Origin of the sequence: Methanobrevibacter gottschalkii DSM 11977 (assembly GCF_003814835.1) — an archaeon.
Taxonomy (GTDB): Archaea; Methanobacteriota; Methanobacteria; order Methanobacteriales; family Methanobacteriaceae; genus Methanocatella; species Methanocatella gottschalkii.
The window spans coordinates 576,714-692,056 of the sequence record NZ_RKRG01000001.1 but is presented as its reverse complement, the minus strand read 5'-3'; the positions used below and the strand labels follow the sequence as shown (position 1 = coordinate 692,056).

Sequence of the window (115,343 nt, the reverse complement as noted above, 5' to 3'; positions counted from 1 at the left end):
ATTCATTTTCTAGACTAATGGGAATTGTAAATTATAAAAAATTATCCATATCCGTCATTTTACTTCAAATTATAATATTATACATCTTCATTTTTTATTATAAATCGCCCACTTGTTATATGACCCTAGCATTAATTACTTCAACTGCTTTAGGAATGTTACCCCATTATATTGGTGTTGGAAAGTCTCATTTAATGGGTGTTCTAATAATTCCGGCAATTGTAATTTATATGAAAATGTTTATCTAATATATTTTATATAATTAATACATCATCCGCTATTTTTTCTGCTTTTTTTACAATCTCAGAGGTGTCTGCACCAGGAAATGCATCAATTACACATAAATCCACATGTCCAACATCCAAATTCTCAAATGATTCATTAAAAATTTCAAATCCCTCTGAAATATTATTAAAAATTAAATTTTTATTTAAGTTTTCAATCATTTCAGGATTTATATCGTTGAATATAACTTTTTTAAAACCATATTTAAGAAGATAAATTCCTAATGCCCCGAGACCACACATCCCATCAATAGCTACACATTTATTAATCTTATTATTGTCAAGATAGTTATGTAATTTCAATAACTTCTCTTCTGTGGTCATTGCTACTTCTATATGGTGTTTAGATTGATTTTTTACTAAAACAATCTTATCCCCCAGTAATGTTCTCATTACATTAATCTGCTCATCATCACCTATGAGAATTTCAAAATGATTAATTTGAGAATTCCTATCAAATTGACCAATGTGACTTTGAGGACTCCCTTTTAAAACACACCGAACTTCCTGAACTTCATTAAATAACTTTAAAGCGACATTCGAGGTGAAATCAGGATGAAGTAAAATTAAAGTACCTTCACCGATAAATTGCGGATTTAAATTACTATAGTAAAAATTAGATAATGGAACTGGAGAATTACGTCTTAATGATGCATTTTCAGGGACTATTTTTTCTTCAATCATTATTTTTAAGATATGACTCATTACAATGTCAAGGGGTCTTTTTCCACATTCACATTTCATATATTCACCATTAAGTTCATCAAAATCAATTAAATCTTTTAATGGAGAAAATTTTTTAATCTGAATATCATTACAGTTTTCACAATAATCCAATGCTTTAATCTGTTCATTTAAATCAATCATATTCAACACCACAATTATATAATGTTTTATTATTGCTTTTTAATAACTATTTTGGCATCATAAGTAATAAAAACTATATAAGTTAGTATTACTAATTTCTAAGTATAATTAAAAATCACCATTGGTGAAAATATGAACAATAATGGAATAATACCACAATATGACATCATTAAACAAGAATATACATCTGAAGAAAAAATATTACTTGGGGAAATCAGGGAAAACTTAGTTGATTTAGCCATATCAACTGGAGAAAATTTTCAAGTAAATGAAACAAAGTTAATAAATAACATAAAGAATTTTTTATTTGAAAGATTAAATGACAACCAACAAAATAATAATGGCACAAATGAATATTTAGATAACTTGTCTCGGAAGTTGCTCAGAGATATTGTTGGATATGGGGAAATAGATCCATTAATTCAAGATGATGAATTAGAAGAAATTATGATAATCGGAATAAATAAACCAGTATTTGTTTATCATAGGAAATATGGAATGATGAAAACCAATATCACATTTAATGACGAACAAGAATTAATAGATTTAATAGATGCAATCGCAAGACAAATTAACCGACGAATTGATCAAGAATCTCCAATTTTAGATGGGAGATTAATTGACGGATCAAGAATTAACGCCACAATACCTCCAATCTCAGCAGACGGCCCATCACTTACAATAAGAAAATTCAAAAAAGATCCTCTTACAATAATCGATTTAATAAAATCAAAAACAATATCTGTTGAACTTGCAGCATTTTTTTGGCTGTGTTTTGACGGATTAGGAATTAAATCCGCTAATGCCATAATATCTGGCGGGACAAGTTCCGGGAAAACAACAACACTCAATGCTCTTTCAGCCTTCATCAATCCTAAAGAAAGAATAATAACTATTGAAGATACATTAGAACTTCAAATACCTCATGAACATGTTATCAGAATGGAAACAAGACCATCCAATGTTGAAAATAAAGGCGAATTAACTATGAATGATTTAGTTAAAAATTCCTTAAGACAACGCCCAGATAGAATAATAGTTGGAGAGGTAAGAGCTGAAGAAGCAATAACTCTATTTACTGCATTAAATACTGGGCATTCAGGATTTGGAACCCTACATTCAAATGATGCAAGAGAAACCATAACCAGATTAACTAATGAACCTATGTCTGTACCAAAAATAATGATTCAAGCCATTGACTTTATCATAATGCAGAATAGAATTTACACATCATCTGGAGTATCATTTAGAAGAATAAGTGAAGTGGCTGAAGTAGTCGGAATTGAAGAAGGAGTTGTTCAGTTAAATAAAATATTTCAATGGAATCCTGAAACCGATACAATTGATAATGTTAGTATAAGCAGTAAAACAATATCCCAAATTGCAAATCTAAGTGGAAAATCACTTAATGAATTATATCATGAAATTGAGAAAAGAGAATTAGTTTTGAAACATATGGTGAACTACAATATTCGTTCTGTTGATGATGTAACTGCAATTATAGAACTATACTATAAAAATCCTGAAAAAGTTTTAAATAATATTATTTAAAAGGGTGATTAATATTATAGAAGAATTTTTCATAGCAATTGGAGGAATTTCACTTTTCCTCATTGATTTTTTTAAAAATTTTTCATTAAAAGAAATTGAAATTGAAAAAACGAAAGACATTAACCAGAATATAGCTCAAAAATTAAATTTACAAAAAGATATAAAATTGCAAAACAACGAAAAAGATTCAATTGATAAAATTCGAAGGTTAATAATCCCCTATCTGACAAATAAAAAAATAATTGGATTACTCGGATTACTTTTTCTACTAATAAATTTATTTATAAGTTTAGAGATATCAGGAATTTATATTGTATTAGTTTTAATGACATACATATTTGTATTTTATTATCCTCAGATCCAGCAGCAAAGAAATTACTCCGATATAAACCAGGAACTGCCATATGCATTAAGACATATAGGTATTGAATTAAAATCCGGAAAAGGACTTCATGACACATTAAGAACAATTAAAAATGCAGATTATGGATCTATTTCACAAGAATTTAATAGAATTTTAGAAGAAATTAAATTTGGTAAATCAACAGAAGAATCATTACTTGAAATGTCTACCAGAGTTAAATCAGAAGGTCTTACAAGAGCAATACATCAGATTATCAGTACATTACGAGTTGGTGGTAACTTATCCAACAGTTTAGATATCATAGCTAAAGATATATCATTTGATATGCAAATTAAATTAAAAGAATATTCTCAAAAATTAAACTCATTTATCTTAATTTACACATTTATTGCTATTTTAACACCAGTAATTAGTTTAATAATGTTAATGGCAAGTTCAACTGTTATGGGTGATATATTATCATCAAGTTTATTATTTATACTCTATGGAGTATTTTTCCCATCAATTGTAGTTTTTATGGGGGTTTTTATTAAAAAATTAGAACCTAAAATTTAAAAACACATTTATAAAACTAGAATTATATAACTAATGATAAGTAAAATAGATTTTTAATAATTTTAATTTTTGTTGGTGTAAATATGTACAAAAAGATATTAGTTCCTACTGATGGATCAGAGGCATCATTCAAAGAAGTTATAAGTGCTAGTAATTTATTAGCAGAAGATGGTGAAATTATTGTTTTATCCGTTGCAAAACAGCTAAAACAACATCCGCTTCAAATAAAAAAGGATATTAAAAAAACCAATGAGACATTTATTGAATATGCAAAAGAAAATGTTGAAGAAATGAAAAAGAAATTTGATTCAAACATAAAAGTTTCCACTAAAGTTGTTGTTGGTTTTCCGGCAGAAGCCATATGTGATGTTGCTGAAAAAGAGGGCGTTGAATTAATTGTAATTTCTTCTGCAGGTGAAAGAGGATTCAGTAAACGTATTATTGGTAGTGTTGCAGGAAAAGTATGTTCTATTTCCAATATAAATGTATTGTTAATTTCTAATGAAGAAAAAGAATTAATAAAACATTCAACCACTAAAAAATCAGACAATAAAAATAAGATCAATAGGGATTATACAAGATTTAGAAATGATTTGTATGTTCTATTAAGATTTATTTCTGTTGAGAAAAGACTTAACAGCGATTACCCAGAAGAAATTATTGATTCTATTGAAAGAAGAATCAAATATTTAGATTTAATTTATAAAACACTTAACACACATTCAGAATCAGAATATGTAAATGTTAAAGAATATTTTAAAAAATATAGTGCTAATTTTTATTCATTATACAAAAATAAACAGCCAGGTATTGAATTTGTAAATAAAAGTGAAGATAATTTTAATATTCCTGATAACATTATAACTCCACTTACAGCAATAATCAATGAATTAATTGTTAATTCATTGAAATTTGCATATGAAGATTATGATGTTGAGAAAAAAATTATCACAGAAAAAGTTACAAAAAATAAAGATATCTGTGAAGTTTTCTATAAGGACAATGGTAAAGGATTACCAGATGACTTTGACAAAGATAATCCAACAGGATTAGGTTGGACCATAATAAATGCATTAGTTAAACAGCTTGATGGTGAAGTAAAAGCATATAATTCTGATGGAATGTGCTTTGAAATGAAATTTAAATTATAATTTTATTTATAATTTCTTCAATTTTTTATATAATTACTCATTTTTTAACAAAAACTAGTTAATTTAAAATATTGAATAAAAAGAAAATTTAAAAAAGGAATTAATTAAAAAAAGTTTCAATCCCTTTTGATGCTAATAAATCAACAAAAGACCCTTGTTGATCCATAATAATGTTACCTTTAGAGTATTGATCCACTGCAGCATTTATCATTGCAGATTTTTTAACCGGATCTTTTGCAGAGTTTGCTGTAGCTTTAACTATTTCCATTACTGCATCACCCCTAGACACACCATTACTTCCATCTTCGCGAATGAAATCAATTCCACTTCCATTAATTATTTTACCATTAACTTCAAGAGGAGCTGCTGCAGATAAAATAGCATCTAATGCTTTAGTATTAATTGCTACAACAGAATCAACTGAACTACCTGTACGATATTCAACTATTTCTTTTGCAAGATTCATTCCTTTAGAATTATCCACATCCCAGAATGCATCGTGAAGTAATAAATCTGATCCGGCACCCTGACTTTGAGCTTCAGCGGGCTCCTGAGCAGTTGGGTGTGTCATACCGCCCGGATAAACAGGAGTATAATTTTTAATAGCTCCATTTTCCAAATGAACAAGGAATGCCATATCACAAGCCCCCATACCTGGCCGATCCTCGCTTTCATCAATTGCACATACCAATATTGTTTTGCTACCCTCATCTAAATCAACATCATGACCAATGAACCATACACTAGCAATAATTCCTACCAATATAATCAAAACAATAATTATAAGTGCAATGATAATCTTTTTTGTTCTATCCATAATATTACCCATATAATTATAATATGTTAATAATATTTAGATCATAATACTTAAACATTATTAATAAAAAGTAAATTAATATTAATAATCAGAAATTAATGACAATTACAACCAAAAAAGAAGCACCATAATTTTTTAAAAATACTTTTTTTCTCTTTTTTATCACTAATTGTGCAATTTTTTGCTTTATTTTCCATAATAATCCTCCAAATTAACTCAACCACCCAATTTCATGAGCACAACTTAATCAAATAAAAGTTTAGCCAAAACTAATTTTTTATTATCATGTCAAATATTATACAAACAAATATATAAATATTTAGGTTAACCTAAATTTAAAAAAAGTTTAAACAAATAAAAAATAATAATGAATTTCAAAAAAATAGTAAAAATAAAATAAATAAAGGATTAAATTAAAATAACCCTACATTAATCTTCCTACACCAGTAATTTCAATACTAGCTACGCCTTCTATAGATTGAACCATATCTTCAACAGGCTCAGATCCACCTTCACCATCATCAGTAATAAACTGTAATATAATAGCAACCAAACCAAAAGCGATTGGTTCTTCAGCCATATCATGGAGTTTAGCGCTTTCTGGCATTGAATTTTCGATAGTAGATTTAATAGCATCTAAATCAATATCTGGACTATCAGGCATGATTTTCATTGTAGTTAAAACTTCACCCATTCTAATTCCTCCAGTTTAAATTTATGGTCCTTCAAAACCACATTCACATTTGTAAGCGTGACCAAAGGTACGACATTTTTCACATCTTGCGATTTTTGCTCCACAAATAGGACATTTGAATTCAACAAATGTGCCAGTTAATGGAATTTCTTGTTTACATGAAATGCATTCTACAGTTTTCATTTTTAATCACCTATTATTTGTGTGTAATCGAAGTTATAATCATTTATATTATCATCTATTAAAGATAACACCCTTTCAGGGTACTTCCCATTCACAACATAACAATCAGTCCCGAACTTTAACAAAAGAGATGGTAACATTACATCAATTGATGACTCTTGAAAATTTAGTAAAGTTTTTGCATCAATTTTACTTATGAATGTTGAACCTGACTCTTTAGGTTCATGGGTATATATACCATTTACATTTGTTACTATTAAAAGGTTTGCATTCAGAAGGTGTGAAATATAAGCTGCAATTGAATCAGAAGTTACATTCCACGAACATTCAAAAGGATCTTCACATCTTAAAAAACCTGAAACTACAAATATCGGAGTGAACCCCTCATCAGAAATCTTTTGAACTTCATCAATTGAATATGCCAATTTTGTTGATTCAACTTTATCATTTACAAGTTTAGCAATTATATCCATACAATCAATAGCTGTCCAGTGACTAGTTTTTTGTGAAAAATTAATTTCTGAGTCATATTTACGAATAAGATTCGCAAATTCACCACCCCCTAAAATAATGAGTGAATCAGTATTTTTGAGATGTCTTGCTAAATCTATTGCATAATCTGGAAACAAACTTCCCCCAATTTTAACAACCTGTTTTATGCTCATGATTTCAACCACATTTAATTAAAAATAGCTTTGAATAAATTGATATTTAACCTACAAAAGTTTTAAATTACCAGTTATCTTATCAATTATCTCGTCCTCATCAGGACCGATTGCTAAAACTGTAACACTTGATGTAGGTATCTGAGTTCTTCCAGCATCAACTACAAGATAATTAGGAACTTTATTTATATCAGCCATCTTCTTAAGTTCTGTTAATTCTTCTAAAGTTTTAACTTTCAAAACAACCTTAGCATAAGCCTCATTTTCCCATTTTTTAATTTTATCTGGGGAAGCTTTCTTATATGAACCGATAGATCCATGACAGCATTGAGCAGCCATTTTTCCCTTACCCATCTTCAAATCTGTTCTGACAATCATCACCTGTTTCATAATATCATTATTACATATTCTATTTGTACATTAAAAAATTAACTTATTTATTGTAAAATTTAATTAATAATAATTTACATAACTATTGATGATTATATTTATAAGGAGATAATAATGACTCGTATTTCAATTTTAGACAAAGATAGATGTCAACCTAAAAAATGTGATTATCTTTGTATTAATTATTGTCCAGGTGTTAGAATGGATGAAGACACCATAATAATTGATGAAGATACAAAAAAACCGTTGATATCTGAAGAATTATGTGAAGGATGCGGTATTTGTACAAACCGCTGCCCTTTTGATGCTATTACAATTATCAACTTACCAGAAGCTGTAGGAGAGCCCATTCACAGATTTGGTCAAAATCAATTCGAATTATTTGGACTTCCAACTTTAGAAGAAGGAACAGTATTAGGTCTTCTCGGACAAAACGGTATTGGTAAATCCACAATCATGAATATTTTATCTGGTAATCTGATTCCAAATTTTGGAGACTTTGAAAACAAGCCTGAAAACTGGGATGAAGTAATCGAATTTTACAAGGGATCATCTCTTCAGAAATATTTCAGAGATTTATCCGAAGGAAATATAAAAACCATCCTAAAACCACAAATGGTTGATCAACTTCCAAAAGTTGTAAAAGGTAAAGTTAAAGATTTACTAACAAATGTTAATGAAAGAGATAAACTGGATTATGTTACCCAAGAATTACAACTTGAAAATGTATTAGAAAGAAAAATGGAAAACTTAAGTGGTGGGGAACTTCAAAGAGTTGCAATAGCCGCTACTGTTTTAAGAGAAGGGGATTTTTATTATTTCGATGAGCCTACTTCATGGCTGGATGTATCTCAAAGATTAAATGCAGTGAAAGTAATTCGTTCACTTGCTGATGAAGGCAAAAGTGTACTTGTTATTGAACACGACCTCGCTACTTTAGATGCATTATCTGATAACATAAATATCCTATATGGTCAACCTGGAGGATATGGAGTTGTATCTGGAAGAAAAGGTGTTCGTTTGGGAATTAATGCATATATTAATGGATTTTTAAATGAAGAAAATGTAAGAATTAGAAAAAATCCTATTGAATTTACCATAAGGCCACCAACTCCAGAAGACGAGGGAGATGTACTTGCAAGTTACTCTGACTTAAAAAAAGAGTATGATGGATTCAGATTATCTGCAGATGCTGGTGAAATATTTTACGACGAAATTATAACTGCCTTCGGTTCAAACGGTATTGGTAAAACCACTTTTGCTAAAATGCTTGCAGGAGTTGAAGAACCAACCAATGGTGAAATTGATGAAGAAGTTACCATTGCATACAAACCGCAATACATTGTTTCTAACTTTGAAGGAACTGTTAGTGACTTCCTATACATGAATGCTCCAAGTTTTGGTAGTAAAATCTTCGATAGTGAAATTATGAAACCGTTAACTTTAGATGAAATGTTAGACAAACCAGTTAATGGATTAAGTGGAGGGGAACTTCAAAGATTAGCTATTGCTGCAACACTATCGAAAGATGCTGAAATTTATCTTTTTGATGAACCAACAGCATTTTTAGATGTTGAACAGAGATTAATAGCTGCAAGGGTTATCCGCAAAATGGTGGAAAGTAGAAATGCCGCTTCACTTATCGTTGACCATGATATCGTATTTATTGACTACATTTCAGATAGGGCAATGGTATTCAACGGAACTCCAGGTTTAAACGGTCATGCATCCAAACCAACTGACCTTAGAAATGCAATGAACGAATTTTTAGGAAATCTTAATATTACATTTAGAAGAGATAAAGAAACAAAAAGACCTAGAGTAAATAAACTTGACAGTTATAAAGACCGTGAACAAAAAGAGAAAGGAGAATATTATTACTTATCAGATTAAATATCTCCTTTTAAATTTGTTTTTAAAATTTTTAGATATTTTCAAGTTCTTTTAAGATGTATTTTTTCAAAACAACAACAGCCTTTTCACCATCCTCATCTAAACGAACTGCATCCAAAGGGTTTAATTCATAGGCTTTTACAACATGATCTAGAGAAATATTTTTAACAGCAGCAATATTTTTATCTTTTAGAATAACAGATGCACAGTCATCTCCACAACCAGTTATAGTAACTATTTTTGCATCATCCAGTATTGGAGAACAATTGTTTGGTTGTGCTGAATATTCTGTAATGCATGCTGCAACAATATTTTCATTTTCTAAAGCAAGTTCAACACTTGCTGCTCTTACAACTAATCCTAATGGGCTCAAACCACTACATGAAACTAAAGCTATTTTATCATTCATTTTTACACCTACTTTTTCATTCCATCATATCTTCTTTTAACTTTATCATAACCTCTTTTAAAGAAAGGACATATTAAAATACATTCACTACAACCTTCTCTATGAGCTGTACAAAATTTTCGAAGCAGATTTTCTTCATAATCAAATGCATCGTTAGGACATCTCTCAATACAAACCCCACAAGTTGAACAGAAATCTTTAACCCATAACATATCATTTTCATTTTTAAATGGTAAATTATCAATTGATGTATGAATCATGAAAAATCCATTATGCAACCCTTCTTTAAATAAACATATGTTACTTCTAGTAATTATACAATCCCCAGATTGCATAGCTATTGATTTTAAACTTAAGTCATCATCAAATGGATGCAATAAATCTGCTTGAAATCCGTTTTCTCTTAAAAAATCTGCAAATTCATAGATATGAATCCCATATACTTGAAACTCCATATCCATTAATTTAGATTTCTCAGGGGAAGATTCCATTTTTATCAATTCATTTTTCATAAGAAATCTAAAAATAATTACATTATCAAAATCTATATTAAAATCCTTTTTAAAGTCATCAGATAATTTAGAATAGCTAATTCCAGTGAAATTATATTTTTTAGCTAAATTATCTAACTTTAAAAGTAAATCATCGGAAATCTCCCTTTTAGGAGTTAAAGGATTATCAGTTTTATAAAAATTAGGAAGCGGCTTGTGGTATCTGAACCCCTTAAAATCCATATTAATCATTTTCTTAAAGCTTCAATAGCTTTAGGGAACTCTTCACAGAATATTTTAATCTCTTCTGTTGGAATTGAAAAACTGACACGTAAGTATCTCTCTCCAAATTCATCAGAAGTGTATTCTCCTTCTCTTGTGAATAGTCCTTTCTGAATTAAATAATTTGACAAATCTTTTGGATTGATACCTGTATCATAAATATCGATAACCATCATGTTTGCATCTGATGGATAAACAGGTAAGAAAATACCATCCACTGTATCAACCATTTCTTTAATTAATCTCTGATTTTCAAAACAAGTTTGCCTCATATCCTCAAACCAAACATCTTTTGATTTGAGTCCTGCAATGGCACCATATTGAGAAATAATATTTACTCCCAAATCATTTACAACAGCATTCTTAATAGCATCAATTATCGGTTTTGAGGATACAACCCCACCAATTCTTAAACCTGCCATTCCGAATATTTTTGAAAAACTGTAAATTGTCAAAGTTTGACCAGGAGCATAATTCTCTACAAGAAAATGTTCTCTTGCAAAGTCTTTGTAAGTAACATCATGTAAAAGGTAAATATCATTTTCTTTTGCGATTTCTGCAAATTCTTTTAATTCATCTTCCGTGTATGAGGAACCTAAAGGATTTAATGGATCAATTAAAATAGCCATACGAGTATTTTCATCCATATTTTCTCTTAAAAGATCTGGAGTTAACTTATACCCGTATTTTTCATCATAAATAGGAACATATCTTACTTCATTTGCAAATCTATTTGCAAAGTCTCCAATAATAAAATATCCAGGATCTGATAGAATCACATTATCTTCAGGAGTTAAAAGAGCTTGCATACATAAATATAATGATTCAGTTGCACCAGAGGTTAATAAAACTTCTTCATCTTCAAAACCTAAATCTTTCAAAACTAATTTTTTGAGTTCAGAAAACCCTTCTGGAGCCGGATATCTGCAATAAGTTTTCATACGGATAGCATCAATCATAGCATTAGCTATTGTATCATCATGCAAATGGTTGGTGTTTTGACCCATCCAAATCATATTTTCATCCATATACATATCTTCAAAAAAATCATTTGCATTATCATAACCCTTTGGAGGCACCCTTTCAGTTTTTTTAAACTTTTTCTTTGGGTTTTTTATATCAAAATCAGTCCTCATAATATCACTCAACAATTCCAAAATAAGTATATATAATTAATTATTAATAAAAGTACCTAAATAATTCCTTTTGAAGTAATTGAAAAAGTAACTTGTTTTCCTTCAGGAATACTTCTATGACGTTTTAATGTGGCGATTCTTTGATTGATTTCCTCACCACGTTCAAGCTGAATTATTACTTTACTCCAGTATTGTAAAATGGTTCCTCCAACTGCTTTAATATCATTATTTCCCTCATCATCATAAGAACTATAAATTTGATTTGTCAAAATAATGGCGACATCATACTGTCTTGCAATTTTAGATAAAAGACCCATCTGTTTACCTAATTCTTTATTTAATTTGGATGATTTCATATCATCTACCCTGTACAATGCCACAGCAGAATCTAAAACAATTAAATCAACATCATTATGATTACTTCTAAGCCAAGCATCAATAGACTTTACTGCATCATTTTGTTCTAAAAAACTTGTTGGTTCGAAAACAATAATATTATTAGCAACATTTGAAAAATCAACACCTGCAATTTGTTTAATCCTATCAATTGAGATTCCGCCCTCAGTATCAATGTAAATCACTTTTTTATTAAATTTAGCAACATTGACAGCAACTGAAAGAGTTATATTGCTTTTACCTGAACTAGGTGGTCCAAATATCTGAGTAATTGTTCCTTTCTCAAATCCCCCTGCCAACATCACATCAAGAGCAGAATTTGATGGAATTTTGTGATTGTCTTCAAAATTAGCCAATACTTTCATGATAATCTATATTGTTTTTTATAAAATATATAAGTTAAGAATAATATTGATTGAAAATTAAATTTTATTTTCTTATTATTTTTGGTTTGAATCCTGATAAATCAATAATCGATGAAGGGACATTTGAATCTAAATCTCCAACATCAATTACCAAATCAACATCACAATCCAATTGTTCTAAAATTTCTCTGGGATTAGATAGCATCTCATCATCAGAAACATTAGCACTAGTTGTAGTTATTGGAAAAATTTTAGCAAGATTACAAGCAATATCACAGTCCGGAACCCTAACACCAACATTAGCCAACCCACTTGTAACAACTCTCGGAACAATATTGCGTTTATTTAAAATAAACGTATAAGGTCCAGGCAAATACTTATTAAAAAGATTTTTTTGAGCTGATGAGACTTTTGCAACCAGATTAATAGATTCAATATCCTTAACAAGTATTGAAAAAGGTTTTAATAAGCTTCTTTGTTTAATACCATAAACTTTTTTAACTGCTTTATTATCAAAAATATTAGCTCCCAATCCATAAACAGTATCAGTGGGATATAATACAACCCCACCATTAGCCAATACATTAACCGCTTCATTAATTATTCTTTCATCAACACAATCAATACTTGTTTTTAAAACTTTCATTTAAATTACCTAACACATATATTATATAAAATCTTTATATATAAATTATGCTTCAAAGTTTAAGACCATTATTAACAAGAATATTGAACCCAATAGCTAAGAGATTAAATATTAATCCGAATATTGTGACAATAATTTCACCATTTGTTGCTCTACTTGCAGCTTATGGATTTGCAAATAAATTATTAATTTTAGGAACAATAGCAATTCTGCTTTCGGGATTTTTAGATGTTGTTGATGGTGCTGTTGCAAGATATCATGAAAAATCTTCTAAATTCGGTGCTTTTCTTGATTCAACAATGGATAGATTTGCAGATGCAATAATTTACATCGGAATAATATTTGGAGGATACTGTGATTGGTTAGTTGGAATACTGGCAATCCATTCTGCAATATGTGTTAGTTATGTAAGAGCAAGAGCCGAATCTCAGGAAGTTGATTGCAATATTGGAATTGCAGAACGTGCTGTTCGTATGATTATTTTAATGATTGGAGCAATAATTGGATACTTCGCAGGAGACATTTACTTTACATACATTATTTACATTTTAGTAATTTTATCTTACTTCACAGTTGGACAAAGAATATTACATGTTTGGAGGCAATTAAATGACTGAACTTGAAAGTCCTGAAAAGATAGCGAAAGATATTTTAAAATTAGAAAGGAATTTGAATCAAGTTGCCGATATTACTTTTAAAGGAAAAGAAAAAGAAGTTTATGACAGAGCTATTGATTACTGGAATGATTCAAAATATTATCTTGAAAAAAAAGATATGAGGACTGCATTCGGTTGTATTGAATACAGCCACGGACTGCTTGATGCTTTAAGGATGATTCATGGAATCATCTAAACATCAATTTTACTATTTATTAATGAATCATCACCTGCAGATATTATTTCACCATCTAAAACTTCAATAACCCTATCAGCCAGTTTAGCTACATCCATATCATGAGTTACAATTATCAAAGTCACATTTTTGTCTTCATGCAAATCAATTAATTGTTTAAGAATTTTACTACTTGTTTTAGAATCAAGTGATCCTGTTGGTTCATCTGCTAATATTATTGATGGATTGTTTGCCAGTGCACGAGCAATAGCAACTCTCTGACGTTCACCACCAGACAATTTATTTGGTAAAATTTTTGATTTTTCACTAAGACCAACATCATCCAATAACTTTAATGCGCGAAATCGCATCTCTTTAGAAGATAATTTTTGAGTATACATTGGAATTTCAACATTTTCAACAACAGAAATATTTGGAATTAAATTATGTAGCTGAAAAATAAAACCGATTTTTTTTGATCTGAATTCATTTAACTTTTTAGATGTTTTTAAGTCATGCCCATTGACATTGATTGTTCCTGAATCAGGAATATCTAATGCGCCCAGCATATTTAGCAATGTTGATTTGCCAGAACCTGACGGACCAATAATAGATACGAATTCTCCCTGTTTAATTGTGAGATTAATCCCATTTAATGCTTTTATTTTTCCGCCCTCATAACTTTTATATAACTCTTTTATTTCCACAGCATTCATCAAACCACCTCATTCATACCTCAATGCTTCTGTTGGTGGAAGTTTTACTGCTTTAATTGCAGGATATAACCCTCCAACAACCCCAACAATAATTGCTATTGAAAATGCCTGTATGAAAATTTTCGGAGTGAACAATGGATTTATTCCCATTTGCGGACCTAACAGAGTACATGCTAAAAATCCAATTAATGACCCGATAATTGCTGAGACTATTGTAATTACTAATGATTCACCTACAATCATTGTAAGAATCTTTTTATTAGACCAACCAACAGCTTTTAAAACACCAATTTCACGAGTTCTCTCAAATACAGACATTAACATTGTATTGATAATGCCAAGACCACCAACTACAATAGCTAAAAGTGAAATCGCCCAAGTGGATGCTTGAAGCATATTCAACATATCAGCCATTTGAGTCATTTCCATAACTGATGTGACTGTTGTGATATTATCCCCATATTTAGTATCAATTCTATCAGCAACAGCCTGAGCATCTTCCCCCTTATTTACTTTAACATAAATATTTGAAATTGAGTCTTTATCATCCATTAACTCTCCAATTTTAGAGATTGATGTAAAAACCCCTCCAGCCATGTTTTGATCACCAGTTTCATAAATACCTGAAACTTTAAAGTCCTCACCATTAATTATGATACTGTCTCCAACAGAATAATTATTATCTTCTGCATAGATTTCACCTAAAATAACTTCAGAAGTATTGTCTTCAAATATCCTACCTTCTTTCATTGATATGTCTGCAAGTTCACTACCTTCAGGATCAATACCAATTAAAGTATTCATATAATCATCACCAACCGAAGTTAGAACAACATAAATTGGATAAGCTTCATCAACTCCAGGTACCTTGGCTATTTTTTCTGTCCAACTAGAATCAATTGTATTAGTTCCATATGCCGAATTTCCAGTTTCTTTTCCTGAAATTGAAAAGTCAGCACCACCTGCATGTATAGTATCTTCAAAAGTATTAATTAAACCATCAGTAATGCCACCGAGAGAAACAATAACGACAATACCTATTGCAATACCAACAATAGCCAAAATTGCACTATTTTTTCTCCTAAATGGATTTTTAAGAATGAATTTTAAAAATGACATAATAATAAATAGGATAAAAATATATAAATAACTAATCATGCCACAAAATGAAATGCGAAAATCAGGTGTTAAAATGCATAAAACATATCTGCTGGAAAATATCGATGAAATACATACAACTGAAATGGGTATTGGAAGAGTGCAAAAAAATTTACAAATAACATCCGAACCCGTCAGTTATTGCATTTCAAAACTTAAACAAGAAGATTCAAAAGTAACTAAAAAAGGAAAAAATTATTATGTCAAAGCTGATAATTGTATAATAACCATTAATTCAAGCAGTTTTACAATAATAACTGCCCATAAAAACTAATTTTTTAAAATAAAAAAAGAAGAGATGAAAAATCTCTTTAAATTTAATCCATGTCTTCGAATCTGGATTCTAGTTTTTTCATTACACCAGGTAATGAAGTGTATTCCATTTCTTCAGCAGGTAATCTGTGAGGTTCAAATGGACCGTGTCTTCTGAGATAAGTTGCAATTTTAGCAGCTTGTTCACGAGTAGGATCAAATGCTGGATCATCAAATAAGTCTACAGGACCTATTAATTCCCCGTTAGATACTTGGAAACCTAAACCAACCACTCTAGGAGGACCATCGAATCTGATTGGGTTTGCTTCTGCTTCAGATACAGGCATCATTGGACCATTGTGAGATCCTCTCATCCATCCACTTACGATGTGTGGGAATGCAAATGGATCTACGCATTCACCATTAGCAGGAAAACCGGATTGTGCTCTTACAATACATACTGGGTCGTCTTTACCAACATATTCTCCAGCCATTAAGTTTAACCTTTCAGTACTTACTGCAGCAGCAATTTCACCATTTTTCTTCCATACTCTTTTAATTACATATCTGCCAGTAGAACCAATCAATGCGAGTAAATCATACATTTCTTCAGGACAGTTTAAGATAACTTTTTTGTGTTCAATTACATCGAATACTTCAAATTTAAAACCGTCGTGTAATTTAGGATCAATTACTAAACCTGCAGTGTTGAATGGATCTGCGAATATTCTGAATACTGGTAAATTAAATGCACCGGGTTCAGTTTTATCACAACAGAATACAAGTACAGGATCAGAAGGTCTTTCTTCAAATTCAATTTCTGCTACACCAGGACCCATACCTTTGATGTTTCCAGAGAAAGTATCAGTTAATAAATCCTGACCTGCACCGTATAATTTTAATTCACGTGCTCTTTCAGTAGCTTTCATGAATGCAGTATATGCAGTTTTATGAACTTCTTCATTTTCTTCCCCTTTATCATGGGTCATGATTAAATCAATGTCATCTCCACAACGGGAGATATAGTAATCTTTTATAATACCTGCTTCTAAAGCTTCATTTAAAACTTCATCACAAATATCAATTAATTCTGGGTGTGCTACACAGTGTCCAGACACACTTCCAATATCAGCTTTAATTACACTAACAGTAGTTTTCATTTTAATAACCTCGATTAGTAAATTATTATTTACTATACATTTATTATTTCTATGTAGTATAGTATTTAATTATTATGTTTAATAAAAAAAGAAGAGATTGAAATTAATCAAATCTTACAATATTTCTAAAAGCTTTTTCAATTTCTTCATCCTGATTCATATCTTCACAAGCTAATTTAACACGTTCTAAATCTGCCTGTGTTTCAGGATATCTAGGAACCGCACTACATCCACCATCATCAATTTTAGAGATTTCAAAAGTGCCAATTTTTTTAGCAATTTGAGTAATCTCTTCTTTATCCAAACCAATTAATGGAGATAGAATTGGCATGTCAACACCATATCTAGTAGCTAAAATATTTGATAATGTTTGTGAAGCCACTTGACCTACGCTACTTCCATCAACAATAGCATCTGCTCCAAGTTTCAAAGCTAATTTCTCTGCAATATGATACATTCCAGATTTACATAAAACACAAGTCATTTTTTCAGGAGCCTTATCCTTAGCAGCTTGCAGATATTCCCCATAATGAACAACTCGTTTTTTAATAGGAGAACCTTTTGCATAAATATTTAACTGATCAACTAATGCATCAAAAAGTTCACTAGCTTTTGGAGTTGTAAATGGTGAATTGTCACAATTTAGTGCAATAACTTCACAACCTCTCTTCATCATCAAATAAGCAGCGACAGGAGAGTCAATTCCGCTTGAAAGCAATGCAACAACTTTTCCTTGTGTTCCTAATGGAAGACCACCAGGTCCTTTAATTTTTTCATGGAAAATAAAAGCATTATTATCTCTAATCTCAACAAATATTGTTAAATCAGGATTTGTTAAGTCAACTGGAGCTAAAACAACATTTCTCACAACCCCACCACAGTGAGCAGCCATTTCCTGTGATGAAAAATCATGTTTTCCAACACGACGACATTTAATAGCAAATTTTGTATTTTCATCAATTAAATCTTCTGAAATTAAATCCCCAACATATTTAGTTAATGTTTCATCAATACCTTCATAAGTAGCAGTAGTAGATGTGGCTGGAGAATAAGATACAACACCGAATACTCTGTTCAATTTTTTTACACCATCTTCAAAATCTTTTGGATGAATATAAATTCTTCCTTGATTTCTATCAACTTCACAATCAAAAGTAGCTTTAATATTTTTAACTAGCTTTCTTTCAAAACGTGACCTGATTTTTGGACTTTTAACACCAATTTCACCATATCTGGCAATAATTAAATCATAATTCATTTATACAACTCTTTTAATTAGTACACGCTGAAAAAATAGTAATCCCTTCAATACTAGTTTTTTAAAATATAACAGCAAGCATATTTTTTTAATTTATACATTAATAAAACTTTTCAACAACAACTCTTTCAAAAACTTGTATGACAATTAATTTTTCGATTAAAATATTCATTTAAATTTTGGCCCTTTCAAAAATTTGTGTGATTTGATTTTTTGGTAGTTTTTGGGTTGTGAAATTTTTTTCTTATTTTAATATATCCCCCAAAAAATCTAAGATTAATTTTTGAAACTGATTAAACTTACTTCAATTCAAAAACAAAGAAAAATTTGTATTAAAAAAATTACTTTTGACTGACACTATTTACTTCAAAAAAATTAACGACCCAAAACAAAAATATCCAATCAACAAACAATAAAAAATCAAAAACATAATTCAAAAAATATTCCCAAAACACATAAAAAAAGACAATGAAACACCATAAGGACTTTTAAAAAGATTCATACTATCATTGGAACATAAAAAACAAAAAATCACACAACTTTTTAAAAAAGTCCATAAAAAAGTAAATATGGTTTTTTGTTTGAAATAAAAGTACTATTATCAAATTATAACAATTTTAAAAATAATCTATTGGAATGGGAGTTCTAACTCATAAAAGAAAAAAATGGTAGATGAATGTTGGGTTCATCTATTTTAAGGTTATTTTGACTTTTTTGTTTAAGCTGTTGTAGTATTTGCTTCCTGCAAACTTAATGTAAGCATTGTATTTGCCTTTTTTAGTTAGTTTTGTAATTTTAAATGTGGCTATTCCTTTGCTGTTGGTGTATGCTTTGTATGTTTTTCCTTTGATTTTTAATGTGACTTTGGTCTTTTTCATGACTTTACCTACATTGTTTTTTAAGGTTATTGTGTATTTTTTGGTTTTTAATGATTTTTTAAATGTTTTTGCTTTAGCTGTTAGTTTAAGAGTTGCTTTTTTAACAATTACTTTAGCATTAGCTGAAGATTTAATATGTGTATCATCACCAGCATAATTTACAGTAGCAGTATATTTTTTAGGTAAAAGAGTGCTTATTTTTAAAGTAGCCTGACCTTTAGCATTAGTTATTTTATTATATGTTTTACCATTGATTTTAATTGTAACTTTCTGATTAGCTAAAACTTCACCATTGGAATCTTTTAAAGTAGCAGTCAAATACTTACCTGCATTATAAAATGTAGTCACACTAGAAACATAGAGTTTAGTTGAAACTTTAGGAATTGTGAAATTAAAGCTAGCAGTGTTATTGGAAGCTAAATAAGATTCACTACCAGTGAAATTTGCACTAACAGTAACTTCATCAGTTAAATCAGAAATAGTGATAGTGCCATTTGCATCACTAACGCCACTCATATTCACACCATTAACAGTATAACTAACATTAACACCACTAACAGCATTACCTTCAGCATCTCTAAGAGTAATAACTACAACCCCTCTTTGAGAAGAAGAAATACTCATATTAGTAGCAACAGCAACAACCTTAAGTTTAGTAGCATTTACATAAAAATGACCATCAACCTCAGTAGTACCTAAAGCAACATCACCATCATAAGTACAATCCTCAATAACAATAGCATCATCAAAATTAGTCTTAGAATCAACTACACCATTAAACTTACAATTACTGAAAGTACAATTCCTAAATGAAATACTGTCATCCTCAAAATAGCCAGTACTATTGCGATAAACAATTGAATCAGCAGTAATATTCTCAAAAACACAATCAGTAAAATTCAAAGCACCATATTCAAATAAAGTGATTATTCTATCGTCAACAACATCTTTAAAAACACAATTATCAAAATTTATTAAATATGTATTTGCATATCCATTTTCCACAGCATGTTCTTTTAAAACACTATTTAAATTTATATCAGCAGATATTGAAATTGGTTTAATAAATGTACAATTAATAAAATTGGTGTTCCTACCATAATCCTTACCAGAAACTGTTAAATTAATAAAAATACATGTATAAGTAGTTTCTTCTCCACATGAAATAAGGTCAACAATAGTATTTGCTCCTTGACCAATTATAGTTAAATTTTTAGGATGAGTAATAGCACCGTTTGTTCTATAACTATATTCACCATCTGCAAGATAAATTTTTCCACCATCACATATGTTAAATATTGCACTTGATAAAGCAAAAATTCCTCCATAAGCAGTTTCCCAATTGTGACCATCAATATTTGGATCTTCATCACAGTCCTTATCAGAATTACTATCTACATATATTACATTAGGAGCATTTTTTAAAATATTTTCAGATAAATTACTCATTAACAAATGCTCTTTATTTGATTTAAGAATCAAATTATTGTTATTAAGTGTTACAGGATTAATAAATACGTTATTAGTCCCTAAATTAGTCTGATAACAATTAATAAATGTATTGTTTTCAAATGTGTAATTTCCACTTATTTCAACTGTATCGGATGTAGTTAAAGTGTGATTGTAGAAAGTATTATTGTATACTTTTAAGTTTGGAATACCTGCAGTAATATTTTCAAATGCTTGACTGAAAGCAGATATTGCTTGACCATTTTTTGCAACATTGGCTATGAAAGTTGAGTCATGCACATTTAATGCCCCACTATTCAAAGCAGTAATTGCACCACCATTTCCATTAGTATTACAGTTTTCATTTTCTTCAAAAGTACAGTTCACTATTGTAATATCATAGTTTCCACTCCACCATCTTGAAGCACCTATAGCTCCACCACCAATATTTGTGTGACATTTATTTCTTTTAAAAATGGAATTATATACCTTTAATGTACTGTAGGTATATAATGCTCCACCATTCCATCCTGCGACATTACCTTCAAAAAGACTGTTATTTATTATAGTTTGTGCATTGTAATGAGTGTGAATTGCACCTGCCCACCAAGTAGCAGTATTATTAATAAATTCTGAATTATCAACATTTAAAATACCACAATTATTAATAGCACCAGGTTCTACACTAGCAGAGTTATTAATAAATGTACAATGATTTACATTCATAACAACCCCTGTATAAGTTCCAGATTTATAATTACTTACAACACCATAACCTGCAGATGAATTAATAACGTTACAATTAGTTAAATTCATTGTTCCATCTGTGTTATAGATTACTGCATTATGACCAGTTCCAGCAGTAATATTATAAAAATTACAATTTTCTAAAACATTTGTTCCTGCTAAACTTAAAAGATAATCAACATTCATATTCTTAAAAGTGACATTTATGAAAGTTATGGTGAGAGCAGAATTTGTATTAAGAAAAGGAGTTTTAGTATAAGATCCAGTAGTTATGTAATTATTTGGAGAACCAATAATTGTAGCACCATTATTAAACTTTATTTGACTATCAGTAGCGTAACTATCCCCAGTTAAAGTTATAATATAATCAGTGCCAATAACTCCAGCATATTGTGATAATTTACTCCATGTTGCTGCATTAACATTAACTCCCCTATCAGTTAACATGGTTGTTTTTTCAACATCTTGATTTTCAACTATTCCCTTATCACTATCTGAATCATCAGATACAGTTTCATCAACTGCATCTTCAACAGAAACAGTATTCACATCATCTATTGAAGAATCCGCAGTTATGGTTTCATTAATATCTTCAGCTGCACTTACTGCCCCAAGACAGCAAATAAGCACTAAAAATAATAGTAAAACTAAAATCTTATTTTTTAGTTTCATTTAAAAATTTCCTCCATTAACGTATTTATTTTATAAAGACTTTGATTTTAGTTAAAAGAAATTGTTCTTAAATTTGTTTATCAATACAACAAACTCATAAACATTCGATGTTATGTTTTTCTTTTTACTAAATCATAAAAACCTGAATAAGACTTTTTTATATTTTTTTAATTATAAATTAGTAAATTATAACTAAATTTTTATCAATATTATCTTATTCAATTATTATATTTTAGAATTCAATAATATAAATGTATTTAAAAAGGAGCTCTTTCAAAAACTTGTGTGATTTTTTTGTTTTCATTTTTTATGTTCCAATAATTTAGTTTTAGCATGAATCGGCTTAAAAAACCCAATTTTATTTTCATTGTTCTTTTTATGTGTTTTGGGAATACTTTTTGGAATATATTTTCGATTTTTATTGTTCGTGGATGGAAAATATTCGTGTTTTCAAGGTGGTTCGTTAATTTTTTAAAGTAAAGGAATGATAAATTTCCACAATATTTTGTTTGTGAAGTTGTTTTGAGATTATTTTTTTATCCAATCAACATGCCACGTAGTTTATTTTTTAGCATCATTAAGTATTTCTGCATCTAATATTTTTATAAAATGTCTTGTTTTAAATCTGTTAAGATTTCTTTTTCATCATCTGTTAGTTGATTCCTATTGAAATAGTCTTTAAATCTTTTGTTTATGTTTTGTTTTACATGAAATTTGCAGAAAAAATGATGTTTTTTACTTTTAATTTTATCTAATTGCTTCTCAATATTTCATGTTTTAAATCCTGTCCCTATGGATATTTTCTTTTGATTTCTATAGTGATTCGTTTAAAAATTGATAAAATAGTCTTGGAATCCTCTGATTCAACTAAATTTGACTGAAACTAAAAGTATTCAATTTAACATCAAATAATGCTAAAAATATAATTCCAAATTCAAATTGATTTTGACCCAAAGACTGTCAAATAAGTAATAACCAGAATAAGTCCAATTTTCAATGGTTAAAATTGGATAATTTAGATGCTAATAATTATGTTTTCTATGCTTTGATATGTGAGATTTCGATGTTGTGTTGATTTTTTTAAGTCAAATCGTATTTTTTATGGAGTACATGCTCCATTAAATTTGGTACAAATTCTCAAATACCATCAACAACAGGCAAATGTAATAATTAGAATTAGGATAAAAAAAGTGAAGATAAAATCCGTGATAAAAAGACTTTTACCGCATTTTTTGCATTTTATATTTTTTGAATAGTACATGTTTGTTCTCCTAATTCATGAAAAAATTAGTTTTCTTTCGTAAGTTTTTCCATTTTTAACAAGTATTTTTTTTTGACTTACAATTTGGACAAATACTAATTCTATTTTTTCAAAAATAAGTTCCACCCCTTTTTTTCGGTCTAATAGATTATCAGCAATATTTTCACAACCAAATCGAGAAATATCATCAGATTCAGAAAACTCCAGAATAAAATCTGGAAGTTTATGCTCTTTTAACTCCATACATTCATAATGGAGTTTTCATATTTGTATTTAACATGTGAATATATTAGTTCCACATAATATCTTAATTTTACTACTTTTAAATTAAAAATAAAGAAAAAAATAGAACAAAAAAAATTCGTGATTCAAAAACTAATGAAAATTCAAATAACACAAGTTTTTTTAAAGAAACATGAATCAATTAATTTTTAAATAATACCTTCATAAAATAAAAAAAGGATAATTTTTATCCTTTGATTAACCCAATTGCTGTTTGAATAGCTTCATTCATTTTATCTGTGTTTTTACCAGCACCTTGTGCTAATGTTAAACGACCTCCACCGCCACCACCCAATATACTAGCTGCAGACTTGATAACATTATTAATTTTAATTCCATTATCAATTGCATTTTGAGAAGCTGCACCAACGATTTTACCATCATTGTTTCCCATAATAACTACATCTGCCTTTCCATTATCCGTAAAGTCAGTAGCTATTTTTTGAAGTTCTTTAAAGTCCGCTTCCATCAATTCAGATACAACTTTCAATCCATTGATTTCTTCATAATCCTCAGCTAAAGAATTCATTTTTAAAGAAGCAATTTGAGTTTTTAACCTGTCAATTTCATTTTTCTGTGCTTTCCATTCACTAAAGAACCTATCACATGTTTTTGGGAGTTGTTCGTTGTCAACTTTAAATATTGATGAGCTTTCCCTTAAAAGTTCATTATCATGCTGCATGGAATCAATTGCTGCAAGACCTGCTGAGAAATCAATTCTTTCCACACCATCTTGAACTCTTTCAGTTTTATTAATTTTAATTGGTCCAACTACACCAGTTCTTAAAACATGAGTGCCTGCACAAGCTTGAACATCAACACCAGGAATTTTAACAACACGAATCATTTTACCCGGAACAATACCACCCTGGTAAAGTACGAATCCATATAATTCTTGTGCTTCATCTCTTGTGTGGAACTGAATATCCAGATCAATATTTTCCATTACATATTCATTAGCTAATTTCTCAATTTCATTTAATTCCTCTTGAGTAATACGCCTGTAATGAGATAAATCAATACGTGCCCTTGTAAGACCATTTTGAGATCCTGCTTGCCAGATATGCTGACCCAACACTTTTCTTGCAGCTGCAATAACTAAGTGAGTTCCTGTGTGGTGACGTGCAAGTGTTATTCTCCTATCCCAATCAATTTTACCCAAGATCGTTTTGCCGACAATATCCTGTGAAACTTCATCTACATGATGTAACACCACATCATCGACTTTTTCAGCATGACTTACTTTTAACACATTTCCATCAATTGAAATTTCACCCATATCAGAAGGTTGACCTCCTCCTTCAGGATAGAATATGGTCTTATCAAAGATTAAACATTGTTTTCCATCCTTTTCAAGCACGCCTAAAACTTCCGCTTCAAATTCTTGTTGGTAGAAATATTTATAGAATAACAACTCAGTTTCAGGAAAATCTACTTTGAAAGTGGATTTTTTACTAGAATTATCTTTTTCATGAGCTCCCGCCACTTGTGTAAAGAAATTGTCTGGAACATTAACAACAAAATCATCTCCTGCGATTTCAACAACTGTTTCAGGAGGAATTCCATGAGCATCATATAAATCTATTAGCAAATTAAGAGGCATTTCGTTTTTGCCTTCTTTTTTGAGTCTTTTAATGGATCTTTTAACAATACTTTTGCCTTTTTTAACAGTGGCGGAATATCTTTCTTCTTCCAGAGAAATAATATTCATGATGTGCTGTTCTGAATCGCGAATTTCAGGGTAGAATTTAGATAAAAAATCAAGCTGTATTGCCATAATATCTGCAAGAGATTCTTTCATGTTCAAATCTTTCATGAACCTAATTGTTCTCCTTAAAACTAACCTTGCAAGATAACCTTCTTTTACATTAGATGGAATAATACCGTCAGCAATCATGAACGCAAGACAACGAGTGTGATCAGCAATAATATAAATTGCCTCCATCGGTTCAGCTATTTCTAAATAATCATTTAATGAAAGACCTAAACTGTCTGCAACTTGTTGGCGAAGATCTTTTAAGTCCCCTATATCTTCAATATCCATCATTCCAGCTATTTGGGCATTTTTTCCTTGAATATCTTCATTAATTTCAACACCAGTTAATTCCATTAATTTATCAACAACAGGCGCGAAACATGCATCATAGGCTGTTGGAGTTCCTTGAGAAATCCATGCAATTCTTTCAAGACCGTAACCTGTATCCACAACTTTAATAGGAATTTCTTTTTTAGATCCATCGTCTAAAGTTTCATATTGAATGAAAACAAGTGTTGCAAGCTCTACACCTCTACAACATACTTCATAACAAGGTCCCTCATTACCTCCACCAGACCACCAGGATTTAATGAAAGTAATTTCTTCTGTATTAATCCCAATTGACTTGAAAAATTCATGACAAAGCCTAATAGTTTCATCTTCCCAGTAAATAAAATCATCTTCAGTATTTATAACAGTATGGGAACCCATGGTAAAACAAGTCATGTGACGACCAGTCCTTCCAACATTATCAACATCGTTTAACCTAATAGAAGGCTGGGCGATTTCCAATGGATTTGCAGGAGGTTTAACAAGTCCTGAAGTAATCCATGGTTGGAAGCAAAAGATAGATGCTCCAACTAAAAATACATCATCTCTCCATCTTTTTGCTAAAACAGGATATCTATCAATAGCTGTGTGGCCTTCGCTTTCTAAAAATTCTTTAAAAACTTTTTGGATTTCATACAAATTATATGGTTTATCAGTAGCAGGATTTGCAATAAAACCATACTCATCACATGGAGCATCACCACAAGTGTCTCTATCCACTTGAGAGTAAAACTCTTGTCCACAAGTTTTACAAGTTTGTAGTTTATAACCAAGTTTTTCAAAAATTTCTACCATATTAATCATTTTAAATTATTTATTAGTATAAACTATGAATTTTGATAAATAAATAATTAGTGAAAAATGTTATGTGAAAAGTAAATTTTAAAAAAATTAATTCAATTAAACCAATGAAAATATCAAACATGATTATTTGATATTAAAAAAAATCATGTCAAGCAAGAATTGAAAAACAGTTAATTTAAATTATATTATATAAAAATAAGCATTATTTGAAATTAAAACAAGAAATAAAAAAGAAAGGTGATAGATTTAAAAATCTATCCGAAGAGAGCGCCTAATCCAGCTGCTGCTTCTTCTTCAGAAGCTTCTTCTTCCTCTTCTTCTTCCTCTTCTTCTTCAGCTGCTTCAGCTGCTGCAGGAGCTGCAGCAGGAGCTGCTGCTGCCATAGCAGTAGTTTCCATAGCTTCATCAATGTCAACATCTTCTAAAGCTGCAATTAAAGCTTTGATTCTAGCATCTTCAGCTTCAATTCCTGCTGCTTCGATAATACTTTTAACATTTTCTTCGTTAATCTCTTTTTCTGCACTGTGTAAAATCATTGCCGCATATATGTATTCCATGTTATCACCATTAATTTTTTAAAGTGTTAGTTTATTAAATAATAAAAATTTTAATTAATTAATTTAACCGAAGAGAGCTCCTAACCCAGCTGCTGCTTCTTCTTCACTACTTTCTTCTTCCTCTTCTTCCTCTTCTTCAACAACTTCTTCAATTACTGGAGCAGCTGCTACAGCAACATTAGAAAGTTTTTCAGCTAATTCATCATCAATAGCACCGGGTGCATCAGCAACTTCAGATGCAATAGCTAACATTTTAGCTTGAGCTAAACCAAGGATTGGTTCAGCAGTTTCGGAAGTCATAATTGCTCCTGCAACACCAACATTAATAGCTCTAGTGTATGCGAGAGTAATAATAGTGGAAATAGTTTCATCAGTAGGGATTGCTGCGTTTACAGATAAATTAAATGCATTTCTGAATGCATTTTGAACGTCAGCTAATGTTTGTTCTTCGTCGATTGCAAGTATGTCGGAAGTATAAATTGCTTCATCTTCATATACTGCTTTTAAATCAATTCCCACTTCCATAGGATTAATATCCATTCTAGATAAAGTTGCTGCCACTTGTTTAGAAACTTCTTCACCTGCTTTTACAACGACTGTTTCTTTTTGTACGCAAATTTTACCTTTATCAATTTTTGCAGGAATTCCAACTTGTTGTAATTCACCTAAGAAAGGACCTGGTTCAAAACCTGTGTCTCCTTCAGGTACAATAATATCATCAGAAGCAATGGTTCCTGGTTTGGCAGGAGCAGAAGTTTTGCTGTCTTCTAATATTTTGTATAATTTGAAAGGATTCATTTCAGTAGCAATAAGTGCAACTTGTCCTTCCATATGTTCAGATAAATCAACAATATTGTTTTTATCAGCATTACAATCTTCAAGAGCTAAATCAATAAGATTTATTTTAGACATTCTGATAACAGCTTTGCCATTAAGAGATTTTCTCATTTCTTGGAGCTGTTTAGCAGGAATGTTCATTAAATCAACAATACCAATTACTTCGTGTTGATTAATGATTTCTTTAATCTCTTGGACTTCTTCCTTTTTCCATTCTGCAACATGAGCCATTAGATCACCCTCACTACTGGTCCCATAGTTGTTTTAATAAACATGGACTTGATTTGACTTCTTCCTTTTTCTAAATTGCGGTCTAAGACTGTAAGAACAGTTTCCACATTCTCAGCTATATCCTCGTCTGACATGTCTTGGCTTCCAACAACAATTTGAATACTTGGTTGCTGTTTTACACCAACTTTGACAGTGTTCTGTAATCTTTCTAAGAGAGGAGCTAATTTAATACTTGCAGGCACTGGTTTTGGCATTTTACCACGAGGACCAAGTACTGGACCTAAGAACCTACCAACAAGTGGCATCATATCAGCTTGAGCCACTAAGAAATCAACAGAGTTTGCCATTTTTTTAGCAGATTTCCTGTCTTTTCCAAAAGCTTCTAAATCTCCTTTATTAATTACAGTGTCAAGACCAGCATCTTTAGCTTGAACAATGAGTTCCCCATCAGCAATGACTCCAATTTTAACATCTTTGCCACGGCCGTTAGGAAGAGTAACTTCCTCATTAAACCTATTTTCTGGTTTTTTGACATCTAAGTCACGGATATTAATAATAATATCTACGGACTCAGTGAAGTTTCTCGGCTTAGATTGTTCTTTTGCCTCCTTCACCGCGTTAATTACATCTTGTGTCATATTAATCCCCCATGAACATTTTCTGTTCATTGGATATTTTTTTGGTTTCATGAGTATCGATTACAAGAAAAAAATTCTTCAACGATTGCATGAATTAAAAACAGTATATCCATTATAATCATGATTATAATATCATATACACTGTATTTATTAACTTAATTTAAATTTAACAAAATAATATCTGTTATAATAAGATATCATCATATTTTCCAGCATCAACATCTTTTTGTGCTTCTCTTGGGTCTTTACCATCAACAGATAATCCCATACTAACACAGGTTCCCATAACTTCTTTGATACCTGATTTATAATCATTAGCAAGTAATGAATCAAATTTCATTCTTGTAATTTTAAATGCAGCTTCGATTGGTAAGTCATTTACAATATCTAAACCTGGTTCATGAGAAGCCTTTTCGATGCCTAACTCTTCCATGATAAGAGCAGTTGTAGGTGGAGTACCGATTTCAATTTCAAAATCTTTAGTATCTCTGTCAACGATGACTTTAACAGGTACTTTCATTCCTGCAAAATCAGCGCTTTTCTTATTAATTTCTTCAACTACTTGCATCATGTTAATACCGAGAGGTCCTAAAGCCGGACCTAATGGTGGACCAGGAGTAGCAGTTCCACCTTCGATAAGAACTTCGACTGTATCTTTAGCCATCAGTCAGCCTCCTTTTGAATTATTCTAATTTGATCAGCTTTAACAGTAACTGGAATTGGTACTGCAGCCTCTATTAACTCAAGAACGACTTCTTCACGTGATTCATCAATACGAACCACTTTTGCTCTTTCTCCTTTGAAAGGACCAGAAATAAGTTCAACAATACTTCCTTTTTGAATAGAGGAAATAATAGGTTCTGGTTTTAAGAATCTTTTTACTTCTTCAAAAGTAATTGTAGCATCTCCACCAACAACCCCTCTTAAATGTTGTACTTTTAAATCAGGGTTTCTGAGATCTATCTTTGTTGAAGATTCGACTAAAATATACCCTTTTAAAGATTCTGGAACAAGAATTGAGGAAATGCCTATACCATCTATAGTTCTAGCTTTACGTGCCAAAAGCCTAGCAACATTTCTTTCTTGACCTGCGGATGTTTTAAGAGCATATATGGAACTATTAGTATCTTCCATAAAAAATTCACCTATTTTTAAAATTTTTTCTTGTTAATAAAATCATACATTAAGTTAAAAATATTATAAAAGCTCTAATTTTCAAGAAGGAAAATATCTCGAAAATAAGAATTCTATAATATAAATAATTATATAAATTATAGTATTTAAAAGTTTTTAAAAAAATGATAATTTTAAATAAAACAAAATATTACAAAAAATTTTACTATAATTAAATAAAATCAAAAAAATAAAAAAGTTAATTTTATAAGCCGATTAAAGAGCCTAATAAAACAATAACAAAACCAACAACACCAATGACTGCAACACCTAAAACTGAAATTTTAGCCAATTCACGGTATTCAGCACCATCGGGTTTTTTAGCTACTTTTAATACTCTTTTACTGTCTTTGATAAACTTGTTAAAATTTTCTTGAACATTCATTTAAATAACCAAAATTAAGAATTTATATAAAATTATAATAAAATAATAGTAATAAAATGATTTTTAAATTTAAACATTAATAAATGTTTGCATTTTTAAAAAAAAAAGATAGAATTAGAAAATTCCATCAATGAAATCATCTAATTGATCATCTGCTGACTTATTTTCAGAATTATCTTCCGCATATTCAATTTCAGGGGAATTATCTTCCTCATAACCAGTTTTAATGCCTGAAACAACAACTGTAGTTCTAACAGTGTTTTGAAGACTTTCATCAATTTGAGTACCCCAAATAATGTTAGCTTCAGGATCTAATTTATCAGCAACAACTTGAACGATTTTCTCAGCTTCATGTAATGTTAAGTCGGAACTACCAGATATGTTAACTAATGCACCAGTAGCATTTGATATATCAATATCCAATAATGGACTACTTAATGCTTCATGTACAGATTCTAAAGCTCTATCACCAGTATCAGATTCACCCATACCAATCATAGCCATTCCAGAACCTCCCATGATACTTCTAATATCTGCAAAGTCCAAACTTACAAGACCTTTTTTAGTAATTAATTCAGTAATACCTTTAACAGCCCTTCCTAAAATTTCATCAGATACCATGAATGCTTTGTTTAGAGGTAAATTAGGTGCTACTTCCAATAATTTATCATTTGGAATTACAATAACAGTATCAGCAGACTCTTGGAGTTTTTCTAAACCTTGTTCAGCATTTTCTCTTCTTTTAATACCTTCTGCTGAAAAGGGCATAGTAGCTACAGCAACAGTTAATGCACCTAATTTTTTAGAGAGTTTAGAGATGATCGGTGCTGAACCAGTTCCAGTTCCTCCACCAAGACCACATGTAACAAATACCATGTCTGCACCTTCTAATTCTTCTCTAATCTCATCTTCACTTTCTTCAGCACATTCTTCACCGACAGCCGGTTCTCCACCTGCACCTAACCCTTTAGAAGTTTTTCTACCTAAAAGAATTTTTTTAGCAGATTGACTATAAAATAAATCTTGAGCATCAGTATTTACTGCAATTGTAGTTGCTCCTTCGATACCCATTTCATTTAATCTTGAAATAGTATTGTTTCCTGCTCCACCAGCACCAACAACAAATATATTAGTTTTAGCTCCTTTAATCATCTCTATAAGATCATCGTCAATATCGGAAGAGAGTTTATCAGGCACTTTTTCTTCCATTCTTTGTTCGGATTCTTTGATTGCATCATCTATAAATTTCACAAATTAACCCCACATCTCTGCTTTAAAATAATTGTTAGATATTTCTATTTTTACTAATATTTAAATGCAACTAATTTATATAAATATCAGAAATTTTATTAAAAAACTTAAAACATCATTCAATCTCTTGGCATTGCTATAATCTCATGAATCTTTAAATCAAACAAATCTTTTGAATTAACTGGAGTTAAAATAACAGCACTATCAACACCATGACCTCTACCACCAACAGCAATTATTTCTTCACCAGCAGGAATTAAACCCGCATCTGTAGCCATGATAGATATTTCAACGCCAACTTTAATCCCATGTGAAAACATTCGAAAAGTATTAGCTACAATATCTAATGGAGAATACCCTCCGAATTTATTGGTGACTCCTCTTGCAGCACCACTAAATGCATGACTTCCAAAATATGTTTTAATTCCCACCTTTTCAAGTTTTTTAATCATGCCTTTTGAAATATCTGATTCATTAGAACCACTAAATCCAACATGATGAGTCACATTAATAATTTCAACTTCATCACCAATAGCTTCATATAATTTTAATGCAGATTCACCACTAGCAGAAGCAATTATAACTCTTTTAATATCAGTAATATCTAATTTATCCTTAATAGCCATTATTAACTCATCAGTATAATCATTACCTTCTTTATCAAAATATGTAATAAATTTTCTTGCCATAACAATACCATCCAATAGATAATTATAAAATATTCTATATTATATTAATTATATCAATTATAATAAAGATTTTTATGACAAGCTCTAATGAATTAAAAAATATTAAACATATTATTAATGGAGATTACATTATAATTCCTATTGAAACAGGTTATATTAAACCAAATGAAAGTTTGGACGTTATTATTAAACCTGCCAAAGAACTAATGAAAGATAATGATTATTTAGTAATAGCTGAAACACCTGTTTCAGTTTCACAAGGCAGACTAATTGATGAATCAAAATATTCACCATCATTAACTGCTAAATTCTTAACAACAGTTTGGAGTAAATATTTATGGGGATATATTTTAGGACCGGCTTTAGGAATTAAAAAAAGAACAATTAGAAATTTAAGAAAATTGCCTAAAGAAACTTATGCCCATAAAGAATTAATTTTACAACTATACGGTTTAAAACATGCATTGAAACCTGCATCTGAGGCAGGTGTTGATTTAAGCAATGCTCCTGGAACTTATGTTTCATTACTTCCGGACAATCCTGAAGAAGTCACTAAAGACTTGAAAAAGAGGATTGGAAAAGATGTTTGTGTAATGATTATTGATACTGATGCGACATATATGAAAAATGGAAAGTATTTTACTGGACTCCCCATTGCAATTGAAGGAATTGATGCCGATAATGGATTTTTTGGATATGTAAAAGGACAATTATCTGAAAACATGGGATCCACACCATTAGGTTGCAGTGAAAAACTAGATGTTGAAACTGCATTAAAAATAGCAAACATTGCTGAAGATTATCAAAAGTCACTTTCCACTGAAATGAAAACAATACATAGCGTTAAGGATGTCCTCGGTACTGAATTTGATGAAGTAACTATTGAAGATCTTGATTCAATTATCCACACACCTGCAGTAATAATAAGGAAAATATAACCTTCACCACTAAATTATAGGCTAAATAATGAATTTAAGCCAAATAATATATTTTAAAGAAAATTTTATATTAATCAATAATCATAGAATAGATAATGCTTAAAATTATTATAAGTTATAAGTGAATTTTATAAGATGATTCTCATGAATGTAGATAGTTTTGGAAAATACAGAAATTTCTTATTGCCATTAATGGATAGTATATCTGTAATTTTAGGATATTACTTGATATCTGTTTTAATTACTGACTCTTTTTTAATGGATCCGATAAGTGCAATAACAAGAAATGAAATTTTAATTAGTATTATACTCGCAATAATTATTTTACAGACAATTTTTAGATTAACAAAAAGATATTCAAATATTATCCGTTACGAAAATAACCAAGACTATATTATGTACATTCTTCTTTCAATAATATCTCTGCTTATTGTCTCTTTAATTGAAGATATAATTGGTATGAAGAATCCTTCAATAAAATTCAATTTAACAACAGGTATCCTAATTGGGACACTAACCGTTGTTTACCGTTTAGTAATAAGATATGCATTATTATCAGATATTGCAAATAAAGGAATTAACTACACACCTGAAAATCAGGAAAAAGTATTAATCATAGGTGGAGGGTATTCTGCAAATAATATCATTAAAACATTGCAAACCTCATTAAAAGGAAAGTACAACATTATTGGTATTGTTGATGACAATAAAAAACGTATTGGCTATTCCGTAGCTGGAGTAAAAATTATCGGTAACAGAAAAGATATCCTGAAAATATGTGAAAACGAAGAAATTGATACAATATTTTTCACAATTGTAAATATTGACAATAAAAATAAAAAGGAAATTTTAGAAATTTGTAATAAAACATCAGCAAATGTAAAAGTTTTACCGGACTTACGAGAAATCATATCTTCTGAAAATTTATATGGTAGTTTAAGGGATATTGAAATTGAAGATTTGCTTGGAAGAGAACCAGTAGAACTTGATAATAATAATATTAAAAGTCTAATTAATAATAAAGTTGTTTTAGTAACCGGTGGCGGGGGATCTATTGGTGAAGAACTTTGTAGACAGATAATGATTCACCATCCTAAACAGTTATTAATGTTAGACATATATGAAAATAGTTTATACAATATTGAGTTAGAACTTAAAGATAATTATCCGAATGATGATATCAAAGCAATTATTGCAAACATTAGAGATAAAGAAAGAATGTTTGAAATATTTGAAGAATATTCCCCTGAAATTGTTTTTCATGCAGCAGCACATAAACATGTGCCCCTAATGGAAAATAACCCAACTGAAGCAATTAAAAATAATGTATTTGGAACTTATAATCTCGTTAATGCATGTGACAAATATAACACAAAACGTTTTATTTTAATTTCAACAGACAAAGCAGTTAATCCGACAAATATAATGGGTGCTACCAAAAGATTATGTGAAATGATCATACAAGCCAAAGATAAAGAAAGTGAAACTGAATTTGTAGCTGTTCGTTTTGGAAATGTTTTAGGAAGTAACGGATCTGTTGTACCTTTATTTAAAAAACAAATTGCAAATGGAGGTCCTGTAACTGTAACTCATAAAGACATTACAAGATTTTTCATGACCATACCTGAAGCAGTAGCTTTAGTATTGCAATCAATCACATATGCAAAAGGCGGAGAAATATTTGTATTAAATATGGGTGAACCCGTTAAAATTTATGATTTAGCTAAAAGTTTAATCGAATTATCAGGATTAACTCTTGGAAAAGATATTGACATTACATTTACAGGTTTGAGACCTGGAGAAAAATTATATGAAGAAATTTTAATGGATGAGGAAAATCTTGAAGGAACAGGGCATGAAAAAATATTCATTACAGAACCTATGAATTTCACAATGAGAGATGTTGAAGAAAAGTTAGATGCATTTAGAGAAATCATAAACAAAGAAATTACTGATAAACAAATTATTAAAGAAACTATGAAAAAATGTGTTCCTACTTACAAGGAACCAAAAGAAGTTAACGGAGAGTAAATAATATGAATATTCCATTTTCCCCACCAGATATAAGCGAAAAAGAAATTGAAGAAGTTGTAGCAGCGTTAAAATCTGGATGGATTACAACAGGACCTAAAACAAAAGAATTTGAAAAAAAAATCAGTGCATACTGTGGCAGTGACAAGACTGTTTGTTTAAGTGCTGCAACCACTGCTTTAGAAATGACTTTAAGATTGTTAGGTATTGGTGAAGGTGATGAAGTAATCGTGCCTGCATATACATATACTGCAACATGTAGTGTAATTTGCCATGTGGGAGCGACACCTGTAATGATTGACAGCCAAGAATATAAAGAGGAAATGGATTACTCAAAAGTAAGTGATGCAATAACTGAAAAAACAAAAGTTATTATGCCCGTCGACATTGCAGGTATATTATGCAATTATGATAAATTATATGAAATAATTGAAAGCAAAAAAGAATTATTTGCAGCCAGTAATGGCTTACAAAAAGCTTACGGTAGAATTATTGTCTTAGCAGACTGTGCCCATGGTTTCGGTGCTGTTCAAAATAATAAAACTGCAGGAACACTTGCTGATTTTACCTGTTTTTCATTTCATGCAGTTAAAAACTTAACAACAGCTGAAGGTGGAGCAGTGACTTGGAAAGAACATGAAGGAATTGATTCTGAAAAATTATATAAGCAATTACAGATTCTTTCACTTCACGGTCAAACCAAAGATGCATTAGAAAAAACCAAAAAAGGATCTTGGGAATATGATATTCTTCTTCCGGCATACAAATGTAATATGACTGATGTTCAAGCTGGAATTGGACTTGGACAACTTGAGAGATATGATTCACTGCTTAAAAGAAGACACGAAATCATTAAAAAGTATGACGAAGGATTTAAAAATAGTAAAATTATATGTCCTGAACATTTCTCTGAAAACGCAACATCTTCTGGTCATTTATATTTAACTAGAATTAAAGACATTAATCTAGAACAAAGAAATGAAATCATGATTAAAATGGATGAAAAAGGAATAAGTACCAATGTACATTATAAACCGCTTCCAATGCTTACGGCATATAGAAATTTAGGATTTGATATTGAAGATTATCCTAATGCATATAACTTATTTAAAAATGAAATAAGTTTACCAATTTATTCCACTTTAAGTGATGAAGAAGTTGAGTATATTATTGAAAATTTTTTAGATATATTAAAAGAATATTAATTTTAGAATAGTGTAGTTATATTTTTATAATAAAAAAGATATAACTAAACATTACTTTTAACGAAGTTATCTATTTTAATTTATTTTTAAAAGTTCCAAAAAAACACAGAAAAAACAAGGATAATTATATTAGGGGAAATTAAATGATAGATGATATATTAGTAAAGAAATTATTATCACAAATTGTTGAAAAAGACCATGAAGAAAACCTTAAAAAAAATTTTAGAGAAAGATATCCGGATGAATCAACCCCTGATGGAATTGACAATCTTATAAGAGCACTAGAACTTCCGCCAGAAGATGTGCAGTATATTGCTAATGATATTCGTGAAACTGTTGAAAAAACCATCAGTCCAATTATTAAATCATTAATAGATGGTGTTGAAACAGATGAAGAAATAGCTGAAAAAACAGGTATTAAATTAAATATCGTTAGAAAAATTTTATATAAACTTTATGATTTAAAAATTGCCAATTATAAAAGAAGTAAAGACCCGGAAACTCAATGGTTTACTTATTCTTGGAAATTTGAAGAAAGTGAATTAATCAATAGAATTAAAAGTGATAGTGAAACTGAATTATCTGAACTTAATGCAAAATTAGAAAATGAAGAACATAATATGTTTTTTGTCTGTCCATACGGTCATGTTAGGTTTAATTTTGATACTGCAGCTGATCCTTATTATGAATTTTTATGCCCTGCATGCGGTGAAGAATTAGAATTCCAAGATAATGCTGAAATTATTGAAAAACTTAAAAACAATATTGAAATTGCTGAAGATAATTATAATTCATTTATTGAAAAAATTGATAATTCATAGAGAACAATGGAAATTAAATTACTAAAAAAAGAAAATACACCTAAAAATGTTATAGAACATTGCAAAGCAGTTTATAAAAAAGCTGTGAAAATATCAACTAATTTTGATAATGTAGATGACAATCTGATTAGACAGGGTGCTCTCTTACATGATATTGGAAGGTCTAAAACCATGATATCACCCATGCTATTGAAGGAGTTAAAATAGCTAAAAGATATGGTTATTCGAATGATGTTTTAAACATTATTGAAAGACACATCGGTGCTGGAATAACAAAGGAAGAAGCTATAAAACTTGGGCTTCCTGAAAAATCATATGTGCCTCAAACGCTTGAAGAAGAAATTGTTGCCCATGCAGATAATTTGATAAACGGCAGTGAAGAAGTGGATGTTGATTTTGTTATATCAAAGTGGAAAAAACAAATAGATGACAGTGACGAAAATATTGAAAGACTAATTGAATTAGACAATAAATTAATCAAAGCTTTTGAGGAATAATATGAAAGTAATATGTTCAAGTGAAGAGTCCCTATACCGTCCAGAAGCAGTTAGATGGAGACAAAGAATGGAAATGATGGAGCCTCTTGGGGATAGTGTTGTTTTATTACCATGCAGTATGAAAAAACCTTATTCTAATTCTAAATCACATCAAAAATTTAGGAAAATTGCACGTTCATATCAAGAACTTATTGTGACATCCCCCTTTGGAATTTGTCCGAGAGAACTTGAAAATACATTCCCAATTCAATCTTATGATGTAAGTACAACTGGTTCATGGTCACAAGATGAAATTGAAGAAACAGGCAAATTAATTGCAAAATATTGTGAAGGGAAAAATATTGTTGCAAATCTTTCTGGAGGATATTTGGAATCATGTGAATCATATGTTGATGATTTCATTAATGTTTGTAAAGATGGAAGACCAACTTCCCCTGATTCACTTTACAATTTAAGAATGGAACTTAAAAAACATCAGAAAATAAACAGGAAGGAAAAAACATTACATGAACTAAGATCCATTGCCAAATTTCAATTTGGTGAAAATGGAGATAAATTTATCCCCGATAATGTTAAAACCAAAGGAATGTATCATAAAAGAATATTATCTGATGGAAAACAATTAGCTTTACTAAACAAAGATCATGGATTATATAGATTAAATTTGTCTGGTGGGGAAATTTTAAAAGAATTAAATACACATATTGTTGAAATTGACTTTGACCTTACAACAAATACCGTTTTTGCACCAGGAATCATTAAAGCAGACCCTAAAATAGTGCCAAATGATGAGGTTATAGTTGTTAAAGATGATGCTGTTGTTGGTGTTGGAAAAGCTATAATGACCGGACATGAAATGGAAGAATGTCGTAATGGCATTAGCGTTAAACTGAAACACAGAGTGAAATGATTTTAGTATAGTTTTGTTAGAAAAAAATAAAAACGTTTATAAATACCATTGTTAAATACTATATGTATACTAAAATAATAGGAGGCAAAAGATATGTCTGAAGAATTAGTAAATAATATTAAAGATGCTATTACTGTAATTAATGACCCACACATGGGGATTAGTATTGTAGAAATGGGCATTGTACAAAACATCAAAGTTGATGGAGATCAAGCTGAAATTACCCTTAAACCAACTAATCCTGGTTGTATGAGTATCACTCGTATTGCTGCTGATGCTAAAGTCAAAGCTGAAGCTGTTGATGGAATTGAAAAAGCGAAGATTATTGTTGAAGGACATGCTATGGCAGATTCCATTAATGAAATGATTAATAGATAAAATTTTAAAATTACGGTTAATTTCTGTATATAAACAAAAGATTTATATATAGGAATTAATATAACTATAAGTGTTGACAGTTAACTACAACAAGATAATTTATAGGCTAGTGGCACAGCTTGGTTAGCGCGCTCGGCTGATAACCGGGAGGTCATGGGTTCGAATCCCATCTAGCCTACTTCTAAACTATTTTTATAAATAATTTCCCATTACATGACAATTTTATCTTTTTTATATAAATCAACACAATAAATATATATCATGTTCTACATAAATTAACTTGAATGTACAGAAAGTAGGAATATTGATTAAAATGTGGGAAAAAATTAATGAAAAATTCAAAAAATACCCTGCAAGAATTAGAGTTGCAGAAAAAATGATCGAACTTGGACTATCTTTAAATGAAGATGGGAAAATCTATTGTGGAAATTTAAAAATAAGTGATAAAGCATTAGCTACTGCTGCTGATGTAGATAGAAGAGCTATCAAATCCACTATTGAAGTAATACAAGAAGATGAAGAATTGTATAATCTTTTCAGCAATATAATACCTGCCGGAACACTTCTAAAAAATATTGCTAAAAACTTAAAATTAGGAGTAATCGAAATCGAAGTAGGGTCCGAAAGTGAAGGCATACTTGCAAATACTGCAAATTTAATCACAAAAAAAGGAATTGGGATAAGACAAGCTTATGCCGAAGATACAGAACTTCAAGAAAGTCCTATACTAACCATTATAACCGAAGAGGTCGTAAGTGGTGATTTAATAAATGAATTTTTAAAAATAAAAGGAGTAACAAGAGTATCAATTTATTAATCTAAATCAGCCATTCTTGCTTTTTCCATTTCTTTATCTTCTTCCTCAAGAACTTCTAAAAGTTCTTCCCAAGCTTCTAAAGATTCTTTAGCAGCTTCTTCAGTTAATTTTTCTATTGCATAACCAGCGTGGATAAGAACATAATCACCAATTTCTACATCAGGTAAAAGATCCATTTTTGCTTGTTGTCTTGCTCCACCAAAGTCAGCATATAACCAGTTGTCTTCTCTATTAATTTCAACAACATGAGCAGGTGCTGCAATACACATAATTTCTCCTCCAAAATTTAATATATAAATAATATTAAAAAGTAGTATTATATAAAATTATCTAAATGGAGTTAAAATATGAAAAATATCGTTATTGGTTCTGGACCTGCTGGAAGATTAGCATCCCTGCAACTTGGAAAATTAGGAGAAGATGTTACTTTAATTGAAAAAAATCATATTGCCGGCACTTGTCTAAATGAAGGGTGCATGGTTGTTTGTGCACTAACAGACATTACAAAATTTATTGATGCGAACAAAAGATTTAATTCACACGGATTTTTAAAAAGTCAGCTTGAAATATCTTATGAAAAAATTGTTGAAAGAATTGTTGAAACACAAGAAAAATTAAGAAAATTAAATCAAATAGAAAATGAAAGTGTTGGAAATCGCATAATTTATGGTGAAGCTAATATTGGAAATAATATAGTTGAAGTAAATAATGAAAGTTTTGAATATGATAATCTACTTATTGCAACAGGTGCACGCCCTTTTATTCCTAATATTAAAGGGAATGAATTTGGATTAACAAATAAGGACATATTAAAAATTGATGATGTTCCTGAAAAATTAAATATAATTGGTGGAGGAATCATAGCTGGAGAAATAGCTAATATTTACTCAACTTTAGGTAGTGAAGTCAATATTTTTGCAAGAAACACATTTTTAAAAGAAATTACTCCAAATACAAAAAAATATATATTGGAAAACCTCATGACTGATGTTAATATCTATGAAAACATTAATGTTGTAGAAGTATTTAAAGATAAAGTTTTACTTGAAAATGGTGAAGAACTAGATGGAATTCCATTTTTTGCAACAGGAAGAACACCAAACAGTGAAATTGTTAAAGATATTGTTGAGCTAAACCATGATAAAACCATAAAAGTTAATGAAATGATGAAAACTTCAGTTGAAAATATATATGCTGCAGGAGATGTTACTGGAGGATATCAACTAACACCAGTAGCAAGAAAAGAGGGCATCACAGCTGCAAGAAATATGGCAGGGTACTCAAATAAAATAACCTACAATTGCATTCCTCAAAGTTTAAGTTTGAACATGGAAGTAAGTTTTGTTGAAAATGAAAAATCAGAGTGTAATGAAGAAGACAAACAAACAATTGCAATGCCGGCGATTGCAGGACCTTCAGCATTTTGGAATATTTTAAATGAAGATACAGGATATTCAGAAATTGAATTTGATAAGAGAAATAATAAAATAAACAGAATTAATTCAATTTCACCATCTTCAGTAAGCGATGTTGCATATTTATCTTATATAATGAGAATGAATTATGATTTAAATGATTATGATGAATTTTTAGAAATTCACCCCTCAACTGATACAAACTACAAAATAATAAAGAACATGTGGTTATGATACTAATATTCAACTTTTTTCAATATTTTATCTGCAAGAACATCAGCAGCTTCAAAACATTGCTTACCATATACTTCAGCATTTTCTTTTAGAGAATTATAATTCTCAAATGCTTTCATTATACTTTTACAAACATCTTTAACTTCCGATTCAATGATAGCTCCCTTAAAAACACCAGCCATATTCTGATATCTTCCCCATTTTACTTTAGTAAGAGCAATAATCGGTTTTCCACAAATCATTGCTTCTTCAAGAGAAACTCCATCATCAGTCAATATTGTTAAATCAGCAAATTTAAATAAATGATTAATCCAATCAATGAAACCAACATAAATTATTTTCTCATCATCAATCAAATCATAATATTCCTCTCTCAAGGGACGTCCGATTAGAACTAAATTATATTCATCAGTAGAATTAGCTACTATGTTAATAGCATCAATCATTCCTTTAAATATTGATGAACCTGAAGAGAATATAATTGTTTTTTTATTTTCATCGAAATTAGGATATTCTTTTAGTTTTTGAAGAGCAATTTCTTCTTTTCCATCACCAATATCATCAGTTAATGGGTAAAATGACCTATCCATATTTTTAGGAAGAGTGTCAAACCTAAATGCATCTAATTCCGGTAAAGCATAACAATAATTAAATTTAGGACATACTTTAGAATCCAAAGGTGTTGAAATTAAAGAAAAACAGGGTTTTCTTGCAAATTTCGCCCCTAAAGAACCTACAATAGCTCCTCCACCTAAAACAGCAACGACAAAATCAGATTTAGATTTTTTAATAGCTGATCTTGCTTTAAAAGTAGCGGTCACTAATTTCAGAGCACCTCTTATTGCAGAAAGTTTGGTTGCAGAATGTCCACCAGCATGAGGAATAGAAATTTTACATACCTCAAAACCATTTTTTTCAAATAAATCACTGGAAGCAGTTTTATCTAAACCAATTATGCATTCCACACCCCTTTTTCTAAGTGCTGCCATGGTGTTAAGTGCAACAACTGCATCACCACCCAAACCTCTTCCAGTAACTGTAAAAAATGCTTTCATATATTCACACTCCTTTTCCTAATTTTGGTATTTTTTTTGGAGCATATTCTTTTGCATGTGATGCATATGGATTGAACAATAATCTTCTAAAACCTAATGAGATCAATAAAGGATTCTTAATATCAAATCGTTTATCCTTAAGAATCAATTTTCTAAATAAATCTCCTAAACCTCCACCAGTCAATACATCCATGAAATAATCCCCAAATGTTGGATTTAATATTCTTAAATTTTGTCTGAAAAATACTCTTAAATTATTTCTTCTAACAAATGCAATTAAAGCAACAGTTATGAATCCGAGCAAGATAACAGACCATAATCCTCCAACTAGATAAAAAGCTAAACCAAGTGCTACACCGAATGTATGATTTCCAACTTCACCCAACATTATTTTTCCTGAAAAATCAAGAGGAGAATAAGCTGCACATACAACAAATATTAATAAAGGCGTATAAACCGCAGGCAGTTCATTTACCATAGGCGAACCTGCAATTAACATGAAAATCATAGTTATAACAGACATTATCATAGTAACAATACATGCACTGCCCGGTTGCATATCTGAAATATTAAGCGGTTGAACCATTAATGCAATGAAAATTGCAGAAATCCAATATCCTTCAAGAATACCTGTAATCATCACCAAAACAATTCCAATTCCTCTTGAAAGTTGTCCCCATTCAATGCCTAATGGAACACATTTCTTTCTCCCCAAAATATCATCAATTAATGCAAAAACACCTATAATTAAAATCATTGAGTTGCAAACAGGAATCATATAAAAGGACAAAACAATAAAAGGAATTATGCCTATAGCACGAGGTATTCCCCCTCTTACATTCGGATATAAATTACCCAGATATCCTCTTTTTCCAAAAAATCTAAAAATGATATCTAAAATAGCAGTGCTTACTGCAGTTATGATAAAAACAATAATAAATGCAATAATAATTGATGAATAAAACATGTTAATCACTTGTGTATAATTATTCTTAATTGTTCATATTATATATATTTGTACATAAAATTAAACAATTTCATATCTTAGGATAGCTGCCATACCCCCAAGACTTTCTAATTGTTTACCACCTTCATGTTCACTACTAACAACCATTACCTCACCTTTCATATTTTCAACCATATCCATTAATTCACCCATGTTCTCACTAGCCACTTTAGTATCTAAAATTAAAAGTTCACTAACAGCACCCAGATTAATTGCGTTTTTTGTTTGTTTTATACCATATGCGATTTTAGATGAATTTTTACCAATTTCAGTGAGTAATCTATTAATAGCTCCCATTTCCTGAGCAACCCTATTTTCTGCAGTTAATTTTTCAACAGTTCCCTTTTTTAGAACTTCACTAATGCCATTGCGCCCTCCAGAACCAGTAGCTTCTATAACCGATATTTTAGCTAAATTTTTATAATTATCCTTAATATATTCATAAAAATCGTTTTTAACAAAACCGGGACCTGCAATAACAATATTCTGAATTGAATCAAATTTTTCTATTGATTCAATAACTTTATCATAAAACTGAACAATGTTTTTCTGCCTGTTTTTATCAATTATTCTTTTACCAGACACATATCCTTTAATTGGACCGTAATATTCTATTCCAAATTGCCTCATTAAACCAATTGTTGCAGTATCATCTTCAAAAACAATTATAATTGCAGATAGTTTTTTAGATGCATCAATAGCTTGATTAAGTCTTTTAATTGCCCATTTTGGCCAGAACCTTTTTTTGATTTTGATTGGAGTGTTAAGTTTAACTTCCAAAGTATGATGTGATCCGAGAGGAATTAAATCTTCAGGACCTTTTGTAATGGTGCCGGTTAATCTCAGTTTTCCAGTGAATAAATGAAAAGTGATATTTTCAATATCTAAACCTAAATAAAATGTTTTTTTAACTCCCCTATCACTTCTTAATTTATCTCCAGTATTATCCTGAATACGTCTTGTTGTTTTAGAAGATGCATTATCTCCCTCTTCAATTATATGGGATAAATGCCATAAATCATCCAATGTTTCTGGAACAATTTCAATAATTCCTTCTTTGGTGTCTTGCTTTATAATTTTCATAAGTTTCACAATACTTTGGCTCTTTCGACTTGTGTGATCTGAATTTTGATTAATTTTTGAGTCATAAAAATTTTTCTTTCTACTTTTTCTTCTTTTTTGATTTAAAAGTTGTAAAAATAATATATTAAGTGGAACTAATATGTCAATATGAATAATAACAATATAAAAACTCCATATGATATATGAAGCCAAAAGATAATAAACTTTTCGATTATTTTCAGGAAATTTATGAATTTCATCAGTTTGAGGATATTACACGTGTTGGGTGGAAAAATATTTATTACAATATAATTAGATTGTAAAAAGAAGTAAAACTTATTTTGAAAATAAAATTAGTATTTGTCCAAGTTGTAAGTCAAAAAATACTGTTAAAAAATGGAAATTTACGAAAGAAAACTAATTTTTTTAAGAATTGGGGAACAAATATGCACTATTCAAAAATATAAATGCAAAAAATGTGGCAAGTCTTCTTATACTGATTTTATCATCACTTGTTTACCCTAATTCAAGATATTACATTTACCTGTTATTTGATTGTATTGAAAATTTATATCCAAATTTAATGTGTACAGGACTCCATAAAATACGATTTGACTTAAAACAATCAAACAAAACATCGAAAATATCACATCAAAGCATAAAAAACATTATTATTAACATCTAAATTATCCCATTTAACTAAATGAAAATTGAACTTATTCAAGGTTTTATTGCCTTATTCAACAGTCACTGGGTTAAAATAGATTGAATTTGGATATTATATTTTAGCATTAATTCGACATTGAAACTGAATACATTAGTTTCAGTCAAAATTTAGTCGAATCAGATGATTACAAGACCATATTTATCAATTCTTAAACGAATCACTAAAAAATCAAAAGAATAGTAACATGACTTAAAACACAATATATCGAGAAGGAATTAGATAAAACTAAAAGTAAAACATCATTTTTCTGCAAATTTCACATACAACATGAAAGATTTAAAGACCATTTTAGATTAAAAAAAACCAACTAACAGACCAAAAAAAAGAAATCATAACAGATTTAAAACAAAATATTTTATAAAAATACTGGATGCAGAAACACTCAATAATGCTAAAAAGAAACAACATGATATCCTTGATTAGATAAAAAAATACTCTCAAAACAACTTCAAAAACAAAAGCTTAATGGAAAATTCATCATCCCCTACTTCAAAAAATTAATGAACTATCTTGAAAACACGAATATCCCACCCACAAACAATAAAAATCGAAAACACCTTCCAAAAAGTATTATCAAAAACATATAAAAAACAATAAAAATAAAATCAGGTCTTTTAAGCCGATTCATACTAAAAACTAAACTATTGGAACATAAAAAATGAAAAACAAAAAATCACACAAATTTTTGAAAAGAACCAAAAAAATAATAAATAATATAATTAATTAAAGATTCATTTAAAATTGATACTATGAGTTTAATAGATTTTGGAGTAACTAAAAACCCTAGAAAGATTACATTGTTGAATCAGATATAACCAGAGACACTAGTGTTGCTGAGAACCCTGAATCTGCACCTGCTCCACAGCCACAACCTCACCCACAGAATAAAGAAACTAATGTAGCCACTATTTTGCTATTGAAAAAATTGCAAGGTAAATACACTGAGATTGGAAAGCTTCAGGAAGAGATTAACACTCTTAAAAAATAATTTGAAAAATATGAAGAGATTAAAAAAGCTATTGGAGAAAATAAAGAATTCATTGATTCTAAATACGAAATATTAAAAGAATTATCTGAACTTAAAAAAGCTGAAAATAAAAGGAAAATAAAAGAGTACATAGCTAAATACAACTTTAACTATAATGAAAATACACAGTATAAATAAATTATTGATAAGCTATTGTCAGGTGATGTTGATATGGAACTGATGGAGAAACTGACTTAAAGAAAAATTAAAATTGAAACTAGTAAAGACGGTTCCACTCCTGAAAGAAGAAATCCATCAACCTCTGGTGATGCAGATGAAATTGGCGAAACAGACAGCACTGGAAATGAGGATGCTCATTCTTTTACTACTCGTGAAGAATATAACATTAATTCATTGAATTGCTCGTTGTTTAGTTGTGAAGACTTATTATGATGTGTTTCACCCCTCATTAATATTCATATTTCATCTATGAGGCAAATCGTGCATTGAAACCCTTAATGCCTAATTAAGGGGAGGGAACAAGCTCCTTTTCATTTACCCAATAGTACCAATGCAAGAAAATAAGGTTTTCATTACTTAACCCTCAAATCGACTTATAAACAGCCAGTTCTTATTTGACAACCTAATTATTTATATATGTCTATTCCAATCCATTTCATTCATTGATTCATCAGATTAACAAATCATTTTCATAGTTATTTATATTGTGCATTAATACTATTCATTATGTGTTCAATTAACAATGCCGTCAACTTAAGAAATTGATTTTTTTGCTTTATTTTTTTATTATTAATACGTTATGTCTTTATTATGTTTAATATATGTTTATATTTTGTTTTTTAAAAAAACAGTTTATTACAGTTTGTTATTATTTGATTAAATTAATATTTAGCTTTTATTATATTTAAACTTATTTGCTACAATATAAATTTAATGCGTTGAATTCATTATTTTAATTAAAGCAAAATTTAAATTAAGTATTTTTAAATAATCTGATATGTATGGTCTATATATAAATTACTTATATTAATTTAGTTTTTATAGAAGAAATAGAGTCATTAGAAAATATTATATAAATAGTGAGGACAAATGTATAAATATGAAACAAAAACAAAAGTCCTCAATAATACTTTGGGGCAAATCATTAATTAAATTTTCTATTTTTTGTGAAAAAATGGAAAATGTGAAATCTGAAGTAAAACTGTTAAAAATTCAAATAAATAAATTAAATTTATTTGTTTTAGGCAAATAAATCGATGGTGATATTTATGTTTTATTATTATGAGTCTGCCATCGATACAGTATTAACCAATTATCAAAAATTTGTTAATACTGAAAATAAATTTTCCAGAGAACGTAAATTTAATTTTAAGGACATTGTATCATTCTTTTTGTTTAATAAAGGATCTTCAAATCAAAATGATTTAGATGACTATTTGGAAGATAAATTTGATGACTTGGATATCTGTTTAACAAGACAAAATCTTTCAAAACAAAGAATATTCATTGATCCATTAGTTTTTAAACAAATAAGCAATAAATATTTAAAAAATATAAATTATAATACTAATAATCCCTTATTTAAAAAATTTAAAGGATTTTTCTTAATTGCTGGTGATGGGTCCGATTTTGAAATTCCTGATTTTGATGAAGTTCGTAATGAATTTGGGATTAAAAACAATAGTTTAATTAAAAGAGAGCCTTCAAATGCTAAATTTTCAGGTTTAATGGATGTTTTAAATGGTTTTATCATTGCCGGCATAATAGGAAACCACAAACAAGGCGAATTACAACTAATGCATCAAAATCTAAAGAATTCCACCAAAATAATCAATCCTACATCTTCAATTTTAATATTTGATAGAGGATATGCAGCAATGGAACTATTTGCACATATAATTGAGATGAATAGTTATTTTGTAGTACGATTGCAGGATGATTTCTATAAAAAAAGAAAGAAAACAAGTTCAATCCAATGATGAAGAAATAAAATTGTATTTAACTGGCGAAAGACTCAAAAGATTCAAAGATCCAATTCTTAAAGAAAAAATATTCCAAAGAATTATATCTAAAATTAAGAATAGTCACCATTGAAATAGAAAAAGAAAATGAAAAGACAGGAGAAATTGAAATTGAAATCGAAACTTTTATTAACAAATTTACCTGAAAATATCATGACAACAGAAGATATTTGTGAAATTTACCACCAAAGATGGGGAATCGAAACCAACTACAACACACTAAAAAAAACAGATACTACATCGAGAACTACACTGGAAAAAGACGCATAACCATCGAACAAGACATTTACTCCAAATTCTTAAGATACAACATATTTTGCCATTACAAATCTTATTTAAACTTCATAATAAATAAAAGAAAAAGAAAAAAAGGAATCAAAGACGAATACCAAGTAGATCAAGCAAATTTAATCAGAAAATTAAAGAAATACCTGCCAAAAATGATTTTAAACCCTTCCACGAAGATTATAAGAAAATACACAATAAAAATAATCCGACTATACGAAAGCACCAAATAAAATCAAAAAAGACAGAAAAGTACCCAGAAAACCAACTCCAGCAAGAAAATTCAACATGAATTACAGATTAACATGAAAAAAGAGTGTTCGCCAAAAGTAATTTTTTTGATGTAAATTTTTCTTTGTTTTTGAATTGAATTATTTTTAATCAGTTTCAAAAATTAATTTTAGATTTTTGGCGGACACCCAAAATAATAAAAAAAACTAAACTAAAAAATCATGAAAAATTACTTAAGTTGACAGCATTTGTTCAATTAATGCACACTTGAAGATTATAATTATGTGTGAATTATATTCTATTTATAGTTAATTACCAAACTTTTATTATAGATAATTGACAAATAATAAATTATGTCAGGTAAATCCAATATTAATGTTTTAAAAAATGTGAAAAAAACAGCTCTGGATGAAGAAATTGCAAAATATGTTGCTTACCATAGGTATTATCAAAGACTAATTGCAATTAGAATTATCAGTGAAGGTCATAGCATTGCGGAAGCTGCAAGAATAATTAGAAAATCATATCAAACAGTTCATCGATGGGCTAAAACATGCGAAAGTGAAGGACTGGAAGGTTTAAAACCGTCATTTGGTGGTGGAAGACCTTCAAAATTAACTTATGATCAACTAATTGAACTGGACAAAATCATTGAAAAAACACCTAATATCTCAATGAAAGACGTACATATTCTTGTTAATGAAAAATTCAATGTAAATTATAGTTTAAAGCAAATAGGCAAAATTATGAAAAAATTAGGATACAATTACAGTAAAGCATATCCAAAATCTTCAAAATCTCCAAAAGATGCTGAAAAACAGTTAAAAAAAACTTAAAAGAACATAATGTAAATTCAAACGATATTATAGCCTTATTTGATGAAGATTCTTTCCAAAATGAACCATATACACAAAAATCACTCTATAAAAAGAGGAACAAAACATACACAAACTGTAAATCCCTATAAATTCAAAATAAATGCCACAGAATCATTAGCAATAAATGGAAATTCAACCCTCACAATTTACAAACTCCTCAACAGCACCTGAAATTGCAATAGCACTTTTAGAAATAAGATACGCAAATACAAAGAACAAAAATACTGTAAAAATATTAAATAAAATCATAAATGAAGTAAATTTAACTGATAAAGAAATAGACGAAATTTTAATCGAAAACAACGAAAATAATAAAGTTTTCACAGAAAAAATTCTAAAAATAATAGAAAAATATAAAGACGATACAACCTCAACAATCGCCAGAATAATAGGAAAACACTGTAATCGTGAATCAATCCAAAATGTGAAAAAAAGAAGAGAAATAAGAAGAAAAATAACATTAAATCTCTTAAAAAAAGAAAACATATTATCAAAAACAAAAAAATGAACAAAGAATATGTTTAATATTAGATAATTATAGCGTCCATAAATCTGCATTCATCAAAGAAATAGCATTATACCTCAATATTACATTAATATACATTCTTCCCTACTCTCCTCACTTAAATCCAATAGAACAAATATGGAGACAAATGAAAAGAGAAATAAAACGTTATTATCTAGAATCAAAAGAATTTCTAAAAGAATTAACAATAAAAACCTACAATAAATCAATTTTAGGAACAAAAGTTTATGACAAATGGTTTGAAACATTTATACCAAAAGTTTGGTAATTAACTATAATTAAATATTTTAGAACTTTTAGAAATTGAGGAGAATATCTCAAAATAGAAAAAAGTATTCTATTTCATGTTAATATCTTTAGATATTTTAAGATTATACTTGAATTGAAATAAACTCTCAATAACGCTTCACAACATATTGCAAATAAAATAGTGGGAATAGTAGAGACATTTAAATATAGTTTAAACAAGGAATAATTCTGTTTAAAATATTTTTCATAGATGCATGCATAATCTCTAACATGTTCAATACTTATGACCAGAATAATTATGGGTAACAATTCTAAAAAAATTTTATTACTAAATAATATGGATAAACTAGTAAAAATAACTAAAAGTAACAAATATATACAAATAGTAATTTTCATTAAACAGCCTCTTTCTTCATTAAATGACATTTTAACTCCACTATTTATTTAAAATAAACAAAAAAATACTTGATCCGAAATATAATCTCAATATTACTTCACAACAAATAATACTCACAATTACTGAAAATAAACATACTTTAAAAAAAACTTGGAAGTATGAATATTTATGTTTATATTTAAAATATAATTCAGTGTATTCACGAGATATGTAACCTCCAATCATTAATAAAATAAAGGGACAGGATTGTAGATACACTTCATTATTTAAAAATATTGATAAAAATAACATTATTAAAAATACGATAATATTTATTAAAATAGTATGTCTTATCAATTTTTTTCTTTTTGTATCAAAAGACATAATTTTACCTGCTAAAGATTTTATTAATTACAATGTCTCCAATAATATATTTGTTAATATAATATTGAATGGAATAGTATATAAAATCTTTTTTTGTTGTACCATACATAGTATTTGATATTGATTCTATAGTTCCATATCTTATAATTTTATGAGAACCGTAATCAATAGTTCCTCCATGAGATTTAGCTAAATTCATTAAATATTTGTCAAAACCTTTATTAATGGAATTTTTAGTAACATGCCTAACCAAATGACCATCACTTAAAACAATTTTACCTAAACTGCCAACATTCCATTTTATTAAAGATGATGGAGCACCTGCGGGAATCATTGAAGTACCAACATCAAATATGAAGTGTGCACCCCTATTATAATTCCAACCTTTATTTAAATCATCTGCGTAATATGTGGCCAACATTCCGGAACCAATTAACAAACCTGCTCCAATTGCAATACTCCATCCAACAGGATTAGAAACTAAAAACAATCCGGTTCCAATAGTAATTGCCAAACATCCTGCAAAACCTAACCAATCATTATTCATATTGTCCAACGAGGTATCAATTCCATTTATAATACCAACAATTAAATCTTCTAATTTCAATGAATTTTCACCAAAATTATGCCCCCATTCAGTTTGTTGGCTGGCATAACAATATGCTCCATAGCATCCATTAATACAATCACGTAAAATTCCAGTAGTTTCATCGTAAACAAAAACAACATTACTAACATTTAAGCTACGAATCAAAGTATAATTTCCTTCAACAATAAATTCTAAAGTTCCATTATTAAATAAACTATCAATCAAAGAAAACATAGCTGAAGATTTATTTCCTTCATTAGGGAATAATGCATCAATAACATACTTTTCAATAATAGAAAATGATGCTGAACAAGCAAAATTAAATGATTTAATATTATTTACATCACCAACTACTTCACGACCAAAGTTAAAATCAGATTCTCCAGTCAGATAATAACCTTCCAAACTATCACAAACACTCATAACCATAGGGTTTACACGAGTCCAGGATACATTGAACTTATCTGCACTAACGTCAGCAACAACATCATTACAATAAATTACTAGTAAACCTTCAAGGAAACTACCATAAGCTGCTTTCATATAACCTATATTATAATATAATTCCCCATTAACATCAGTACGGTTCTTCTGATTTAACCAATAATTTAGAGCATTATTATTAATTTTGCTATTTGCAAAGGTATAGGTTTTTAAACAATCATAATCTGAAGATAAAAATGTATAAATACAGTTATAGTTAATGGAGTAAATATTTCCATTGTCATAAATTAAATCACCATTATCGCCAATAGGGAATGGTGCAGTCAAATCAAAATATCCTCCATTTACATAATGAATATTATACAAACTAACTGAAGAATCCCCTCTCCACACAAAAGTTTTGTTGATAGTGTCTTCAAATGCAAAAAATAATCTGTCATTTCCAGGATATTTTAATGAAACACTCATTGTATCAAATAAATTTCCATTTGCATAATCAATAAATGACATCTCTAAATCAGACAAGCTATAAGAATTCTTGATTAAATTTAATAAAATATCATTAAGAGTAATATTATTATTAGCTAGTAAATTATAAACATCTTGTAACTTAAATTGGATATTGCTTTTACTTAGTTTATTATCCAATAATTCAATTGTATTCAAACTAGGGTCATTTAAATATAAATAAGCATATGCGCATATTTGCTTATTTCTATAACCTGAAAAACAAGAGTGATATGTATCTAAAGCATTCCAAAAATTATTTGAAAACACATTCTTTGCTTCATTATAAAAGGAACTTTCAATAACTATTGTATTGCGCACTTCTCCATTATAAATTAATAATAACTCACTTTTAAAGTTCCCCACATATCTGCATACAATACTAAACCAATCTACATTATCAACCAATGGAACTCTAACACTAATATCAAGATTTGAACCATTAAAAATAGCAGAACTAACGATATCAATGGTTGCATATGCATTAAATGAACTTTCACGGAAAAATGAGATATTTTGATGATCCAATGTAACAGTTAGATTATTTAAAAATCCTAATCTATATTCTTTAATAGAACTACCTTCAGATAACATTAAGTCAATTATTCTATTAACACCCCTATACACAACACCATTATCATATAAATATTCACAATACATATTATAAACAATTTTACAATTTGGAATAAAATATTGATTAAAAATTTCCCCATAATTATTTGATCTTAAATTAGCAACATAAGAAACATTATAAACAATTCCATTATCAATTTTATAATTAGTTTCATAAACATTCAAAACTAAATAAGCAGAACAATTTATTCCAATATTTTCATTATTATTTATATCTCCTGAATTTAAGGCATTATTAGTTATATAATTTTTACCCCACCAATTGTTATTTGCATCAACAATACCCTTTTTACAGTAAACACCGAATTTAGAATTATCTACAATACGATTGAAATTAATTCTTAAATTAGAAGCATTTATAGAGTAAATACCATAATGATTATTAATAAAAGTATTACTAATTACTTTACTATCAACACAATTTAAATAAAGCCCAATATTATTTATAGAGAAATTATTTCCAAAGAAAACATCATCATAGGACTTATTAATTAAAATTCCGTAGTTTAAATTAGTAAATTGATTGTTTATAAGAATATTGGATTTTGAATTTAAAATGGTTATAGCAGAAACATTTTTATTAGATTCAAAATTATTATTAATAATTTTTGAATTTTCTAAAACTTCAAAATTAATATAATTATAATAATTATCATAAAAATTATTTCCTTGAATACAAATATTATTTAGATTATCATTATCTTTATTTTCATTATGAATACTAAATCCATATTTATTATAAAAATTGTTATTTTGAATAACACAATTTGAAACATTATTTAATTCAATACCTGACCCATTATCTGATTTAAAAGTAAAACCTTCAATAAAGGTATTATTTACATTTTTCATGTAAATTATAGGGGACTTATTGTTAGATTGCCAAATCACATTATTAGAAATTAAATAAATATTTTTATTAATAACAACATTTTCAATTATGATATCTTTATTAACTTCAATAATGTCTCCTTTTTTTGTTTTATCATCATTGATTGCATTTTGTATGGTATTATATGTTTTTCCATTGTTTAGATTAGCTATGCAATTTCCAATGAAATAATAAACACTAATTATTTCACTTCTATGGTTAAATGTGTCCATTGCAAAAAAACGTAAATTGGTGTTTTTTACAACATTAATGGGTTCTGAGTAAATAGTGCTTTGAACTGTAGGGTCACTACCATCTAAGGTGTAATATATTATTGGTTTTTCATCAAATAAATCAACACTTGTTAAATTAACCTGAAAATTAGTATTATAAATTCCTGACCCATGACTTGCCCAAACCAATGGAACATCCCCATCTAGAACATAATTAACATGGTTAATTGTGCTGTTGAATCCTCTAAAAGAAGAATAATATATTATGCTCCAATTACATGTAGTTAAATTAAAAGATAAACTGTGATTATCTTTATACCAAGAAGCACCATTATCAAAACTACAATAGACAATGTACTCAGCATTATCACCAGTAAAATCAACTAATAAATTAGATACATTATAAAAACCATTGTGCATATTGATTTCAGGTGTTAAAGCTCCTTGAACATTTAAATTAATCTTTTTACTAATGCTTGCATATGGACTTTTAGCAAATGAAACATCAACATTATATGTTCCAGATTTTTCTTCTATTTTAATCCCTGCTTTTCCATTGCTGTCACTAACTACATTTTTACTTTTATCATTGATTTTAAAAGTGATTGTTTGTCCACTTAAAAATTTATTATTCTTAGTATCTTTTAAAGTTGCATATAAGTATGCATTGCTGTCATCATAATTACAAGTTAAATCATTTACAGTTAAACTTGTAGGAATACTATTGACAGTTACAGTTACTGTCTTTTTACTTTTCAAATAATTTGCATTTGTAAATGAAATTGTGGTAGTGTATTTTTTTGGTCCAGCTCCAATTGTTAGAGTTGCAACTCCTTTCGAATTTGTTTTTTGATTATAGTTTTTACCATTAAAATTAAAAACAACAGTTTTATTTACTAAAACTTTTCTTTTTTTATCTTTTAGTGTCGCTTTTAACTTATTGTTGCCGTCACCATATGTGAAAGCAAGATTATTCACAGTTAATGATGTTGGCATTGCTTTTACCGTTACTTTTGCTGTTTTACTGCTTGTTTGATATCCTTTTGCTTTGAAAGTAAATTTCACCGAATATGTTCCCGGTTTTTTTTGAACATTCCAACTAACGCAACCTTTGGAATCTGTTGTACGTGAGTAAGTTTTACCAGAATAATTGACTGTAATCTTTTTCCCAGTTAATACTTTGCCTTTTGAGTTTTTCAAATAAGCTACATAAAAATTTATTTAAATTCTTCAAATTTACACTCCATTATAATTGAATAGTAATAAAATATAATATATTTATTTCATGACATATATTTTTTTATTTGTGTCTGCCAGGGACTGTCAATTTGTTAGGACTTTTTTTTGATTTTCTATCCAACCATCTTTTCTTGCCATAATGTAGTCGAATATTCCTTCTGGCGTTCTATAAATTCTTTTTGTGTGTTTATCTAGTGTATTTTCCGAAGTAATTTTCTATTTTATTGTTTGTGCTTTCTAATTTTCCGATGAACGGTTTTTCAAGGAAAACTAGATATTTTCTATAAAACTGGGAAGAAATTTTTGTTTAAGTAGTCTTGCATCATCATGGGAAAATTAGTTAATTCATATTTAAGGAGTTCTATGTATTTTTCTGCTTTTTTAAATGATTGTTGGTGGAATAATTCGTAAAAATAATCTTATATATGTTTTTATTTCGTTTGTTAATTTCTTCTTTTTTAGTTTTGCGCATTTTTTTGATTTGGTTTCGGAGATTTTTGGCTGGGTTTTTCTTAATTCTGCTTCGTATTTGTCTAGTTCTTCGGTTATTTTTGGTTTTAAATTGGTAGTCATATTTTTAATTAGGTGAAATGTGCAGTGTTGATGTGCAAAGCCTAATTTTCTCATTATTTGTTCATAATCTTCTTTTAAATCGGTTATTATTGCTTTGCGGTTTTTTAAGGGGATTGATATGTCGATGAAATCTTCAATTATTTTTTGGTGTTTCTTTTTCTGATATTAAGCATGCTACGGGCATGTTATTGATTTATATCGAATAATTCTAATCCTGTTATATCCATTTACCTTCATTTTTAATCCATTGGGCGTCATTAACCATAATATCCGGAGAGTTCTAGTTCTTCGTTTAACCAATAATACTCCATCATCATTTTTTAAAGCTTTTCTAATAGATTCATGCGATATATCAAAGTTTAACAATGCTTTAAAATCATTTTACAATGTTTCTTAATGATTTCCAAACTATGTTGCAATAGAATTTTTGCTTTGTTTTTTATTTTATTGGAATAATTGCAGAATTTTTCCCAGTATTCTGTGAACTTCACTTGGAACTTTTTTTTACATTTTTTTTACACTTATATCGCTTAAATTTAACTCTAATTGGAATTCCATCATCCATAATATAATAATCTCCAATTTATATCCTTTTCTAGAAAATTTTTTAGAACCAAGATGTTTACAATAAAGGCTCACATTCCATCTACAATTCCCTTGATTATTAAAAAAGTAATTATCATCGAGAATAGACTCAATAGGTAAAATTAACTGAGGATAAATTTTTTTATCAAAATCTTTTTCAACCAAAAATCCTTTTCGAACTAGGATCCTTAAATGCACCGATAAATATATAAGTCTCGCCGACCAATCTAAGATATGGAAGGCATTTAATTTCGGATTTCATATATAATTATTTGTATTTCATCATATAAATACTTAATCAAACTCAAAATTAAAAATAAAAAACAATACCAAACATATAATTAATTTACAAAATTATTAAAAACAAACATTAAAATCAAAGTAGAATTAATAGAAAAAAATCTTAAAAAAAATAAAAAACTAAAAGAAGACTGAAAAAACGACTTTAAAAAAAAATAAACACTAAATACCAACAAAAGTCCTAACAAATTGACAGTCCCCATTTGGTATGTATTCGATTTTCCAAATCGGAAACTATATAGCAAGAATATGAAAATAAATATAGTTACTAAAAGTAAGATTAATTGATTTCATATGATTTTACCAATGTCATACTTGAGATACTTGTGTATAAAGTATGCCTAAAACACTGGTAATTAAATGAAAATCAAGGTTATTACTAATTTAAAATTATTAATGATTAAAATGAATGTTGGAATTATTGGAGGTAGCGATGGTTTAGGTAAAACAATTGTCTACTACTTAAGGGATGAATTTGATGTATACATAACTGGAAGAGATCATAAAAAAGGTAAAGAAGTTGCTTGTAATTTAAATGTTAATTATATTGAATCAAATACTGATTTAGCAAAAATTAGTGATATTATAATTGTTTCAGTACCAATACATCATACATCAGATGTTATACGTGAAGTTGCTCAATTTATGAAAGCAGGATCATTGATGATTGATGTAACATCAGTTAAAGAAGAGCCCTCTAGAACTATGGAAGAAGTATTGCCTGACACCGTAGAATATATTCCAACACACCCAATTTTTGGTCCGAGAACAACAGAGTTAGATAACCAGGTTATTGTTTTAACCGCTACTAAAAAAGGCGAATGGTACAGAAAAGTTTATGACTATCTGAATAAACAACATATGCGAATAATTGAAACTACTGCCAAAAAACACGATTATATGATGAGTATCGTGCAAGTTTTAACTCATTTTTCATTTATTTCAACTGCATCAGCTATTGAAAAATTAAAAATAGATATTTCTGAAACTGAAGATTATGAAAGTCCAATATATAATCTTATGATTGATATGATTGCCCGTATTGTTGCACAAAACCCTTACTTAACTTATCACATTCAATCTATGAACAATAATGGTCCAAAAATTAGAAATACATTTGCAGATGCAGTTATTGAGTTAAGAGATGTAATTAATAATGAAGATGATGAAAAATTTGTTGAAATAGCAATTAAAGCAACAAAACATATGGGGGACATTAAAAATGCATTAGGTAGAAGTGATAAAGCAATTAATGGATTAAACCACGAATTTACATTATTAAATAAATCAATAGGTACTGAAGTTGGCCTAAGGCATATTTACTCTGGAAAAATCCATGTTGGAATTTTAGAGAAAATAGAAAATAAAACTGCAATATTAAGAAAAAGAAATAAGGTTAAAAAATTACGTATAGCTAATATTGAGGTTTTAAGCGATAATGAACTTTATGAATGGAAAATTAATAATCTAGATAAAAAAAGAGAATCAATCAGTTGTGTATTTCCAAAGAGAGTTGATGCCGAAGTCATACAAGATACAGTTATGAATATCGCAAATATAATTGATATAAAATTAACTGACACATACAATGGTCCCCAAATTAGTAAAAATTCTATAAGTTTGACTTTTGAAGTTATTGCACTATCAAAAGAAGATATTGAAAAAATTAAAGAGTTATTCACTGGTTTTGGTGGAGTTATAAGATAATTGTTTTAAACAATACGAACATATATTAAAGTGTCAAAAAGTAATTAAACTTTTAATTAAAAAATTACACTTTTAAAATTTATTATTTTTATTAAAATAAAATATAATTACTTTTTTTATTAAATTAAAATACTGATTATTTTCATTACGAATATAAATATATTTAAAAGATTTTTAAAAAAATTTTATGACCGAAAACTTTATATAGTAAATCATACACAGGTATATTTGTCAATAAAGTTACAAAAAGTAACAAAAAGATTGACATGAAATAATGATTACTAAATTATTGTCATAAAAGGAGATGGTTATCATGGCAGAAAATGAAATTACTCTAAAAGTTGCAGAAGCAATTTCACAAAAAGATGTAGGTCAGGGCGTGGCACGACTTGACCCTAATGTTATGGATGACTTAAATATTCATGAAAGAGATTTAATCGAAATCATAGGTGAAAAAAGAACTGCCGCAATCGCTCTTCCTTCACAAACCGACATTGGACTTGAAGTTATAAGAATTGATGGATTAGTACGTAAAAATTCTGGTGCAACTATCGGTGGGGAGGTTCAAATTAGAAAAATTAAGGCAGTAGAAGCTAAAAAAGTTGTTTTAGCCCCAATTGAAAATAACATCCGTGTACAAGGAGATGTTCGTGGTTTATTTGCTGGAAAAGTAATGGTGCAAGGAGACATTATTGGATCTCAAATTAGAGCACCAAAACCAAGTATGAATATGGGTTTTGGTAGCTTATTTGATGAATTAATGGATTTCACACCAGCAATGAAAGAAATTAAATTCGCTGTTGTATCCACTAACCCTAAAGATATTGTTATTGTTGGTCCAAATACCGAAGTACAACTTTACGAAACCCCAGTTGATGTAAGTAAAATAGAAGGTGTAGGAAACCTTGTTGATGTAAGCTATGAAGATATCGGCGGTCTTAAAGAAGAAGTTAAAAAAGTAAGAGAAATGATTGAAATTCCTCTAAAAAGACCAGAACTCTTTGAAAAATTAGGTATTGCACCTCCAAAAGGAGTATTGATGCATGGTCCACCAGGTACTGGTAAAACATTACTCGCTAAAGCAGTAGCTAGTGAAAGTGATGCTCATTTCATTGCAATAAATGGGCCTGAAATTATGAGCAAATATGTAGGTGGATCTGAAGAAAACTTAAGAGAATACTTCGAAGAAGCAGAAGAAAATGCTCCTTCAATCATATTTATCGATGAGCTTGATGCAATTGCACCAAAAAGAGAAGAAACCAACGGTGAAGTTGAAAGAAGAACCGTTGCTCAACTTCTTACTTTAATGGATGGTCTTAAATCCCGTGGCCAAGTAGTAGTAATTGGTGCAACCAACAGACCAGATTCTCTTGACCCTGCACTTAGAAGGCCAGGAAGATTTGATCGTGAAATAGAAATTGGAGTACCGGATTCTGAAGAAAGAAAAGAAGTGCTTGAAATTCACACAAGAAATATGCCTCTCTCAGAGGATGTCGACCTCGATAAAATTTCAAATACAACCCATGGATTTGTAGGTGCCGATCTTGAATCCTTATGTAAAGAAGCAGCTATGAGAGTTGTTAGAAGAATCTTACCTGAAATCCAAAACGATGAGGAAATTCCAAAAGAAGTGATGGAAAAAATCGTTGTTACAGGCGATGACTTTAAAAATGCGCAAAAAGAAATCCAACCTTCAGCTTTAAGAGAAGTACTTGTTCAAATTCCAGATATTAAATGGGATGATATAGGTGGTCTTGAAGACGTAAAACAAGAACTTAAAGAAGCTGTTGAATGGCCATTAAAACACCCAGAAACATTCAAACGTTTAGGAATAAGACCTCCAAAAGGAACATTGCTTTATGGAATTCCAGGAACTGGTAAAACTTTACTTGCAAAAGCAGTAGCAAGTGAAAGTGAAGCAAACTTCATTTCAGTGAAAGGTCCTGAACTTTTATCCAAATGGGTTGGAGAATCAGAAAAAGGTGTTAGAGAAGTATTTAGAAAAGCAAAACAAGCAGCACCAACAGTAATATTTTTCGATGAAATTGATGCAATAGCTAGCACACGTAGCGGAAATGATACTGATAGTGGTGTAACTAAAAGAGTTGTAAACCAACTGTTAACAGAAATGGACGGTTTAGAAGAGCTTGAAGATGTTTCAATTATTGCAGCAACCAACAGACCAGACATTTTAGATGCTGGACTCATGAGACCTGGAAGATTCGATAGACACATACAAGTCGATGAACCAGATGAAGAAACAAGACTTGCAATCTTTAAAGTACACACTAAAAATATGCCTCTTGCGGAAGACGTTGATCTTAAAAAACTTGCCAAAAATACTGAAAAATATGTTGGAGCAGACATTGAATCAGTATGTAGAGAAGCAGCAATGCTTACTTTAAGAAAAGATCTTGATGCCAAAGAAATCCCATATAAATACTTCAAAGAAGCAATCGATAAAGTAAAACCTGGATATAGCTCCAATGAGGAGCAATTAGTCCAATACATGTAGGAAGAATCATCAATTCTTCCTTTCATTATAACCTTATAATAAACTGACCATATTAAGGGAGAGATAGAGAAATCTCTCCCAAACCTCCAAATAATATTTACCCCATTTTCTACCGTAGGGAAGATATGGAATCTTCCCACAACCTCCATAATACTATTTTTAACAATATCTTTTAAATAAGAAATTTGACAATATCATAATCATGAGCGAACATATTATTGAAGCATTAGGATTAAGTAAAGTAATTATTAAAGATGGCAAAGTTATTGATGTAAGTGAACCCCAAGTTGAATATTGTCCTCTTTTTGATCACCACAGGGGAATTAAAAAATTAACATCTGAAATAATAGCTAAAAATATAAAGTTCAGAATAGATGATTTTGGAATGTGCATGCCAAATCGCCAGTTAAGAATGAAGGACTTTTTAAACTTTGGAATTTCTGAAATTATGTGCACATTACTTGATGAAAAAATAATTGATTCTGTTGTAATGGTTTTAGAAGGTTGTGGAACATTAATTGTTACAGAATCAGAACTTGTTCAAGGAATAGGTGGAAGAGTGTCTGGCCTTGTAAAAACCAGTCCAATTCCTGAATTAATAGATAAAATTGGTAAAGAAAATATTGTTCAACCAGAAACCGCTGAAATAAACCAAATTAAAGGATTAGAACTTGCAATTAAAAAAGGTTTTAAAAATATTGCAGTTACAATAACCTTAGCAAGTGATATTGATGAAATTGAAAGAATAAAATCTGAAAACCCCAATGTGTCCATCTATGTTTTTGTCGTTCACACAACTAAAAGAAATGCTAAAGATGCTAGAAAATTATTTGATGGATGTGATGTTATAACCTCTTGTGCATCCAAATATGTGCGTGAAATCGGAAAAAAAGAAAGTATAAAAACAGTTGGTCAATCCATACCAATTTTCGCACACACCGAAGATGGAAAAAGATTTTTAGAAATGCGTTTGAAAAAAATTGGTGGGGAAAAACCTAAAATAGATAATCCGGATTTGCCATACCCGTTAATTTAATTATCTCCTATTTGGTAAAGTAAATTCTTGTGCAACAATTCTTTGATGATAAAACTGTGATTTATATTCAATGAAATCAAATCTTCTTCCGCTTACACCGTATTTTGGATTATAACCAAAAATATTAATATAATCTCTTAAATCATCCCTTTCACTTTTCATTGCTAATGTTACTTTATATAATGCTTTTGTATCATCAATAGCTCTATGAAAATTAACTTCCGGAATATTATAATGCTTAACAGCATCGATTAATTTATGGGGAAATTTTTTTCTATCTTTTAAAACTGATACAGTATCCAACCAATTTAAATTAGAAACAATTTTGTCCGCTTCATTTGGAAAATGACGTTTTAATAAATAATAAATAAATTGCAAATCAAATTGACAATTATGAGCAATCATTAATGTATCATCTGTTAGTCTCTCTTTTAAATCATTAGCGACTTTTTCTTCGCTAACTCCCTCATTTTTTATCATGTCATCTGTAATTCCAGTTAATGCAGATATTTTTGGTGGAATTGGTTCCTCAACATCAATAAATTCATCATACTTGTCAATTACAATACCATTTTCAACTGTCAACATTGCAAGTTCAATAATTTTACACCTAGAACAGTCAAGACCTGTAGTTTCAGTATCAAAAAATATAACTTTTATAGTAAACACAACCTAAAATAAATATAATTTAATTAATTCTATATATTTAAATTAATATAATTAATTATGACTAGTCAATATGAGGGATAAACTTGACTCAAAAAAGTGAAGCACAAAAAGGTAATATTACTCCGGAGATGGAAATTGTTGCAAAACAAGAAAACATGGACATAAATAAATTAGTAAAATTAGTGGACTTAGGAAAAATCGTAATTCCAAAAAATATTAACGGGCACTCAAAACCATGCGGTATTGGAGAAGGACTTAAAACTAAAATTAATGCAAATATTGGTTCATCATCTAAAATTGACGATATTGAATTAGAAATTAACAAAGCAAAATTAGCACAAGAATATGGTGCTGATGCATTAATGGACTTATCCACCGGTTCTGATTTAAAATTATTTAGAAAAAAAATTATGGATGCAGTTGATATCTGTATCGGAACTGTTCCAATATATGAAGCCGGTGTTGTTACCCTTGGTAAAAATAAAGAAATAATTGATATGGATCCTGATGATATATTTAAAGCTATAGAAAATCAAGCGAAAGAAGGAGTGGATTTCATGACGCTCCATTGTGGAATCACTGAAGATTTAGTTCAAAAATTAAAAGATTCCAATAGGATGATGGGAATTGTGAGTCGTGGCGGAACGTTTATGGCCTCTTGGATTAACCATAACAATATGGAAAATCCATTGTACGAAAATTATGATTATCTTTTAGAATTATCTTACGAATATGACATCACATTATCATTAGGAGATGGTTTAAGACCAGGTTGTTTAGCTGATGCAAGTGACATCCCTCAAATTCAAGAACTTGTAAACTTAGGTGGCCTTGTTAAAAGAGCACAAGATGCAAATGTTCAAGTAATGGTTGAAGGTCCAGGACATATGCCCTTAAATCAGATTAAAGCAAATATGGAACTTCAGAAAACCATTTGTCATGGTGCTCCTTTTTATGTGCTGGGACCACTCGTAACTGATCTTGCACCTGGCTATGATCATATTACAGGAGCGATAGGAGGAGCAATAGCCGCATCATCCGGTGCTAACTTCTTATGTTATGTAACACCAGCAGAACACTTATCCCTTCCAAGCTTAGAAGATGTAAAAGAAGGAGTTATCGCGTCCAAAATTGCTGCAGAAGCTGCTGATGTTGCAAAAGGTCTTGAATCCTCATGGACTCAGGAACGTGCTATGGCACAAGCAAGAAAAGAATTTGACTGGGAAAAACAATTCAATCTTGCTTTAGATAAATCCAAACCTAGAACCTATCGTGAAAAATGTGAACTTGACGATGATGAAATGTGTGCAATGTGTGGAGAATATTGTGCAGTTAAAATAGCTAAAGGCGATTTTTAATGAAATATCAAGAATTGGTAGATGTTTACTCAGCACTTGAAGCAACTACAAAAAGACTCGAAAAAACCGAAATAATTTCTGAATTTTTAAAAAAATTAGACACAGGCACAATTGAAAAAGTAGGATTATTAATTTTAGGTGTTGTATTTCCAGCATGGAGTTCAGAAGAGATAGGAATTGGAGGAAAATTAGTTGAAAGAGCAGTAGCAGAAGCCGTTGGAACAACACAAGCTACTGTAGAAGATGCTGTTCGTGATGAAGGAGATATTGGTCTTGCATGTATTAAATTATATGCTAAAAAGTCCCAAATGACTTTTTTCTCACAACCACTAACAATTGATTTTGTATTCAATAGCTTACGCAAACTATCTCAGATTAGCGGATCTAGATCAACTAATCGTAAAATTGCTGTTATCTTAGAATTATTAAGCCAAGCCAGTGCAACAGAAGCTAAATATTTAACCCGTACCATTACAGAAGAGTTAAGAATTGGCGTAGGGGATGGAGTAGTTAGGGATGCAATAGCACAAGCTTTTGACATTGATAAAAAAGTGGTTGAAAGAGCCCAAATGCTTACAAATGATTTTTCTGTTGTTGCAAAAACAGCGAAAGAAGAAGGCAGTTCTGGTTTAGAAAAACTTAATTTAACTCCCGGAACTCCAGTTAAACCAATGCTTGCACAGCTTGCACCACCATTAGAAGAAATCATTCCTGAAATGGGTGTGGCAATTTGTGATACCAAATATGATGGAATTAGATTGCAGGTTCACAGGAACAATGATGAAATTAACATATTCACCCGTAGACTTGAAAATATTACTCATGCTCTTCCAGAAATCGTTAGATTATTTGATGAACATTTGCCCCATGAAAATTACATCGTAGAAGGTGAAGTAATAGCTACAAGAGATGGAAAACCATTGCCTTTCCAAAATATATTACATCGTGTTAGAAGAAAACATAATGTTGAAGAAGCTATAGAAAATGTTCCTCTAAAAGTATATCTGTTTGATGTAATGTATTACCAAGTTCCAATGATTGATGAACCTTTAAAAAACAGAAGAACAATTTTAGAGTCAATTGTTGATACTTCAGTTGATGAAATGAATTTAAGTACCATGAAAATTGGAACAGCAGAAAACATCAAAGAAATTCAAGAACTATTTGAAACTTCAATTAAAGAAGGTCACGAAGGAATTATGATTAAAGATGCATCAGAACCATATATTCCAGGACTTAGAGGAAAAAAAATGCTTAAATACAAAGCAGAACCTGAAACCCTCGATATGATTGTTATAGGTGGAACCTACGGAATTGGTAAAAGAGGAGATTTCGTTGGTTCTTACTTGGTAGCACTTAGAGATGAAAATAATGAATTTAAAAGTGTGGCTTATGCTGCAACAGGTCTTGATGATGCAACATTAGAATATTTGACTGGCAAAATGAAAGAACTTGAACTTTCAACTAAAGGGCGTGAAATTAAAGTTGAACCAAAAATTGTTTTAGAAATCGCATTTTCTGAAATTGTTGAATCACCAGAATATGAAACGGGTTATTCTTTAAGATTCCCTGTTGTTAAAAACATAAGAAAAGATAAAGGTCCGATGGATGTTGATACTGTTGAAAGATTAATTTCCATGTACAATACTGGAAATTAAATCCATTTACTTTTTTTATAGATCATTTTATTAATAGCTAAATTTTACAGTTTAAAATCCTATCAACTATTTTTAATTCAAAACCCAATTAGAAAATCATGAGAATTACAGATGAAAAATTATTAAGAATATCCTTAATAACTGCATTAATTGGAATAATTGGATTAATTATATTCACACCATCAATTGAAGTCAAAAAAATTGACATTAAAGATATTACAAGATCAATGATTGATGAAAAGGTATCTGTTCGTGGCATAATTACAGATATTAAAGAATCAAGTTCAAAAACAAATTATTTTTTGACTATAAGTGATGGGGAAAGTCGAATTACATTAATTATATTTGAAAAACAAGTTTCAGAGATTACTTCTAGAAATTTAGATATTGGAGATTTTAAAAATAAAAAGGTTGAAGTTGTAGGAACCATAACAGAATATAAATCTGATTTAGAATTAATTTTATCGAGCGGAGACAGTTTGCGCATAATTAATTAACAATATATTTTTATTTAAAAAACATCAAATATAATACCCAATAAATAAATAGGAATTTAAATTATGTCCAACAAAAAAAGATTATTTGGAACATTTGGAGTTAGAAGAACTGCAAATGATGTGTTAACTCCAGAATTTGCAACAAGATTATCTGCATGTTATGGAAGTGTTGTTAAAGGCAAAATTGCAGTTGGTGCAGACACCAGAACAACTAGCCCTATGTTAAAAGATGCAGTTATTGCTGGTTTGCTTTCAGCTGGTTGTGATGCTGTAGATTTAGGAACATTGCCAACACCTGCAGTTCAATATGCAGTAAGACAATATTATGATGGTGGAATTATGATAACAGCCAGCCACAATCCTCCTGAATTTAATGGACTTAAATTTTTAGATGAATTCGGTATTGGTCTTCCTGACGATATTGAATTAGAAATTGAAAGTCTTTATTTTGATAGTGAACCAATTAGAGCAAATTGGGATGAGATTGGTGAGAAATATACAAATGACAACATCATTGATGAATACATTCAAACAGCAATGTCCCATGTTGATGTCGATGCAATTAAAGAAGCTAATTTAAAAGTAGTATTAGACTGTGGATCCGGTGCAGGTTCTTTTACAGCACCTTATTTAGTTAGAGAACTTGGATGTGAAGTAACTACTCTAAATTGTCAAGCTGATGGATTTTTCCCAGGCAGGGATCCTGAACCAATAGAAGAAAACTTACAAGAACTCATTTCTGTTGTAAAAGAATTGAATGCTGATATCGGTCTTGCTCATGATGGTGATGCAGACAGAACCATTTGTATTGATGAAAACGGTGCTTTTGTCCTGGGAGATAAAACATTCACATTAGTAGAAAAACAAATGCTTAAAGAAAATGGTGGAGGAACTATTGTAACAACCGTTGCAACTTCACAAGCTATTTATGACATAGCCGAAGAATACAATGGAGAAGTAATAGCAACTGCAGTTGGAGATTTACTTGTAGCACGTAAATTAAAAGATACTGATGGTCTTTTTGGAGGAGAAGAAAACGGTGGCCTAATTTTCCCTAATTTCGTTTATGGAAGAGACGCCGCTTTAACTGTTGCTAAAATCCTAGAAATAATAGCTAAAGAAAATAAAACATTATCCCAATTAGTTTCAGAATTACCAGTTTATTATTCTGCTAAAATGAAAACTGAATGTTCTGATGATTTAAAAGAAGAAATAATGTCCAAGATAGCTGCAGAAGTTAAAGAAACCACAGATTATGAACTTGACACAACAGATGGAGTTAAAATCTTTAAAGATGGTGGTTGGGTCATTATCAGACCATCCGGAACAGAACCAATTTTCAGAAGTTATTCAGAAGGGAATTCTCAAGAACAAGCTGATGAAATGGCCCAATGGGGAATCAGCTTAATTAAAAAATACAGAGATTAGATTTTTTCTGTTAGTTCTTGAACACCAGTTGTTGATGGAGTATTCCATCCATCCAATTTTTTAGAGTAATCAACTCTATTTAAAACATGATTGAAACTGTTTGAAACACAAGCAACATAACATTCCAATTTCTTCTAAATATTTTTTTATTGAAATTCTTGAAAAATCAGAATCAATTCATTAAATATAATCAAAGTGGAAAATCATTAGATATTAGACACATATTGCAATTTTTATTACATACCAATCCGAGACCAGCATTTTCTGCTTTAAAAATGTTTTAAGATATTGCACATTAATGTAGAAATCTGCTTATCCTAATTGAAAATCCGCTCATATTATTCCATTCATTATATTGGATTCAAGCATGTTTAAATAATAAGTTTATTCATAAATATCAAAAATACCATATCTAATTTTAATTTATGAACACAATGATTATTTTTAAAATATTCTTTAAATCTGAGTGTATATGTGCCAAGGCATTTTGATGAATTTTACAAAAACTAGATAACTTCAAAATAAATATACTTTTTAATATTTTCATAATGATTTCAACTGTAAAATTTTTAAATGGCGTCATAAACTGTGTAATTAGTTTTTATCATCTTATAGTCAGATGTATCATATTCAAATTTCAGTTATGCTGTAGAAAAATTTAGCTATCTTTTCATCTTGATACATTTGAATAAATATGAATCTGAAAATTGTCATTATTCTTTCATTTCTTAATTGATATCGAAATATTTCAGAACCAGCTTGATAAAAGAATACTGAATCAGATTCAGGCAATGATTGCATATTAGAATCTTCTACCAGATGTGTTATCGAAATAATCAGAAAATGTTTCCAGAATCATCCATTAGCTTGTTTTGTGGAATAATGATTATAAATTGAATTCTTTTTAATTCCAACTTCATGAGCTATTTGCCTTAATGAAGTATTATTAAATCCCTTTTGTAAAAATAAATCCAATGATGCATCAAAAATTTTTTCCTTAGTAGTTTTTTCTCCCATAGTAAGACGTATTAGCTGAACAATGTGAAATTAATGATTGTTAGTTAACGAAATTTTAAAAAATAAAGTGGACTCACAAATACTCCAAACATTCCTCTTTTAAGAAAAATGCGTCCTCATTATCAGGATTTCTAAGTAATACTTTATTGAAACTATCAATTGCTTCTTTAAATTTTCCAAGTTCCATTAAAACCACTCCTTTATTAAGTAAAAAATCAATGTTATTTTTTTCTAAAGAAATAGCTTTATTAAAACAATCCAAAGCCTCATCAAGTTTTCCCAAATCAATATAAGCATTACCCATCCTATTAATAGCTGAAGCATCCATTTCAGAATCATCTAAACAAACTTCAACTGCCTTATCAAATGATTCAATAGCTTCTTCCAGCATGCCCATATCAGTTAATAAATTCCCACGGGAATTCCATACCTCAGGATTATCCCCATCAATAACTATAAGTTTATCATAAACTTTTAAAGCATTATCATATCTTCCAAGCATCTCTAAAATAAAACCTCTCCAATAAAGAACTATCGGACTACTTGGACGATAATTATAAGCAATATTACTTACTTTTAATGCTTCATTGATATTTCCAGAGTTTAGAAGTGCAATAGCTTTATTATTTAAGATATATACATTATCAGGCTCGATCATCAATGCTTTATCATAACACTCAATTGCATCCATAAATCTACCTAACCTTGATAAGTTATCTCCTTGTTTATTCAATAAATAAACATCATGAGGATCTAATTTTAAAGCAGCATCATAACACATGGTGGATTTGTCAAATTTACCACTATCAAATAGAATATCTGCTCTTTTAGAAATCATTGCTTTTTCATCAATTTTATCGCCTTTCCAATCATCAATATGAATTTTTTCAAAATAGATTATTTGGAATTTATCAGAAGGATCAATTCTTCCACCATACATCTTTTTAAATTCCTTCAGCATGTCTTTTGAATCTTTAAATCCTTCTTGACGAGCCAATTCATCATTACCTTTAAGTTCATCAAAAGAAATGTCTTCAATCTTTGTAACAAACGCTTCAAAAATCTTCATTTTTTCTTTTGATACTAAATTCCAATAACAATAAAGCCTATCTCCAACTTTAAGTGGAGTTTTCCATGCTTTACGAATTGTTCTGGTTTTTTTACCTGTAATAACATCAATATCATTACTTGAAAATGATAAAATCGGCATGATATACCTCATTAGATTACTTGTTCTCCAAATTCTCCTGATTTAACTTTAACAATCCCATTAAAATATGGTTTAATTTCCTGAGCCAGCATTACCAAATCATGCGGATTTGGGACATCCACCTTTTCTAAAGCTGGATCCAATACATTTTTATTTCTAAATTGCTGGATAGTGTAAATATCCGCTTTGATGTCATCCACTAAATTAATAATGTCTTTTTTTGTATGTAATGTTGGGACATAAGTTGTTCTTACTTCTAAATGAACTCCCGCATCATTTATTAAATTCATTGATTTTCTAACTTGAAAACCTACATTAGCTCCAGTGATTTTTTTATATTTAGAAAATGTTGTTTTAACATCAAGGGAGACATAATCAAGTAAATTTAAATCCAATATCTTTTTAAGATTATCCGGATATATGCCGCTAGTGTCCAATTTTGTTTTTAATCCAATTTGACGAACATAAGTTAAAATTTCTATTACTGCATCTACTTGTACCAGGGGTTCTCCACCAGAAATGACAACAGCATCTAAAAAATCAGCAGAATAATCAATTTCTTGTTTTACCTTATCAAAAGGCCATTCCGTATTGTCTTCTAAAAGTTCCACATTATGACAATATCTACAAGCCAAAGGGCATTTAGACATGAAAATGACTAATGACATATTTCCATGAAATTCAACGGAAGAAATAACAGTTCCACCTATATACATTATCCTAGAACCTCTTTTAGGATTTCAATGAATTTTTTATCTTCATCAAGAGTGCAAATACTTATTCTAATCCAATACTCATCCAATCCTTTAAATGAAGTACAATCCCTTACAATTATACCTTGTTTCATTAGTTCTAACGCTAATTCTGAGGCTGTAAAACCTGTTTCTTTAATATTGATTAGCATGAAGTTAGATTTAGATGGAAATACAAAAAGACCATCTATTTTTGAAATTTCATCATATAGATACTGTCTTGATTCAATACCTTTTTTAATTGAATTTTCAATATATTCAGTATCCTTAAGAGTATTAAGGGCCGCAATGAAAGATAATCTTGTTATAGAGAATACAGGTTTAATTCTGTGCATATATTCAATAATTTCAGAACATGCAAGACCATAACCAATTCTCATTCCAGCAAGCCCCAAAACTTTTGAAAATGTACGAATAATAAAAACATTATTAAATTCATTGATTAAATCTTTATTAGTAACTTCTGAATATTCAAAGTACGCTTCATCAATAACAATCAATATATTAGGGTTTTTAGAAGCGATGTCAATAAATACTTCTTGATCAATTAAAGCGCCATTAGGATTATTAGGACTGCACAAGAAAATCATTTTAGTTTTGTCAGTTATAGCATTATAAATTGAATCAACATCCAGTTCATTTTTTTCAATATCCCATCTTGCGTAAATTGGACTGGCTCCATATTGTTTTAATAAGTACTCATAATACATATAGGAAGGTAAAGGGACAATGAATTCATCTCCAGCATCTATGAATGTTTTTGCTAAAACATCAATTATTTCATCAGCACCATCGCCACCAATAATCACTTGAGAATCGTCTACACCGGAGTATCTGGCAATTTCTGATGCCAATTCCCCCAATTGTGATTCCGGATATCTATTTATAGTGTTAATTTCCTGTTTAATTGCGTCCATAGCTTTAGGAGAGGGCCCCCATGGATTTTCATTAGAACCTAATTTAATAATATCTTCTTTTTTTAAGTTAAAGTCTTGAGCAATCTCATCTTGAGATTTGCCCGGAACATAGGAATCCATTTCATCTACAATTTTTCTTGCTTTCATTCTAATCTTCCATGTATTGTTTGGAAAGTTTTACATAATTATCCGCATTATTTTGAATCAATTCAACTTGTTCTGGAGATAATTGTTTAACCGCTTTAGCAGGAATTCCTAAAATTAAACTATTCTCAGGAAATTCTTTACCTTCACTTACAACAGCACCTGCTCCAACAATAGAATTTTTAGAGATGTGTGCACCGTCTAAAACAGTTGCATTCATTCCGATTAAAACATTGTCATCTAATTTGCAACCATGGACAACTGCACCATGACCAACAGATACATTGTCCCCGATTTCAACTGGAAATCCTTTAGTACAGTGAATAACACAATTATCTTGAACATTAGAATTATTTCCAATAGTAATTGAGTCAGTATCTCCTCTTATTACAGCACCATGCCATATAGAGACATTTTCACCTAATTCAACATCACCAAATACTTGTGCGCCAGGGCATATTACAATAGAGTCTTCAATATTTTCCATAATATCGCCTCATTATTTTTTTATATTCTTATCTTGAATATCATTTTTTATATTTTTATCTTGAATAATATAATTTTGTTTTACTAACACCCTTGTGTCAGATGGTACATCATTATATAATAGAACTCCAGAACCAATAGTGGAATTATGACCCACTTTTACACCTGGAGAGAAACTTGAATTAATACCTGTTTTTACAGAATCCCCAATGATAGAACCGAATTTACGTCTTCCACTATCAATCATTTGATCTTTGATTTTTGTTTTAACTGATTTATTGTCAAAACGTAAATTAGCAATGTTAGTTCCTGCTGCAATATTACAATTAGAACCAATTACAGAATCTCCAACATAACTTAAATGACTAACATTAGTATTTTCCATAATAATTGAATTTTTAATTTCAACTGCATTTCCAACATGAACATTATCTCCGAAGTAAGAATTACCCCGAATATAAGAATTAGGACCTATATCACAATTTTTACCAATATACACATTACCTACAATGTAAACTCCCGCCCTAATTACACTTCCTTCATCCAAAAATACTTCCCCATGAATATGGGCTCCATCTTCCACTTTGCCTCTGATTTCAGTTTTAAGATTGCCAATTAGTTCTTCATTAACTTCAATCAATTCCCATGGACGACCTACATCAATCCAGTCTTTATCAGTTTTATGACCCATTACTTTTAATCCATCTTCAATTTGCATAGTTAAAGAATCAGTAATTTCATATTCCCCCCTTTGGGAAATTTCAGTTTTATCAATTTTATCAAATATATCTTTATTGAAAATATAAATTCCCGCATTAACTAAATTGCTTGGCGCTTCTTCTCTTTTAGGCTTTTCAACAATATTTTTAATATATCCATCTTCAATTTCAACGACACCGAATGCAGAAGGATTTTCTACCTCTGTTAAAAGCATTAAAGTATCTGGTTTTAACTCATCATATTTATTAATGAAATCACTAATAATCTCATCATCCAAAATGATATCTCCGTTTAAAACTATCAAGCTATCATCGATGAAGTTTTTTCCATAAGAAATTGCATCAGCAGTTCCCAAGAAATCTTTTTGCCTCTGATAAATAATATTAACTCCAAATTCGCTACCATCACCAAAGTAATTTCTAACCATTTCCTCTTTATAACGAACAATAAGTAAAATATCTTCAATACCATTTTCTCTTAATGATTCTATGTTATATTGCATGATTGGTTTCCCTGCAACAGGCAACATAGTTTTAGGCTTGGTAAGTGTTAATGGTCTCATCCTAGACCCTTCACCAGCGCATAAAATAATTGCTTTCACTTTTATTATCCCCTTTAAAAGTTTATATTAATGATATATAGTTAACTTGTTCCTTATTAATTAATTTTGCTAATCGAATAATTAATTTTAAATAATAGTTCACATAAACTCAAAACATATTAGCCATGCTAATGCATAAAATAAAAAAGGAGATTGAAAAATGACAATATACGTTTGTTTACACTGTGAATACAGATTTGATTCAGAAAAAGGAGACCCTGCTTACAACATTCCAGCTGGAGCAACTCCTGCAGATATGCCTGATGATTGGGTTTGCCCAGAATGTGCTGCATTAGGTATTGAAGCATTTATCGCAGAAGAAGAGGAAGAATAAATTTCTTCTTCTTAAAAACTTTTTTATTTTAAATTTAAAAATTGGCTTATTTTGATAAATACTCACCAAAACAGAGTTAAAAAAGAATTTTGAAGATTATATCTTCATAAATTTTCATTAATTATTTTCACACAAACCTCTTTGATTTCCTCAGCTCTTTTAGCATCTCTTGATTCTAAAGTAATTCTAATATAATCTTCAGTACCAGAAGGTCTTATAAGTACCCAGCTATCATCTTCAAATGTTAATCTAACTCCATCGAGAGGATTTACATCAGCAACATCATCAAATGCATTAATAAGTAAATTTTCCATGTTTTCCATTACTTTGATTTTAGCTTCTTTTGAACATACTATTTTTTCACGGATATTTGGATAGGATGGTATCGAATCCAAAAGATCAGATAATTTACCATCTCGTGAAACAATTGAAGCTATTCTTAAACCTGAAAGGATTCCGTCCGGACACATGCAAAAGTCTGGATGCAACCAAGTTCCAGAAGGTTCTCCACCAAAACTAGCATCTTTTTCAATTATTGCCTCAGCAACATTTACATCACCGACTGGAGTTCTTATTACTTTACCTTTGACGGATTCATCCATACATAATCCTGCATCAACTGTTGTTACAATATCTCCATCAAATTCTTTTGATATTAATGCTAGAAGAGAATCAAAGGGGGAAACATTACCATTTTCATCAACCGTAATCATTCTATCTGCATCACCATCATGAGCAATACCTAAATCTGCTCCAATAGCTACAACAGTTTTCATTAATGTTTGTAAGTTTTCCTCATTAGGTTCAGGATTCCTACCTGGGAAAAATCCGTCTACTTGAGAGTTAAGGGTTGTAACTTCACATCCTGCTTTTCTAAATACTAAAGGTGATATTTCACTACCTGCACCAGACGCGCAATCAATTACTACCTTTAAACCTTCTTTGATATCCACCAGGTTAACTAAATCATCAACATACTGCCCTTTGATTTCTTCATTGACACTTAACTTACCTATTTTATCCCAGTTAACTGAAATATAATCATTATTTGCATAAATTTTTTCAATTTCTGTTTCTTGTTTGGAAGTGTATGCCATTCCATTTTTATTCCATAATTTAATTCCGTTATACTGTGAAGGATTATGGGAGGCGGTTAACATGATTCCTGCATCAGCATCAAGTTTTTCAGTAGCATAACCGACTAATGGAGTTGGAACCATACCTATTTTTATAACATCAACACCACTTTCAAGCAAACCTGCACAAATTGCTTGATCCAACATCTGATTAGTTGTTCTTGTATCATAACCTAAAACTACAGTTCCAGAATTACCTAAATAGTAAGCTAAAGATTTACCTACATTTAATGCAAGTTCACAAGTTACTTCAGATCCTATTCTTCCTCTGATTCCTGATGTTCCAAATAGTTTTTTTGCTACCATAATACCACCTATGCACCGAATTTATGAGCATAATTCATTAAATCCATCATAATATTCATTACATCTGATCCTCTAATCCTATTAAGGCCTCCTTTAGCACAGGCTCTCTCAGAAAATTCTTTAACATCATCCACCCTTACTTCAGGACCTCTAATAAGCACAGGTACAGGATCTCCTGAATGATTCATTACTGAAATTGGAGTTGAATGATCGGCTGTTAAATAAATATAAACATTGTCAAGTTTCATTAATTCGCCCATAATAACACAATCGACTTTTTCTATGAACTCTTTTTTCTCTTTAGTTTGACCATCATGCCCTGCTTCATCAGCCCCATCGATGTTTACTAAGAAAAAGTCGTGTTCGGAGTTCTTAACTTGATCTATGATAGTATCACGAATATTTTCTAAGTTAGTATCTATTCCACCGGTTACATCCTCCATTTCGATGATATCCATTCCTGCAAATCTTCCAATTCCCATGATAAGTCCTGTTTCTGCAATACATGCTGAGTTTACTTCATATTTATCATTTAATGAATCGACAACAGGAACTTCACCTGCACCACGAGGGATGACAATGTTTGCCGGAGGTTTTCCTTCCTCAATTCTTTTTAAGTTAACTGGATGATCCTTAACCATTTCATAAGTTTTAAAAACTAATTTGTTTAAAATATCTGCAGTTTTTTTAGCTTCCTGAGTATCATCTAAAGCCTTAACTTCTTTAGGTTTATTGCCTTCAACTTTAGGGTCCGCATCGCTTACTTTACCGGAAAGCCCTTCACCTCTTAAAACTAAAACCGCTCTGTGACCAGTGGATTCTTTAAAGATTATTTTAATCTCAGGATAGTCTTCCAAAACCATTTTGTTTAATTCTTCAACTATTTCTTCAGTACCTTCTTTGATTCTTCCTGCACGCCTATCAGTTACAATTAAATTTTCATCTGCAGTTGAAAAATTACATCTGAATGCAATATCCCCTGGAAGAACATCTACTCCAACCCCATTTGCTTCAAACGGACCTCTTCCAGTATATACCTCATAAGGATTATAACCTAAGATGGAAAGGTGTGCAGTATCACTTCCAGGAATAATACCTGGAGCTATTGAATCCATAATACCAGTAATTCCTTCTTCAGCCATTTTATCCATATTAGGAGTATTAGCCGCTTCCAAAGGAGTTTTATTACCTAACTCCTTAATAGGACGATCACCCATACCATCCATAATTAAAATAAGTCCTTTCATAAATATCACCTAATAAATTATAATAATATCATTTCTATTTAATTAGTTAAATAATTTATTTAAATAAAAGTTAAAATTGTAAAAAAATTAAATTAGTAAAATTCCAACAAGTGCTCCGAAGATTGTTGCAAGTAAATTAACATGTTCATTAGTAAGCCACCCATTGTTTTCAAATAAAGCTCCTAAAATGCTATCCCCAAAACAGCCAATAGTACCAGATATAATTGAAACTAAAATTGCTAAAAATGGATTTGGCATTATTCCTAAGAAATATGCTGCAATACCAATAATAGCTGAACCAACGATTCCTGAAACAGTTCCCAACACTGAAACAGCACCATTAGTTCCCGGATCTACTTTTTGAAGAGTGGTTATTAAACGAGGATGAGGATCCAAAACCCCAATCTCAGAAGCCAATGTATCTGCTGTTGCTGTTGCAATTGCTCCAATGAAACCTCCAACAAATGGAGAGTAATACCCTCCAAATGCAGCCATAAAACAAGCTACAACACCATTTGAAATAACATTTTTAGATGTTCTTCTTCCTTCAAATTCACCTAAAGATAGTTTATACTTTTTAGAAAATTTAGTGGCAATTAAAGATAAAACAAGGAATAAAACAATTAACAATAACCAGTTGGTTCCAGCTGAAAAAATAATCACAATACCCATAATAATCATTACTGCAGAACCGAATAAATCTAAGGATTGTCTTCTATAAGTGATAAATCCTAAAATAAATAAAAGAATTACATATAACCAGTTAATCATTATCCCATACATTTCAATCACAATAATATATTTGTTTGAATTCTATAAATATGTTACTTAAATAAAAAAACATTTTCAACATCGAATTAAAACAATTAAAGAACATATTGAATAAATTGATAGATAACGGACTTAACCCATCAATAAATCAATAATATCAATTATTAACTAAATTTACAGATGAAAAGACCAATGAAACTTATTAAAATAAAAAAAAGAAAATGAAAAAAATCTTCCAAAATTTAATTTTACAACCCAGATATGAAACTAAAACAACTAACACCATTAATATTGCAAATATTGGATTGGCAGCATCATTTAAATTATTTACTGTAACATCATTCCCCTTGAATTTAAACCCTATTGACCATAAAGCGAAACAAGCAAAAATAAATAATTATCAAGTAGCGGACAATAATATGTTTGTATAAATACGAACAAAATTGATGAAAAATAAAAAAAGAAGTGATAAGTAATCCTATTTGATTACTTTACTTTTGATAATTTCCACTCTTTTAAGTGGATATATTTTTTTAGCATTGTGATAAATTTCAGATGCTAATTTACCATTTACAACAACTTTTATTAATTCGTCGAATGATTTTTCAGCTGCTGCCTCATTGAGTAAATCTTCAATTACTTTTCTCATGTATTTTTGTTGGGAAGATTTTGCTCTTCTTACAGTTACAGCAAGAACTTGAAGTTTGATTTTGCGACCATCTTTAGTAGTTGCAATAGTAGAAGCATCAATTCTAGAAGTTCCTCTTCTAATCATGCTTCTTACATAATCAGTAGTAGTTTTGTGTCCGGTGAATTTAGTGTTTGCAACTTCACCTGCAACATTATCAATTTCAAATCTGAGTTTGATGTACTGTTTTGAGAAGTCTCCAGTTAATTCTCTCATAGTAACTTCTACACCTCTTCCTATAAGAAGTTCAGGGTCTTTTGCAGGAGTTTCTCCAATTTCTTTATCTTCAAAGTTCACTGGGGTTTTAATAGTATACCAGGATTTTTCTTTCCATGTATCACGTACTCTACGTCTTGCTTTTGCTTTTGCCATTATATCAACCGTTTAAAATTATATATTATATAGTAATTTAGCGTTATGCCATTAAAATTTTATAAAATAGTCTTTAAATTAAGTATAGTACTTAAACTAAATTGTAAAAATGATTTTAAATAAGTATAAGTTTACAATCGTTGATTTGACTATTATGAATTATTCTCACGTTGTTTAAAGAGAATAAATTTAATTAAGTTTTAATTTATAAAATCCGCCCATAAAGGTTATTATTAGTTATTCTATTCATAATATATAAAGATTTTTGAAATTTTAAAAATAGTAAAAAAGTTATTAAAAGGGTGTCCGCCAAAAATCTAAAATTAATTTTTGTAACTAATTAAAAGTACTCCAATTCAAAAACAAAGAAAAATTTGCATCAAAAAAATTACTTTTGGCGAACACTCAAAATTTAAAAAAAATAAAAAAAGATGTTACACTTATAACATCCAGTCGACCAAAGTTTTAACTTTTGCTTGTTCCTCATCACTATTTGCAAATGCAGTAGGATCGTTGTTGCCACCTAAAATAACACTATCAGAAGCTCCAAAACCAACAACTGAAAATGCAAAACCTGCTTGAGCAGCTACAGGTTCGGCATTTTTAACTGCTTCTTCATCCCCACCCATAGTGAGAACAAAACCTATTTTTTTATCTGGAGAAGGCACATCCAATCCTTTAGCAGGGTTAAAAACACCATAAAATCTGTCAATTATAGTGTAAACAGGACCCGGCAAACGTCCAAAGTAGATGGGGGAGATTAAAAATGCACCATCAGCTTCTTTTAAATCGGCCACTAAATCTGTAGCATCATCATCTATTGAACAGTGCCCTAATTCCTTACAAGCATTGTCTGCATGACAGTAAGTGTAATCTTTTTCATATATATTCCAAATTTCGACATCATTAGTTCCTAATGACTCTTTGATGAATTCAGCAATAGCATCTGAATTTGCTCCCACACGTGGGCTTCCGGTAACAATTATATATTTAGACATATTTAAAATATAAGTGAACAAAATATATAAACTTTAATATAAATATGGAATTCATTTAACAAAATATAAAGTAGAACTCCATAATTTACACAATTATTTAAAATAAAAAATCGTAGGTTTAAAATAATAATATAAAAATTGTTCTGATAAAAAATTATTTATGCATGAAGTTATAATGATCAATATATCTTTGTAGAACTTCATCAATTGGACCTTCATCAATAACCAGCTTTAAATCCACATCATCCGCTTTAATTTTAGATTTAAATCCGTATTGAAGAGAAATTAAAACATCACAGTCTTCACAAGTTTTAATAACTTTACCACCCTGATGTTTTGAATCATCAGATATTTCAATATCCCTGCGTTCAATAAAATTTAATTTATTCTCCACATATTCATAAATATAAACAGATTTTCCTTTTCCAAGGTGCAAATCAACATTCTCACCATCGGAAGACACTACAGCTAATCTCATTTTTTATCCCCTATACTTCAGCACCATTTAATGCATGATGACATTCACAGTTTGGTGAATCTTCTGCATTTTTTATAAAATTATAAATTAATTCAAGCAAATCATGTTCTTTTTCACTAACAATATCGAAGACTTCATCAATCGTTAAAGTATTTGATGAAATGCCCGCCGCATAATTAGATACAATACATATTGAATTATAACAAATTCCCCTTTCACGTGCAAGTGTTACTTCTGGAACTCCAGTCATTCCAACCAAATCCCCTCCAAGCATTTTAAACATTTTAATCTCAGCAGGAGTTTCAAAACGTGGCCCCTCAGTGCACACATATGTTCCACCTAAAATTACATCACCAGATCTGTCCAAAATATCTCTTAAATTTGGACAATATGGTTCTGTCACATCAACATGGACAACCTTATCCTCATAGAATGTTTTAATTCTGTTTTGTGTGAAATCTAAAAAATCATTTGGAACAACGAATGAACCCGGAGCCATATCAATATTCATTGATCCAACGGAGTTGGTAGCTATTATCTGAGTAACCCCCACATTTCTTAATGCATCAATGTTTGCCCTATAATTAATCTTATGTGGTGGAATTGAGTGACCTTGAGCATGACGCGGAATAAAAGCAATTTTTTTGGAAAAAATTTCTAAAATTGAAACTGTAACTTCACCATAATCGGTTTTTACTACTTTTTTTGAGCATGAATCAGCTTTTTGAGTAATTTCATATACTCCACTACCCCCAATAATTCCAATCATGAAATCATCCTTTGCAAACTGAGAGCGGTTTAACTTTAGCTACTAATTTAGCAATGCCTGTTTCATCAGACACCCTAACTACACTATCCACGTCTTTATAAGCTCCAGGCGCTTCTTCTGCAATTACATTTTTACTAGTAGCTTTAATTTTAATACCTTTTGATTCTAAATCTTCAGTAATTTCATCCGCATTGTAATCTTTTTTAGCTTTAGATCTTGAAAGTATTCTTCCAGCGCCATGAGCAGTTGAACCAAATGTTTCTTCCATTGCAACATCAGTTCCGTGTAAAATGTATGACGCAGTACCCATTGTTCCGGGAATTAATACTGGCTGACCAACCGCCCTGTATTTTTCAGGCACTTCTTCACATCCAGGTCCGAATGCGCGAGTTGCACCTTTTCTGTGAACTAATACTTCTTCTTCACGGTTGTAAATTTTGTGAGTTTCCATTTTTGCAATATTATGAGCTACATCATAGACAATATCCATTTCCATTTCTTTTGCAGATTTTCCAAGTACTTCTTCGAAGGTTTCACGAACCCAATGAGTCATCATTTGCCTATTTGCCCATGCATAATTAGCAGCCGCTGCCATTGCTTGGATATATTCTTGTGCTTCTTTTGAATCAAGTGGTGCGCAGGCTAATTGTCTATCATCAATGTTAACTTTGTATTTTTTATAAGCTTTATCCATTACTCTTAAGTAATCTGAACATACCTGGTGACCGCATCCTCTAGAACCTGAGTGAATCATGACTACAATCATTCCTTTTTCAAGTCCGAATACTTTAGCCACCTCTTCATTGTAAATCTCATCAACAATTTGAACTTCTAAGAAGTGATTGCCTGAACCAAGAGAACCTAATTGTGGAATTCCTCTTTTTTTAGCTTTTTCAGATACGATACTTGAATCAGCATCAACCATTCTTCCATTTTCTTCCAGAACTTCCAAATCTTCAGGCCATCCATATCCATTATTAACAGCCCATTCAGCACCATAGTCAAGTACATCGTTGATTTCATTCTCTTCCAATCTTATTTTACCTTTACTTCCAACACCAGAAGGAATGTTTTTAAATAATTTTTCTGTAAGCTCATCTAATTTGCCATCAATATCATCAATAGTTAAATTGGATTTAATTAATCTAACTCCACAGTTAATATCAAATCCAACTCCTCCAGGTGATACGATTCCATTTCTTAATGAAAATGCTGCAACACCACCAATTGGAAATCCATAACCAAAATGGATATCAGGAAGACCAATGGAATATCTTTGAACACCCGGAAGGCAAGCTACATTGACAATTTGTTCAACAGCTCCCTCTTCAAGTTCATCAAAATATTCATCAGCAATATAAAACCTTCCAGAAGCCCTCATTTTTTTATTAAAAGATCCCGGAATCTCATAAACATTATCTTTAATTTTTTTAATTTCATCTTTAATACTCATAAAAATCACAAAATCATTATGTTCTAATATTTATTCGTAATATTATAAATAAAGTTTTGGTAAGCTAAACAAAATTAAAATTTTAAGAATGTTATAATATAATTAATTTATTTCCTAAATAATGCGGATACACCTGCAACAAGTAAAAAAATTGCACTTATTATATTAATATATTCAGATCCGACAATAACAAACATAGTTGCGATTATGAATCCTACACCAGCAATTTCAGTATCCTTTTTGACATAAACACTTGAAGCTAATCCTAAAAAGGACGCAATTATAGCTACAAAACCTAAAAAAGGAGTAGGGACATTATAAAAGGTTCCTAAAAATAATAAAATAGAACCAGAGAATGACCCAATAATTGATCCTATAATACCAAGTACCATTTCAAAATTTCTTGATACGATTCTAGTTCTTTTCATGATAAATAATATATTTCCAACAATATATATAGTTATAAATCAACAATAGCTTGGAGTTTTACGGGATTGGTCTCTAAAACTTCCATCTTATGGAAGGTTATCGCTTTAATTTCAGATTTCCTCTCGTGTTTATCCCAATCAATTTCTTCACCCATTATTGTTGCTTTTAATGAGAATCCTTCTGAAATTTCAACACTAAATTCAGAAAATAACATGAATTCCACTTCATGATAGAACAATAATTCTTCCAAATAATCATACAACATAGATACATTATCTTCTGAGGTTATTTCAAATGATATTTCTTTTGTCGGATTTATATAATTTGTATCTGAAATTATATTAAAAATAGCTAAACCTGCATTTTCAAAAGCTTCATTTAAGTTTTTTCCATAAGCTTTAAAACCAATATCCGCAGTTACTTCAAAATATTCAAATTTTTTCATAATTTACCTCAAAAATATTACTTTTCAAATGCTCTCTTACTCTTTTTTTATATTAGTCATTTAACAATTTTAAATATAGTGATTAACATGTTCGAAAATAATGACACCACAATTCAAGTAGATTTAAGGAAAAAAAATAGTTTAAAAGAAGAAATCATGTATAAAAATATCGATGTTCAATCTTGCATGGTAATGCTTGTAGTAATAGCAGCATTACTTTTATCTGTTATTTCTGTTGTAGCAGCCCAAAATCCATACATTATCTAATGGATTTTACGAATTTTATAAATACCAAACCCTTAGCTGCACATTAGATTCTACAAGCCTACCATGCAATAATCTAATGTTAACAGAACTAATTTCATACAGGAAAAAATTAAATAAGGTATTCGTCGGGGTTAAAACGCAATATAATTTCTCTAGAATTTCCTCTAACCCCTTTTCCTGTAAATTTCGTATCAATTAATCTTACAAATTCTAATTTATCCAATGTACGGTTAAAAGAAGCATAACTGGAATTTGTTTTTTCCCTATACATTTCAGCCAATTCACCAGCTTTGCAAACACCTTCCCAACCACTAATTACTTTTAGAAGATCTTTTTCCATATCGTTTAGTGAATTTAATGTTTCACGAATATTAATTGAAACTAATGAATCAATAGCCTGTTCAAAATGTTCTTGTGTTACTTCACGACTAGCACTTGCTTCTGCGAAATTACCGCAAGATTTTAAAAGATTAATCCCAATTCTTAAATCTCCATTTTCATAAGTATACATTGCAATTTGCTCCAATATATCCTCAGGCAGTACATTTGGAAAAAAACCTGCTTTTGCCCTATTTTTTAATATATCCTCAATTTCTGAGTAAGTATATAGGGGGAAATTAATTTCCTGCGGAATAAAAACTGAGTTTACATTTTTATCAAATGCATATTTAAATTCCAAATCAGACAAAATTGCAAAAATAGCTGTTTTAACTCCAGGATATTCTTCATATGCCCTAAGCATGTCATAAAATACTTTATTAGCTGTTTTTGATTGGAATAAATAATTGACATCATCTAAGGCAATAACAAGAGATTTATTATTCTTCTGAAGATTCTGCATGATTTGATCATAAATTCTTGAGAATGGAACTCCAGTTTCAGGTGGAATATGTCCAAATATCTTTTTATAAATTTGTGAGAATATTCCAAAACGAGTTGTGTGAAGCTGGCAGTTAATATAAACACAAACAACCTTTTCTGTGCTTTTTTCGACAAGTTCAAATACCTTTCTTATAGCTGTTGTTTTTCCGGTTGCAGGTGAACCTAAAACAATAGCATTTGACGGTTGACCACCAATCATTGCAGGCCTTATTGATATTGCCATTGCTTCCATTTGTGTATCTCTGAAATTGTAGTCTTGAGGTACATAATCTGGATCAAAAGCATTTATATTTTGAAAAAGACTTTCATCATGCATTAAAATATCTTCGATTCCCATATTATCTAATTTTATTTTAAGTATTATTTATTATTATTCTAATAAGTTTATCACATTAACTGGTTCATTTTCAGTTATCCAATTAGTGAATTTTTCAGCATACAATAATTTTTTACGTTTAAATTCATCAGCACCCTCAACTTTAACTTCAAGGTCCGGTCTTGAATATTTAGTTACTTTATCTCCGAAATCCATTCCCGCAAGTATAATTTCAGATGCCCCAAGTGCAACTGAAAGGAATAATGCTCTATCCCCATCAGTAAATCCCCCAAAGTTGTAAAGATTCCCTATAGGCTGTGCTTGTGTAGTTCCAAGGACATTGCTGAAAAGTGAGGACAGTGTAGCTACTTTATCAATATTATCTCCATGAGCATGGATTACCATGTTTGCCCCTCTAAGATTTGCAAGAAGTATATCATCAACATTTCCATCTAAATCCGTGCACACAATATCTGGAGAGATTTTCTCTTCAATTAAAGCGGTTGTTGCACCATCAGCTGCAACCAAAACATAATCTTTTAAATCATGATTTTCCTTTAACATTAAAACATGATTTTTTAGAGATGGTCCTGCTCCAAATACAATGAATTTATCTGAAAAACCTACAATTTGTGATAAATCATCTAATGTAAGGCAGCCTTCTGTTGATAAAATTTCATCGAGTAATTTTGCTGATTTCTCATCACCACTTCTTGAAAATCCAAAATCCTCAATTATGTCTTTATAATATTTTTCCCAGAGTCCGAATTCCATTTTTAAACCTCACTACAATAATAATTTTAACTTTTAATTAATTAAATAATTTATTATTTATTTACAACATTAATTTGAGCTCCAGTAATGTGAGCATATATATTATTAATTTGTCTTAAAGTAAAACCAACCATGATGGCTGAGATAATTGTTCCAATGTAAACTGCACCAAACATATCTGTATACCATAATCCGCACATTATTAATGACATCACAACCATTGAAGCATCAAAACCAATTTTTATAGTTGAAAATCTCCATCCAGTAACAATTGCAATTGCCTCAACACATCCTTCACCTGGAAGTGGTGCGATATTAGCCGGCATGTAAATGAATATTCCAAATGCAGTTAAAAAGATACTTATGAGCAAGAATAAAACAGACATCCATAATGATGAGTCAAATGGAATAAATGCAACAAAGTAAAGTGCTACATCGGTAAAGTATCCGAATAACACACAGTTAATCAATTGAAGCAATCTTTTTTTATGGAATTTTGATCTTAAGATTAATAATTGCATAACAATTAATGCTGCATTGAATATGAATGTTGTAATTCCAATATCGATATTGGTAATTAATGCCAGCGAATAAGAAATAGAACTTATAGGAGTTGTTCCAAGAAGTGACACAATTGAAAATGCAACACCGAATGACATTATTAATAAACCAATAACAAATGACAATATTCTTTTAACCCACATAATCCCACTACATTTTCTTTAAATCAGCTTCATTTCCAGATATCTTAGCATAAACAATATTAATTAATTTCACAGTTGCTCCAATTGAGACTGCGGCAATTATAGTTACAATACCCACACTCCCATTAATATGTCCGGTGAAGGTGAATAATACAATCAATGAGATGCTTATCATAGATATATCAAAAATAATTTTGGTTTTTGCAAATGATTGATTAGTTAAAATAGCTAATGCTTGTGTTACACCATCAACGGAAACTGGAACAGCATTCATTGGAACATATAAGAATAAACCAAATGCCAAGAGAACAATGCCTGAAATTAAGAAAATAATCTGAAAGGTTAAACTATTAGCAAGAGGCAAAAAACTCAATATAAACATTGAAAGTGAAGTAAATATTCCGAATATTACTCCAACGAAAAATTGTAAGAAATGTTTTGGTTTAAATGCTCTTCCAAGAAGAATTAACTCCACTAAAACTAAAAAACCTTGAAATATCATGTTGCAATAACCGAGATCAACTGAAGTTATTAAACTAATAGCATAAGGCACTGCCACAACAGGAGTTGAACCTAAATTGGATTTGATTGATAATGCAATTCCAATGTTCATGACAAACAGACCAACAGCATATCTGAACATTCTTTTGAAATTTATTTTACCCCAACTGAAAAAATTCATACATATAATATATGAACATACATATATTTAAAAACAATAAAAATTATAAAATTAATTAGCTTTTAATAAGCTATTGTACAAATTATTTTTATAATGGAGGAAAATTTAATGAACGAAACTTTATTAATGCTTCCAGGTCCAACTACAGTACATCCTAGAGTGCTTGCTGCAATGTCTAGAGCTGTTGTTAACCATAGAGGAGCTAAATATGGAGAAATTTTATCAGAAACTAATAAATTAATGGCTGATGTTTTCCAAACCTCTAATGATGCATATTTATTAACAGGATCTGGAACTGCAGCTATGGAAGCAGGTATCAGTAATACCGTTGCTTCTGGTGAAAAAATGCTCAACATTGTGGGAGGAAAATTCGGTGAACGTTTCATGAAAATCGCTCAGACCCATGGAATTGATGCGCAAGAATTAGCAGTAGAATGGGGAACTGCTGTAACTCCTGAAGCAATTAAAGAAGCTTTAGATGCAGATGAAGATATTAAAGCAGTATCTGTAATTCACAACGAAACTTCTACTGGAGTAGCTGCACCTATTGAGGAAATTGGTAAAGTAATGAAAAATTACGATGCATTATACATCGTAGATACTGTATCTTCCCTTGGAGGAGATTATGTAGATGTGGACAAATTTGGAATCGATGTCTGCGTAACTGGTTCTCAAAAATGTATTGCCGCACCACCTGGAATGGCCGCCATTACTTTAAGTGATGATGCCTGGGCTGCTGCAGATAAAATTGACTCACCTACATTCTACTTAGATATGAAAGCTGCAAGAAAAAGTGGAAACAAAGTTCCACCTCAAACTCCATACACTCCTGCCGTATCATTAACCTATGCAATGAACGAAGCATTGAATATGGTTATGGAAGAAGGACTTGAAGCTAGAGTTGCACGTCATCATAAAGCTGCTGAAGCTAGTGTAGCAGCTGTTAAAGCATTAGGTTTAGAATTATTTGCTGATGAAGCAGTATCATCTGCAACTGTAACTGCCGTAAAAATGCCTGAAGGAATCAGTGATGATCAATTCAGAGGAACCACCCGTGATAAATATGGTGTAGAATTAGCCGGTGGACAGGATCATCTAAAAGGAAACATCTTCAGAATCGGACACATGGGAAACATTTCTTACAAAGAACTAACTCAAGCGTTTGCTGCTATCGGTATGACCTTAAAAGGTTTAGGTGTAATTGAAGATGCTGGTGCTGGTGTAGCATCCATCGCAGAATCATATTTATGATTCTGTTTTTCTATTTTTTTAAATTTCAATTTTAGTAATATATTTTTTACATTAGTTATAAGTTAAAAGTTACACTTGAAATACACCTCTCAGATTTTATTTATAAACCCAGTACAAATAAACATGAACTAAGTTATAAGTTAAAAGTTACACTTGAAATATACCTCTTGAAATACATTAACTTCCTGACAAATCATTACCTCAAGACATCAAACTTATATGAAATGACATTAAAAGAATTTTAAGATTCAACATCACTAATCAATTCAATTGAATATGTTGTACTGATTAAATTCAAGAAAACGGATGTAATCATTTCATTATTAAATGAACCTCAAAAATAAATAGACATCTAATGGAATGGACTGTTTTTTTAAGCCATTTCAACAATATTCTAAATCAAAACCAAGAAATGTTAAATAACATTATGAATTAACAGAATCTGTGCTTACAAGGCTGTTAGAATTAGAATATGAAAAGATTATCCATAAGTAATTTAAAAACTAGACAAAACTAAAAATATTTTAAATAATAACAACAAAAGATGTTAATAATAAATTAGGATGTGAAAATATGTCTGAAAATATAAAAACAACAGTAGAAGAATTACGTAAACTTATTAATGTAGAAAATGTTGTTGGACAACCTATTGAAACCGAAGACAAACTTCTAATACCTGTAATGAGAATGGGCGTTGGATTTGGCGTTGGGGAAAATATCTTAGGTGCTGACAAAGGTGATGCCGCAGGTGCTGGCGCTGGAGTTGAACCAATTTCCATGGTAGTAATTCCTAAGAAAGGAAATGATTCTGAAGGAGTTCGTGTGCTCAACTTAAGTAAAGGAAATCAAACCAACAAAGCATTATCCGATCTAGGTTTATTAATAAGTGATTTAGTCAAAAATTATATTAATAATGATGAAAAAATTGACGAATCAGAATACATTGAACCAGAATTTACCACTGCTGATGATGAATAAACATGTTAAACATCCTATTGATGATTATTTTAATAATCTTCTTTTCCATTATTGTTTTACTCTATTTTGGTGTTAAAATATCACTTATTTATGATAAAACAGACAGTAAACTTGAAGGATGTTTACAAATATCAATTTTAAGAAAAATTAAAATATACACATTAAACCTCTCATCATTAAACAAAGATAAAAAAAATGATGAAAATGAAAAAAAAACAAATAACGATATAAAACAACTATTTAAACTACTTAAACCTTGTTTTGGACCTTTTAAACTATTTTTAAAATCATTTATGAAATGTATTAAAGTTCAAAATCTTGAAAATCATCTCATTTTTGGCATGGACTCATACACAGATACGGCAAAATATATTGGATACATTTGGAGTTTCATCATAATTATAAATTCTTCTCATAAAAATGCAAAACTAAGTGCTGAACCTTCATTTAATGGAATTGTTTTTGATGTAAATGGCATTAATGAACTTGAGATAAATATCTTAAAATTAATCCCCCCAGTTTTGAGATTAATTTCTAAAAAAGAAGTAAGGACATTAATCAAAGAGGTTAAAAAATGAAAGAAAATATCAAAAGTTTCATTCTAGATATTGCAAACATTAAAGAAATTATTGAATATGATTTTTATGAAACCTGCGGTTTTACATTCGTGTTTAAAAGTGAATTTCTCAAAGTAAAAAATCAAATAAATTCTGCAACCATTGCACCTATTGGAATAATTTATTATGAAAATGAAGAATATTATTTTGCCCCGTTAGCCAATGATGTTAATGTTGACATCATTGTCAAAAATTATTTGAAATTTAAAAATTGATTAAAAGCCATATATAACATTAAATATTATAAAACAAGATCCGTAAACGATTTCTTAAAAAACACAACCAAAATCAAGTTTAAATAAAACAAAAAAATTAAACAAAAATTTTAAAAGAATAGAATGCTATTTATTTATCTTTACAATGTCCCATAATTAATTTTTAGGTAATGGAATGTCCTCACTTTCTACAATTACTTCAACTACAAGGGGTCCTGTTAACTCTTTTTCTAGAATTAGTTCCAAATCAGCTAAATTATCTACCTTAATAGCATCAATTCCATAACTTGAAGCTAATTTTGTAAAGTCAGGATTATTTAATTTAACTTGGTATGGTTTCATGCCATATATGGATTCCTGCCATTGCCGTATAATCCCATATTCTGAATTATTTAAAATGAATATAATTATATTCAAGTTATTTTCGCGAATAGTAGCCAATTCCTGAAGATTCATATGGAAATCCCCATCTCCATTGATTACTATTATCTTTTCATCTGTTGCAATTGCAGCACCAATAGCTGCTGGAAGACCATACCCCATTGGAGCCATAGATCCTGAAAACAATAATTGGCCCGGTTTTAAAGATTTTTTAAGAAGTGTTGTCCAAGTAGTGTGTGAACCTGCATCCGCTGCAATGATATTATCATTAAATTTGTCTAAAATTCGTTTAATAGATGCTTGAGGTTTAAAATCTACATCCAAACCTTCGATTTCGATTTTATTATTAATCTCTAAAATTTCACATAACCATTCAGCTTTTTTAAAGCTAATTTTAAGTAAAAAATCTTCAACCTTTCCCTGAATTGGACAATTACCAATTAAAACATCTTTATTAATATTTACATGAATCAAATTCTTTGGGATTTCGGGTAAAGTCCTTTCTGATGCTTTTATACCTAACGCAATAACACAATCTGCATTTTCAATTGCATATTTTGACCTTGGTGTGGAACGTATCCCTATAATACCCAAATTTATCTCATCTTCTTCTGAGATAATTCCTTTTGCGTGAAATGTTGTAGTGACTGGGATTTGATACATATGTGCAAGCATTTCAATGTTTTCTTTTTGTGAAATTGCACCTGCACCTAATATAAGCAAAGGTTTTTCTGATGCATTTATTAACTCTTGAGCTTTAGATATATTTGACAAATCCTCCTCACATAAATAACATAACTCAAAATCATCGAAATCTTCCTGAAGCAATATATCTTTTGATAAGTTAATATGAATTGGCCCTTTTGGAATGGTTTTAAGCTCATAAATAGCTGCCCTTAAAACATACATTGCCTCAGTTCCATTTAAAGGATTGTAAGATGCCCGAGTTATGTTTTTAAAAATATCTACTTGAGGAGTGGATTGAAAATGATCAGACCCCCTGTATTTTAATTCATTATCCCCCGTCAATATAAGTAATGGGACATTATCTTTAAACGCAGTAGCAACTGCCATTGTAAAGTTCAAAGCACCGGGAGATGCAGTTGCAATACAGACACCAATCTTGCCACTTGACCTATAATATCCATCAGCTGCATGAGCTGCTGCCTGTTCATGCCTTGTTAAAATGTGATTAATGTTAGATTCAGATAATGCTTTATAAACTGGCATTATCTGCTCGCCAGGTATCCCGAAGATATTTTCTATTCCTTCTTCTTCAAGAATTTTAACAATATTATCTGCTACATTCACTCTTCCACCTCCTGATAAGATCCATTATATTCACCAGAACCAACAACAGGAAATACAACAGCCTGAGCGATTCTATCCCCTGATTTGATTTTATATTCATAGTCCCCATGATTGTAAATCATGAACATGAGAGTCCCATAAAATCCGGGATCACCTACTGCTGTTTGAACAGAAACAAAAGATCTAAGAAGTGTTGATCTTGGAAGATAAAGCATGGCATATCCTTTTGGAATTTTAATTTTCCTTTTAATACTTGCAAGATATGCAGTATGTGGTTTTAAAGTGTAGATGCCTCCATCCATTTCTTTAATTTCGGGCAAGTTTTTTTCATTATCAATTAAAGACCCGCCGCTTTCTTGTGTATATATCTTATCTAATTCCAAATCAATTCCAGAAGGCTGTACTAAATCAGCGAAGTCTGGAAATAACTTAACAAGTTCTCTTTCACCAAGCATTATATCAAAACCTTTTAATAATTTATTTATATCCAATACTTAATATAGTTTAAATGGTGATAAAATGCCCGTAATTACAATAGCTGGAAATAAAGGAATAACTATAGAAAAGAAAAGAGAAATGGTCAAAAAAGTATCTGAAGTAGTATCTGAAGCATATGGTCTGCCAATAGAAGCAATAACCGTATTAATTCAAGAATATGACTTTGATGATATTGGAGTTGCTGGTGAATTGTTAAGTGACAGAAAATAAGTATTTGAATAGGGGAGAGTGACGAAAACTCCCCTCAGTTCAAACCAAAAAAGAACTTTGTATTTAATTTCTCAAATACAATTGATTATTAGTTTTGCTTTGTATTTATAAATTTGTTTTAGAATAACCATCATCTATTTTTTCTATGAGCTTTAATTCAATTAAACCATCTAAATTTCTCAATATCTTTTTATCAAAATTTTTAGAATTATATCTGATTAATGATTTTTTAATTTGATCGTAAGATGTATTTTTATCTATTGCATCAAAAACAGCTTGTTGAAATGGAGTTAAATTAAAAATAATTTGATTCAAAACGGATTCATTTTCACTGATATTCTCAAATGACCATATCCCATCCTTTGTTTTGACATTGAATTTTTCTTCCAATTCAGAGATTTTATCTTTTAGAAGATCCAAGTGAGGATAACTTGCAAGACCATATTTATGCTTTGATATTTTGGCTAAAAATTCCTCACGAATCTTTTTAATATCGATTTCATCTTTAGCTTTAAAATTGCCTAAAACATAAACATTGCTATCAATTACACTAATAACTCTGTAATTAAGTGTTTCATCATCAAATTCTATTTCATTAAATATGTTTACATCCCAATTATTATCCAACAGAATATTTCTAACAAATTGAGCATCATCTAAATTATCATAATATCCAAATATATACTCATCACCTGCAATCTGCTTTTTAATTACATATGTATCAAATACTTTTGTAATATTTAAACCATATGCTGAATTATTTGGATTTCTTTTGAATTTTCTAATAAGCTTTGTTATTACTTGAGAATCAGGTCGAGTATTGTATTTCGCAAGTAACCGTAATTTTTCATCAATTACGGCTAAAACCAAATACTTTTCTTCGTTTTTAATAATAGATGGCATTTTATCCAAATTCCAATCATATTTGATCAATAAATCCCTAATAAAAATAGTATCTTCATATGCAGTTATTTTTGCATAAATTTTAGAATTTTTAACTATATTAAAAGAATTTTTATTTTCCCGCAGATATTTCCTATCCATAATAATACATTTTCTTTTAAAATTAATAAAAATTATGGAAAACAGTTGAAAAAAATATACTTGAAACACAACCTATTTAAAGGTGAATTTCAAGTGTAAATGGATTTTAGTGCTATATTTTAGTAAAATTAATTAGATATTGTTTTTTAATGTCAAATAATATTAAATAATTGTTTTTAGATAAATTTGTGAAATTTACTTTTAAAACGCGAATCGCATGAAAAATCGTGACTTACTCACAGAGAAACTTTTTACTGTAAATACAATGTACTGCTTTAAAATTGAAAATTTTTGAAAAATCCTTATTTTTTTAGTTAATTATTATGATTTATGGAGTTTATTAAAAATTAATTAATGGGAATCTGTTTTTTAAGGATATGATGATTTTTGAAATTTTCATCAAAATATATTACATCCATTATATAAATTATTTTAATATTTAAAATTTAGTTTATAGTTTCTTAACAAGAGTTATGCCTACTGAATTATAGACAGATAAAATGTGCAAATAGTCCTTATATTTACGGTTTTTATCATTAAACTCAAATAAAGAATTTTCTAGAAATTATAAAATTTTTGGAAGTCCGTTAAAACCTTCAGTTTTATTGGTAATGTTATATGTGTTTTCTGCATTATAATGGAATTTCCATTACATAAGGTGATGTGTGTTTTATGCATTATAATGGAATTTCCATTATGTTTATATAAAATGTTTCTAAAAATATTAACTAAGGTGCTAATATGGCAAGTTTACCATTAGGAAATGACAATGATTTAGATGACACACAGTTCTATAATAGAGTAGAGGAGATTTCATTCATATGTGATAATTTAGAACTAACTAAAAAAGGATCAACTCCAACAATACTGCTTACAGGCATTAGAGGAGTAGGTAAAACTGCATTAATGAAAAAATTAAAAAAAGATTTTCAAAATGATTATTTAGTTGTTTATATGGACTTATCAGCAATGGATAAATTTAAAAAAAACGAACTAACCCGTTTTAGCTTTATGAAATTATTTTACGAGTCTATTATCAAAGCATTAAGGCATTCAAATATCATAACTATTGATACACAGATTTTAAAATATTTTAAAACACGCAATTTTAAATTAGATAAACTAAAATCAGTTGATAAAATTCCCATCCCTATTCTTAAATCAGAAGAGGATTATGCAAAATTCACTACTTTTGTAATGGATTTGCCCCAACAGATATATGATGATTGCAAAGATCATATTGATGGTGTTTTAATATTTATGGACGAATTTCAAATGTTAAAACAACTTGATGAAGATGTTAACGGATTTTTATGGTACATCAGAAGTGTTATTCAATCACAAAAACATATTGGTTATATTTTTTCCGGAAGCATGAGCGTTAAAGATGAATTGATTGCAGATATTGCAGGTCAAAAAGGAGCTTTTGGAGGTAGAATATTAAATTATGAACTTAAGACATTCCCATTTAATACAACAGAAAATTATTTAAAAGAAAAAGCAAACTATCTTAAATTTACTGATGATGGGATTGAAAGGTTTTATAAATGTACAAATGGAATTCCATATTATGTTAATAGTTTTGCAAGATTATTACCTCCTAATGAAGAATTAAATGAAAAAAAAATAATTTCTGAATTTAAAAAAGCCTTACCTTATTTATTGATTCATTTGACCAATGAATGGTATAAACTAAATAATCAAGAACAAAGAATTATCACTGCTCTTGTTGAAAAACCATTGAAAAGAATTGAAATAGCAAATAAATTAGGAGTAACAAGTGGAGCCATTGGTGCTTCCCTAAAATCATTGCAAAATAAAACTTTAATAGAATTAGATAAAGATGGTTATATGATATATGATTCTATTTTCAAAGCATGGCTAAAAAAGGAATACGAAGAAAAAGGAAATTATCCATATTAAAAAAATACCCATAAGTTATTTCATTGACAGTGAAATATCAAATTTAAAAAATAATGTTTATCTGATTGTAAATTGACATTTGAATAATGCTTATAAAGTTATTGTAAAAAAATTCTCTTCAAGAAAAGTAAACTATAAAAAGTAAAATTGGAAAAAATAGCCAAATCAATGTATTTTCAAAATAGAATAACTTAAAAGTAGAATTACGAAATATTAAAGATTTTAATGAAATTAAACATTGACAATGAATATAAAATATTAATAGAAACTGTTAATCATTTATAAAATAACTGTAAAGTTCATCTTTAACTTCAGGACTAATTTTAAATTTAAAATTAACAATTGGATGTTGTTTACCTTCAATTTCACGATAAAGCTGATCATGTTCTAATGGTGTTAGCTTACCAACATAATAAAATTCAATGCCTTCATCATTACTTTTCTGGATAAATAACTCAATATCCAAATCTGTGTAGTTAACAATTGGCTCTAGTTCCGAACTTGATATTTTTCTATTGTTTCTACTCATCCAGCTAAAGAGTTGTTTTGATAAAAATTGATCTTCATAATTAATAGTTTCTGAAATATCATCTTTTTTATCATAAGTTACAAAAATTGGACAAGTGTTGTATTTGACTTTATATCCTCCAATATTTTGAGCATTCATGAATCTTTCCCAATTTAAAAGTCTTAAAACGTCTTCTCTTGAGTATTTCTCATATAATCTAAATTTATCATTGCTTTTGTAAACTTGAGCATATTTAAATATCGCATATTTTACAGCATCTTCAAAATGATTTAAATAAACTGGATTGATTAAACAAGATTTGAAATAATGTGAAATCTCAAATTTAAAATCTTTATTATTTTCTAAATCATTATAGATTTCTTCATCAAAGTTAAAGAAAATGTCCTCATAATCAATGATTTTTTCTTTTGAAACAAAACTAGTGACAGTATTGGCTTGATAATCATCACTTGTCTCTTTTCTGTAAAAATTCATACTTAAATAATTAATAGCATTCCTAATAGATTTAAATTGATTTGAAAGACCATATTTCTCATTTAAATACTTTTCAATTTGATTAACAGTGAAATAATTATTAAATTTAAGACAACTTAAAATAACAAGTTCATGAGGCCTTATTCCTTTTATTAACTTTTTGGAAATGAATTTAAGAGATGCAACTTCTGCATCGCTTAGTGTTGAATTATAATCATTATCAACATAATCTAAAAAATTATGATATGAATCAAATCTGGAGTGATTTAAGATAAGTTCAGGATTAAATTCGCCGTTAATTGCAAAATCATGCAATGAAGGAATACGACCTAACTTATATTTTAAATTATTGTATTTTTCTTTAAATACGCCAATTTTTGAAAAAGAAGAATTATTAATTGACTCATATATACGTTTTCTGGAAATTTCATCAAAATTAATTGAAGAAGCACCGGGAATAATTTTATTTCCTTCCATTAAGTATTTACGAATTTTATCCTTATCATACGATCTATCTCCTGAAAGTGCAATGGGAATCATGAAATTATTCTTATAATTACCAATAAAATCAATTATAACAACATATTCCTTATTTTCATATTTCCTAAGACCTCTTCCAAGTTGCTGTATGAAAATAATTGGAGATTCAGTTGGCCTAACAAGCAATACCTGATTAATTTCAGGAATATCAACTCCTTCATTGAAAATATCCACAGTGAAAATAAATTCCAACTTATCCGGATTTTCATCATTAGTTAATCTATCAATAGCTTCAATCCTTTTCTCCTGTGAATCATCCCCTGTTAATACAGTAGAGTTATAACCTCTCCTATTAAATTCATCTGACAATAATTCTGCTTCTTTTTTTCTAGAACAAAATACCAATGCTTTTCTTCTATCGCCAGAATATCCATAAAACTCTGATTTTTCTATCAGATAATCAACACGTTTATCAGATGCAAGTAAATTAAAGTCTTCAAAAGAATCATCAATTTCACCATCACAAAACTCAACATCAGCAATCCCAAAGTAATGAAATGGACATAACAAATCCTCTTCTAGAGCTTCCTGAAGTCTAATTTCATGGGCAATATTATTATCAAACAGATCATAGATGTTAAATCCATCAGTCCTCTCAGGTGATGCAGTCATCCCCAGCCAGAATTTAGGCTCAAAATATTGGAAAATCTTTTGATAACTTAATGCACCGGCTTTGTGAACCTCATCAATAATAATATAGTCAAAATGATTTTTATCATATCTTCTAAACACATCATCTTTTGACATTGTCTGAATTGTTGAGAAAAGATAATTTTTATCATAATCTTTGGAATTTCCAGACAACAATCCGAAATTTTCATGATCTTTAAAGACATTTTTATAAGCATTAATTGATTGTTTTGCAATTTGTTCCCTGTGAACTAAAAATAAAAGTTTTTTAGGATTAAAATCATTTACTGCAAAAGCAGATGCATATGTTTTACCAGTTCCTGTTGCTGATACCAAAATAGCTCTCTTTTCACCTTGTTTGATGAGTTTTCTTAAGTTTTCAATAAACTGTTCCTGCATAATATTTGGAGTTAATGTGATATTTTTCTTTTTAATTTCAGCTGTAATTTTCCTTAAATCAGTGAAACGTTTATTGTCATTGTAAATTTTTTCATATTCTGGAAGAACATTGTTTAAATCATCAGCTTCCCTCCATAATGCGAAAAATTCGCTTTTAATTTCAGATAACATTTCACCTTCTTTTAGAGAAGTAAATTCAACATTCCACTCCTTATTTACAGATAATGCATTCATTGTTAAATTAGAGCTTCCAACAATACCCTTATAAACATCATCTTTCTTAAAAATATATCCTTTAGTGTGAAAACCTTCTTTTTCCTGACTGTAAATCTTAACTTCAATATTACCGAATTGTTGAAGTTTTCTTAAAGCTTTTGGTTCTGTAAAATTTAAATAATCAGTTGTGAGAATCTTACCTTTGATATTTTTTTGCTCCAAGTTCCTAAACTCTTCTAAAAGGGGAGTCAAACCACTTAATGTGATGAAAGCTGAGGATATTATAAATTCATCACAATTTTGAAGTTCATCACGAATTGAATTAATGACTTTTGTTTCTTTGCCATTATGCAATAGTTTTGGTCTGAAATCTAGGCTGGAATCCAGTTTTTCATCAATAAAAGCAGTTCTTGCACCATTTAAGATTTCATCCATATTCATTTAAATCTACTCTTTTTGAAGATGTTCAATTAACTGTTCTAGTTTTTCAATTTGGAGTTTAAAATCTTCTTCTCTTGGAGTTCCTTTAACTTTTTTAAGTTTAAGCTCTAATTCAACTTTTTTATTTTTTGCAAGTTCCAATCTTTTATCAATCATATTAATCCCTCATTGTTTCTTTTAAATAGTCAATTATCTGAATATCTGCTGGAATCCAGTTAATTGAATCCAATTCTTGTTTAGTTAACCATTTCGCATCATTGTGTTCTATGAGTTTTGGAGTTCCTTCTTTAATTATAGCTTCAAAACAACTCATTTTAAGATAAAAAGTAGGATATTGATATTCTAAGTCCAAGGCAAATTTTGTAGGTTCAATAACACAGTCAAGTTCTTCTTTGATTTCTCTTATAATAGCTTCCTCTTTTGTTTCATTATTTTCTATTTTTCCACCTGGAAACTCCCACATATCAGTGAATTCACCATAACCCCTTTTGGTTGCTAAAATTTTATTATCTTTTTTAATAATTGCTGCAACGACATTTAATGTTTTCATAACATTTTCCTCGATGTTATATTTAGCAGCATCCATTATAAATTTATTTTGGGAATTTAAATATTAAATGTTAATTTAAAATGCATTCCATCATCATTAAATACTTCATATTCCCCTTCTAACTGACTGATTAAAGAATTAATAATTCTCCAACCAAGACCAATACTTTTATGAGGGTTAAAGTCTTTAGGCAATCCCTTACCATTATCAGAGTAATGCAATATTAATTTATTATCAAATTTATCAACAGAGACATTAATTGCTTTATTATCCAACTCATAATCAACATAACCATATTTGATTGAATTAATAACAAGTTCAGTGATTATCAAAGATAATGGAACAAGTATTTCACTGTTCAATATAAGTTCATTATTGTTTGAATTATAATTAATACTGCCGTCATCACCAAATATAGAATACAACCCGCTAATTAAAGAATTCAAGTATTCTTCAACATTAATATCCTTAAAATTGTCCACATTATAAATTTTTTCATGAAGTAAGGAAAATGATTCGATTCTTCCAACAGTATTTTCAATAATCTTCTCAGGATTATTCTTATTAAACCTTTTTTCAAGAGATATGAATCTAAGTAGCAGATTTAAATTATTTTTTATCCTATGGTTGCTTTCACGTATGAGCATTTCCAGTTCCATATTATGATGCTTCAGTTTCTCTTGTTTTTCCATTTCACTTGTAACATCTTTTATTCCACCAAATGAAAATATTCGCCCACCAACGACTTTTATAGAATTAATTACATGTAATTTTTTGATTTGGCCTGTTTTTGGTGATTTGTATTCCCACACATTGTCAATTTTATCCAATTCACCTGATATTAATTTGCCCACTTCTTTTTTAAAGGCATCCGAATCAACAAAATTTCCACTAAGGCTTTTTAACTGCATGTGTGAATCTTCATTTTCATTAAGTTCAGCAATATCAACTGCCTCCTTCGAAATACAAAAATAATCACTGCCTATCTCATGAACATAACTACCAACACCAAGTTGATAATTACTATCAGACATTAAACTATCTAAAATTTTTAGGTTTGCCTCTTGCAAATGTTCTTTTGTAAGATCTTGTGCAGTCATGATAAGACGGAGAAAATTACCCTCATCATCAAAAACATTGTGGGCAGTGCCTCTCAGATATTTAGTTTTACCTGATTCAGTAATAATTGTAAAATCTTCCACATAAACATCATCATCGATGTTGGGACGATTATCTGCAATGTTATCCAAATTTTGAACAGTTATAGAATCAAAAATATTATTATTTTCATCTCCAAGCCTAGGTTCACGGTCAATTAAAGCATAAGTCTCAGGAGTCCAATGATATTTACCTTCAGCATCTTTAAAATGAATTGACATGGACATGACATCCTGTACATCCCCAATAACAGAATTAAGTGCAATTAATTCCTGATTATTAATTATTTGATCAGTTACATCTTCCAGAATAAAGAAATGACCAATTAAAGCACCATTAGTATTAATTGTCTCTTTCTTTACATCAATCCAGCGATTTTTAACATTTAATGATAATTCAATTTCCTCTTCCCCAGAAAGAATGAAATCCGCAAAATCAGCAGGCATTTCTAAATCATCAATATGTTTTCCTGTCAAATCCTCTTCAATGTCAAAAAAATTTGCAAAACTATCATTATACCCCTTAACACAATAGTTCCCATCAAAGAATATGACATGAGCACCAATGGACTTTTCAAAATTCATGTATTAATATCTTGAATAAACTGTATATAAATATTATCTAAAATAAATATAAAAAATTGAATAATAATTATTTTTCACAATAAACTATAATATAAATTTTAAAAAAAATGAAATATATTCTTATTATTAAAAAATTTTTCAATAAATATAGATATAAATAATAAATTTAAAATAATATTTGCATATGATTAATTTTAAATAGTGCTTTTTATACAATTAACATTACTTTAAATTTCCCGTATTCAATTTCACAAGCAAATTCTAAAAAGTGAACAAATAACTTATCCCCAAACTACCACCAGTTAAAGTTGGTAAACAAACATGAAATCTATTAATTGTTGATAAATAGAGAGCATTATTTTAAATTTAACAAAAAATAAATAAATCAGTGAAAAGTAATCTAATTAAATATACATTTATAATAAAATTTAAGAAGAGACATATAAAGTGATAAAATGGATTTAAGAGCAATATTATTTATTTTATTATTAGTAATTGCAATATTGTTATTCCTCGCTAGACGCTGAAAAATCAGAATAAAATAACACATTATTTGGATAATCCAATTAAATTGTAAAGATAATGAAAAATAGTAATATAAGAGTTATATTATGAATAATAGAAAATCAAACTATAACCTTAAAATATAAGATATTAAAATAAAATCTTCTTTACTTAAGATTGAACATATTATTAATTTTTTTCTATAACCCCCTATAAGATATGAATAACGTATAATATTATACACTTATAACACACCAACAGAAAGCAATTATAATATTATTCACCATACAGCAAAGTTCATCACTTTAATATGTTTTATAAGAAACCTTAGCTTTATATGGTACATACCCTTTTATTAGTGAAGTAGAAATATGTCCACCACCATTTCCTTTAACTGTTTTTGTTTTTACTTTTCCTTTTTTGTTTTTAAAGAAGAATTTTGCTTTAATAAGTTTTGTGTGGTGTGGTTCTATGTCTCCATCAAGACCAGATCCGATATACCAGGAAGTTATCCCAGTACCTTTTTCAAATTGCATGTTTCCTTTATATTCAACATAGCCTGCAATTGCGTCGCCGTTTTTAAGTTTTATTGCTTTTGGAGCCCATAAAACACCAGGTTTAAAGTTATAAATTTTAACAGTTAGTGTTTTTTGTTTGGTTAATTTTTTAAGCATTTTTGTTGCTTTAAAATCCTTTAAATTTTCTGCACAAACGCTTCCAATGATTAAGAAAGCACTAATTAAAATTAAAAATATTATTATTGTTTTTTTATTGAAACTCATAATATCCCTCATTTAATAGTATGGATACAGATTATTGTTTAAAAAAGAAAATAAATGAAGTTTAATTTGAAACTTCATTTCCTTCTTCATCTACTGTAGGCAACATTTCATTACCATTTTCATCATAGTCAGCATCCAAACCACCATCATCATCACTGCTACTACTACCACCATAATCATTACTTCTACTTGGTGTGTAAGATTGGCTTTGAGATGAGGATTGACTTGACTGAGTACTACTTGCATCAGCAGTAGTGGTTACCGTATCCTCGTCGACAGGATATGTTGGATCATCATCACTTTCTCCTGCAATGATTTTTAATTTTTGAGATACACTACTTGAAGTGTAATTTTCATCACCTTCAAATGTTACATTAACATCATATTCTCCAGCACTCACATTTGTCAATCTAACTCCAACAACACCATTAACATATGTTTTAGCAGTTTTATCAACTACGATTTTACCTTCTGAGTCTTTAACGCAAACATGGACAGTTTTATTTTTTAAAGCTGTGTTTTCACCATTTGTCAATTTAATTCCAATAGTGCCATTTTCATGAATGGATCCATTACCCATAATGGTTATTTTACTATTGTCCTGACTATTTGATGATGTAAGCATAAAACCTGCCACAACAGCTATAATAACAACAATAATAGCTGCAATAATTATTTTTTTATTCAAATAATCACCTCACTATTTGATAAAAATATGCATATTAGTTTTAAAAAAAAGAAAAATAGAATAAAATATTATTCTATAATAAATCCTTCAATTGCATCTTCATTATTGGTAGTAATTACTACTAATTTACCTTCTTTTGCATAATCAAATGATGTAAAAGTACCATTATGTACTATGTAACCATCTACACCACCAATTGTTTTAGGTTCATCAGCAATACCCTTTGCAATTTTATTGGTTACTTTATGACCATCATATTTTGCAACAAGAATATTTACAACATCCCCTTTGTCATTTTCAAATAATTTACCATTGTTAATGTATTTGATTCCACCTTGCTCTTTTTCCATGTTTACGATTTCATGACTTTTATCTTCTGTAAAACCGTCCGGAACATTAAAATCAAATCCTCCAATAGTTACAGTTTCAGCAGCATAAACAACTGAACCAAAAGCAACAGCAGCTATTAAAACTAATAATACACCTATAATTTTTTTATTCAAAATACTACCCCCATTTAAGAGTGATTAATATTATGTTATCTTGATAAATAAAGTTATTGAAAATCCGTGAACAATGTAAAATTAAAATATAACTTCAATGCAAAATACTAGTAAGTATTTTAATTTAAGTGATATGATGGTTGAATATTTTAATTTTGAAAATAAAGAACGTGACATTCCATATTATAATCATAATCCAAGACTCACAAAGCACGCTTGGATTGTGTTACTCTCCAGTGTATTAATATCATTCATATTCTATGCCCTTTTTGAAGATGTATCTGAATTTTTTGCAAGTTTTATATTCTGTGCTATTTTACTCGTTCCTTTAATGTATTATTCCGACTGGGATTTCTCCCTAATATTTCACAGGCCGACAAAAAGTGAAATTAAACTTGCATTAATTCTTTTTATTGGTTATTTAATTTATGCAATAATACTGGGGGGAGTTATAGAAGCACTTTTAAGCATTACTACAACAACCAGCGAACTTACAGTTAATGCAGAATCATTAATTTCGCTTGTATTTTCAATGATGGCTGAAGAATTAATTAAATTCATACCATTTGTATTTATAATGAGATTAGTTTATAAAAGTACCAGCAATCGTAAATTATCAATTATAACATCCACATTTATCGTTTTAATATTTTTTGGACTTCTCCACTATGATTTTGAAACATCAATTATTTCAGTGCTGTTACTTCAGGGACTTGGATCATTATTTGAGCTTTATGGATACATTAAAACTAAAAACTTATTTGTACCCTATTTAAGTCATCTTCTAACAGATGCCGTGATTTTTATATTAATATTATTTGGATTGTGATAAGATGGTAAGAAACAAACGTTTAAATGCAGTAATTTCATTTATACTTCCGGGATTAGGTCAAATATTAAATGGTGATGAAAAAAGAGGAATAAAATTCCTTATCGGAATGGTTGTACTCCATATAGTGATTTATTATGCTTTAAATAATGTAGTGGGAAGCATGATTTCAACACTATACCATGCATATTCTGCTTATGATGCATACAAAACCTGCGAAATGTAGATGAAATTAAAGTGATTATTAAAATTAAAGTATTAAATCAATTAAATAGAAAATAGCTTCAATAATTTATGATTAAAGTTCTTAAACTATTAAATTATTAAAGTTAAAATTAAGAATTCAAATGGGGAAAATCATTCCCCACTTGGTTTGAGTTTAGTTAAGAAAACAGCAGATACCAAAACTGAAGCGATAATTATCAAATCAATTGCTATCTCAAAGACATCTGCAGTTGTAAACAGTTGCACAATACCCACAACCCACATAATTATTAAAACAAATGGGAGCAAGTATTTAATTACAAAAATCCATTTTTTACCAACTGTAAAAGATGAATATTCATTTAAAAGCGGCAAAAAGTGTTCAACACCATAGACCCATGCAAATATTATACATTGCACACCAATTAAAAGCAGAATGCCGAATTCATTTACAAATGAATCAATAATACCAACTACATAGCTACTAATTCCAGTTGTTAGAAGAACTGAAAATGCACAACCAATAATTGACAGTACACTAGCCGCTTTTTTACGGGACCATCCTAGTTTTGCTGAAGTTGAACTCAACATTGGTTCAAAATATCCTAAAGCTGAAGTAATACCTGCAAATAATATTGCTAAAAATAACATTGGAGCTAAAATACGGCCAACTGACCCCATAATATTGAAAATCATTGGAAAAACAATAAATACTAAACCAGTGCCTTCAGTAATTAAGTCAGTTATGGGCGTTCCATTTATGAAAGACATATAACCCAATATTGAAAATACCCCGAATGCAGTACAGACTTCAAAAGCAGAGTTAGCAAACACAACAATCAGTACATTATCAATTAATTTAGAGTTTTTAGGCAAATAACTGGCATATGTAATTGCTATAGCCTGTCCCATACTTAATGAAAATATAATCTGCGCAAATGCCGCAAGCCAGATATTTACATTTAAAAGACCATTCCAGTTAGGATGTATAAGGGCATTTATCCCAACCACAGATCCGGGAAGTGTTAATGCATAAACAATAATAATTCCCATAATAACGAATAGAGCAGGAATAAGAATCTTAGATACCCGACCAATACCACTATCAACATCCCTGTGTGATATAAACCATACTGAAATCCATAATAATAACACACAGACTGTAGTAGGAATTAATAAAAAGTTCGCATTAGTTAAATCAGAGCTTCCGCCAACAGTGTTCACAAAGTAAGATGCAGTATCTGTTCCCCAATTAAATGTGAAACTACTAAATAGATATACCAGATCCCAACTTAGAATTACCAGATAATAAATTGTAACAACAAATACAAATAATACCAAAATCCAGGCGATCACTTCAAACTCCGGCTTGATTTTTCTCATAATACTTGAAAAAGATTCCTTAAATGAAAATCCCACACCATATTCTAAAATTAAAAAAGGAATCCCCATAATAGCTATTGCAATAAGATAAGGAATGAAAAATGATCCCCCACCATTAGAATAAAGCACATAACTGAAACGCCAGATATTACCAAGACCAACTGCCGCTCCAATCATTGCAAAAATAAACGATATAGATGAATCCCATTGCGGTTGTTCAGACATACATATTACATTTGTAAAAATCTATATAATAAACTTTACACATACAAATTTGTAATGAATGCATTCGATAAATTTTTAATAGGAGACACATCATCAATAAATTGGTGTTTTGAAAATCGCCATTTCCTGGACAGGCTGCAAGATAATGGAATCTCCAGACAGTATGTTGTTGATTGTCTAATGAACGAAGAACCAATTAAATATGAACATATTGACAGCAGCACTTATGCTGCAGTATATGACGCTCCATCGAACAAGGATTATAAAGAAATTCGAATTTTAATGGCTGTTAGTGGAAACTCGATTGACCTTGTAACGATAATGAGAAATAATGAAACAACAACCGAGCGCCAGAAAAGACAATACCAGTCCCAAAAACATAAAAATATAGAAAAAAAGAGATTGAATGCAATTTCAAAAAGAAAATGGTGAGCGGTAAATGCTGTTTGCCACTAAACTTTTTTAAAGTTCAAATAATGAGTTAGTCCAATTCTAAACAGTATAGAACCAGTAGCTCCGCCAGCTTTAGAGGATTTTGCATCTTTCAATAGTGCGGAATAAGACAATTTTTTAACATTATTATCTGAGTGGTATGTCTGAAGACCGCCCCAGATTACAGCACTTTTTGATTGTGATTTATATTTACTTACAATTTTTGTAATCCAAGCAGTTTTTTGATTAAAATTACCTTTATAAACCATTGGAACAATCACATCCAAATATTTTCCCATTGTAGGAATATCCTGACCATACCAAGAAATCATCTTTGAAATTTCGGGCATGACTGCAGCAGAAACAATGCAATTAGGTTTAACTTTATGAATTCCCAAACTTGTTTTTTTAACAATATAATTTATAGATTGTGTAGATGTTTTATACAAATGAGCAGTTCCGCCAAAACGGACATAATCCAAGTGAACCCCATCAATGCCGGGTATTTTAGCATAACTGATTGCTTCTTTGACTTTTTTATTTATAAATGAATATTTAAATGAACCATCTTTGTTAACAGGACGAACCCATTTATCCCCGCGAATACAACATACTTGCATCCACAGATGAACTTTAATCCCATATCTGTGTGCTTTTTTAGCAAAAGAAATAACAGAAGATTTTCCATAAACTGAAATAGCCTGCACATGTAAGAAAATATGTTTTGTTCCAAGTTTTGAAAGGGATTTGAGATTCAAATGTTTCATATGAGCTGGCCAAAGCCAATACCCGTTACCTTTTCCAATTGGAGCTTTTACCTTTATTTTATAAGATCCGTGAGAATGTGAATACGGTGATTTTTTATAAAATGAAAATCCGACAGTGAAAGACCCTTTTTTTAAGTTTAAACAAACTTCAGCATAACCCTTTTTATCGGTTTTTGCAATATACATCTTACCATTGACTTTAAAAGTTACAGTTTGACTTTTAAGAGCTTTTCCATTCCCATCAATCAAACGGACAATGAAGGTATTCTTTAAATCTTGCCTATAATTAATATTTTTATCTGCACAATAAATTTTTGTTTTGATGGGAGTTTTAACAATTACAGTAGTTGTTTTTTGACAAGGATTAATGTTTTCATCCCCACCATAAGAAAACATTGCATTATACTTTCCTTTTGCGAGTTTAACATTTAAAACAACTTTACCATTAGCATCAGTGGTTTTATTGTATGAAACATTACCGACAGAAATAATAATATTTTTTCCATTTAATGGATTGTTATTCGACAATAATCTGACAGTTATTTTGGTTGAAAAGGTTTCATAAGTTACTACGTTAGAAGATACAAAAGAGGAATTAGTTTTTATTGTTTCATTTACCCCATCATCATATATTGAATTCACACCAATGCGAGTAATATTTGAAGAAGTTGACGTATCAGCTTCCCCAAGAATTGAATCGTCCGTCTTATTATGATCACTATCACCAGCGCATACCGAAGAAATAGATAGTGCTATGATAATTATAACAATAAATACACTTAATTTATTCATCATAAGATTACCTGTCATAACTTATTAAAGTTAATCAAATTAGTTAGACCATACCTAAATAAAATTACCCCATCTGCTCCACCTGCAGCCGCCGCATCAGCATCTTTAAGTAAAGCAGATGAAGTCAGCTTTATCGGAGACCTATCAGAATGGTAAGTCTGAATTCCAGACCATATTTTAGCATGACCTGATTTTTTAACAAATTTTAGAGTCGTTTTTTGAATCCAGGAAGATCCCGCATTATAATTGCCTTTATAAATCATTGGAATGATTACATCCAAACACTTGCCCATTGTTGAAATATCCTGACCATAGTAATATTTCATATCTGATGGTTCCGGCATTACTGCTGCTGAGACAATGAATCTTGAATTAATTGCATGAATTGCACTAGTTGCAGCTTTTGTAAAGTAATTGATTGCATTTACACCATTTGAATATTTATAAGCATTGCCGGGATATCTCAAATAATCAAAATGAATTCCAGCAACCCCTTTTACTTTCGCATATTCTTTAGCAAGATTAATTTTTGATTTTATCAGACCATAGTTGATTTTGCCCTTTTTAACCGGATTAATCCATTTATCATTGTCATCATTAAACACTTTCATCCAGAGATGAACCTTAATACCATAACCAGATGCAGTTTTGATAAATTTCTCAACATCCGATCTGCCCCATACATCAATTGCTTTTGCATAAAGGAAAATATGTTTTGTTCCAACCTTTTTAAGTGATGCTAAGTTTGCTTTTTTCATATCCGAACTGAACATCCAAAGTCCGTTATTAACCGCCTTAGATTTTATATGGATAGAATATTTTTTTAAAACAGATTTATAATAAGAAGTCTTGGCTGATGAAACTTTTAAACTATGAGTTCCCCAACTTAATTTAAGGTATATGGTTGCAATACCATTATTGTCCGTGTATTTTGTATATGTTCTGCCATCAAGAGTGAATGTTACTTTTTTATTTTTAAGTATGTTTCCTCGCCCATTAACTAATTTTATTTTAAATGGGGCTGAAACTTTATTTTTATAAGTCAGTGAATTTGCTTTAATTATCTTTTTAGGCATGCCCTTAATTACATATACAATAGAGCTTCCACTGACTTTTTTAATATTTTTTTCACCAGCATATGAAAATTTAATAGGATATCTGCCTGCCTTTAAACCAATAGGAAGGCTGGCCACTCCTTTTGAATCTGTTTTTTTACTATAAGATTTTCCGTTGATTGTAAATTTAACAATCCTATTTGATAACGGAATTCCATCAGCAGTCAATGTAATCTTATATGTATTTTTAAAGCTGATATGTTTAGCATAGGAATAATGTTTTTTAAAGCCGATGTAAGATTTATAAGCTGACGCTTTTATCTTAGAATTTGATGTTGTAATAACAAGAACTTTAGTTGAAGATTTAAATGGAGTAAATCCCGTTTCATTAAATATGTATTTGACAGTGTGTGTTCCTTTTGAGATATTCAATAATAGTTTTGCACTGCCTTTCCCGTCGGTTGTTGTATTTATTACTAATCCATCATCAATAGTGAAATAAACTGTTTTATTTACAATTACTTCATTATTTTCATCTTTTAAACTTACAGTGAAATTTGAATCCTTTAGATAATTAGTATTACTAACCTTACTAAAAGAAGCATTCTTCACTGGTTCCACATACTGATTAGCTGAGTCAACACTATCATTATTCACTTGTTGCATCTCACTATCGCCTGCACTAACACAAGAAATCATCAGTGCCAATAAAATAAAAGTGAGAATGCCCAAATATTTATACTTAATTTGAATCGCCTTCCGTTAAATTAAATCTTAATTTACCAACACCATTTGAAACTTCTAATTCATCAGCATTAGGATTCAATTCATTTAATAATGAATTACCGCTATCTGAGTCCATATAATGCGGCAGGTATCCCGAAATTACAATTGGATAAACACTGCATTCACCAGTATTATTTACAAGATCAATTTGAACAAAGTAAGCAGAGTGCGTTGCGGGGTTTGATTGGTCAAATATGAAGTTTCCCAAACTATAAAATATCGGTTTTCCATTATACATCTCAATTCCCTGAGTCACATGAGGGTGAGATCCTAAAACCACATCTGCACCAGAATCTATTAATTCATGCGCAATTTTAACTTGATTGTCATTTGGAGAGTTTGAATATTCATTTCCAAAGTGCATATAAACTACAATCAAATCAGAGCCATTATTTTCTTTAATCTGCTTTTGTGCATCTGCTAGGTCAAATACGGAGTAACCGGGATTAGAACCATTTGCATAAGGCATTACATCATAAGAATATTCTGCAAAGTTGTCCGAATCCATATAATTTAATATGGTTATATTTCTACCATTAATTTCCTGAGTTACTGCATTATGCGCTGTTTTTTCATTTTCACCAGCACCGATGGGCGTTATTCCTGCATTTTTAAGGTTTTCAATTGTATCCTTCATTCCATCAATACCATAATCAAATGCATGATTATTTGCAAGAGAAGCTATTGTGTTATTGTTCCCCTTTGCAAGTGGAACATATCTCGGGTCACATTTAAGTGGAACATCACCCTTAACTGCATTTTCAGAAGAAGTGGCCGCATTTTCAAAATTAATCAGTAATAAATCAACATTGGAAGTTACATTACTGACACCTGAAAAAGGAGATGAATCAGCACTTAAAACACCCGGCATGTTACGAGCAAACATAACATCCCCTGTGATAGCTATTGAAACATTCCCTTTTGGCTCTGCTTTTGAAAATGAATCGTTAGCATTTGATAAAAGTGATGCAGTTGTAGCCATTGTAATTAAAATAGCTAAAACCACGCTTAAGATTAAATTAATCTTACTGATTTTCATTTAATCCTCTATGATTTCAGATTCATCATTATCACTGAATAACTGATTTAACATCCATTCAGAATCATATTCCATGATATCATCATATCCCTGACCCATACCAAGGAACAGAATTGGTTTTTTAATTACATAACCGATTGAAAGTGAGGCTCCTCCTTTACTGTCCGCATCGGCTTTGGTCAATATTACGCCATCAATATCAATAGCTTCATTGAATTTCTTAGCTTGTTCGGTTGCATCATTACCTGTTAAAGCATCACCTACAAATATTACTAAATCTGGTTTTGAAACTCTCTTAATCTTTTTCATTTCATCCATAAGATTAGTATTAGTCTGCATCCTACCAGCAGTATCAATTAAGACTAATTCTTTTCCTTGTGCACGGGCGTGTTCAACAGCATCATATGCAACAGCCGCCGGATCTGAACCTTTTTTATGCTTAATTATTTTAACGCCAACATTATCAGCATGATATGTCACTTGTTCAATAGCCCCTGCTCTGAAAGTATCTGAAGCAGCAATAACGGGAGTATAACCTTTTTTCATATAGAAATTCGCCAGTTTACCAATAGTTGTTGTTTTTCCAGTACCATTTATTCCAACAAACATTACAACTAACGGCCCCCCTTCAGCTTTTTTATCTTCAATCATTTCAGTCATAGACTTACTTGGAATACTGATGATATCAGATACTGCATTTTTTAAAGCTAAAAATGTGTATTCAGTAATATCATTACTTCTTTTGATTTTTTTACCTACAAGGTCTTCTTTTACACTTTCTACAATTTCATTAGCCACTTCCATTGCAACATCACCTTGTAAGAGCTCCATTTCCAGTTCAAATAATATATCCTCCACATGTTTTTCCTGAATGGTTTTTTCACGAACAAAAGAGAATATCCCACCACCAGCCTCACCATCAACAGAATTATCTTCATTGTCTTTATTCCTGCTCCAGAAGTGAGATTTTTCCTCATCTTGCGATTCCTCAATGATTTTTTCTTCATCAGAAGTTTCTTCAATATTTTCTTTAGCAGATGAACCTCTCAATCTGGAAAGTAAACCTGATTTTTCATCAACATCCTCTTCAATAGAGTCTCCTCCGGGAATTTCATTTTCAGTTTCTTTTCCTACAGTCCCTTCAGCTTCAGAAAGTAAATTAGACTCATCTTCTTCCATATTTTCTTTTTTACTTCCAAATGAAAAGAAAGAAAACTTTTTACCCTCTTCTTCTTGAAGATTGTCCTCTTTTTCAGCCTCTTCAATAAGTTCTTCTTCTAGCTTTTCACTTGTACGTGAAAATTTCTTTTTCAATGATTCAAACAAAATTAATCCAACCTATTAGTTAGTTAAAAAATTTAATTACTCATATTTATATTTATTATAATATTTAAAAAATAAGAATTTTAGTTATATTTATATGAAAAACTATGAATAAAAAAATAATTAGAAGACTGTCAAATAAATAATTTTTTCTAATTTTTTTATTTTTTATTTGAATTCAACTTAAAAGTCTTATTTTATTATTATTCCTTTTAAAAATAGTTAATTATAATTATATGATAAGATAAACAGTTAATTAATAACAAAAAGTCAAAACACATCCAATATATTTAATTTTTATCTATTTTATAACACTTATAGTTAATTACAAAACTTTTGTTATAAATGTTTCGAGCCATTTGTCATGAACTTTTGTTTTCAAAACCGATTTATTATATGTTTTTATAATTAATTCATGTAAAAATTCTTTTGAGATAATGATGTTTTATTTCTCGTTTCGTTTGTCTCCATATTTTTTCTATTGGATTTAAGTGATGGGAGCATGTGGAAGGCATATTAATGTAATATTGAAGCGTAGTGCTATTTTTTTGATGAATTCTGATTTGGGGCACTATAATTATCGAGAATCAAACATATTCTTTGTTCTGTTTACATTTTTGTTATTATATTTTCTTTTATAGTATATTTAAAGTTATTTTTCTTCTTATTTCTCTTTTTTTAATATTATTTATTGATTCCCTATTACAGTCTTTTCCAATTATTCTAGCTATTGTTGATGTTGTATTGTCTTTTATATTTTTCAAATATTTTTATAATTTTTCTCTGAAAACTATGTTATTTTCATTATTTTCCATTAAAATTTTATATATTTCTTCATTTGTTAGTTTAACTTCTTCAATTATTTTATTTAATGATTTTGTGGAATTTTTATTTTTTGTATTAGCACATCTTAATTCTAAAATGACCATTACTATTTCTGGTGCTGTTGAGGAATTTGTAATTGTGATTGTTGAATTTCCATTAATTGCTAAATGATCATGTGGCATTTTATTTTGAATTTGTACGGATTTACAGTTTGTGTGTTTTGTTCTTTTTTCATATAATGATTTTTAAGTGCAAGGCTCCTTTTAAGATGATACTTCATCAAATAAGACTATAATATTGTTTGATGTTACATTATGTTCTTTTAAGTTTTTTTAACTGTTCTTCTGCATCTTCAAGGGATTTTGAAAATTTTGGGCATGCTTTGCTATAATTGTAACCTAATTTTCTTACAATTTTTCCTATTTGTTTTAAACTGTAATTTACATTGAATTTTTCATTAACAAGAATATGTACGTCTTTCATTGACATGTTTGGTGTTTTTTCAATAATTTTATCCAATTCCATCAGTTGATCATAAGTTAATTTTGATGGTCTTCCACCACCAAAAGACGGTTTTAAACCTTCCAATCCTTCAGATTCACAAGTTTTTATCCATCTATGAACAGTTTGATAGGATTTTCCCAATATCTTTGCAGCATCAAGAATTGTATTTCCTTCACTAACTATTTTAACTGCAATTAGCCTTTGATAGTACCTATGATAAGCCACATAAGCACTAATTTCTTCATCCAAAGCAGTTTTTGTCATTTTGTTAAAAACATTAATCTTAGATTTTCCAGACATATTTTATAATTTGTCACCCATTTATAATAAAAGTTTGGTTAGTAAATATAAATATAAATAATAACAAACTTTCATCGAAATGAGATTTCAACTATAAGAAAAATAACTTGAAATAAGCTATAAAATTTTACAAACACAAAAAACCAAGGAAAAATAAAAAAATAGAATAGAGATTATGATGAACCTCTATCTTTTAATTGTTATTTTTACATATTTTGTTATTGAATTAAAGTATTTATTACCTGAATATTTTATTCTAGCCGAATATTTTCCTTTTTTAGTTAATTTTGTAATCTTAAAGGTTGCTTTTCCTTTGGAATTAGTTATTGCTCTATAAGTTTTACCTTTTACTTTAAGATATACTTTAACTTTTTTCATAACTTTATACCTGTTATCTTTTAAAATAATTGAATATTTCTTAGTTTTTGTTTTTAATTTAAAAGTTGCTTTTTTAGCAGTCATTTTAGGAGTTGCTTTTTTAACTATAACTTTAGTAGTTGCAGAGGATTTAATATGATTTCTATCTCCTGCATAGGTTAATGTTGTAATGTATGTTTTAACAGGGAGATTAATTTTTAAACTAGATCGTCCTTTAGAATTAGTAATTTTAGTGTAAACTTTACCATTAATTTTAATAGAAACTTTTTGATTAATCAATGCTTTTCCATTAAAATCTTTTAAAATTAAAGTTAAATATTTACCAGCATTATAAGTTACAGTTAATTTAGGAGAAGTTAATTTAGTAGCTATTTTATTAACAGTAATTATTTTATCAATACTTTGATTAGTAACTGGATTAATAGTATTTACAGCATAATTACCAACATTGAAGTTAATAACAAATGAAGCAATACCATTTTCATCAGTAGTTCTATTAATAATATACTTTCCTACTTTAAATTTGACATTAGTGTTAATTAACGGATTTCCAAATTTATCAGTAAAAATAACAGAGAATTTAGATTTATCATTGTACTTTACAATAATATCGTTTGCAGTAACCGTGTTTTCAAGTATCACATCAATAGTTTTGAAAATAAATTGACCAGTAACTGGATTAACAATTTTAACAAAATATACTCCTAAATCAAAGTCAACAGGCAATATTGCAGTACCATTTTCATTAGTAATTATATTGATAATATTTTCACCAATGATGAATGAAACATTAATACCTTTTAATGAATCGCCCCATTTATTAGTGAATTTAGCCTTAAAGTTAGAA

112 protein-coding genes, 1 tRNA gene and 3 pseudogenes (2 of these 116 cut by a window edge) are annotated in these 115,343 nt (G+C 29.6%); 42 read left to right on the top strand and 74 right to left on the bottom strand.

Annotation, left to right across the window (positions count from 1 at the left end):
* A protein-coding gene (locus tag EDC42_RS03440; protein ID WP_069575139.1) for a tripartite tricarboxylate transporter permease crosses the window boundary here: on the top strand, positions 1 to 248 show its final stretch. It extends 1,006 nt beyond the left edge of the window; 248 of the gene's 1,254 nt are visible here — the last part of the coding sequence; its start codon lies off the left edge, out of view; it ends in the stop codon at positions 246 to 248.
* Positions 249 to 254: 6 nt separating this feature from the next.
* Here the strand turns inward: EDC42_RS03440 and EDC42_RS03435 are convergent, their stop codons facing one another.
* Positions 255 to 1,151 carry a TRM11 family methyltransferase gene (locus EDC42_RS03435; RefSeq protein WP_069575138.1) on the bottom strand — a complete coding sequence of 299 codons (897 nt, stop codon included), beginning with the start codon at positions 1,149 to 1,151 and terminating at the stop codon, positions 255 to 257.
* 132 nt (positions 1,152 to 1,283) lie between these two features.
* Here EDC42_RS03435 and EDC42_RS03430 point away from each other — a divergent pair, with 132 nt between their 5' ends.
* The 3 genes from EDC42_RS03430 to EDC42_RS03420 all read left to right on the top strand — a co-directional run bounded on the left by EDC42_RS03430 (position 1,284) and on the right by EDC42_RS03420 (position 4,772).
* Complete coding sequence (locus EDC42_RS03430; RefSeq protein WP_069575137.1) at positions 1,284 to 2,702, top strand: CpaF family protein; 1,419 nt, start codon at positions 1,284 to 1,286, stop codon at positions 2,700 to 2,702.
* A gap of 4 nt (positions 2,703 to 2,706) precedes the next feature.
* On the top strand, positions 2,707 to 3,621 hold the full coding sequence (locus EDC42_RS03425) for a type II secretion system F family protein (protein WP_233144896.1): 915 nt from the start codon (positions 2,707 to 2,709) through the stop codon (positions 3,619 to 3,621).
* 83 nt (positions 3,622 to 3,704) lie between these two features.
* A complete protein-coding gene (locus tag EDC42_RS03420; RefSeq protein ID WP_069575136.1) occupies positions 3,705 to 4,772 on the top strand; it encodes a universal stress protein in 1,068 nt (355 codons plus the stop codon).
* Between the two features lie 100 nt (positions 4,773 to 4,872).
* Here the strand turns inward: EDC42_RS03420 and EDC42_RS03415 are convergent, their stop codons facing one another.
* The 5 genes from EDC42_RS03415 to pth2 form a co-directional block, all read right to left on the bottom strand.
* Positions 4,873 to 5,589 carry a DUF4012 domain-containing protein gene (locus tag EDC42_RS03415; protein WP_069575135.1) on the bottom strand — a complete coding sequence of 239 codons (717 nt, stop codon included), beginning with the start codon at positions 5,587 to 5,589 and terminating at the stop codon, positions 4,873 to 4,875.
* Between the two features lie 424 nt (positions 5,590 to 6,013).
* The gene (locus tag EDC42_RS03410) at positions 6,014 to 6,283 is read right to left on the bottom strand and encodes an elongation factor 1-beta (RefSeq protein ID WP_069575134.1); all 270 of its coding nucleotides are present in this window, start codon (positions 6,281 to 6,283) and stop codon (positions 6,014 to 6,016) included.
* Between the two features lie 21 nt (positions 6,284 to 6,304).
* Positions 6,305 to 6,466: a zinc finger domain-containing protein gene (locus EDC42_RS03405; RefSeq protein ID WP_069575133.1), complete on the bottom strand. Its 162-nt coding sequence runs from the start codon at positions 6,464 to 6,466 to the stop codon at positions 6,305 to 6,307.
* 2 nt (positions 6,467 to 6,468) lie between these two features.
* The gene (locus EDC42_RS03400) at positions 6,469 to 7,125 is read right to left on the bottom strand and encodes an amino acid kinase family protein (protein ID WP_069575145.1); all 657 of its coding nucleotides are present in this window, start codon (positions 7,123 to 7,125) and stop codon (positions 6,469 to 6,471) included.
* 57 nt (positions 7,126 to 7,182) lie between these two features.
* Positions 7,183 to 7,521, bottom strand: a complete 339-nt coding sequence (pth2, locus tag EDC42_RS03395; RefSeq protein WP_069575132.1) for an aminoacyl-tRNA hydrolase — start codon at positions 7,519 to 7,521, stop codon at positions 7,183 to 7,185.
* 114 nt (positions 7,522 to 7,635) lie between these two features.
* On the opposite strand from pth2, the gene EDC42_RS03390 reads away from it, so the two are divergent.
* Positions 7,636 to 9,414 carry a ribosome biogenesis/translation initiation ATPase RLI gene (locus tag EDC42_RS03390; RefSeq protein ID WP_069575131.1) on the top strand — a complete coding sequence of 593 codons (1,779 nt, stop codon included), beginning with the start codon at positions 7,636 to 7,638 and terminating at the stop codon, positions 9,412 to 9,414.
* Positions 9,415 to 9,445: 31 nt separating this feature from the next.
* Here the strand turns inward: EDC42_RS03390 and EDC42_RS03385 are convergent, their stop codons facing one another.
* The 5 genes from EDC42_RS03385 to EDC42_RS03365 form a co-directional block, all read right to left on the bottom strand.
* Entirely contained in the window at positions 9,446 to 9,823 is a 378-nt protein-coding gene (locus EDC42_RS03385) for a putative zinc-binding protein (protein ID WP_069575130.1), read from the bottom strand.
* Between the two features lie 8 nt (positions 9,824 to 9,831).
* On the bottom strand, positions 9,832 to 10,557 hold the full coding sequence (locus tag EDC42_RS03380; protein ID WP_233144895.1) for a DUF362 domain-containing protein: 726 nt from the start codon (positions 10,555 to 10,557) through the stop codon (positions 9,832 to 9,834).
* Positions 10,558 to 10,562: 5 nt separating this feature from the next.
* Positions 10,563 to 11,732, bottom strand: coding sequence for a pyridoxal phosphate-dependent aminotransferase (locus tag EDC42_RS03375; RefSeq protein WP_083234879.1), 1,170 nt, complete (start codon positions 11,730 to 11,732; stop codon positions 10,563 to 10,565).
* A gap of 56 nt (positions 11,733 to 11,788) precedes the next feature.
* A complete protein-coding gene (gene radB / locus EDC42_RS03370; protein WP_069575128.1) occupies positions 11,789 to 12,493 on the bottom strand; it encodes a DNA repair and recombination protein RadB in 705 nt (234 codons plus the stop codon).
* 64 nt (positions 12,494 to 12,557) lie between these two features.
* Positions 12,558 to 13,139, bottom strand: coding sequence for an L-threonylcarbamoyladenylate synthase (locus tag EDC42_RS03365; RefSeq protein WP_069575127.1), 582 nt, complete (start codon positions 13,137 to 13,139; stop codon positions 12,558 to 12,560).
* Positions 13,140 to 13,186: 47 nt separating this feature from the next.
* On the opposite strand from EDC42_RS03365, the gene pgsA reads away from it, so the two are divergent.
* Entirely contained in the window at positions 13,187 to 13,756 is a 570-nt protein-coding gene (gene pgsA / locus EDC42_RS03360) for an archaetidylinositol phosphate synthase (protein WP_069575126.1), read from the top strand.
* Positions 13,749 to 13,991 carry a DUF357 domain-containing protein gene (locus tag EDC42_RS03355; RefSeq protein WP_069575125.1) on the top strand — a complete coding sequence of 81 codons (243 nt, stop codon included), beginning with the start codon at positions 13,749 to 13,751 and terminating at the stop codon, positions 13,989 to 13,991. The genes pgsA and EDC42_RS03355 overlap by 8 nt, the downstream gene beginning before the upstream one ends.
* Here EDC42_RS03355 and EDC42_RS03350 read toward each other — a convergent pair.
* Both EDC42_RS03350 and EDC42_RS03345 read right to left on the bottom strand, forming a co-directional pair.
* The gene (locus EDC42_RS03350) at positions 13,988 to 14,686 is read right to left on the bottom strand and encodes an ABC transporter ATP-binding protein (RefSeq protein WP_069575124.1); all 699 of its coding nucleotides are present in this window, start codon (positions 14,684 to 14,686) and stop codon (positions 13,988 to 13,990) included. The two genes, EDC42_RS03355 and EDC42_RS03350, sit on opposite strands and share 4 nt — an antisense overlap.
* 9 nt (positions 14,687 to 14,695) lie before the next feature.
* Positions 14,696 to 15,805, bottom strand: coding sequence for an ABC transporter permease (locus EDC42_RS03345; RefSeq protein WP_069575143.1), 1,110 nt, complete (start codon positions 15,803 to 15,805; stop codon positions 14,696 to 14,698).
* A gap of 73 nt (positions 15,806 to 15,878) precedes the next feature.
* Here EDC42_RS03345 and EDC42_RS03340 point away from each other — a divergent pair, with 73 nt between their 5' ends.
* Positions 15,879 to 16,118: a DUF3781 domain-containing protein gene (locus EDC42_RS03340; RefSeq protein ID WP_083234882.1), complete on the top strand. Its 240-nt coding sequence runs from the start codon at positions 15,879 to 15,881 to the stop codon at positions 16,116 to 16,118.
* Between the two features lie 43 nt (positions 16,119 to 16,161).
* Here EDC42_RS03340 and fbp read toward each other — a convergent pair whose 3' ends face one another.
* From fbp to EDC42_RS03275, 13 genes are all read right to left on the bottom strand, one after another.
* Positions 16,162 to 17,256: a fructose-1,6-bisphosphate aldolase/phosphatase gene (gene fbp, locus EDC42_RS03335; protein ID WP_069575123.1), complete on the bottom strand. Its 1,095-nt coding sequence runs from the start codon at positions 17,254 to 17,256 to the stop codon at positions 16,162 to 16,164.
* Between the two features lie 103 nt (positions 17,257 to 17,359).
* The gene (gene thiI / locus EDC42_RS03330; protein WP_069575122.1) at positions 17,360 to 18,514 is read right to left on the bottom strand and encodes a tRNA uracil 4-sulfurtransferase ThiI; all 1,155 of its coding nucleotides are present in this window, start codon (positions 18,512 to 18,514) and stop codon (positions 17,360 to 17,362) included.
* A gap of 689 nt (positions 18,515 to 19,203) precedes the next feature.
* Positions 19,204 to 22,260, bottom strand: coding sequence for an Ig-like domain repeat protein (locus EDC42_RS03325; RefSeq protein WP_069575121.1), 3,057 nt, complete (start codon positions 22,258 to 22,260; stop codon positions 19,204 to 19,206).
* A gap of 1,276 nt (positions 22,261 to 23,536) precedes the next feature.
* Positions 23,537 to 23,764: a hypothetical protein gene (locus EDC42_RS09595; RefSeq protein WP_123833385.1), complete on the bottom strand. Its 228-nt coding sequence runs from the start codon at positions 23,762 to 23,764 to the stop codon at positions 23,537 to 23,539.
* Between the two features lie 226 nt (positions 23,765 to 23,990).
* A complete protein-coding gene (alaS, locus tag EDC42_RS03315; protein ID WP_069575120.1) occupies positions 23,991 to 26,693 on the bottom strand; it encodes an alanine--tRNA ligase in 2,703 nt (900 codons plus the stop codon).
* A 254-nt stretch (positions 26,694 to 26,947) separates the two neighbouring features.
* Positions 26,948 to 27,250: a 50S ribosomal protein P1 gene (rpl12p, locus tag EDC42_RS03310; protein WP_069575119.1), complete on the bottom strand. Its 303-nt coding sequence runs from the start codon at positions 27,248 to 27,250 to the stop codon at positions 26,948 to 26,950.
* Positions 27,251 to 27,313: 63 nt separating this feature from the next.
* A complete protein-coding gene (locus tag EDC42_RS03305) occupies positions 27,314 to 28,318 on the bottom strand; it encodes a 50S ribosomal protein L10 (RefSeq protein ID WP_069575118.1) in 1,005 nt (334 codons plus the stop codon).
* Complete coding sequence (locus EDC42_RS03300; protein WP_069575117.1) at positions 28,318 to 28,956, bottom strand: 50S ribosomal protein L1; 639 nt, start codon at positions 28,954 to 28,956, stop codon at positions 28,318 to 28,320. Before EDC42_RS03300 ends, EDC42_RS03305 begins: the two co-directional genes overlap by 1 nt.
* A 184-nt stretch (positions 28,957 to 29,140) precedes the next feature.
* Positions 29,141 to 29,620 (bottom strand): 50S ribosomal protein L11, encoded by a 480-nt coding sequence (locus EDC42_RS03295; protein WP_069575116.1) that lies wholly within the window; start codon positions 29,618 to 29,620, stop codon positions 29,141 to 29,143.
* Entirely contained in the window at positions 29,620 to 30,090 is a 471-nt protein-coding gene (locus EDC42_RS03290; RefSeq protein WP_069575115.1) for a transcription elongation factor Spt5, read from the bottom strand. Before EDC42_RS03290 ends, EDC42_RS03295 begins: the two co-directional genes overlap by 1 nt.
* 244 nt (positions 30,091 to 30,334) lie before the next feature.
* Positions 30,335 to 30,514 carry a protein translocase SEC61 complex subunit gamma gene (locus EDC42_RS03285; RefSeq protein ID WP_069575191.1) on the bottom strand — a complete coding sequence of 60 codons (180 nt, stop codon included), beginning with the start codon at positions 30,512 to 30,514 and terminating at the stop codon, positions 30,335 to 30,337.
* Between the two features lie 114 nt (positions 30,515 to 30,628).
* On the bottom strand, positions 30,629 to 31,765 hold the full coding sequence (gene ftsZ, locus EDC42_RS03280) for a cell division protein FtsZ (protein WP_069575190.1): 1,137 nt from the start codon (positions 31,763 to 31,765) through the stop codon (positions 30,629 to 30,631).
* Positions 31,766 to 31,884: 119 nt separating this feature from the next.
* Complete coding sequence (locus EDC42_RS03275) at positions 31,885 to 32,454, bottom strand: pyruvate kinase alpha/beta domain-containing protein (RefSeq protein ID WP_069575189.1); 570 nt, start codon at positions 32,452 to 32,454, stop codon at positions 31,885 to 31,887.
* 74 nt (positions 32,455 to 32,528) lie between these two features.
* Here EDC42_RS03275 and EDC42_RS03270 point away from each other — a divergent pair, with 74 nt between their 5' ends.
* The 9 genes and pseudogenes from EDC42_RS03270 (at position 32,529) to EDC42_RS03230 (ending at position 40,051) form a co-directional block, all read left to right on the top strand.
* The gene (locus EDC42_RS03270; RefSeq protein ID WP_069575188.1) at positions 32,529 to 33,392 is read left to right on the top strand and encodes a coenzyme F420-0:L-glutamate ligase; all 864 of its coding nucleotides are present in this window, start codon (positions 32,529 to 32,531) and stop codon (positions 33,390 to 33,392) included.
* A gap of 144 nt (positions 33,393 to 33,536) precedes the next feature.
* Positions 33,537 to 35,423, top strand: a complete 1,887-nt coding sequence (locus EDC42_RS03265; protein ID WP_069575187.1) for a polysaccharide biosynthesis protein — start codon at positions 33,537 to 33,539, stop codon at positions 35,421 to 35,423.
* Positions 35,424 to 35,428: 5 nt separating this feature from the next.
* Positions 35,429 to 36,628: a DegT/DnrJ/EryC1/StrS family aminotransferase gene (locus EDC42_RS03260; protein ID WP_069575186.1), complete on the top strand. Its 1,200-nt coding sequence runs from the start codon at positions 35,429 to 35,431 to the stop codon at positions 36,626 to 36,628.
* Positions 36,629 to 36,930: 302 nt separating this feature from the next.
* Positions 36,931 to 37,449, top strand: coding sequence for a transcription factor E (tfe, locus tag EDC42_RS03255; protein ID WP_069575193.1), 519 nt, complete (start codon positions 36,931 to 36,933; stop codon positions 37,447 to 37,449).
* Between the two features lie 6 nt (positions 37,450 to 37,455).
* Positions 37,456 to 37,946: pseudogene (locus tag EDC42_RS03250) on the top strand (TIGR00295 family protein).
* Between the two features lies 1 nt (position 37,947).
* Entirely contained in the window at positions 37,948 to 38,856 is a 909-nt protein-coding gene (locus tag EDC42_RS03245; RefSeq protein WP_069575185.1) for a DUF5591 domain-containing protein, read from the top strand.
* Positions 38,857 to 38,949: 93 nt separating this feature from the next.
* Entirely contained in the window at positions 38,950 to 39,234 is a 285-nt protein-coding gene (locus EDC42_RS03240) for an iron-sulfur cluster assembly protein (protein ID WP_069575184.1), read from the top strand.
* 103 nt (positions 39,235 to 39,337) lie between these two features.
* Positions 39,338 to 39,412: transfer RNA gene (locus EDC42_RS03235), tRNA-Ile, on the top strand.
* A gap of 123 nt (positions 39,413 to 39,535) precedes the next feature.
* Positions 39,536 to 40,051, top strand: a complete 516-nt coding sequence (locus EDC42_RS03230; protein WP_083234885.1) for an amino acid-binding protein — start codon at positions 39,536 to 39,538, stop codon at positions 40,049 to 40,051.
* Here EDC42_RS03230 and EDC42_RS03225 read toward each other — a convergent pair.
* A complete protein-coding gene (locus tag EDC42_RS03225) occupies positions 40,048 to 40,320 on the bottom strand; it encodes a HypC/HybG/HupF family hydrogenase formation chaperone (protein WP_069575183.1) in 273 nt (90 codons plus the stop codon). The genes EDC42_RS03230 and EDC42_RS03225 overlap by 4 nt on opposite strands.
* A 78-nt stretch (positions 40,321 to 40,398) precedes the next feature.
* Here EDC42_RS03225 and EDC42_RS03220 point away from each other — a divergent pair, with 78 nt between their 5' ends.
* Positions 40,399 to 41,700, top strand: a complete 1,302-nt coding sequence (locus EDC42_RS03220) for an FAD-dependent oxidoreductase (RefSeq protein WP_069575182.1) — start codon at positions 40,399 to 40,401, stop codon at positions 41,698 to 41,700.
* Between the two features lie 2 nt (positions 41,701 to 41,702).
* Here EDC42_RS03220 and EDC42_RS03215 read toward each other — a convergent pair whose 3' ends face one another.
* From EDC42_RS03215 to EDC42_RS03205, 3 genes are read right to left on the bottom strand one after another with little or no spacing between them, the layout of a single operon-like run.
* Positions 41,703 to 42,755 (bottom strand): glycosyltransferase, encoded by a 1,053-nt coding sequence (locus tag EDC42_RS03215; RefSeq protein ID WP_069575181.1) that lies wholly within the window; start codon positions 42,753 to 42,755, stop codon positions 41,703 to 41,705.
* A 4-nt stretch (positions 42,756 to 42,759) separates the two neighbouring features.
* Positions 42,760 to 43,722 (bottom strand): cell wall biosynthesis protein, encoded by a 963-nt coding sequence (locus tag EDC42_RS03210; protein ID WP_069575180.1) that lies wholly within the window; start codon positions 43,720 to 43,722, stop codon positions 42,760 to 42,762.
* A gap of 60 nt (positions 43,723 to 43,782) precedes the next feature.
* Positions 43,783 to 44,844, bottom strand: coding sequence for an mRNA surveillance protein pelota (locus tag EDC42_RS03205; protein WP_069575179.1), 1,062 nt, complete (start codon positions 44,842 to 44,844; stop codon positions 43,783 to 43,785).
* Between the two features lie 2,950 nt (positions 44,845 to 47,794).
* Here EDC42_RS03205 and EDC42_RS03200 point away from each other — a divergent pair.
* From EDC42_RS03200 to EDC42_RS09590, 5 genes and pseudogenes are all read left to right on the top strand, one after another.
* Positions 47,795 to 48,829: pseudogene (locus tag EDC42_RS03200) on the top strand (IS4 family transposase).
* Positions 48,830 to 49,428: 599 nt separating this feature from the next.
* Positions 49,429 to 49,911, top strand: coding sequence for a helix-turn-helix domain-containing protein (locus tag EDC42_RS03190; RefSeq protein WP_069575177.1), 483 nt, complete (start codon positions 49,429 to 49,431; stop codon positions 49,909 to 49,911).
* 166 nt (positions 49,912 to 50,077) lie between these two features.
* Entirely contained in the window at positions 50,078 to 50,461 is a 384-nt protein-coding gene (locus EDC42_RS09430) for a hypothetical protein (RefSeq protein WP_158005590.1), read from the top strand.
* A 7-nt stretch (positions 50,462 to 50,468) separates the two neighbouring features.
* A pseudogene (locus EDC42_RS09785) lies at positions 50,469 to 50,588 on the top strand (transposase); the annotation flags it as partial.
* 18 nt (positions 50,589 to 50,606) lie between these two features.
* A complete protein-coding gene (locus EDC42_RS09590) occupies positions 50,607 to 50,747 on the top strand; it encodes a hypothetical protein (RefSeq protein WP_233144897.1) in 141 nt (46 codons plus the stop codon).
* A 745-nt stretch (positions 50,748 to 51,492) separates the two neighbouring features.
* Here EDC42_RS09590 and EDC42_RS03175 read toward each other — a convergent pair.
* From EDC42_RS03175 to EDC42_RS03165, 3 genes are all read right to left on the bottom strand, one after another.
* Positions 51,493 to 55,965, bottom strand: coding sequence for a chitobiase/beta-hexosaminidase C-terminal domain-containing protein (locus EDC42_RS03175; protein ID WP_123833382.1), 4,473 nt, complete (start codon positions 55,963 to 55,965; stop codon positions 51,493 to 51,495).
* Positions 55,966 to 56,385: 420 nt separating this feature from the next.
* The gene (locus EDC42_RS03170) at positions 56,386 to 56,631 is read right to left on the bottom strand and encodes a hypothetical protein (protein ID WP_069574562.1); all 246 of its coding nucleotides are present in this window, start codon (positions 56,629 to 56,631) and stop codon (positions 56,386 to 56,388) included.
* Positions 56,632 to 57,081: 450 nt separating this feature from the next.
* Positions 57,082 to 57,327 carry a hypothetical protein gene (locus EDC42_RS03165; RefSeq protein ID WP_069574563.1) on the bottom strand — a complete coding sequence of 82 codons (246 nt, stop codon included), beginning with the start codon at positions 57,325 to 57,327 and terminating at the stop codon, positions 57,082 to 57,084.
* A 531-nt stretch (positions 57,328 to 57,858) separates the two neighbouring features.
* Here EDC42_RS03165 and EDC42_RS03160 point away from each other — a divergent pair.
* The 3 genes from EDC42_RS03160 to EDC42_RS03150 all read left to right on the top strand — a co-directional run bounded on the left by EDC42_RS03160 (position 57,859) and on the right by EDC42_RS03150 (position 62,720).
* Positions 57,859 to 59,169, top strand: a complete 1,311-nt coding sequence (locus EDC42_RS03160; protein ID WP_069574580.1) for a prephenate dehydrogenase — start codon at positions 57,859 to 57,861, stop codon at positions 59,167 to 59,169.
* 313 nt (positions 59,170 to 59,482) lie between these two features.
* Positions 59,483 to 61,684 (top strand): CDC48 family AAA ATPase, encoded by a 2,202-nt coding sequence (locus EDC42_RS03155; RefSeq protein ID WP_069574564.1) that lies wholly within the window; start codon positions 59,483 to 59,485, stop codon positions 61,682 to 61,684.
* Between the two features lie 202 nt (positions 61,685 to 61,886).
* A complete protein-coding gene (locus tag EDC42_RS03150; RefSeq protein ID WP_069574565.1) occupies positions 61,887 to 62,720 on the top strand; it encodes a methanogenesis marker 8 protein in 834 nt (277 codons plus the stop codon).
* On the opposite strand, the gene EDC42_RS03145 is transcribed toward EDC42_RS03150, so the two are convergent.
* The gene (locus EDC42_RS03145) at positions 62,721 to 63,389 is read right to left on the bottom strand and encodes a 3'-5' exonuclease (protein WP_069574566.1); all 669 of its coding nucleotides are present in this window, start codon (positions 63,387 to 63,389) and stop codon (positions 62,721 to 62,723) included.
* Positions 63,390 to 63,472: 83 nt separating this feature from the next.
* Here EDC42_RS03145 and thiC point away from each other — a divergent pair, with 83 nt between their 5' ends.
* From thiC to glmM (EDC42_RS03125), 4 genes are all read left to right on the top strand, one after another.
* Entirely contained in the window at positions 63,473 to 64,747 is a 1,275-nt protein-coding gene (gene thiC / locus EDC42_RS03140; RefSeq protein WP_069574567.1) for a phosphomethylpyrimidine synthase, read from the top strand.
* Complete coding sequence (locus tag EDC42_RS03135; protein ID WP_069574568.1) at positions 64,747 to 66,405, top strand: ATP-dependent DNA ligase; 1,659 nt, start codon at positions 64,747 to 64,749, stop codon at positions 66,403 to 66,405. Before thiC ends, EDC42_RS03135 begins: the two co-directional genes overlap by 1 nt.
* A 98-nt stretch (positions 66,406 to 66,503) precedes the next feature.
* Complete coding sequence (locus EDC42_RS03130; protein WP_069574569.1) at positions 66,504 to 66,902, top strand: exodeoxyribonuclease VII large subunit; 399 nt, start codon at positions 66,504 to 66,506, stop codon at positions 66,900 to 66,902.
* A 63-nt stretch (positions 66,903 to 66,965) separates the two neighbouring features.
* A complete protein-coding gene (glmM, locus tag EDC42_RS03125; protein WP_069574570.1) occupies positions 66,966 to 68,330 on the top strand; it encodes a phosphoglucosamine mutase in 1,365 nt (454 codons plus the stop codon).
* Here glmM (EDC42_RS03125) and EDC42_RS09700 read toward each other — a convergent pair.
* The 8 genes from EDC42_RS09700 to glmU all read right to left on the bottom strand — a co-directional run bounded on the left by EDC42_RS09700 (position 68,327) and on the right by glmU (position 74,183).
* Complete coding sequence (locus tag EDC42_RS09700; RefSeq protein ID WP_255360568.1) at positions 68,327 to 68,458, bottom strand: hypothetical protein; 132 nt, start codon at positions 68,456 to 68,458, stop codon at positions 68,327 to 68,329. The two genes, glmM (EDC42_RS03125) and EDC42_RS09700, sit on opposite strands and share 4 nt — an antisense overlap.
* A 502-nt stretch (positions 68,459 to 68,960) precedes the next feature.
* Positions 68,961 to 69,131: a hypothetical protein gene (locus EDC42_RS09425; protein ID WP_158005583.1), complete on the bottom strand. Its 171-nt coding sequence runs from the start codon at positions 69,129 to 69,131 to the stop codon at positions 68,961 to 68,963.
* A 54-nt stretch (positions 69,132 to 69,185) separates the two neighbouring features.
* On the bottom strand, positions 69,186 to 69,347 hold the full coding sequence (locus EDC42_RS03120) for a TetR/AcrR family transcriptional regulator (RefSeq protein WP_083234847.1): 162 nt from the start codon (positions 69,345 to 69,347) through the stop codon (positions 69,186 to 69,188).
* 73 nt (positions 69,348 to 69,420) lie between these two features.
* Entirely contained in the window at positions 69,421 to 70,557 is a 1,137-nt protein-coding gene (locus tag EDC42_RS03115) for a tetratricopeptide repeat protein (RefSeq protein WP_069574571.1), read from the bottom strand.
* 11 nt (positions 70,558 to 70,568) lie between these two features.
* Positions 70,569 to 71,273 (bottom strand): anaerobic ribonucleoside-triphosphate reductase activating protein, encoded by a 705-nt coding sequence (locus EDC42_RS03110; RefSeq protein WP_069574572.1) that lies wholly within the window; start codon positions 71,271 to 71,273, stop codon positions 70,569 to 70,571.
* The gene (gene hisC, locus EDC42_RS03105; RefSeq protein ID WP_069574573.1) at positions 71,273 to 72,373 is read right to left on the bottom strand and encodes a histidinol-phosphate transaminase; all 1,101 of its coding nucleotides are present in this window, start codon (positions 72,371 to 72,373) and stop codon (positions 71,273 to 71,275) included. Before hisC ends, EDC42_RS03110 begins: the two co-directional genes overlap by 1 nt.
* 1 nt (position 72,374) lies before the next feature.
* Positions 72,375 to 72,857, bottom strand: coding sequence for a gamma carbonic anhydrase family protein (locus EDC42_RS03100; RefSeq protein ID WP_069574574.1), 483 nt, complete (start codon positions 72,855 to 72,857; stop codon positions 72,375 to 72,377).
* Positions 72,858 to 72,869: 12 nt separating this feature from the next.
* On the bottom strand, positions 72,870 to 74,183 hold the full coding sequence (glmU, locus tag EDC42_RS03095) for a bifunctional sugar-1-phosphate nucleotidylyltransferase/acetyltransferase (RefSeq protein ID WP_083234848.1): 1,314 nt from the start codon (positions 74,181 to 74,183) through the stop codon (positions 72,870 to 72,872).
* Positions 74,184 to 74,337: 154 nt separating this feature from the next.
* On the opposite strand from glmU, the gene EDC42_RS03090 reads away from it, so the two are divergent.
* A complete protein-coding gene (locus tag EDC42_RS03090) occupies positions 74,338 to 74,511 on the top strand; it encodes a rubredoxin (protein ID WP_083234849.1) in 174 nt (57 codons plus the stop codon).
* A 104-nt stretch (positions 74,512 to 74,615) separates the two neighbouring features.
* On the opposite strand, the gene glmM (EDC42_RS03085) is transcribed toward EDC42_RS03090, so the two are convergent.
* The 3 genes from glmM (EDC42_RS03085) to EDC42_RS03075 form a co-directional block, all read right to left on the bottom strand.
* On the bottom strand, positions 74,616 to 75,953 hold the full coding sequence (gene glmM / locus EDC42_RS03085; protein WP_069574576.1) for a phosphoglucosamine mutase: 1,338 nt from the start codon (positions 75,951 to 75,953) through the stop codon (positions 74,616 to 74,618).
* 8 nt (positions 75,954 to 75,961) lie between these two features.
* Entirely contained in the window at positions 75,962 to 77,200 is a 1,239-nt protein-coding gene (locus EDC42_RS03080) for a 2,3-bisphosphoglycerate-independent phosphoglycerate mutase (RefSeq protein WP_069574577.1), read from the bottom strand.
* A gap of 87 nt (positions 77,201 to 77,287) precedes the next feature.
* Complete coding sequence (locus tag EDC42_RS03075) at positions 77,288 to 77,983, bottom strand: TIGR00297 family protein (protein WP_369815336.1); 696 nt, start codon at positions 77,981 to 77,983, stop codon at positions 77,288 to 77,290.
* Between the two features lie 209 nt (positions 77,984 to 78,192).
* Between EDC42_RS03075 and EDC42_RS03070 the strand changes: the two genes are divergently transcribed.
* Entirely contained in the window at positions 78,193 to 78,402 is a 210-nt protein-coding gene (locus tag EDC42_RS03070) for a hypothetical protein (RefSeq protein WP_069574578.1), read from the top strand.
* A 47-nt stretch (positions 78,403 to 78,449) separates the two neighbouring features.
* On the opposite strand, the gene EDC42_RS03065 is transcribed toward EDC42_RS03070, so the two are convergent.
* The 7 genes from EDC42_RS03065 to EDC42_RS03035 all read right to left on the bottom strand — a co-directional run bounded on the left by EDC42_RS03065 (position 78,450) and on the right by EDC42_RS03035 (position 83,603).
* Positions 78,450 to 79,031, bottom strand: a complete 582-nt coding sequence (locus EDC42_RS03065) for a 30S ribosomal protein S3ae (RefSeq protein ID WP_069574579.1) — start codon at positions 79,029 to 79,031, stop codon at positions 78,450 to 78,452.
* A 440-nt stretch (positions 79,032 to 79,471) separates the two neighbouring features.
* Entirely contained in the window at positions 79,472 to 80,029 is a 558-nt protein-coding gene (locus tag EDC42_RS03060; protein ID WP_123833380.1) for a flavodoxin family protein, read from the bottom strand.
* Between the two features lie 154 nt (positions 80,030 to 80,183).
* The gene (locus EDC42_RS03055; RefSeq protein ID WP_069574085.1) at positions 80,184 to 80,507 is read right to left on the bottom strand and encodes a NifB/NifX family molybdenum-iron cluster-binding protein; all 324 of its coding nucleotides are present in this window, start codon (positions 80,505 to 80,507) and stop codon (positions 80,184 to 80,186) included.
* A 10-nt stretch (positions 80,508 to 80,517) separates the two neighbouring features.
* On the bottom strand, positions 80,518 to 81,276 hold the full coding sequence (mtnP, locus tag EDC42_RS03050; RefSeq protein WP_069574089.1) for an S-methyl-5'-thioadenosine phosphorylase: 759 nt from the start codon (positions 81,274 to 81,276) through the stop codon (positions 80,518 to 80,520).
* 4 nt (positions 81,277 to 81,280) lie between these two features.
* Positions 81,281 to 82,729, bottom strand: coding sequence for an RtcB family protein (locus tag EDC42_RS03045; protein ID WP_069574094.1), 1,449 nt, complete (start codon positions 82,727 to 82,729; stop codon positions 81,281 to 81,283).
* Positions 82,730 to 82,836: 107 nt separating this feature from the next.
* Entirely contained in the window at positions 82,837 to 83,157 is a 321-nt protein-coding gene (locus EDC42_RS03040; RefSeq protein WP_069574098.1) for a hypothetical protein, read from the bottom strand.
* Between the two features lie 32 nt (positions 83,158 to 83,189).
* A complete protein-coding gene (locus EDC42_RS03035; RefSeq protein ID WP_069574102.1) occupies positions 83,190 to 83,603 on the bottom strand; it encodes an archease in 414 nt (137 codons plus the stop codon).
* Between the two features lie 87 nt (positions 83,604 to 83,690).
* Between EDC42_RS03035 and EDC42_RS03030 the strand changes: the two genes are divergently transcribed.
* On the top strand, positions 83,691 to 83,870 hold the full coding sequence (locus EDC42_RS03030; protein ID WP_069574108.1) for a hypothetical protein: 180 nt from the start codon (positions 83,691 to 83,693) through the stop codon (positions 83,868 to 83,870).
* Positions 83,871 to 83,979: 109 nt separating this feature from the next.
* Here EDC42_RS03030 and EDC42_RS03025 read toward each other — a convergent pair whose 3' ends face one another.
* The 4 genes from EDC42_RS03025 to EDC42_RS03010 are packed head-to-tail and all read right to left on the bottom strand — an operon-like array spanning position 83,980 to position 87,159.
* Positions 83,980 to 85,089: an ORC1-type DNA replication protein gene (locus tag EDC42_RS03025; protein ID WP_069574113.1), complete on the bottom strand. Its 1,110-nt coding sequence runs from the start codon at positions 85,087 to 85,089 to the stop codon at positions 83,980 to 83,982.
* Positions 85,090 to 85,122: 33 nt separating this feature from the next.
* Complete coding sequence (locus EDC42_RS03020; RefSeq protein WP_069574120.1) at positions 85,123 to 85,842, bottom strand: 6-hydroxymethylpterin diphosphokinase MptE-like protein; 720 nt, start codon at positions 85,840 to 85,842, stop codon at positions 85,123 to 85,125.
* Between the two features lie 53 nt (positions 85,843 to 85,895).
* Positions 85,896 to 86,546: a YczE/YyaS/YitT family protein gene (locus EDC42_RS03015; RefSeq protein ID WP_069574125.1), complete on the bottom strand. Its 651-nt coding sequence runs from the start codon at positions 86,544 to 86,546 to the stop codon at positions 85,896 to 85,898.
* A 7-nt stretch (positions 86,547 to 86,553) separates the two neighbouring features.
* A complete protein-coding gene (locus EDC42_RS03010; RefSeq protein WP_170151644.1) occupies positions 86,554 to 87,159 on the bottom strand; it encodes a YczE/YyaS/YitT family protein in 606 nt (201 codons plus the stop codon).
* A 177-nt stretch (positions 87,160 to 87,336) separates the two neighbouring features.
* On the opposite strand from EDC42_RS03010, the gene EDC42_RS03005 reads away from it, so the two are divergent.
* The 4 genes from EDC42_RS03005 to EDC42_RS02990 all read left to right on the top strand — a co-directional run bounded on the left by EDC42_RS03005 (position 87,337) and on the right by EDC42_RS02990 (position 90,289).
* Positions 87,337 to 88,479, top strand: coding sequence for a pyridoxal-phosphate-dependent aminotransferase family protein (locus EDC42_RS03005; RefSeq protein ID WP_069574136.1), 1,143 nt, complete (start codon positions 87,337 to 87,339; stop codon positions 88,477 to 88,479).
* Between the two features lie 573 nt (positions 88,480 to 89,052).
* The gene (locus EDC42_RS03000) at positions 89,053 to 89,457 is read left to right on the top strand and encodes a GerW family sporulation protein (RefSeq protein ID WP_069574141.1); all 405 of its coding nucleotides are present in this window, start codon (positions 89,053 to 89,055) and stop codon (positions 89,455 to 89,457) included.
* Positions 89,458 to 89,459: 2 nt separating this feature from the next.
* The gene (locus EDC42_RS02995) at positions 89,460 to 90,035 is read left to right on the top strand and encodes a DUF2953 domain-containing protein (protein WP_091698958.1); all 576 of its coding nucleotides are present in this window, start codon (positions 89,460 to 89,462) and stop codon (positions 90,033 to 90,035) included.
* A complete protein-coding gene (locus EDC42_RS02990) occupies positions 90,032 to 90,289 on the top strand; it encodes a hypothetical protein (RefSeq protein ID WP_069574143.1) in 258 nt (85 codons plus the stop codon). The genes EDC42_RS02995 and EDC42_RS02990 overlap by 4 nt, the downstream gene beginning before the upstream one ends.
* A gap of 156 nt (positions 90,290 to 90,445) precedes the next feature.
* Here EDC42_RS02990 and EDC42_RS02985 read toward each other — a convergent pair whose 3' ends face one another.
* The gene (locus tag EDC42_RS02985; RefSeq protein ID WP_069574145.1) at positions 90,446 to 91,981 is read right to left on the bottom strand and encodes a thiamine pyrophosphate-binding protein; all 1,536 of its coding nucleotides are present in this window, start codon (positions 91,979 to 91,981) and stop codon (positions 90,446 to 90,448) included.
* Positions 91,978 to 92,436, bottom strand: coding sequence for a dCTP deaminase (locus EDC42_RS02980; protein WP_069574147.1), 459 nt, complete (start codon positions 92,434 to 92,436; stop codon positions 91,978 to 91,980). The genes EDC42_RS02985 and EDC42_RS02980 overlap by 4 nt, the downstream gene beginning before the upstream one ends.
* A gap of 64 nt (positions 92,437 to 92,500) precedes the next feature.
* Here EDC42_RS02980 and dmpI point away from each other — a divergent pair, with 64 nt between their 5' ends.
* Positions 92,501 to 92,689, top strand: a complete 189-nt coding sequence (gene dmpI, locus EDC42_RS02975; RefSeq protein ID WP_069574149.1) for a 4-oxalocrotonate tautomerase DmpI — start codon at positions 92,501 to 92,503, stop codon at positions 92,687 to 92,689.
* Positions 92,690 to 92,794: 105 nt separating this feature from the next.
* On the opposite strand, the gene EDC42_RS02970 is transcribed toward dmpI, so the two are convergent.
* Positions 92,795 to 93,733 (bottom strand): hypothetical protein, encoded by a 939-nt coding sequence (locus EDC42_RS02970; RefSeq protein ID WP_069574151.1) that lies wholly within the window; start codon positions 93,731 to 93,733, stop codon positions 92,795 to 92,797.
* A gap of 741 nt (positions 93,734 to 94,474) precedes the next feature.
* Here EDC42_RS02970 and EDC42_RS02965 point away from each other — a divergent pair.
* Positions 94,475 to 95,656 (top strand): AAA family ATPase, encoded by a 1,182-nt coding sequence (locus tag EDC42_RS02965; protein WP_069574153.1) that lies wholly within the window; start codon positions 94,475 to 94,477, stop codon positions 95,654 to 95,656.
* 271 nt (positions 95,657 to 95,927) lie between these two features.
* On the opposite strand, the gene EDC42_RS02960 is transcribed toward EDC42_RS02965, so the two are convergent.
* The 7 genes from EDC42_RS02960 to EDC42_RS02935 form a co-directional block, all read right to left on the bottom strand.
* Positions 95,928 to 98,885, bottom strand: a complete 2,958-nt coding sequence (locus tag EDC42_RS02960; RefSeq protein ID WP_069574155.1) for a DUF3427 domain-containing protein — start codon at positions 98,883 to 98,885, stop codon at positions 95,928 to 95,930.
* 6 nt (positions 98,886 to 98,891) lie between these two features.
* Complete coding sequence (locus tag EDC42_RS09420) at positions 98,892 to 99,041, bottom strand: hypothetical protein (RefSeq protein WP_158005575.1); 150 nt, start codon at positions 99,039 to 99,041, stop codon at positions 98,892 to 98,894.
* Position 99,042: 1 nt separating this feature from the next.
* Positions 99,043 to 99,435: a (deoxy)nucleoside triphosphate pyrophosphohydrolase gene (locus EDC42_RS02955; RefSeq protein WP_069574157.1), complete on the bottom strand. Its 393-nt coding sequence runs from the start codon at positions 99,433 to 99,435 to the stop codon at positions 99,043 to 99,045.
* 56 nt (positions 99,436 to 99,491) lie between these two features.
* Positions 99,492 to 101,177: a PAS domain-containing sensor histidine kinase gene (locus EDC42_RS02950; RefSeq protein ID WP_069574159.1), complete on the bottom strand. Its 1,686-nt coding sequence runs from the start codon at positions 101,175 to 101,177 to the stop codon at positions 99,492 to 99,494.
* An 809-nt stretch (positions 101,178 to 101,986) separates the two neighbouring features.
* On the bottom strand, positions 101,987 to 102,463 hold the full coding sequence (locus EDC42_RS02945; RefSeq protein WP_069574161.1) for a hypothetical protein: 477 nt from the start codon (positions 102,461 to 102,463) through the stop codon (positions 101,987 to 101,989).
* 61 nt (positions 102,464 to 102,524) lie between these two features.
* Positions 102,525 to 103,151 (bottom strand): type IV pilin, encoded by a 627-nt coding sequence (locus EDC42_RS02940; RefSeq protein ID WP_069574163.1) that lies wholly within the window; start codon positions 103,149 to 103,151, stop codon positions 102,525 to 102,527.
* A gap of 68 nt (positions 103,152 to 103,219) precedes the next feature.
* Complete coding sequence (locus tag EDC42_RS02935) at positions 103,220 to 103,654, bottom strand: hypothetical protein (RefSeq protein WP_069574165.1); 435 nt, start codon at positions 103,652 to 103,654, stop codon at positions 103,220 to 103,222.
* 136 nt (positions 103,655 to 103,790) lie between these two features.
* Between EDC42_RS02935 and EDC42_RS02930 the strand changes: the two genes are divergently transcribed.
* On the top strand, positions 103,791 to 104,483 hold the full coding sequence (locus EDC42_RS02930) for a CPBP family glutamic-type intramembrane protease (protein WP_069574168.1): 693 nt from the start codon (positions 103,791 to 103,793) through the stop codon (positions 104,481 to 104,483).
* Positions 104,484 to 104,487: 4 nt separating this feature from the next.
* Positions 104,488 to 104,709, top strand: a complete 222-nt coding sequence (locus EDC42_RS02925; RefSeq protein WP_069574170.1) for a hypothetical protein — start codon at positions 104,488 to 104,490, stop codon at positions 104,707 to 104,709.
* A 131-nt stretch (positions 104,710 to 104,840) separates the two neighbouring features.
* On the opposite strand, the gene EDC42_RS02920 is transcribed toward EDC42_RS02925, so the two are convergent.
* On the bottom strand, positions 104,841 to 106,295 hold the full coding sequence (locus EDC42_RS02920) for a sodium-dependent transporter (protein WP_069574172.1): 1,455 nt from the start codon (positions 106,293 to 106,295) through the stop codon (positions 104,841 to 104,843).
* 54 nt (positions 106,296 to 106,349) lie between these two features.
* Between EDC42_RS02920 and EDC42_RS02915 the strand changes: the two genes are divergently transcribed.
* A complete protein-coding gene (locus EDC42_RS02915; protein WP_069574174.1) occupies positions 106,350 to 106,727 on the top strand; it encodes a DUF4258 domain-containing protein in 378 nt (125 codons plus the stop codon).
* A 20-nt stretch (positions 106,728 to 106,747) separates the two neighbouring features.
* On the opposite strand, the gene EDC42_RS02910 is transcribed toward EDC42_RS02915, so the two are convergent.
* The 7 genes from EDC42_RS02910 to EDC42_RS02870 all read right to left on the bottom strand — a co-directional run.
* On the bottom strand, positions 106,748 to 108,289 hold the full coding sequence (locus EDC42_RS02910; protein WP_069574177.1) for a hypothetical protein: 1,542 nt from the start codon (positions 108,287 to 108,289) through the stop codon (positions 106,748 to 106,750).
* 11 nt (positions 108,290 to 108,300) lie between these two features.
* Complete coding sequence (locus EDC42_RS02905; RefSeq protein ID WP_069574178.1) at positions 108,301 to 110,040, bottom strand: putative glycoside hydrolase; 1,740 nt, start codon at positions 110,038 to 110,040, stop codon at positions 108,301 to 108,303.
* A gap of 43 nt (positions 110,041 to 110,083) precedes the next feature.
* Positions 110,084 to 111,166 carry a CapA family protein gene (locus EDC42_RS02900; RefSeq protein WP_069574180.1) on the bottom strand — a complete coding sequence of 361 codons (1,083 nt, stop codon included), beginning with the start codon at positions 111,164 to 111,166 and terminating at the stop codon, positions 110,084 to 110,086.
* Positions 111,167 to 112,492 (bottom strand): signal recognition particle-docking protein FtsY, encoded by a 1,326-nt coding sequence (gene ftsY, locus EDC42_RS02895; RefSeq protein WP_069574184.1) that lies wholly within the window; start codon positions 112,490 to 112,492, stop codon positions 111,167 to 111,169.
* Between the two features lie 767 nt (positions 112,493 to 113,259).
* Positions 113,260 to 113,496, bottom strand: a complete 237-nt coding sequence (locus tag EDC42_RS09585; RefSeq protein WP_069574186.1) for a hypothetical protein — start codon at positions 113,494 to 113,496, stop codon at positions 113,260 to 113,262.
* Positions 113,497 to 113,626: 130 nt separating this feature from the next.
* On the bottom strand, positions 113,627 to 114,118 hold the full coding sequence (locus tag EDC42_RS02875) for a helix-turn-helix domain-containing protein (protein ID WP_069574188.1): 492 nt from the start codon (positions 114,116 to 114,118) through the stop codon (positions 113,627 to 113,629).
* Positions 114,119 to 114,304: 186 nt separating this feature from the next.
* On the bottom strand, positions 114,305 to 115,343 hold the final stretch of the coding sequence (locus EDC42_RS02870) for a hypothetical protein (protein WP_069574194.1). Its footprint extends 4,223 nt past the window's final position; the window shows 1,039 of its 5,262 coding nt (coding positions 4,224–5,262); the start codon falls outside the window, past its right edge — the gene reads right to left on this strand; the stop codon is at positions 114,305 to 114,307.

Coding starts and splice junctions, on each gene's coding strand:
- EDC42_RS03435 (WP_069575138.1), bottom strand. CDS start 1,151: ATGATTGATTTAAATGAACAGATTAAAGCATTGGATTATTGTGAAAAC.
- EDC42_RS03430 (WP_069575137.1), top strand. CDS start 1,284: ATGAACAATAATGGAATAATACCACAATATGACATCATTAAACAAGAA.
- EDC42_RS03420 (WP_069575136.1), top strand. CDS start 3,705: ATGTACAAAAAGATATTAGTTCCTACTGATGGATCAGAGGCATCATTC.
- EDC42_RS03415 (WP_069575135.1), bottom strand. CDS start 5,589: ATGGATAGAACAAAAAAGATTATCATTGCACTTATAATTATTGTTTTG.
- EDC42_RS03410 (WP_069575134.1), bottom strand. CDS start 6,283: ATGGGTGAAGTTTTAACTACAATGAAAATCATGCCTGATAGTCCAGAT.
- EDC42_RS03405 (WP_069575133.1), bottom strand. CDS start 6,466: ATGAAAACTGTAGAATGCATTTCATGTAAACAAGAAATTCCATTAACT.
- pth2 (WP_069575132.1), bottom strand. CDS start 7,521: ATGAAACAGGTGATGATTGTCAGAACAGATTTGAAGATGGGTAAGGGA.
- EDC42_RS03390 (WP_069575131.1), top strand. CDS start 7,636: ATGACTCGTATTTCAATTTTAGACAAAGATAGATGTCAACCTAAAAAA.
- EDC42_RS03385 (WP_069575130.1), bottom strand. CDS start 9,823: ATGAATGATAAAATAGCTTTAGTTTCATGTAGTGGTTTGAGCCCATTA.
- EDC42_RS03380 (WP_233144895.1), bottom strand. CDS start 10,557: ATGGATTTTAAGGGGTTCAGATACCACAAGCCGCTTCCTAATTTTTAT.
- EDC42_RS03375 (WP_083234879.1), bottom strand. CDS start 11,732: ATGAGGACTGATTTTGATATAAAAAACCCAAAGAAAAAGTTTAAAAAA.
- radB (WP_069575128.1), bottom strand. CDS start 12,493: ATGAAAGTATTGGCTAATTTTGAAGACAATCACAAAATTCCATCAAAT.
- EDC42_RS03365 (WP_069575127.1), bottom strand. CDS start 13,139: ATGAAAGTTTTAAAAACAAGTATTGATTGTGTTGATGAAAGAATAATT.
- pgsA (WP_069575126.1), top strand. CDS start 13,187: ATGCTTCAAAGTTTAAGACCATTATTAACAAGAATATTGAACCCAATA.
- EDC42_RS03355 (WP_069575125.1), top strand. CDS start 13,749: ATGACTGAACTTGAAAGTCCTGAAAAGATAGCGAAAGATATTTTAAAA.
- EDC42_RS03350 (WP_069575124.1), bottom strand. CDS start 14,686: ATGAATGCTGTGGAAATAAAAGAGTTATATAAAAGTTATGAGGGCGGA.
- EDC42_RS03345 (WP_069575143.1), bottom strand. CDS start 15,805: ATGTCATTTTTAAAATTCATTCTTAAAAATCCATTTAGGAGAAAAAAT.
- EDC42_RS03340 (WP_083234882.1), top strand. CDS start 15,879: ATGCATAAAACATATCTGCTGGAAAATATCGATGAAATACATACAACT.
- fbp (WP_069575123.1), bottom strand. CDS start 17,256: ATGAAAACTACTGTTAGTGTAATTAAAGCTGATATTGGAAGTGTGTCT.
- thiI (WP_069575122.1), bottom strand. CDS start 18,514: ATGAATTATGATTTAATTATTGCCAGATATGGTGAAATTGGTGTTAAA.
- EDC42_RS03325 (WP_069575121.1), bottom strand. CDS start 22,260: ATGAAACTAAAAAATAAGATTTTAGTTTTACTATTATTTTTAGTGCTT.
- EDC42_RS09595 (WP_123833385.1), bottom strand. CDS start 23,764: ATGGAGTTAAAAGAGCATAAACTTCCAGATTTTATTCTGGAGTTTTCT.
- alaS (WP_069575120.1), bottom strand. CDS start 26,693: ATGATTAATATGGTAGAAATTTTTGAAAAACTTGGTTATAAACTACAA.
- rpl12p (WP_069575119.1), bottom strand. CDS start 27,250: ATGGAATACATATATGCGGCAATGATTTTACACAGTGCAGAAAAAGAG.
- EDC42_RS03305 (WP_069575118.1), bottom strand. CDS start 28,318: ATGGCTCATGTTGCAGAATGGAAAAAGGAAGAAGTCCAAGAGATTAAA.
- EDC42_RS03300 (WP_069575117.1), bottom strand. CDS start 28,956: ATGACACAAGATGTAATTAACGCGGTGAAGGAGGCAAAAGAACAATCT.
- EDC42_RS03295 (WP_069575116.1), bottom strand. CDS start 29,620: ATGGCTAAAGATACAGTCGAAGTTCTTATCGAAGGTGGAACTGCTACT.
- EDC42_RS03290 (WP_069575115.1), bottom strand. CDS start 30,090: ATGGAAGATACTAATAGTTCCATATATGCTCTTAAAACATCCGCAGGT.
- EDC42_RS03285 (WP_069575191.1), bottom strand. CDS start 30,514: ATGAATGTTCAAGAAAATTTTAACAAGTTTATCAAAGACAGTAAAAGA.
- EDC42_RS03275 (WP_069575189.1), bottom strand. CDS start 32,454: ATGGCAAGAAAATTTATTACATATTTTGATAAAGAAGGTAATGATTAT.
- EDC42_RS03270 (WP_069575188.1), top strand. CDS start 32,529: ATGACAAGCTCTAATGAATTAAAAAATATTAAACATATTATTAATGGA.
- EDC42_RS03265 (WP_069575187.1), top strand. CDS start 33,537: ATGAATGTAGATAGTTTTGGAAAATACAGAAATTTCTTATTGCCATTA.
- EDC42_RS03260 (WP_069575186.1), top strand. CDS start 35,429: ATGAATATTCCATTTTCCCCACCAGATATAAGCGAAAAAGAAATTGAA.
- EDC42_RS03245 (WP_069575185.1), top strand. CDS start 37,948: ATGAAAGTAATATGTTCAAGTGAAGAGTCCCTATACCGTCCAGAAGCA.
- EDC42_RS03240 (WP_069575184.1), top strand. CDS start 38,950: ATGTCTGAAGAATTAGTAAATAATATTAAAGATGCTATTACTGTAATT.
- EDC42_RS03225 (WP_069575183.1), bottom strand. CDS start 40,320: ATGTGTATTGCAGCACCTGCTCATGTTGTTGAAATTAATAGAGAAGAC.
- EDC42_RS03220 (WP_069575182.1), top strand. CDS start 40,399: ATGAAAAATATCGTTATTGGTTCTGGACCTGCTGGAAGATTAGCATCC.
- EDC42_RS03215 (WP_069575181.1), bottom strand. CDS start 42,755: ATGAAAGCATTTTTTACAGTTACTGGAAGAGGTTTGGGTGGTGATGCA.
- EDC42_RS03210 (WP_069575180.1), bottom strand. CDS start 43,722: ATGTTTTATTCATCAATTATTATTGCATTTATTATTGTTTTTATCATA.
- EDC42_RS03205 (WP_069575179.1), bottom strand. CDS start 44,844: ATGAAAATTATAAAGCAAGACACCAAAGAAGGAATTATTGAAATTGTT.
- EDC42_RS03190 (WP_069575177.1), top strand. CDS start 49,429: ATGTCAGGTAAATCCAATATTAATGTTTTAAAAAATGTGAAAAAAACA.
- EDC42_RS09430 (WP_158005590.1), top strand. CDS start 50,078: ATGGAAATTCAACCCTCACAATTTACAAACTCCTCAACAGCACCTGAA.
- EDC42_RS09590 (WP_233144897.1), top strand. CDS start 50,607: ATGAAAAGAGAAATAAAACGTTATTATCTAGAATCAAAAGAATTTCTA.
- EDC42_RS03170 (WP_069574562.1), bottom strand. CDS start 56,631: ATGAGAAAATTAGGCTTTGCACATCAACACTGCACATTTCACCTAATT.
- EDC42_RS03160 (WP_069574580.1), top strand. CDS start 57,859: ATGATTAAAATGAATGTTGGAATTATTGGAGGTAGCGATGGTTTAGGT.
- EDC42_RS03155 (WP_069574564.1), top strand. CDS start 59,483: ATGGCAGAAAATGAAATTACTCTAAAAGTTGCAGAAGCAATTTCACAA.
- EDC42_RS03150 (WP_069574565.1), top strand. CDS start 61,887: ATGAGCGAACATATTATTGAAGCATTAGGATTAAGTAAAGTAATTATT.
- EDC42_RS03135 (WP_069574568.1), top strand. CDS start 64,747: ATGAAATATCAAGAATTGGTAGATGTTTACTCAGCACTTGAAGCAACT.
- EDC42_RS03130 (WP_069574569.1), top strand. CDS start 66,504: ATGAGAATTACAGATGAAAAATTATTAAGAATATCCTTAATAACTGCA.
- glmM (WP_069574570.1), top strand. CDS start 66,966: ATGTCCAACAAAAAAAGATTATTTGGAACATTTGGAGTTAGAAGAACT.
- EDC42_RS09425 (WP_158005583.1), bottom strand. CDS start 69,131: ATGCAATCATTGCCTGAATCTGATTCAGTATTCTTTTATCAAGCTGGT.
- EDC42_RS03120 (WP_083234847.1), bottom strand. CDS start 69,347: ATGGGAGAAAAAACTACTAAGGAAAAAATTTTTGATGCATCATTGGAT.
- EDC42_RS03115 (WP_069574571.1), bottom strand. CDS start 70,557: ATGCCGATTTTATCATTTTCAAGTAATGATATTGATGTTATTACAGGT.
- EDC42_RS03110 (WP_069574572.1), bottom strand. CDS start 71,273: ATGTATATAGGTGGAACTGTTATTTCTTCCGTTGAATTTCATGGAAAT.
- hisC (WP_069574573.1), bottom strand. CDS start 72,373: ATGAAAGCAAGAAAAATTGTAGATGAAATGGATTCCTATGTTCCGGGC.
- EDC42_RS03100 (WP_069574574.1), bottom strand. CDS start 72,857: ATGGAAAATATTGAAGACTCTATTGTAATATGCCCTGGCGCACAAGTA.
- EDC42_RS03090 (WP_083234849.1), top strand. CDS start 74,338: ATGACAATATACGTTTGTTTACACTGTGAATACAGATTTGATTCAGAA.
- glmM (WP_069574576.1), bottom strand. CDS start 75,953: ATGGTAGCAAAAAAACTATTTGGAACATCAGGAATCAGAGGAAGAATA.
- EDC42_RS03080 (WP_069574577.1), bottom strand. CDS start 77,200: ATGAAAGGACTTATTTTAATTATGGATGGTATGGGTGATCGTCCTATT.
- EDC42_RS03075 (WP_369815336.1), bottom strand. CDS start 77,983: ATGTATGGGATAATGATTAACTGGTTATATGTAATTCTTTTATTTATT.
- EDC42_RS03070 (WP_069574578.1), top strand. CDS start 78,193: ATGAAAAAAATCTTCCAAAATTTAATTTTACAACCCAGATATGAAACT.
- EDC42_RS03065 (WP_069574579.1), bottom strand. CDS start 79,031: ATGGCAAAAGCAAAAGCAAGACGTAGAGTACGTGATACATGGAAAGAA.
- EDC42_RS03060 (WP_123833380.1), bottom strand. CDS start 80,029: ATGTCTAAATATATAATTGTTACCGGAAGCCCACGTGTGGGAGCAAAT.
- EDC42_RS03055 (WP_069574085.1), bottom strand. CDS start 80,507: ATGAGATTAGCTGTAGTGTCTTCCGATGGTGAGAATGTTGATTTGCAC.
- mtnP (WP_069574089.1), bottom strand. CDS start 81,276: ATGATTGGAATTATTGGGGGTAGTGGAGTATATGAAATTACTCAAAAA.
- EDC42_RS03045 (WP_069574094.1), bottom strand. CDS start 82,729: ATGAGTATTAAAGATGAAATTAAAAAAATTAAAGATAATGTTTATGAG.
- EDC42_RS03040 (WP_069574098.1), bottom strand. CDS start 83,157: ATGAAAAGAACTAGAATCGTATCAAGAAATTTTGAAATGGTACTTGGT.
- EDC42_RS03035 (WP_069574102.1), bottom strand. CDS start 83,603: ATGAAAAAATTTGAATATTTTGAAGTAACTGCGGATATTGGTTTTAAA.
- EDC42_RS03030 (WP_069574108.1), top strand. CDS start 83,691: ATGTTCGAAAATAATGACACCACAATTCAAGTAGATTTAAGGAAAAAA.
- EDC42_RS03025 (WP_069574113.1), bottom strand. CDS start 85,089: ATGGGAATCGAAGATATTTTAATGCATGATGAAAGTCTTTTTCAAAAT.
- EDC42_RS03020 (WP_069574120.1), bottom strand. CDS start 85,842: ATGGAATTCGGACTCTGGGAAAAATATTATAAAGACATAATTGAGGAT.
- EDC42_RS03015 (WP_069574125.1), bottom strand. CDS start 86,546: ATGTGGGTTAAAAGAATATTGTCATTTGTTATTGGTTTATTAATAATG.
- EDC42_RS03010 (WP_170151644.1), bottom strand. CDS start 87,159: ATGAACATTGGAATTGCATTATCAATCAAATCCAATTTAGGTTCAACT.
- EDC42_RS03005 (WP_069574136.1), top strand. CDS start 87,337: ATGAACGAAACTTTATTAATGCTTCCAGGTCCAACTACAGTACATCCT.
- EDC42_RS03000 (WP_069574141.1), top strand. CDS start 89,053: ATGTCTGAAAATATAAAAACAACAGTAGAAGAATTACGTAAACTTATT.
- EDC42_RS02995 (WP_091698958.1), top strand. CDS start 89,460: ATGTTAAACATCCTATTGATGATTATTTTAATAATCTTCTTTTCCATT.
- EDC42_RS02990 (WP_069574143.1), top strand. CDS start 90,032: ATGAAAGAAAATATCAAAAGTTTCATTCTAGATATTGCAAACATTAAA.
- EDC42_RS02980 (WP_069574147.1), bottom strand. CDS start 92,436: ATGCTTGGTGAAAGAGAACTTGTTAAGTTATTTCCAGACTTCGCTGAT.
- dmpI (WP_069574149.1), top strand. CDS start 92,501: ATGCCCGTAATTACAATAGCTGGAAATAAAGGAATAACTATAGAAAAG.
- EDC42_RS02970 (WP_069574151.1), bottom strand. CDS start 93,733: ATGGATAGGAAATATCTGCGGGAAAATAAAAATTCTTTTAATATAGTT.
- EDC42_RS02965 (WP_069574153.1), top strand. CDS start 94,475: ATGGCAAGTTTACCATTAGGAAATGACAATGATTTAGATGACACACAG.
- EDC42_RS02960 (WP_069574155.1), bottom strand. CDS start 98,885: ATGAATATGGATGAAATCTTAAATGGTGCAAGAACTGCTTTTATTGAT.
- EDC42_RS09420 (WP_158005575.1), bottom strand. CDS start 99,041: ATGATTGATAAAAGATTGGAACTTGCAAAAAATAAAAAAGTTGAATTA.
- EDC42_RS02955 (WP_069574157.1), bottom strand. CDS start 99,435: ATGAAAACATTAAATGTCGTTGCAGCAATTATTAAAAAAGATAATAAA.
- EDC42_RS02950 (WP_069574159.1), bottom strand. CDS start 101,177: ATGAATTTTGAAAAGTCCATTGGTGCTCATGTCATATTCTTTGATGGG.
- EDC42_RS02945 (WP_069574161.1), bottom strand. CDS start 102,463: ATGAGTTTCAATAAAAAAACAATAATAATATTTTTAATTTTAATTAGT.
- EDC42_RS02930 (WP_069574168.1), top strand. CDS start 103,791: ATGGTTGAATATTTTAATTTTGAAAATAAAGAACGTGACATTCCATAT.
- EDC42_RS02925 (WP_069574170.1), top strand. CDS start 104,488: ATGGTAAGAAACAAACGTTTAAATGCAGTAATTTCATTTATACTTCCG.
- EDC42_RS02920 (WP_069574172.1), bottom strand. CDS start 106,295: ATGTCTGAACAACCGCAATGGGATTCATCTATATCGTTTATTTTTGCA.
- EDC42_RS02915 (WP_069574174.1), top strand. CDS start 106,350: ATGAATGCATTCGATAAATTTTTAATAGGAGACACATCATCAATAAAT.
- EDC42_RS02910 (WP_069574177.1), bottom strand. CDS start 108,289: ATGATGAATAAATTAAGTGTATTTATTGTTATAATTATCATAGCACTA.
- EDC42_RS02905 (WP_069574178.1), bottom strand. CDS start 110,040: ATGATTTCTTGTGTTAGTGCAGGCGATAGTGAGATGCAACAAGTGAAT.
- EDC42_RS02900 (WP_069574180.1), bottom strand. CDS start 111,166: ATGAAAATCAGTAAGATTAATTTAATCTTAAGCGTGGTTTTAGCTATT.
- EDC42_RS09585 (WP_069574186.1), bottom strand. CDS start 113,496: ATGCCACATGATCATTTAGCAATTAATGGAAATTCAACAATCACAATT.
- EDC42_RS02875 (WP_069574188.1), bottom strand. CDS start 114,118: ATGTCTGGAAAATCTAAGATTAATGTTTTTAACAAAATGACAAAAACT.